Source organism: Mesorhizobium sp. M7A.F.Ca.MR.245.00.0.0 (genome assembly GCF_003997415.1).
GTDB lineage: Bacteria > Pseudomonadota > Alphaproteobacteria > Rhizobiales > Rhizobiaceae > Mesorhizobium.
The window spans coordinates 1-115,343 of the sequence record NZ_RZTE01000016.1 but is presented as its reverse complement, the minus strand read 5'-3'; the positions used below and the strand labels follow the sequence as shown (position 1 = coordinate 115,343).

Here is a 115,343-nt window from a genome sequence, read left to right as displayed (position 1 = left end):
CGGTGGCATTCCGGCCGTCATGAAGGAGATGGCCGATCTGCTCGATCTCGACGCGCTGACCGTCAGCGGCAAGACCGTGCGCGACAACATCAGTGATGCCCAAAACTACAATCCGGAGGTGATCCGCCCGCGCGACAAAGCGCTCACGCCGCATGGCGGCATTGCGGTGCTGCGCGGCAATCTGGCGCCCGACGGTGCGATCATCAAGCCGTCCGCCGCCTCGCCAGCGCTGATGAAGCATCGCGGCCGCGCCGTCGTCTTCGAGGACATCGACGACTACAAGGCGCGCGTCGACGATCCCTTGCTGGACATCGACGATGCGTCGATCATGGTGCTGAAGAATTGCGGGCCGAAAGGCTATCCTGGCATGGCCGAAGTCGGCAACATGGCGCTGCCTCGGAAGCTGCTGAAGCAAGGCGTGCGCGACATGATCCGCATCTCCGACGCCCGCATGTCCGGCACCGCCTTCGGCACTGTCGTTTTGCATGCCGCACCCGAAGCCGCTATCGGCGGCCCGCTGACGCTGGTCAGGAGCGGCGACTTCATCGAGCTCGACGTCGAAGCAAGGAAGCTGCATCTCGACGTGTCGGAACAGGAATTAACGCGGCGTCGTGAAACCTGGCTACCGCCCGTCCCGGCGATGCGCGGCGGCTATCAGGGGCTTTACGTCGACCATGTCCTGCAGGCGGATCGCGGCGCCGACCTCGATTTTCTCGTCGGATGCCGTGGCCACGCCATCCCGCGCGAAAGCCATTGAGGTACGCGTGACAAAATTCAAACCAGATGATTTCCACGGTATTCACGCCATTCTCTACGCGCTGTTCGACGAGAATGAACAGCTGGACCGCGCGGCGATGCGTCGGCAGGTCGAGATCTGCCTCGCGACCGGCGTGCACGGCATGGCGGCGCTCGGCCTGGCAACGGAAGTCGCCAAGCTGACCGAGGCCGAGCGTCGGACGATCATGGACTGGACGGCGGAAGACACCGCAGGAAAAGTGCCGCTCGCCTTCACCATCTTCGGTTCTTCTGTGGCTGAGCAGGTGGCGCAGGTTCGCCATGCCGAAAGCGTCGGAGCGGATTGGGTGATCCTGCAGCCGCCGCCAGCCGGATCCTATGGTGCGCCGGAATACATCAAGTTCTTCGGCCGCGTCGCCGAGGCGACCGACCTGCCGGTGGCGATCCAGAACGCGCCGGCCTTTTTCGGGCGCGGCCTGTCATCGGACGAAATCCGCGAACTCGTCACGCTTCATCCCAACATAAGGCTGATCAAGGGCGAAGGTCCGGTCACCGACATCGCCGGGCTGATCGAGCGCGCCGAAGGCCGGATACCGGTTTTCAACGGACGCGGCGGCCTGGAACTGGTCGACAATTTCCGCATCGGTTGCCGCGGCATGATCCTGGCGCCGGATTGCGCCGACTATGCCGTGCGCGCCTATCATGCGTTCCGCGCCGGAGACGAAGTCACGGCCGAGGCTGAATATGCAAGAATATTGCCAGCTGCCGTCTTCGTCATGCAAGGCATCGAGAGCCTGGTCTGTTACGGCAAGCGGCTGTTCGGCGCCCGCGCCGGCATCCCGGTACATGACCGGGCTCCGGCGATGCGGCCAGGCGAGCCTGGCCTCGCAATGGTGGAGCGCTTTGCGATTGGTCTGGGTCGGTTGCCTGGCTGAACGGCAACTGCCTTTCAGTAGGTCGTCCGTCCACCCGACAGGTCGAACGTGGAGGCGGTTGTAAAGCTGTTCTCCTTGGAGACGAGCCAGGCGACCATCGCCGCGGCTTCGTCGACCTCCAGCAGGCGGCCGCGCGGAATGCGCGAGCGCATATATTCGATGTGCTCCGGCGTCAGCTGTTCGAGGATGCGCGTCTGCGCCGTGGCCGGCGAGATGCAGTTCACCGCGATGTCGTACTGCGCCAGCTCCTTGCCGAGCGACTTGGTCAGGCCGATGACCGCCGCCTTCGAGGCCGAATAGGCTGATGCGTTCGGGTTGCCCTCCTTTCCGGCCACCGAGGCTATGTTGACGATGCGCCCGTAATTGCGCTCCTTCATTCCCGGAACCACGGCGCGGTTGACGTAGAACGTGCCGTTCACATTGACATCGATGACCTTCTTCCACGTCTCGATGTCGTAGACGTCGAGCGGGGCGGCCGGGCCGGCAATTCCGGCGGAATTGACCAGAATGGAAATCTTGCCGGCCAACTCTTCGGTCCTGGCGCGCGCCGCGTCCACCGACACCCAATCGGCGACGTCCACGATCTCCGTCGTGGCGGCGTTGCCGAGTTCCTTCTTGGCGGTTTCGAGGCGGGCCTCATCGAGATCCCACAAGGTTACCGTCGCGCCGGAGGCGACGAAACGTCTGGCCATCGCAAAGCCGAGGCCCTGGGCGCCGCCGGTGACGACAGCGTGCTGGCCGTCAAGATCGATGCTGTTCATGTCGAGCGGTTCTTTCCGTTTGAGCAACTTCCGGGATAAAGGCCGGCCTGCGCAGGCGGGCGATATCGCTACATGGTTGCGCCAAGGCTCCATGGCACGAACTCGTTGTCGCCATAGCCGAGCGCTTCCGACCTGGTGCGCCCGCCGGATGCGACGCGCAGGATCTCGGCGAAGATTTCCTCGCCCTTCTCGGCCAGCGAGACGCCGTCCAGTATGTCTCCGCAATTGATGTCCATGTCCTCGCGCATCTGCTCGAAGATAAAGGTGTTGGAGGCAAGCTTGATCGAGGGCGTCGGCTTGCAGCCGAAGGCCGAACCGCGGCCGGTGGTGAAGCACAATATGTTGGCGCCGCCGGCGACCTGCCCGGTGGCCGAGACCGGATCGTAGCCAGGCGTATCCATGAAGACGAGGCCGCGCTCGTTGATCGGCTCGGCATATTCCAGCACTGCGCGCAGATTGGTGGTGCCGCCCTTGGCGGAGGCGCCGAGCGATTTCTCCAGGATGGTCGTCAGCCCACCCAGCTTGTTGCCGGGCGAAGGGTTGTTGTTCATCTCCATGTCGTGCCTGGCGGTATAATCCTCCCACCAGCGGATGCGCTCGATCAGCTTTTCACCCACCGCGCGGCTCTCGGCGCGCAAGGCGAGAAGATGTTCGGCGCCATAGATTTCGGGCGTCTCCGAGAGCACGGCCGTGCCGCCTTGCCCGACAAGCAGGTCCACCGCAGCACCCAGTGCCGGATTGGCGCTGATGCCGGAGTAACCGTCCGATCCGCCGCATTGCAGTGCTAGCACCAGTTCGGAGGCTGGTTGCGGCGTCCTTTCGGCGGCGTTCACCGTAGGCAGCATGTCGACGATCGCCTTGACGCCGGCCTCGACTGTCTTTCGCGTGCCGCCGGTTTCCTGGATCGTCATCGTGCGGAAAATCGTGCTCTCCTCGATGTTGTACGACTGCATCCAGCGCGGAATCTGGAACGCTTCGCAGCCGAGCCCGACCATCAGCACGCCGCCGACATTGGGGTTCGTGGCAAAGCCCCATTGCGTGCGCTTCAGCAGGTCGTAAGCGGGACCCTTGGCGTCGATGCCGCAGCCAGTGCCGTGGACGAGTGCGATGATGCCGTCGATATTGGGATAGTCGCGCAGGATGCCAGACCGGTTGACCTCGTCGGTGATGAACCGGGCGACGCTGGCAGAGCAATTCACCGACGTCAGGACGGCGATGAAGTTGCGCGTGCCGACCTTGCCGCTCGGCCGGCGGTAACCCATGAAGGTGGCCCGCTCGGCCTCGGCAACGATCTCGGTTTGCCTGGTATTGGTGCCGAAGACGTAGTCGCGTTCGAAATTGCGCAGATACACATTGTGCTCGTGAACCCAGTCGCCGGCGACGATGGGTTCCCGCGCAAAGCCAATGGTCTGGCCGTATTTCACGATCGGGTCGTCCGAGCCGATGTCGCGCAGGGCCATCTTATGCCCGCGGGGTATGCGCGCCTTCGCTGCCACGTCCCCGGCTTTGTCGCCGATCTTCAACGGATCGACCGCCAGAAGAATGTTGTCGGTATCCGACAGCTTGATGAACCGTGCCATAACCCAAACTCTGAAAAAGCTCTCCCCGACAAGGAGCGTCGAGAGGCAAAAGTGATTTGGAATATTAATATAATAGAATGTCAGTGGTCAAGGTGCGGTTTCGAAAGGCCTGGACTGCAGGGCGTTGCGGCGGATCGGTTAGGTGAGTGGCGTGCGATGAGTGCGCCTTGCGGCGCAGTTTGAGGGCGGCAAACGGCTGGATGAAACAACGGATCGCCGCCCGGCCGGGACACGGTCAGTCGAGATGGAAGACCTCTTCCATCGCCGCCCACCATTCGCCGTCGGCGCGCGTCGGCAGTGGCGTCTGCATGGGGTCGCACAGCTCCCACCATTTGCGCATCGCCGGCGACTCGCCCATTCGCGCCGCATCCTTGGCGAAGTCGCTGCCGTGATACTCCCAGCAGGCGAACAGAAGGTTCTCCGGTTCGCGCAGGAAGATCGAATAGTTGCGGATGTTGGCGCGGCTGATGACGTCGAGCACTTCGGGCCAGGCGGCGGCGTGGACGCGCTTGTAGTCCGCGATCGCCTCGGCTTTCACGCCGATACAAAGTCCCATTCTTTGCATGCCGGTGGCTCGCGAGGCTTCAGCCGAGAAGGTCGGCGGCGACTTCGAGCGTGTTGCGGAACGACGTCTCGAGATGGTGTTCCATCGCTTGCGCCGCACCCTCGGCGTCGTGGCGCTTGAGCGCGTCGAAAATGGCCTCATGCTGCTCGATCGTCTGTTCTCCATAGCCCGGTCTGGGGATGGCGAGATAGCGTCCGCGATCCATCTGTGCCTTCGAGATGTCGACGGATCTCCAGATCATCGGCAGGCCGCAGATCTCGGCTATGGTGCGGTGGAAGACATCGTCGAGCTGTATCGCGGTGGCATATCTGCCGCGGGATATGGCAAGCCGGTGCGCCGCCATGTTGTCTTCCAGCAATTCGCTGGCCGCCGCTGTGAACTTGGCGGCCGCGCGTCGGGCGCTCTCCATCTCCAGTGCCCGCCGAATGACATAGGCTTCTTCCAGGTCGGCCCGGCTGATCGGAGCGACATAGGTGCCGGTCTGTGCCAAGATCTTGACCAGGCCCTCGTCGCTGATGCGCTTGACCGCTTCGCGCACCGGGGTGCGCGACACCCCCAGGGCCTCCGCGATGGCGACTTCGTTGATGACCTCTCCCGGCTTCAGCTGCCCGACGACGATCAGATTGCGGATCTTGTGGTAGATCTGATCGCGGAGCGGAAGAGCCCGATTGAGCGTCGAAGGATCCAGGTCCATTGCAAATCCGTGTCTTCGTTCACCAGAAATGGCCAGATAATACTAGAATGTCAATCGGAGCGCATCCAATGGAAGCGGTCGGGTGTCGGTGGACACGATGTCCATAACGACCGCCGGAATCCAGCTTGCCAGAACTGTTATATTAGTGCAATAGTCATCATCCGCGGTGAGAAATTCAATCCGTCGAGCTGCGTTGAAGCGACTATTATACTAACATATCGATGGCCGATACCGAGGACGATCGGCCAGCCGCCAGGAGGAACCTAGCCAGATATGACTGTCGCCGCCGATTGCGCCTTGGACATGCGAGGCATCAGCAAGACGTTCCCGGGCGTGAAGGCTCTGTCCAACGTCAATTTCGCGGTGAAATTCGGCACCGTTCATGCGGTCGTGGGTGAGAACGGCGCCGGCAAATCGACGCTCATGAAAGTGCTCAACGGGTCCTACGCACCCACCAGCGGCACAATCAGGGTCGGCGGCGCCGAAGTGCGCATGCGCCGGCCCGCCGATGCCCAGGCGCTGGGCATCCGCATGGTGCATCAGGAAATCAATCTGGTCCCCGACCTTAGCGTCGCCGAAAACGTCTATCTCGGCCGCATGCCGGGCAAGTGGACCTTTCTGCGCAAGGGCGAGATGATCCGGGCTGCAGCCGCCGTCCTCGATGAGCTCGGAGCGGCCATCAACCCGCGTGAACGGCTCGGCAACCTGTCGATCAGCCAGCAGCAGCTCGTCGAGATCGCCAAGGCCTACGCGGCGCAGCCCAGGATCATCGTCCTGGACGAACCGACATCCAGCCTCAGCGAGCATGAGACGGCGGCGTTGTTCCGGATCTTGCGCAAGATGCGCGATGACGGAATCGCCATCATCTATATCAGCCACCGACTGAAGGAGGTGCTCGAAATCGCCGACGAGGTGACTGTGCTGCGCGACGGCTCAATGATCGAGACGCGGCCGATCGAAGGCATAAATGCCGCTCACATGATCAGGTTGATGGTCGGTCGCGAAGTCAGCAATGTCTTCCCGAAAAGCCCGGCCGAGATCAGCAAGTCGGTGCTGCGCGTCGAACGCATCAGCGACGGCACGCGCTTCCGCGATGTCAGCTTCGATGTACGCGCCGGCGAGATACTGGGCTTGACCGGGCTGGTGGGTGCTGGCCGCACCGAGGTCGCCCGCGCAATCTTCGGCCTGTCGCGGCTTGTCGAGGGCTCGGTCAGCGTCAACGGACGCAAGGTCTCGATCAACTCGCCATCCCAGGCGGTCAGCGCAGGCATTGCCTATGTTCCCGAAGATCGCAAGGGCGACGGCGTCGTGCCTGGAATGTCGATCCGGGAAAACATCAGCCTGCCCATATTGCGCCGCCTGAGCCGTTTCGGACGCATCAGCCGCAGCGCCGATCACGCGCTTGCCGCGGACTCGGTCAAGCAGTTTTCAATTTCACCGCCCGACGGCGAACGGCGCATCAGCCTTTTGTCGGGCGGTAACCAGCAGAAGGTGGTCATCGCCAAATGGCTTGCCGCCAAACCTTCGGCCTTGATCCTCGACGAGCCGACGCGGGGCGTCGACGTCGGCGCCAAGGCCGAGATCCACCACATCATCGGCCAACTCGTCGCCGGCGGCATGGCGGTCGTGATGATCTCGTCGGAGCTGCCCGAAATCCTCGGTGTCTGCGACCGCGTGGTGGTGATGCGCGATGGCTATGCCTCCGAGCCTCTCCTGCGCAGCGAATTGAGCGAGGAGCGCATCATGGCGCTGGCCACGGGGGAGGAGATGGCGTGACCGAAGCGGCCATGGAGATCGGCGGTGTGAACCGCAACGACCGCTTCACGCGTGGCAGCAGGCTTGTCGGTGTCCTGTCGAAGGCGGGGCTGGCCTTCGCCATCCTCGCCGTGATGCTCTACGGCTCCTTCGTCAGCCCCGCCTTCTTCACATCAGGCAATTTGCTCAACGTCCTGACCTCGATGTCCATCGTCGGCATCGTCGTCGTCGGCATGACCTTCGTGCTCGTGGTCGGCGGCCTGGCCGACCTCTCGGTGCCGGCCACCATCGCCTGCGGCGCCATCCTGTCGCTCGGGCTGCAGCCAATGATCGGGCCGCTGCCGGCCTTCGTCCTGGCCGTCGGCCTTGCCGGCCTCATCGGCCTGCTCAACGGCGTCTTGGTCGGCTATGTCGGCATCAACCCCATCATCGCCACGCTCGGCATCGGCACGATCGGACTGGGCATCGTCCAGGCGGCTGTCGGCGGGGTCATCGTCTATGGCAGCAATCCCGCCTCCGCCGAATTCGCCAAGGGCCGGCTGTTCGGCATTCCGGTCGTGGTGCTGATCTTCCTGGTCATTGCTCTTGTCGGCCATTTCGTCCTGTCTCGCTCCTTCTGGGGCAGATGGACGCTTGCCACCGGCGGCAATTACAGCGCCGCCGAGGCAAGTGCGGTTCCGGTGCAGGCCGTGAAGGCTGGCGCCTTCGTGATCACAGCACTCGCTTCCGGCATCAGCGGCGGCCTGCTCGGGCTGACCCTGCAGAGCGCGCGGCCGCTCATCGGCGGCGGCTACGAATTCAGTGCCATCACGGCGGTGGTGGTCGGCGGCGTGTCGATCGTCGGCGGCTTCGGATCGGTGCCACGGGCCATCGCCGGCCTCATCTTCGTGCAACTGTTGACCAACGTCATGGTGCTCGACGGTGTGCGCACGCCGATCCAGGGTTTCGTGCTCGGCATCCTGATCGTCGGCGCCGTCGGCATGGATGCGGCGCTACGCAAACGGGGCGTGGCGTGATGCGTTTTCTTTCGCTTGTCTCGCAGCATCGCGTCGTCATCATTCTCGGCCTGACGCTCATCGTTTCCGCGCTGGTGGTCCCCGGCTACCTCTCGGCATCGACCCTCGGCCTCGGCCTCGACCGGGCGGCGACGATCGGCCTGATCGCCATCGGCCTGACGGTGCTTTTGATATCGGGCCAGATCGACCTCTCCGGTGGCGCGGTGTTTGCCCTGGCCGGCATCGTGTCGGTCATCCTGCAGCGAGAGATCGGCATCCTGCCTGCTGCGATCGTCGGCATCCTGGTCGGTACCCTGGCAGGCGCCGTCAACGGCATGCTGGTCGTCGGCCTGAAGGTGAATTCGCTCGTGCTGACGCTCGCGACGATGCTCATCTTCCGCTCGCTCGCGCACTGGATCACCAACAGCCAGCCGGTGACCGGAACCGACATCATGCTCTCCCTGGCGCTGGCCAAGATCTATCTCGATGTCTTCACCCTCCGCAGCGCGCTGTTCATTGCCCTGATCGTGCTGCTGCATTTCTGGCTGACGCGCACCATACCCGGGCGCAACGTCTTTGCGGTGGGGTCCAACCCGGCGGCTGCCAAGGAAAGCGGTATCGCCTCGGACCGTATCGTCTTTCTCGGCTTTGTCTTTGCCGGCACGCTTGCCGGCCTGGCGGGCGTTCTCCAGAGCCTCGTCACCAACACCGGCTCGCCCGTCTTCGGCTCGGAACTGACGGTCGCCGTCATTGCCGCGGTCGTTGTCGGCGGAACTCGTCTCGAAGGCGGCAGGGGATCCGCGCTCGGCACGCTCGGCGGCGTGCTGACGATCGGCTCGCTGACCATCGCGATGGAGTTCCAGTCCGTTCCCGCATACGTCCAGCAGGTCGTGTCCGGGCTTATCCTGATCCTGCTCGTCGTGCTCGATCGGGCCGTTACCACCAAGGGGAGGGCTCCGGGCACGCGCCCGGCGCTCGTTCGCGACAATCCAATCACTCAAGGAGGAACCACATGATTGGGAGGAAACACATGATTGGCAAGAAAAGCATGCTTCACGTCGCCGCCGTGGCGGCTGTGCTGGCATCGACGGGCTGGGCCAGCGCCAAGACGGTCTGCTACGTGACGGCAGCGGATTCGCATGCCTACGCGACGCCGGCCAACAAGGCGCTTCAGGCGCGCGCCGCGGAACTCGGCATCAAGATCCTGAGCCTCAGCCAGGATTTTGATGTCCAGAAAGGCACCGAGCAGCTCAACACCTGCGTTGCGCGCAAGGTCGACGGCATCATCCTGTGGCCGCTCGACCCGCAGGCATACATACCGGGGCTGGCGCGCGCGCAGCAGGCGAACATTCCGGCGATCCTCATCAATTCACCGATGAGCGACGATGCCAAGCCGTTCATCAAGTCGTTCACCGGGCCTGACGTCTACGAGGAAGGCAAGCTGGCGGCGGACTCGCTGAGCAAGGCGCTCGGCGGCAAGGGCTCCGTCGTCATCATCGCCGGCCAGGCCGGCAACGGCACCACGATCGGACGCGTCAGCGGCTTCACCGACCGTCTGAAGGAAACCAATGCCGACATCAAGGTGCTCGACACGGTCAACGCCGACTTCGACCAGCAAAATCTGATCACACGCTTCGGCGACCAGATCAGCGGCGTCTACGCCAATGACGACACGATGGCCCGCGGCTTCATCGACGCATGGAAGGAGGCCAACCCCTCCAAGGCCGCACCGCCGATCGTCGGCATCAATGGCCAGAAGGATGCGTTCGAATCGATCCGCACCAATGAAATGTACTCGACCATCGTCCAGTCGCCCGTCGAGGATGGCCGCCTGGCGATCAACACGATGGCCGAGATCATCGACGGCAAGCAGGTCAAGGACCGGCTGCCCATCCCGCTGACCGTCGTCACCAAGGACAACGTCAACGCGGTCGAACCAGCGTTCTGATACGAGGAGGCCGGCCCGGTGTACTCGGGCCGGCCTCCTTTTCTTGCCAGAGAGAGAAATTCTAATAGCGGCGGCAGAATTGGAATAAACTAACTCTACAGAGTTTGTGGAATAAGCAATCTGCACTGGCGATCTGGTTTCCACCCGGACAGGACCACGCCATGCCCACTCTTTCGCATCAGCTACTCACCAAAGCAGGCATATCCGGCCGCCTTCGTCAGGCAGCGGGAGAGAGGCCATGAGCCGGGTCGTGCCAGACCGCATCAAGGTGCTCTGGTTTCTGCCGACGCATGGCGACAGCCGTTATCTTGGCACGGCCGAGGGCGGCAGATCGGTCGATCTGCCGTATCTGACGCAAGTGGCGAAGGCGGCCGACACGCTCGGCTACTATGGCGTGCTGTTGCCGACCGGCCGCTCGTGCGAGGATTCCTGGGTGATCGCATCGGCTCTTGTGCCGATGACCGAACGCTTGCGTTTCCTTGTCGCCGTGCGGCCCGGTTTGCAGTCGCCAACGCTGGCCGCGCGCATGACTGCGACGCTGGATCGCATCTCCAATGGCCGCCTGCTGATCAATGTCGTCACCGGCGGCGATCCGCTGGAGAACAAGGGCGACGGCATTTTTCTGTCGCATGCCGAGCGCTACGAGGTGACGCAGGAATTCCTTCGGATCTACAAGCGGGTGCTGAGCGGCGAGACGGTCGAACATGAGGGCAAGCATTTCCGCATCGAGGATGGAAGGCTGCTGTTTCCGCCGGTTCAGACACCCTATCCCCCGCTCTACTTCGGCGGCTCGTCCGATGCCGGGTCGACTGTGGCAGCGCAGGAGATCGACAAATATTTGACCTGGGGCGAGCCGCCAGCCGATGTCGAGCGCAAGCTGGACGGCATGCGTGAACTGGCGCAGAAGGCTGGCCGCAAGCTCTCCTTCGGCATTAGGCTGCATGTCATCGTCCGCGAAACCACCGAGGAGGCTTGGGCCGCGGCCGACAGGCTGATCAGCCGGCTCGACGATGCGACGATCGCCTCGGCGCAGAAGGTCTTTGCCCGCATGGATTCGGTCGGCCAGGCGCGGATGAGCGCATTGCATGGCGGCAATCGCGCCAAGCTTGAGATCGCGCCCAATCTGTGGGCCGGCGTCGGCCTGGTGCGCGGCGGCGCAGGGACCGCACTTGTCGGCGATCCCGACACGATCGCCGAGCGCATCGACGAGTACCGGCGCCTCGGTATCGATACCTTCATCCTTTCCGGCTATCCGCATCTCGAAGAAGCCTATCGCTTCGGCGAGCTGGTGCTGCCGAAACTGCCGACCGACCATCTGGTCAAGGCAGCCGGCTCGTCCGTAAACACCGGTCCGTTCGGCGAAACCATCGCCGGCGACCACCGGCCGAAGTCGCTCGCCAGCGCCTCGTGAACTTGCTTCCTGCGTCCTCGCGGTTGCACGTCGCCATTATCGGCGGCGGCTTTTCCGGCGCCGCGGTGGCGTGGCACCTGGCGCAAATGCCTCGGCCGGAGCGGATTTCCATTTCCGTGGTCGAGCCACGGCCGGTTCTTGGCGGTGGCCTTGCCTATTCCAGTGAGGAACCGTCGCACCGGGTCAATGTCCCCGCAGCCAGGATGAGCATGGCTCCCGACGACCCGCAGCATTTTGCACGCTGGTTGACTGGCAGCGGAGAACTCGAACACGACCCGGATGCCATCTGGAAGAACGGCGGCGCTTTTCCGCGCCGACGCGTGTTCGGTCGCTACGTCGCCGAGCATCTGGCGCCGTATTTCGGTTCCGGCGTTGTCCATCATGTTCAAGGTTCCGCCATACGCGTGACGCGCGATGCCAGTGGCGCGGGCTGGACCGTGCACACCTCTGCCGGACCGGTCGCCTCCGACATCGTCGTGCTGGCAGCAACGCATCCGCAGCCTGCAATTCCAGCCGCGCTGGTCCATCTGACGGAAGCACCGGGTTTCATCGCCGACCCGTATGCACCAGCGGCGCTTGCCGGGATTGGTCCGGAGGCGTCGGTGCTGATCGTCGGCTCCGGGCTGACCTCTGCCGACATGGTCGCCGAACTCGACCGTCGTGGCCATCGCGGCCGCATCCTGGCGCTGTCGCGCCGCGGCTTACGCTCGCGCGGACACCCCGATGTCAGGGGCGAGCCTTTTGGCGATTTTGCATCCGCGCCGGCCACGACGGCGCTCGGCCTGCTCAGGGCCATTCGCGCGACGCTGACAGCTGCGAGAGCGGCCAATGTCAACTGGCAGTCGGTCTTCGACCAACTGCGCCTGCAGGGGCCGGTGCTGTGGGCCGCACTTGCCCCGCCGGAGCGGGCAAGGCTGGTCCGCCAGCTGCGCGTGTTCTGGGACGTGCATCGCTTCAGGATCGCTCCGCAGGTGGCGGCGGTGCTCGACCGGCGTCATGCGGCCGGCACATTCGACACCATTGCCGCCAGGCTTGTCGCGTCGAACGATGAGGACGGCAGCCTGGCTGTCAGCTTTCAACGGCGCGGGCAGACACGGATCGAGACGACGCGCTTCGATGCCGTCATCAACACTACGGGTCCGGCTCATGGGCAGGCATTACAGCTGAACCCGGCGCTAAGCTCGCTGGCGGAAGCCGGCTTGATCAGGACGGACCAATATGGACTTGGCATCGAGACAAGTCTCGACAGCCGCGCAATCGGCTCGGACGGTGAGGCGGTTGCGGCACTCCTGGTCGCCGGCCCGCTGGCGCGAGGCACTTTCGGCGAGCTCATGGGTCTGCCGGAAGTCGCCCGCCATGCCCAGGCGGTCGCGGCGGAAATTGCCAAGCTGCTGGTTACGCTGCCGTCAGCGCAGGCGATCGGCGCCCATGCCGCGCATGGACCTCTTGCGGGCTGACATCCGCAGGCCGGGTTCGGCAGCGAAAATTGGTATTTCCGTCCCAAGAGTGCCGCAAAAACGGAAAATCCTTCTTTGTATATATCTTCTATAAACATAATAGATATCGGCGAAGTCCGGCTGCGGCCGGATCGATCAATGACACGGCCTGAATGGGAGACATTTCATGGCACACGCAGAGACCGACGCGATCAAGTTTGCCTACTGGGTGCCGAATGTTTCGGGCGGCCTGGTGATCTCCAACATCGAGCAGCGCACCAACCATTCGGCCGAGTATAACCGCAAGCTGGCGCAGATCGCCGAGAGGTCCGGCTTCGACTACGCGCTCAGCCAGATCCGTTTCACCGCCGGCTACGGCGCCGACGAACAGCATGAATCGGTGGCGTTCAGCCATGATCTGCTGGCGGCGACCACCACGCTCAAGGTCATCGCCGCGATCCTGCCCGGGCCATGGAACCCGGCGCTGGCGGCCAAGCAGATCGCCACCATCAGCTACCTGACCAACGGCCGCGTCGCGATCAATCTTGTCTCCGGCTGGTTCCGCGGCGAGTTCCACGCCATTGGCGAGCATTGGCTCGACCATGACGAGCGCTACCGCCGCTCGGAAGAATTCATTCGTGCGCTGCGCGGAATATGGACTGAAGACAGCTTCACCTTCCGTGGTGATTTCTACCGCTTCAACGAATATTCGCTGAAGCCGAAGCCGCCGCAGCCGCTGCCCGAAATCTTCCAGGGCGGCTCGTCGCGCGCCGCGCGCGACATGGCATCGCGCGTCTCGGACTGGTACTTCACCAACGGCAACACGCCGGCCGAAATCGCCAAGCAGGTCGACGATATCAGGATCAAGGCGAAGGCCAACAACCATTCCGTCAAGGTTGGCGTCAACGCTTTCGCCGTCGTTCGCGAGACCGAGGACGAGGCGAGGGCAGTGCTCGCCGAAATCATCGCCAAGGCCAATCCCGAGGCGGTCAACGCCTTTGGTCACGAGGTGAAGAATGCCGGCAAGGCTTCGCCGGAAGGCGAAGGCAATTGGGCGAAATCGTCCTTCGACGATCTGGTCCAGTACAATGACGGCTTCCGCTCGAACCTGATCGGCACGCCAAGGCAGGTCGCTCAACGCGTCGTCGACCTGAAGCGCGCGGGTGCGGATCTCATCCTGCTCGGTTTCCTGCACTTCCAGGAAGAAGTCGAGTATTTCGGCAAGCATGTCATCCCGCTCGTCCGCGAGTTGGAAAACGCCGAGGCGGCAGCGTCGCTGGCGGCGGAGTAGTCACCCCCACAGGCTGGCCGGACAGGCTCCGGTCGGCACGAATGAAAGCTACCCGGCGCGCTCGGGCCATCGAGCAGCAATGAGGATTTGCGCGCCTGCCGCAGCCATCGAGGACGATTGGAATGCCTCTGCCCAGTTATACGTTCGGAGTGATGGAGGCTTCCGCCTATGCGCCGGAGCTCTTTGCGCGCGGCTTGCCGTCAAGCTCGCGGCCGCAGCAGCAGTCCGAAGACAGCGAGCCGATCGGCTCCGTTGCCGGTGTCGCCCCTGCGTTGCTTTCGCTTCAGGGCATCAGCCTGTCCTTTGGCGGCGTCGTGGCACTGGCCGATATCGACCTGTCGGTTCTACCAGGCGAGATCCGCGCCATCATCGGCCCTAACGGCGCCGGCAAGAGCTCGCTGATCAACGTCATCAGCGGCGTCTACAGGCCGGATCGCGGTCATGTCCAGCTCGACGGTACCTTCTATGCCCAGGTCCCGACGCAGCGGCTGGCCCATCTCGGCGTCGCCAGAACCTTCCAGAACCTTGCACTGTTCAAGGGCCTCAGCGTCCTCGACAATGTCGCCTCTGGCCTTGCCTACAAGGTTCGCTCCAACTTTGCCGGCCAGGTGCTCGGCATCGGCCGCTCGCGTGGCGAGCAGCGCGATTCACGCAGCCGTGCCGAACAGGTCCTCGAATTCCTCCATCTCACCGCCATTCGCGACCGTCTTGTCGGCACTTTGCCTTATGGGCTGCAGAAGCGTGTCGAACTGGCCCGCGCTCTGGTGGCCGAGCCGCGCCTGCTTTTGCTCGACGAGCCTATGGCCGGCATGACAGCGAGCGAAAAGAGCGAGATGGCGGCTTTCGTCCGTGCCGCGCGCGATCGTTTCGCCACCACCGTGGTGTTGATCGAGCACGATGTCGGCGTCGTCATGGGTCTGTCCGATCGAATCGCCGTCCTCGACTACGGCCGCAAGATCGCCGACGCCACGCCCGATGAAGTCAGGAACGACCAGCGCGTCATCGATGCCTATCTCGGCGTCGCCTCGGACAATGAGGACGGGGCAGGCATATGATCGCCGGTTTCGACTACCAGTTCTTCATCGAAGTGCTCGTCGGAGGCCTGCTCTCAGGCGTCATGTATTCGCTTGTCGCGATCGGCTTCGTGCTCATCTACAAGACCTCGGGCGTGCTCAATTTCGCGCAAGGCGCGATGCTGCTGTTTGCGGCACTCACCTTCGTCAGCCTTTCCGAGCGCGGCATTCCCTTCGCGCTGGCGCTGGTGGTCACCTTCGCCATCATGGTGGCGATCGGCATCGCCATCGAGCGCACGGTGCTCAGGCCACTGACCAACAAGCCGCCGATCACCCTGTTCATGGCGACGCTTGGCCTGTCCTACATCATCGAAGGCGCTGCCCAGCTGATCTGGGGCACGCAGGTCCACGGCCTCGATCTCGGCATCGAGGATGTGCCGCTGGAAATCGGCGGCGTGCTGATCAGCCAGTTCGATATTTTCGCGGCCGTGGTTGCCGCCGGCATGGTCCTCTTGCTGTCGCTGTTCTTCCGCTACACCCGCATCGGCCTCTCCTTCCGCGCGGTCGCCGACGATCAGTTCGCGGCACTCGCGGTCGGCCTCAGGCTACCCCTGATCTGGGCCACTGTATGGGCCGCCGCCGGCCTCGTCGCGCTGGTGGCCGGACTGCTGTGGGGCGCACGCCTGGGCGTGCAGTTCTCGCTGTCGCTGGTGGTGCTCAAGGCGCTGCCGGTGCTGGTGCTCGGCGGTTTCGATTCCATCCTCGGCGCCATCGTCGGCGGCCTCTTGATCGGCGCCAGCGAGAAGCTCGCCGAAGTCTATATCGGCGACTATTTCGGCGGCGGCATAGAGAGCTGGTTTGCCTATGTCGTCGCGCTCGTCTTCCTGCTGATCCGCCCTTCCGGCCTGTTCGGTCAGAAGCTCGTCGAGAGGATCTGAACGATGACCGCGATAACAAGCGATTTCGCCGCCGCGCCGGTGCTGCCGAAATGGGTCGTGCCCGTGCTTTTGCTCGCTTTCGCTTACGGCGTCGTGCCGCTGATCGGCTCAAGCTATCTGTTCGAGGCCATCCTGCTGCCTTTCCTGGCGCTCAGCCTTGCCGGCGTGGGCTTGAACATCCTGACCGGCTATGCCGGCCAGGTGTCGCTTGGCAGTGCTGCTTTCATGGCGGCCGGCGCCTTTGCCGCCTATAATTTCAACCTGCGTGTCGAAGGCCTGCCGCTGGTCGGCAGCATCTTCCTGGCCGGCATAGTGGCGGCCGCGATAGGCGTCGTTTTCGGCCTGCCGAGCCTGCGCCTGAAGGGTTTTTATCTCGCGGTTTCGACCCTTGCCGCGCAGTTCTTCGTGCAATGGGCGTTGACCAAGTTCAGCTGGTTTTCCAACAACTCGGCGTCCGGCGTCATCGACGCGCCGAGACTGTCGATTTCAGGTTTCGCGCTCGACGGCGCCATCGGCCGCTATTTGTTCGCGCTGACCATCGTCACGGTGCTGACCTTCCTTGCCTATAGGCTGGTCTCGTCGCAGACCGGGCGCAACTTCATCGCCATCCGCGACAATGAAACCGCCGCCCGCATCATCGGCATTCCGGTGCTGAAGACCAAGCTTCTGGCCTTCGCCATCTCGTCCTTCATCATTGGCGTTGCCGGCGTCATCTGGGCCTTCGCCTATCTCAGGACCGTCGAGCCGGACGGCTTCGATCTCGACCGGTCGTTCCAGATCCTGTTCATCATCATCATCGGTGGTCTGGCTTCGATCCGCGGCGCGTTTTTCGGCGCCGCCCTCATCGTGGTCTTTCCACTCGCTCTGTCGCGCCTCGGCGGCTTCCTGCTTGGCGATCTCTTCGACTCGGGCGTGCTCGACATGAGCCAGCGCATCGTGCTGGGCGCGCTCATCATCCTGTTTCTGATCCTTGAACCCGACGGGCTGGTGGCGCTGTGGGACAGGGTCCGAAGACGGCTCCTGTTCGCCTGGCAGTCGACTTGAGCTGATGCATTGAAAATGAATCCAATCCGAAAATGAACAAGGGGCCGAACCCAAGACGGCCCATACCGGGAGTACCTCGACCATGACTTTCCTCAGCACAATCAAGGCGGCGGCGCTGTCCGCGGCGATGATCGTGTCGGTGGCCTTACCGGCCGCACACGCCGACGAACAGTATTTCCCGCTGCAGAGCTATCGCGTCGGGCCTTACGCGGCCGGCGGCACCGGCTTCTTCGGCGGCTTCATCGACTATCTCAACCTCATCAACATCCGTGACGGCGGCGTCAACGGCGTCAAGCTGACCTGGGACGAATGCGAGACCCAGTATGAGGTCGAGCGCGGCGTCGAATGCTATGAGCGGCAGAAGAGCCATGCCGGTGCCGCGGCCTGGAACCCGCTCTCGGTCGGCATCGCCTATGCCATGATCGATCGCATCACCGCCGACAAGGTGCCGCTGATCACCGTCAACCACGGCCGCACCGACTCCACCGACGGGCGTGTCTTCCCTTACGTCTTCCCGCTGCTGCTCAATCCCTACAGCGAGACATCAGGCATCGTGAACTACATCGCCTCCAAGGAAGGCGGCATCGACAGACTGAAGGGCAAGAAGATCGTCGTGCTCTATCATGGGTCGCCCTACGGCAAGGAAACCATCCCGATCTATGAATTGCTGGCGCAGAAATACGGCTTCACCGTGCAGCAGATCGAGGTGCCGCATCCCGGCAACGAGCAGCAGTCGCAGTGGCTGACGATCCGCCGCGCCAAGCCGGACTTCGTCGTCCTGCGCGGCTGGGGCGTGATGAACCCGGTGGCGCTGAAGACGGCGGTCAAGGTCGGCTTCCCCGTCGACCACATCGTTGGCAATGTCTGGTCGAATTCGGAAGAGGACGTGATCCCGGCCGGCGACGCCGCCAAGGGCTATACCGCCATCACCACCCAGGCTTCCGGGAATTCCTATCCGGTGGTGCAGGAGATCGTGAAGACGGTCTACGGCGCCTCCAAGGGCAACCTTGAAGACAAGTCGCGCATCGGCTCAGTCTACCACAATCTCGGCATCGTCAACGGCATCCTCAATGTCGAGGCGATCCGGGTCGCGCAGGAGAAGTTCGGCCACCGAACGCTGACCGGCGACGAGGTCCGCTGGGGCTTCGAGCATCTCAAGCTTGATCCCGCCAAGGTCGAGGCGCTTGGCGCCAAGGACCTGTTCCATTCGATCAATGTCAGCTGGGACAATCACGAAGGCGAAGGCTACGTGACCTTCCAGCAGTGGGACGGCAAGAAGTGGAACGTCGTCTCCGACTGGATCGCGCCGGACTGGGCGTTGCTGCGGCCGATCATCGAGAAGTCCGCCGAGGCCTACGCCGCCGAGAAGGGCATCAAGCTGCGCACCGCCGACGATGCCAATGCTGTGACCACCAACTGATCAGTCAGTGCCGGGCGTCGCGGACCAAGTTTCCGTCGCGCCCCGGCCTCTTTCGGTTTCCGAACCGTGAAAGAACAGCCTATGCCGAACGATGACGTCATTCTTGCCATGGACGCGGTCCATGCCACCTACAACCACGCCATCACGGCGCTGCATGGCGTCAGTTTTGAGCTCAGGCGCGGCGAAATACTGGCGCTGCTCGGTGCCAATGGCGCCGGCAAGACCACGACGCTGAAGGCCGTCTCCAACCTGCTGCCGGCGGAACGTGGCCAGGTCAATGCCGGCACCATCCGCTATGAAGGGTTCGATGTCTCGCGCCGCAAACCGGGTGATCTGGTGCGCGCCGGGCTGGTCCAGGTGCTGGAAGGCCGCCACTGCTTCAAAAGCCTCACCGTCGAGGAGAATCTGATCGCCGGCGGCATCGGCCGCAGCGGGAGCCGCGCCGAGATCAACGGGGATCTCGAACGGATCTACGGCTATTTCCCGAGGCTTCGGGAAAAGCGCCGGACATTGTCCGGCCTGACCTCCGGCGGTGAACAGCAGATAACCGCCATCGGCCGGGCGCTGATGTCGCGGCCGCGTCTGCTGGTTCTCGATGAACCATCGATGGGGCTCGCCCCGCTCATCGTCCAGGACATCTTCCAGAGCTTGAGAAAACTCAACCGCGAGACCGGCCTGTCCATCCTGGTCGCCGAGCAGAACTCGGCGGTCGCGCTCAGATACGCCGACCACGCCACGGTGCTCGAGAACGGCGTTTCCGTTCTCGCCGGCGCTGCCGCCGAACTTCGCCAGCGCGAAGACATCAGGGCCTTCTATCTCGGTCAATCAACCCCGGGGGAACAGGTGACACCCGCCACCAAGCCCGCCCATCTCCACGCCGTTGCCTGAGCCAAAATCCCAAGGAGCAGTGAAATGACCGTTTCGACCGTCAAAACCGACAAGGCTTCCGCCGCCGTGCCGCCAGTCGCAAGACCGACCGCGCCAGCGCACATCATCAAGGACGATGCGGAGGCGATTGCGATTGCCCACGCGCTCGCCGCCGAATTCGTCAAGGATTCCTCCCGACGCGATCGCGAGCGGATCTGGCCGGTCGCCGAACTCGATGCGTTTTCGCAAAGCGGCCTGTGGTCGATCAATGTGCCCAGAGCATTCGGTGGTCCGGAGCTGTCCTATGCGACGCTGGCGAAGGTGATCGAGATCGTCTCGGCGGCGGATTCCTCGATCGGCCAGGTTGCGCAGAACCATCTCGGTGTTGTAGCCGCCATCCGCACCGTGTCCGACGCGGACCAGCAGAGGCTGCTGTTCGCCGAAGCGTTGAAAGGCACGCGGTTCGGCAACGCCTTTTCCGAGTTCGGTTCCAAGCGCGCCGCCGATTTTGAGACCCGCTTCACCGACGCCGGCGATCATGTGGTTGTCAACGGCCGCAAATTCTATTCGTCCGGCGCGCTGCTCGCCCATCTCGTGCCGATCGTGGCGCTCGATGACGAGGGCCGCGCCTGGTATGCGATCGCCGACCGTGCCGCACCCGGCCTGACCGTCATCGACGACTGGTCGAGCTTCGGCCAGCGCACGACGCTGTCCGGCACCGTTATCATCGACAACGTCAAGGTGCCGAAGACCCATCTGGTACCCGGCTACAAGGGCTACGACAGGCCGACCGCCGACGGCGCCATCTTCCAGATCATCCAGGTGGCGGTCGACACCGGCATCGCCCAGGCGGCGATCGACGAGACCGTCAATTTCGTCAGGACCAAAAGCCGCGCCTGGATCGACAGCGGCGTCGACAACGCCTGGGACGATCCTTACACCATTCAGGCCATCGGCGACCTGACGCTGCGCCTGCACGCGGCGCAGGCGCTGCTCGAAAAGGCCGGTCATGCGATCGACCGGGCAGTGATCGATCCGACTGCCGACACGGTGGCGCACGCCCAGATCGTCACCGCCGAGGCAAAAATCCTGTCGACCGAGATCGCCATTGCCGCAACCAACAAGCTGTTCGAACTGGCGGGGACCCGCTCGACGCTGGCCGAACACAATCTCGACCGGCATTGGCGCAATGCCCGCACGCACACGCTGCACGATCCGGTGCGCTGGAAATATTCCATCCTCGGCAAATATTTCCTCAACGGCGAAAATCCGCCGCTGCACGCCTGGAGCTGATTCCCACCGGCGGGCGGGCGGCCTGCCACGTCAAACCTTCGACCATCCAAGAGGCCCACTGCCATGTCAAATCCAACAGTCGTCGGCTTTTCCGGCAACATCACCAGGCCGTCAAAGACGCGCGCCTTCGTCGACCTGGTCACCAGGGACATCGCCGCCAGCCACGGCCTATCGGCGAGCACCTATGATGTCGAGGACCTCGGTCCGTCGCTGGGAACGGCGAAATGGGCCCGCGATCTCGACGGCCAGGCGCACGCGATCCTGGAACAGATCCTCGCCGCCGACGTGCTCGTCGTGGGGTCGCCGACCTACAAGGGCAGCTATACCGGTCTGTTCAAGCATTTCTTCGACCTGATCGATCCGGCGGCATTGCGGGGAAAGCCGATCGTGTTGACGGCGACCGGCGGTGGCGAGCGCCATGCGCTGATCGTCGAACATCAGCTGCGGCCGCTGTTCGGCTTCTTCGAGGCCTTTGCGCTGCCGACCGCCGTCTACGCCACCGACAAGGATTTCACCGACGGCGTACTGCGCTCCGAAGCGATCCTGAAGCGTGCGGCGCAGGCGGTCGACGAGGTCGGCTTCGTGCTGGCCAACCGCTCGGCCGGCAGGATCGCCGCTGAATAGCCTGTCGTCAGCGGATTGAACTGAACGAAATCCGTGAGGGCAGCGCCCCCGCTTACGCGCAATTTACGACCGCCCGCTAAAACCGTTCCTGTCTGATTCGTCTGGGACAGGAACGTCATGAGCAAAGCCCTCACATCCTTCGCGCTGGTCGCCGTGCTGACCGCTCTGCTCATGGCGCTGAGCTTGGCTGTCGTCAGGCACGGCTATCCCTATGGCGCGATCGGCGTCAGGCGCCTTGACGGCATTGCCGACGCCGGCGTGTTCATCCCGATTGCCGCTGTCTATTTCTTCAGCGCGATGCTGATGATGATCCTGCCGATCAGGGCGGCCGGCATCGTCCTGACCCATGCCGCCGACGCCCTTTTCTGGACCGTGATCGCACTGTTTGCGACCATTGTCGGCTGTCTGGTCGCCCGATGGGCGTTCGGGCAGGGCAGCGCCGTGTGGGCGCTGCTCAACTGGCGGTTCCTGTTTGTCGCGGCGATCGTCGGTTGTCACTTCGTCATGAATGAGCTGCGCCGCAATGTGCTGCTGCGCAGCCTGTTCTTCGTGGTCTTTGCCGCCGCGACGCTGGCCTGCCTGTTCTGGTCGTTCACGCTCTGACGTGTCGCCGGTTAGTCGGCTGATCCGGCGGCGATGTTGCCGGCGGCCGTTTCCATCCATGTCCAGAGATAAGCGGCAAGACCGCGGTCGACATGGATGTGCAGCTTGCCGTCAAGACGATAGACGACGGCGCTGATGCCGGCGAAGGAAAGTGCTGCACTGGCACTTGGCTTCGCGGGATCGAGCGTCGTTCCACGCGCGATGAAAGCGTCGAGCGCCATGCCCTTGACTTCGAACACCTGCAAGCCGGCGCTGATCGCCGTCACAGCGAACCCTTCCGCGTGCCAGCCCATGGCGATGGCAAGCGGGCTGTTCGAGACGACAAGCAGCCGGTCGCGCGCCAGCCGCGCCGCGTAGCGGTCGCCCTGTGCGATACCAAAGGCACCCACGCCAGTCCCGCCGATGCTGGAAGCCCGTGCCCACGCGTCGAGGTCGCCGCTGACCAGCAACTGGTTGAGGCCGAAGACTGTTCGTACCGCAAGGCCCGGCGTGGCGATGACCGCGCCCTGCCAGTCCGGTGCAACGGACCATTTTTCCGCGAGATCACGCATGCAGCCGGTCTCCTGCCGGGTCGAAGGCGCAAGGGGCGGTAATTGTCGCCTTGCTGATCTTGCCGAGATGCTGGATGTCGATCGTCTCGCCATGCCGCGTCGCGCCGCGCTCGATCAGCCCAAGCGCAACCGGGCGGCCGAGCGTCGGGCTGTGGTAGCTCGAGGTGACAAAGCCTTGGCTGCGCAATCTGCCGTCGCTCCGTTTGATGCCATGCGCGCCGGTCGGCAGCGGCGCTTCGCCTTGCAGCACCGTCAGCCCGACAAGCTGCATGCGGTTGTCACGCGAGGCCTCCTCGGTGAACAATGAGCGGCGGCCGACGAACTCGGTCTGGCGCTTGACGCGCGGGCCGTCGACGCCGAGATCATGCGGCAACGTGGTGCCGTCAGTGTCCTTGCCAATGACGATAAAGCCTTTCTCGGCCCGCAGGATCATCAGCGCCTCGAGTCCGATGACGACGGCCTCGAGCGCCTGGCCGGCCTCGCGCAGATGCGCCCATAACGGCTCGGCGCGATCGGCCCGGATCGAAATCTCGTAGCTCCTGTCGCCGGTGAAGCTGACGCGGGCAATGCGAACTTCGTTGCCGGCGTAGGTGCCATGACCGATGGCCATATGCGGAAGATCGGCGTCGCCGAGCGAGAGACCGAGATCCAGCGCTTCGAGCAGTTTTCGGGCGTTCGGTCCTGAAACTGTCAACGTTGCCATGTCCGATGTGGCGTTGTGAATATAGATCGCGCCGCGTCCGAAGCGGTCCTGTCGCCATTCCTCCAGCCGGGCGTGAACGGCAGCGACATGCGAGGACGAGCACGAGACGACAAAGCGATGCTCGCCCAGCCGCACCAGAACGCCGTCGTCGAAGACCACGCCGTTCTCCGACAGCATGAAGCCGTAGCGGCAGCGGCCGGGCTTCAGCGTCGACATGGTGTTGTAGTACAGAAAATCCACGAATGCGGCCGCCTGCGGCCCGATCACCTCGATCTTGCCGAGTGTCGAACCGTCGAACAGCGCGACCGACTGGCGCGCGCGCCGTGCTTCGTCCGCGATCGAACGCTCCGCGTCAGCGCTGCCGCCATAATGGGCAGGGCGCAGCCAGCCGCCATATTCCTGGAAGACAGCGCCATTGGCGCGATGGACGTTTTCGAGCGGCAGCCGGCGCACCGGCGCCATCAACTCGCCGCCGCGCGCGCCGGCAAAGCTTGCCAGCGGCACCGGGGTGAATGGCGGACGATAGGTGGTGGTGCCGACCTCCGGCACCGTACGCCCGGTGATACCGGCCATCAGCGTCAGGCCGGGCAGGTTGGAGGTCTTGCCCTGGTCGGTCGCCATGCCGAGCGTGGTGTAGCGCTTCAGATGTTCGACCGAAACGAAGTTTTCGCGCGCCGCCAGCTCGACGTCCTTCACCGTCACGTCGTTCTGGTAGTCGATCCAGATGCGTCCCTTCGAGCCCGGCATTGGCCATGCCGCCAGAATGCCGGCCGTCGCCTCCGGCCCGGTGCTGCGTGGTGTTGCCGCGTTCGCCTGGCCAGCGAATGCCTTTCCCACGCCGGCAAACACATCCGACAAGGAGACCGCGCCGGCAGCGGCACCGGCAACAGCAATGCCGTCGACCGGATCGCCCGGCAGGAAGGCCGCGCGCGCCTCGCTCCAGGTGAGCTTGCCCTTGGCCTGGCCAAAGAGATGAATGGTTGGCGTCCAGCCGCCCGAGACCAGAACGCAATCGGCATCGAACCTCGTGCCGTCGTCGAGCGTCACGCCGTCGACGCGCAGCTTGCCGCTGGCGGATGCGAGAGAACGCCCTTTGACCAGCCGGACATTGGCCGGCGCGGCAGGCGTGCCGTCGCGCCGGATGTCGACAAGCCTGACTTCGGCGCCGGCCTCGGCAAGCGCCCCCGCCACCTCATAGGCGCTGTCATTGTTGGGGGCGACGACGATGCGGCGGCCGACAAGTACGGCATGGCGCTTGAGATAGGCGAGCGCCGCATCCGCCGATAGGATGCCCGGCAGATCGTTGTTGGCGAAAGGCAGCGGCCGTTCGATGGCGCCGGTCGCCAGCACGATCTGGCGCGGCCTGACCCGCCACAGCGTATCCGGCCGGCCGTCGAAATGACGCTGGTTCAGCCCGACCAGATTGTGGTCGTAAATGCCTAAGGCGGTGGTCGAAGGCAGGATGAGGTGACCGCCAGCGGCAAGCTCGGCAATCGTCTCCTTGACCCATACGGCCGCCGGCTTGCCATCGATCTCACCGGCACGATAGCCAAGCGATCCGCCGGGGCTCTGCTGGTCGTCGACCAGTGTGACGGTCAGACCAGCGCCGGCCGCCAGTCTTGCCGCCGCCAGCCCTGCCGGTCCCGCGCCCACCACCAGCACGTCGCAATGATGGTTGATCTGGTCGGCCATGCCGGGCGAGGTCCAGTCAGCATCGACCGTGCCCAGCCCCGCCATGGCGCGGATGCGCGGCTCGAACCTGTGCCAGTCCGGCCACATGAAGGTCTTGTAGTAGAACGCGGCCGGGATGAAGCGCGCAAAACGGTCCAGGAAGGCGTTGCGGTCGGCCAGTGCGCTGGGCGTGGCGTTGACGCTTTTCGCCACCAGTCCGTCGCGCGCCGGCTCGGTCGTGGCGCGCGTGTTGGGCGTCGCCCGCGAGCCGCCGATATCGACCAGCGCGTTGGGCTCCTCGACGCCGGCGCCCCATATGCCGCGCGGCCGGTGGTATTTGAAGCTGCGGCCGACGACCGCGACGTCACCCGCCAGCAGCGCCGAGGCGATGGTGTCGCCGGCAAAGCCCTGCACGATGGTTCCGTCGAAGCTGAAGCGGATCGGGCGCGAGCGGTCGATGGCGCTGCCGCCGGTGGCAAGACGTGAGGCGGTCACGCGGCATGCTCCCCGTCGAGAGCGGCCGAAGACAGCACCTTGTGGGTGACGGTGTCCCGCTCCATGACGAAGAACTCGCCGCAAATCATGTGGACCCAGATCTCGCGCGCCGTGCCTTTCGGGTTGCCGCGCAGATAGAGGTAGCCAGCCCAGCGATCGGTCGGCACGTCGATGGCATCCGGCCTGACATTGCCGGCATCGCCGCCATAGTGGAATTCGGTTTCGTCGCGCGGGCCGCAGAATGGGCAAGGAAAGAGCTGCATGGCAAACCTCTAATGCGCGATGCCGGAGCCGGCCGCTTCGTCGATCAGCCGGCCGGTGGCGAAGCGATCGAGATCGAAGGGGCGGCTGATGTCGTTGTGCTTGCCTGATGCCAGCAAGTTTGCCAGCAGCGTGCCGCCTGCGGGAATGGCCTTGAAACCACCCGTGCCCCAGCCGCAATTGAGGAACAGGCCGGGCAATGGCGATTCGCCGATGATCGGCGAGGAATCCGGCACGACGTCGACGATCCCAGCCCATTGCCGCATCAGTTTGAGCTGGCCGAAGATCGGGAACATCTCCAGCAGGCCGGCAATCACCCCCTCCAGCGTCGGCAGATTGCCGCGCTGAGCATAGGAGGGGATGCGGTCGAGCCCGCCGCCGATGACGATCTCGCCCTTGTCCGACTGGCTGACATAGACGCCGCAGCCGGGCGACAGCACGACTGTGTCGAGGATCGGCTTGACCGGCTCGGAAACGCAGGCCTGCAGCGCATAGGAATTGATCGGCAGCCGGAAGCCGGCCTTGGCCGCCAGCACCGAAGAATGCCCGGCTACCGCCATGCCGATGCGCTCGGCCCGGATCGCGCCACGCGAAGTCTGGACGCCGCGACAGCGGCCGCCCTCGATGATGAAATCGGTGATCTCGCAGTTCTGGATGATGTCGACGCCGAGCCGGCTCGCCGCCCGCGCATAGCCCCAGGCGACGGCGTCATGGCGCGCCGTACCGGCCCTGCCTTGCCAGATGCCGCCGAACACCGGGAAGCGCGCATCGGCTGAGAAATTATAGATCGGCGCCACCCGGCGCACATCGTCAGGTGAAAACAGCTCGGCATCGATGCCGTTGATCTGCATGGCGTTGACGGTGCGCGCCCCGATCTCCATCTCGGCAGTCGAGTGGCACAGATTGACCATGCCGCGCTGCGACAGCATGACGTTGTAGTTCAGGTCTTTCGACAATCCCTCATAGAGCTGGTGCGCCAGCCCGTAGAGTTCGACACTTTCGGGATAATAGTAGTTGGAGCGTACCACAGTGGTGTTGCGCCCTGTGTTGCCGCCGCCGATCCAGCCTTTTTCCAGCACGGCCACCCTGGTGATGTTGTGATTCTTTGCCAGGTAATAGGCCGTCGCCAGCCCATGGCCGCCGCCGCCGATGACGATGGCGTCGTAGGACGGCTTCGGCTCGGGCGATCGCCAGGCCGGTTGCCAGCCGGTCTGGCCAGCCAGGCCCTCCTTGAACAGCGACAGGGCGGAATAGCGTGTGGTCATGACGTGCCGGACAGGCCTGATGTTCGGAAAGAAATGTGGATCATCGAATGGTCTTTCGCACCGACGTCATCGGTTCGATCGGTCATGCCCGCATCGCCTTGCCCAGTGGATCATATGGCGACGAAGCGATGACGCGCGCATCTCTTTCGACGCCGACGATGTGGGTTGTCAACGGCGTATCGATATCGGCCGCTTCGCGCTCGACCAGCGCCATGGCGAGGCTCTTGCCGACCGTGTGGCCGTAGCCGCCCGAAGTGACGAAGCCGGCGAGCCTGCCTTCGTTCCAGATGGGTTCGTAGCCGCTGGCATCGGCATCCGCCGCGTCGATTTCGAGCGTCACCAGCGTGCGCCGGGATTCGACTTGCCGTTCCTTCAGAGCCGCCTCGCGGCCGATGAAATCGCCCTTGTCGAAAGCGATCCAGCGGCCCATTCCGGTCTCATCAGGCGTATAGTCCTGCGTGAACTCGCGTGACCAGATACCAAAGCTCTTTTCGAGCCGCAGCGAATTGACCGCGCCGAAGCCATATTCGGTCACATCAAGATCCTTGCCTGCCGATAGCAGCGCACGGCGCAGCCCCGCGTGTTCATTGGCCTGGCAATGGATCTCGTAGCCGAGTTCGCCGATGACCGACAGTCGCCCGACCTTGGCTCGAACCAGTCCGACATCGAGCGTCCTGCAGGCGAGAAAGCCAAAGGCCTCGTGCGAAACGTCCTGATGTGTGAGGCGCTCAAGCAACATTCGCGCATTGGGACCGGCGAGCGAGAAACCAACAATGGCGTCCGAAATGTCTCGGACGGTGACGCCGTCGCTCATATGCTGCTCGAACCAGCGCATATGCCACTGTCGCAGATAGTAGGATCCCATGATCCACCAGGAGCCATCGCCCCAATTGAAGACGGTGAGGTCGCCCTTGAGTTTGCCGTTTTCACCCAGCATCGGCGCGAGTTTTGCGCGACCCGGCCTGGCAAGCGCACAGGCAAGCAGCCGGTCGAGCCAGGCCTCGGCCTGCGGGCCGGTGATCTCGTAGCGCGAGAAGGCTGATATATCGAGCAGGCCGACACCTTCGCGCACTTTGCGGCATTCCTGTGCGACAATGTCGAAGGCGTTGGAGCGCTTCAGCGTCGGTGTCTCGACGAAGCCTCGCGGCGCGAAATAGAGCGGCACTTCCATGCCCCATGAATTGCCCCAGCGCGCGCCGGCGGCATCCATCGCGTCATGCGCGCCGGCTGTTTTCAAGGGCCGTCCCGCCGGCAGCTGCTCGTTGGGATAGCTCATGACAAAGCGGCGCGAATAGAACTGCCCGGTGGTCTGCTTGATGTATTCGCGGTTGGAGGCGAAGTCGCCATAGCGGGCGATGTCCATGCCGTAGACATCGGCTTCCGGCTCGCCATGGATCATCCATTCGGCCAGCGACTTGCCGACGCCGCCGCCTTGCAGGAAACCGGCCATGACGCCGCACGCCACCCAGTAATTGGGCACGCCGCGCACCGGGCCGACCAGCGGATTGCCATCCGGCGAGAAGGTGAAGGCCCCGTTCACCCAGCGTTTGATGCCGGCTGTCTCCAGGCAGGGGTAACGGCTGAAGCCGAGCGCCAGTTCGTCGGCTATGCGGTCGGTGTCTTCCTGGATCAATTCAATGCCGTAGTCCCACGGCGCCCCATCCATGTTCCAGTGCTTGTGGTTGACCTCATAGATACCCAGCAGAAGGCCTTTCTGCTCCTGGCGCATGTAGGTGAAGCCTTCGAGATCGACGATCAGCGGCAATTCCTTGTCCAGTACCTGGATTTCGGGCAATGCCTCGGTGACCAGATAATGGTGCTCCATCGGCGATACCGGCAGGTCGATGCCGGCCATCCTGCCAACCTGCTTGGCCCACAGTCCGCCGGCATTGACGACGTGCTCGGCAATCACCGTGCCCTTCTCGGTGACCACGTCCCAACCGCCATCGGCGCGGCGGTTGAGTTCCAGCACGCGGTTGTGCTCGATGATGTCGGCGCCGCGCAGCCTGGCTGCCTTGGCATAGGCGTGCACGACGCCCGAGGGATCGATATGGCCCTCGCGCGCGGCATAGAGGCCTCCCAGCATGCCGTCGGTGTTGAGGATCGGGCAGCGCTGCTTGATCTCATCGACACCGACCAGGTGGACATCGTCGATGCCCATGGTCTGGAAGATGCGGTAGGAGGCCTTGAGCCATTCCCAGCGCTCCGGGGCCGAGGCGACCGAGATGCCGCCGGTCATGTGCATGCCGATGCTCTGGCCCGATTCCTTCTCGACTTCGGAGAGCAGGTCGATCGTGTAGGCCTGCAGGGCGGCGATGTTGGGATCGGCGTTCAGCGCATGGAACCCGCCGGCCGCATGCCAGCTCGATCCCGCTGTCAGTACCTCGCGTTCGATCAGCGCGACGTCGTTCCAGCCGAACTTCGCCAGGTGATAGAGCACCGAGGCTCCAACCACGCCGCCGCCGATGACGATCGCCCTGTATTGGGATTTCATCCTGTCGCACTCCACCCAGTCAGTGGCGTACCCTACTGGTATTGTACATATGTGTCTAGAGCTTGGAAAGGCGATAGAATGAGCGGCCCATGACTCCGCTCTGCGCCGATGCAGCAGAGGGGGCTCCTCTGCTGCTGTCGGCAGCAAACGTGCTTGCTATTGGGGCGATGCGCTAAGCGAAATCGTCAGCCGCGGCGGCCGGGCGGGCCGTACTATCGGTTGCGCGAAAGCGTCTTCTCGACATAGCGCGAGAAGTCTTCGACATCCTCCGCCGGAGGCTCCTGGCCGGTGAAGCTGCGCAGATAGCCGGCGACGTGAGGCAGGCGGCTGCTCATCGGCTCGTTGAGCTCAAGCGAGTAATAGCCGATCTGCATGAAGTACAGCACGCGGGCTCGCACGAACGCGTCTTCTTCCTCATAGCCGTGGCGCATGAACATGTCGCGGACGGCGTTGACACGCTCCTCGTCGGCCTCGTCGAGCGCGCGCCTGATGGCAGGCGAGCGGCGGGCCCAGGCCCTGATCGCGAAATCCAGCTGCGGATCGAACAGTCTTTCGTCCACCCAGCATTCGAAAATGCTCATCACCCCGCGAATGACGGTCGCGGAAGGCCGCCTGGCCCGTTCGACGATGAACCTGGTGTTGGTCTGCCGCCAGTAGTCGAGCAACTGGTCGAGTAGATCCTGCCGGCTCTTGAAATACCAGTAGAAGCTGGAGCGCGACACATCGAGCTTCTGGCCAAGCGTCAGCACGCGGACACGTTCGACACCGTCCGAGATCAACGTTTCAAGCGCAAGTTTCAGCCAGTCTTCGCGAGTGGCCTTGATATTGCCGGTGGCGCCGGCGCGCTGAATCGTCGTTTCGAGAGCTGCCATCGGCACGACGCATGACATGCTGCCTCAGGCAAATCAAGGCTATGGACAGAAGTGTATAGAGGAAATCGGCCCAAGCCGACGACGCGCCATGGATATTGGCCGCATCGAGGCTCGATGAGGCAATGTCGTCACCCGCCACCGCGCGGCGCAAGCGGGGGGATTTTTGTCGCGGCTGCTGGTTCACTGTTTGCTTTCCCGCGAGGCAATTGTCTGGCAAATACCAGTTCAGACAGATGCCCGCGCGGCCAACAAGCAGGAACACACGATATGACGCTGTTTCGAAAGAACCTCATCGATGGCGAATGGGTCGGCGACGCCGGTTCGCGCAACATCAACCCCTCGGATACCGGTGACATCGTCGGCGATTATGCCTCGGCGGGTGTCGAACAGGCCAAGCAGGCGATCGCCGCGGCCAAGGCAGCGTTCCCGGCTTGGTCCCGTTCCGGTCCGCTGGCGCGTCACGCGGTGCTGAAAAAGGCCTCCGACGAGATTCTGGCGCGCAAGGACGAGATTGGCCGCAATCTCGCGCGTGAGGAAGGCAAGACGCTGGCCGAAGGCATAGGCGAGACCATTCGCGCCGCCCAGATTTTCGATTTCTTTGCCGGCGAAACGTTGCGTTTAACCGGAGAGGTCGTGCCAAGCGTGCGACCGGGCGTCGGCGTCGAGATGACGCGCGAGGCGGTCGGCGTGGTCGGCATCATCACGCCGTGGAATTTTCCGATCGCCATTCCGGCCTGGAAGATCGCCCCGGCATTAACCCACGGCAACACTGTCGTCTTCAAGCCGGCGGAGCTGGTTCCCGAGAGCGCCTGGACCATCGTCGATATCCTGCATCGCGCCGGCCTGCCAAAGGGCGTGCTCAATCTCGTCATGGGCAAGGGCTCGGTCGTCGGCCAGGCGATGCTCGACAGTCCCGACGTCAACGCCATCAGCTTCACCGGCTCGGTCAGTACCGGCAAGCGCGTTGCCGCGGCAAGCATCGAACACATGCGCAAGTTCCAGCTTGAAATGGGCGGCAAGAACCCTCTGGTCGTGCTCGACGATGCCGATCTTGCGATCGCCGTCGATTGCGCGCTCAATGGCGCCTTCTTCTCGACCGGCCAGCGCTGCACCGCGTCATCCAGGCTGATTGTGGCTGACGGCATTCACGACCGTTTCGTCGATGCCCTCAAGGACCGCATGAGCAAACTGGTCATCGGCGATGCGCTCGACGCGCAGACCCAGATCGGTCCTGTCGTCGACGCGACGCAGCTGAAGCAGGACGAGGACTATATCGCCATCGGCGTCAGGGAAGGTGCCACGCTCGCCTTCGGCGGCGAGCGGCTCGACCGCAAGACGCCAGGCTTCTACCTGCAGCCGGCATTGCTCACCGAGGCCACCAATGCCATGCGCAGTTCGCGCGAGGAGATTTTCGGACCTGTCGCCAGCGTCATTCGCGTCAAGGACTATGACGAGGCGCTTTCCGTCGCCAACGACACGCCCTTCGGCTTGACCTCCGGCATCTGCACCTCGAGCCTCAAGCATGCCACGCACTTCAAGCGCAATTCGGAGGCCGGAATGGTGATGGTCAACCTGCCGACGGCGGGTGTCGATTTCCATGTTCCCTTCGGCGGCCGCAAGGGCTCGAGCTATGGGCCGCGCGAGCAGGGCCACTATGCGGCGGAGTTCTACACCACGGTGAAGACGGCCTATACGTTCGCAGGCTGATCGGCCGTCGGCCGATCATGCCGGGCTGATCGGGCCGGCAACACCGCCCATGCCCATCTGGATTGGAGCGGCGCGAAAGGATGACAGTGCAAGATCTGACCTGGCTTAACCCGCCGCCGCACTATTCTATCGACGGCGACAGCGTTCGTGTGCGCACCGGCAAGGAGACCGATTTCTGGCGCGAGACCTTCTACGGTTTCTGGCGCGACAACGGCCACTTCCTGCACCGGCCGGTCGAAGGCGATTTCAGCGCCGAAGTCACGGTCAAAGGCGACTACGAGGTCCTCTATGATCAGGCTGGGCTGATGGTCCGGCTCAGCGAAACGCACTGGATCAAGGCCGGTATCGAGTACACCGACGGCCTTGCCTATTTCTCCGTTGTCGTCACCAACGACACGTCAGACTGGTCGCTGGTCGCCATTCATGCCGATCCGAACGGCGTCAGGATCCGGTTGACCCGTCACGCCGAGGCGATCCGCGTCCAGTACCTCGACGCTTCCGACAGCCACTGGAAGCCTGTGCGGCTTGCCTATTTCCCGACCTCGAAGACGGTCGATATCGGCATGATGTGCTGTTCGCCGCAACGCGAAGGCTTTGAGGTAACGTTCTCGGATTTCTCCCTCGGTCCGCCGATATCGCGGGAATTGCACGATTGAGACGTGCGGTCTTGCGCTGAACCGCAAGCACTTCGACCTTTGCCACAATCAAGTCTGTAGACCGCCGTGTGCCTCCGGCCGAGCCGGGGGGTTGGCCGCGGCACTGCGGCCGGCGAGATCGTCAGCCAGTTGCGATGCCGCCAGACGGTTCGAAATTTTTGGCCCCTGGTTCGGCTCAAGGCGGTGCAAGGCAGGACGTTGCAACGCTATTGGCATCCGCGCTAGGAGTTGCCAATGGGCAGGTTTCGAAGGGCTGTCAAAAGAGCCGTCTACTCCAGGGCGCTAAGGTTTCTTGGCGTTCCGCCCGTGCTGTGGTCGCAGGGCATCGGGCATTTCTGCGATTTCGCCGGGCCGCGCTGGTATCGCAACGCGCCAACTGCATCTACGCAGAGCGAGGCATTTTTCCGCCAACATTACAGCGGCGCGCATGGCATCGTCTGGCTGCGCCTGAGCACCTTGTCCAGGGATGCGCAAACCTGCGACCTCGACACGTTTGTCAGGATCGTGCTGCCGACGATTACGGCACCATTCACGCTGCTGACGACCGATGGGGATGCTTCGGTGCCGTCGGATCTGGCGAAGGACACCGTCGACCAGCTTCTCGCCAACCCTTTCCTGGTCTCCTGGTACAGCCAGAATTGTGATGGCACTCACCCCAGGGTGAAGCCTTTCCCGATCGGGCTCGATCTTCACACGCCTAGGTCCCTTGCCACGCCGGCAGGGCTTGTGAGGCAACTGGAAATCATACGCGCCCGGCAGGATCATGTGGACCGCCGCCCGCCCAGGCTATTCTCTGATTTCAGCATCAGCAATGGCTCGAAGCAGCGCCGGGAACTGCTTGATGCCCTGGGCGGATGTCCGCACGTCGATTTCCTGACGAAACGCGTCTCGCAACGCTCGATCTGGCAACGGTACTCGCAATACCCGCTCGTGCTGTCCACCGAAGGCAACGGCCTGGACTGCCATAGGACATGGGAGCTGTTTTATCTCGGCTGCATCGTCGTCACCAGGACCTCGCCGCTCGACCCGCTCTACCAGGGCCTGCCTGTCATTATCGTCGACGACTGGCATGAGGTGAGGGACCCCGATGCGCCGAGACGCTGGATAGAGCAGGTCGCGCATCTGACCGACCGGGACCATGTTTGGGGACGCTTGCATCCGCAAACCTATCTCGGCCCCATTCGGCAAGAGCTTCAGCACGCATCATGATAGGGCAGACCACGAAATTCCGGCTGGACGTCGTGCGGAGCGGGCTCCTGCAAGCGATGTGGAACGATGTCGCTCCTCCATATCTGGTGGAGTGAGGGATCAGGTGCCAGCCTCGTCCAGCCCCAGTCCGCCGCGGACGGCATTGCGGATGGCTTCTGGGCCGAACCTTGCCCAAACCGCTTGATGCGCGCAGATGCGCTGCCGTGCCCTGCGGTCCGCGTCCAGGCAAAGTCCGACAGCCGTCTCGGCAAGTCCTTCATCGGTATCCGACAGCAGCAGTTCCTCCCCGTCGACCAGGTCCAGGCCCTCGGCCGCCAGAGGCGTGGCGATCACCGGCACGCCCCACGCCATCGCCTCCAGAATCTTGATGCGGGTGCCGCCGCCTGCCGCAAGCGGGATGATGGTGAGATGCGCTCTCGACAGAAGCGGCGCCATGTCTTCGGGGTCTTCGACGAGCTCCACGCCAGGCAATCCTGCCAGCGCTTGCACGGCCGTAGTCGGGTTGCGCCCAGCGAGAATCAGTGTCGCGGTCGGCAAGGTCAGTCGGATGCGCGGAAGTATGGAGCCGGCTAACCTCTGGACGGCATCGACGTTTGGCGGATAGCCGAGATGGCCGACGAACAGGATCACCGGAAAGCCTTCGTCGGATTCGGGATCGGCGGGCAGCGTTTCGGGGCTGTGCCCGGCGTGCGGAATTCCGTTTGGAACGACATCGATCGGCAACTTGTGCCGGGAAAGCGCCATCAGCCGCTCTCGATCCTGGCTCGAGCAGACCCAGACCCTGTCGACAAGGGCAAGCGCCTTTCTCTCGAGACGCCTGATGCCAAGGCCCTCGCTGATCGTCGCCACCGCAGCCCGCTTCGCATCGACGTGCCGCAGCTGTCCCGCCAGGTCGGACTCGACATTGTGCATGTCGAGGATGAGCTGTTTCGTCAGTGCCCGCAAAGGCCGCAGCAGCTTGAACAGGCCGATACCCTCGATCACCACCGTGTCCGGGCGGAAGTCCCGAACTAGTGTCTCCAGCCGCGTCAAGGCGACGCGCGAGATGCGACGCTCCGCCCTTATACGCCACCACCCGATCGAGGCGGAGCGGGCCTCTCCCTTGATCGACAAGGCTTCGGTGCGGATCGACGGATCGGTTGTTTCCGTCGCCTGCGGCAGCACAGACACCAGGCAGACCGGGCCGAATTGCGCAGCAGACTCAGCATTGCGGTAGTTCCGCAGATCCGCGCCGGAGATCGGCGGAAAGGCTGGATCGTGGGACACAACCAGCACACGTTGTCCGGCTTTCGCCGCGGAGACAGCGTCGAGCGGTTGTGCGCCCGCGGGTTTCAAAGCGGACGCTCTGGGCTTTGCGCCTGAGACTTCATTCCAGACGGCATGCGCGACGGCCCCAAAACCATAACAATCGGCTTCGACTTGTTCAGCCGAACGAGGCTTTCGTCAAGCGCCGCATCGTCGCTGATTGTCAGATGCACCAGTTGCGGCGGGCTGCCGGAATATCACCATCGCCTGGACCACGCCAACCAGCGGCCCGCCAGACGCTTCCACGATGAGGTGAGCCTTGTCCGCCGATAGGCGTCGCCGGCCATCTTGATGCCTTGCGCCTGCGTCGGGAATGGATGGATGACGTCGGCCAGCGCACGCAATCCCATGCCCGATTTGATCGCCAGCGACACCGCATTGATCATCTCGCCGGCATGGCTGGCAACGACCGTGGCGCCCAGGATGCGGTCGGACCCCTCCCTGACGTGGATTTTGACAAAACCCTCCTCCTCGCCGTCCATCACCGCACGGGCGACATCGTGCATCAGCACTGTATAGGTCTTGACCGGGATGCCGTTCTGGCGCGCCTCCGCCGGATAGAGGCCGACATGGGCGATCTCCGGATCGGTATAGGTGCACCACGGAATGACCAGTTCGCTCAGCTTCCTGCGTCCGAGAAACAGGGCATTGCGTACGACCATGCGGGCTGTCGCTTCGGCGGTGTGGGTGAATTTGTAGGCGAGGCAGACATCGCCCGCCGCATAGATGCGCGGATTTGTGGTGAGGAGACAGTCGTCCACCTTGATACCGTCGGCATCGTAAGCCACCCCGGCGTTTTCCAGGTCGAGGCCGTCGACATTGGGCGATCGGCCGATGCCAGTGATGATCTCATCGACGGAAATCGTCGTCGTGATGTCGTCGCACACCAGGTCGGCGAGCTTCTTGTCGCCTTCCGTTCGTATCGCCACCACCTCGGTGTTGAGGCGAACCTCGACACCTTCGCGCGCCAGCGCATCCGAAAGGATCTGGGCGGCATCGCGTTCCTCACCGGGCAGGAACATCGGTTCGCGCTGCGCCTGGATGACCTTCGCGCCCAGCAGGCAGAAGGCCTGCGCCGCCTCGCAACCGAGCGGTCCGCCGCCGATGACCAGAAGCCGCTTCGGGCACTCCGTGAGATCGAACATGGTCTCGTTGCTGAGATAGCCGGCGTCGGCAAGCCCCGGGATCGTCGGCAGCCTCGGGCGCGCGCCTGTCGCGATCAGCGCCTTTCTGAAACGCAAGATTTGTCCGGCGACCGTGACAGTGTCCCTTCCGGAAAACCGCGCTTCGCCGAAATAAAGGTCGATGCCTTCGGAAACCAGGCTATCGGCGGCATCGGCGCGGCTGATCCGCTGCCGGATCTGCCGCATCCGCGTCATGGCGCGCTGAAAGTTGACGTGAAGACGGTCCGGCATGTCGCCGCCGAAATTCTCGGCATCGCGCATGTCGGCATAAAGCCTTGCGGTGCGGATGATCGACTTCGACGGGATGCAACCGACATTGACGCAAGTTCCGCCGATCAGGTTGCGCTCGATGAGCGCGACCTTTGCGCCGAGGCCGGCCGCTTCGTAGGCGGCGGTCAGCCCAGCCGGCCCGGCACCGATGACCACGATATTGTAGGGATCGTCCGGCTGCGGGTTCTTCCAGTGCGGCGGATGGGCGCCCTTGATCAGCTCAATGTCGTTGTGATCGACAGGAAAGGCGGTAGCCCTGGTCCGGTCACGCGACATCGCCGCCACCCGACGCCGGGCTTGCTGGCTGAGACAGCCAGCCGCCATTGAACCCGGCCTTGCGCAGGCCGTTGCGGATGTGTTGATTTGACCGCATCAGTCTCCAGATCAACCCTGACCGATGGTTCTCGATCATCATCACCACGATGCCTTGATCCAGCCCATAGTGGCCTTCCGACACCCAGCCGTGCCTCCCGAACTTACGCCGGTTCGCCAATGTCGGGTTGAAACCGCTCGGCAGTCGGAAATTACCGATCACCTCGGGGTAGCGGTCACCGAGATGGCGCAACGCCGCCAGGCAGATCTCCGGGGCGAAAGGCAGTGATGCCGGATAGGACCAAGGCGCGATCGTCCCGTCATCGGGCCCGAACGGCGCGCCGCGCGCGGCATAGCCGGAAAACCGCCGGCGCTGTCGCTCCACGCTGGTGCGAAAGCCGCCTGGCCCGTCGCCCGCCGAAAGACCCCAAAGGTTCTCGTCGTAGCCGCCATAGCCGTAAGGGTTGTGGCGTGCATAGTCGCGGTGCAGATAGGTCGAGCGGCGGCTGTTTTCGAAATAGTCCGAGTTCTTCTCGCGCATGAAGGCGTCGCGGATGCCGGCGAAATCGATCCAGGCATGCGAGAACTGGTGCATGAACAGCGGACCGCCATACAGCACGTCGTAGCCGTAGATGTTTTCCCACTGATAGGTCGCCGTCCAGCCCTCGTAGCTGTTGTCCGAGGTCGGGCTGTCGGGCGAAGCCATCGACAGGATGTAGAGGATCGTGGCTTCGTTGTAGCCCTCCCAGCCATAGTGGAGAAAGCCGCTCTTCGGCTTCCAGCCTTGTCGCAAGGTCGGGCTTGAGCCTTGTGCCCACCGCCAGTCGACGCGCCGGTAGAGCGCCTCGGCCAGTTGGCGGATTTCGGCTTCCTCGTCATCGTCACCGGAGAAATAGGCGCCCGCCACCAGCATGCCCGATATCAGCAATGCCGTATCCACCATCGACAGTTCGCAGCGCCAGACGCGCAGGCCGGTCCGCATATCGAGGAAATGGTAGTAGAAACCCTTGTGGCCGGTGACGTCGTCGCTATGGCTTTGCGGGCTGGCCGAGAAGAAGCGCAGCGCGGCCAGCGTCAGCTTCGCGGCGGCATCGCGCGCCATCCAGCCGCGCTCGACGCCGATCGGATAACTGGACAGCGCGAAGCCGACGACAGCGATGCTGGCCGGCGAATTCGGCCGCGACGTGTCGGCGACCAATCCGTTTTCGGGGTTCACGTTCTCGAGGAAATAGTCGAAGGCGGCGCGCTGATAGCGGTCCAGAAGCTCGTCGTCGGACAGCGCGGCAGGCTCGGCTCTAAGCAAAGGAAACAAGCTCCCGCCGGATGGTTGCAGCGTCCGTCAACCGCCAACCAGTTGCCCCGCACCGGCAGATCATCACGCATGCTGAACTGTCATGCCGCGTCATAGCTTTCCCGTATAGCTTTGTTGCGTCAACGTCGATTCGACGCCTGGGACTATACGCCCCTACGCTCCCGTTCGTTGCGTCGTCACGCGGAATTGAAATGCGTCCTGCCTCAGTAGGTGGCGCGGCCGCCGGAAACGTCGAACACGGCGGCGGTCGTGAACGAACACTCTTCCGAGGCAATCCAGCAGATCAGCGCCGCCACCTCTTCGACCTCGCCGAAGCGCGCCATCGGTATCTTGGACAGCATGAAGTCGATGTGCTCCTGGCTCATCTGCTTGAAGATAGCGGTGCGCACGGCCGCCGGTGTGACGCAATTGACCGTCACCTTGGTCTTGGCCAGTTCCTTGCCGAGCGACTTGGTCAGGCCGATCACCGCAGCCTTCGAGGTGCTGTAGGCGGAGGCATTGGGATTGCCTTCCTTGCCGGCGATCGAGGCTATGTTGACGATGCGGCCATAGTTGCGCTCGAGCATGTGTGGCACGAGCGCCTTGTTGCAGTAGAAGACGCCGTTGATGTTGATGTCGATGACCTTCTGCCAATCCTCGGTCGAATAGTTCCAGGTCGTCATGTTCGGCCCGGTGATCGCCGCACTGGTGACCAGGATGTCGACACCGCCAAGCGCTTCGATCGCCGACTGCTTGGCGCGTTCCACGCCGGCCGCATCGGCGACGTCGATGGCAACACCGTGGAGGCCGGGAAGGGTGGCTTTGGCCTGTTCGATCTGAGCCGGATCGCGATCCCAGACTGAAACCCGTCCGCCCTCTTCGACAATCCTCTGAGCCACTGCCAGACCGATGCCCGAAGCGCCGCCGGTGATCACCGCCGCTCGATCGCTGAACCGCCCTGTAAAATTCATCGGCATCCGATTTTCCCCATCATCTCAACCCGATGGACGATGACGGTACGCGACCGCCATACCATCGACTGCGACTGTGCGGTCACCATCAGGCGAGTTCAAGCCGGCATGCGAGGCCGATCGTCTGGGCCAATCCCGTTACCCGGGATTTCCCTCGAGCTCTCTGCCCAGCGCCTTCACCATCGCCACCAGCGCCGGTCCGATCTCGGCATGCGCGCGCTCTTCCGTGAAGATCTCGCCGATGCCGCCGCAGGTGATGGCAACCAGCGGCGAGCCGTCACTCGGACGGAACGGCACGCCGACCGCATGGATATAGCTGTGCCAGGCGCCGAACGACGTCACATAGCCCTTGTCTGCATACTGGGCGATCGCATCGTCGATCGCCGCCCCGATCATCGCCGCCCTGTCCGGCTCGGCCTCCTGCAAAGCCTCCACAAGGCGAGCGCGCTCCTCAGGTGAAAGGGCCGCCGCATAGGCCAGCCCCATCGATGTCTTCCAGATCGGCAGGTAGGAGCCCGGGTTGAGCCGCAGCGTGACAAGGCTCTCCGACCGGCAATTGGCCAGATAGACCATGTTGAGGCTGTCGCGCGTGCCGAGCGCCACCGCCGCACCGGTCAGGTCGGCCAGCGGCTGCATCAGCGGCCGGGCAACGTGAACGACGGCGCTGGAACTGAGCGCCGAATAGCCCAGCGCCACGGTGGCGGGTCCGAGGCTGTAGCGGCCAAGGTCCTTGTCGTAGAGGAGATAGCCGAGCGCGCTTAGCGTATAGGTGATGCGTGAAACCGTGGCCTTGGGCAGGCCGGTGCGGGCAATGATGTCCTGGTTGCCGAGTGAGGCATCGCCCGGGCGGAAGGCGCGCAGGATGCCGAGCCCGCGCACCAGCGACGACGAAAGCTGCGCGCCTTCGCCTTCAAGCTCCGTCTCGTCCCTGGTCGCTCGCTTGCGCACGCTGAGGTCTTTCTGGCGTCGTCGTCCGCCTGTCGGGCCAGCGTCGCCGGCGTTGTCTAAAAAATGAAATTAAATTCCATTTATATTGACAGGCGCTTTCCCCCACTGTCAATATGCTTCCCTCGATGGCATCTCCAAGCGCCCTGTGCCATCTTACGAAGCCCCTCCTTGTGAAGGTAGCCACGTGTCTCGCTATATTTTGCGCCGGCTTATCGCCATGCCGTTTCTGGTGCTCGGCATCGTCACCATCGCCTTCCTGATCACCACGGTGACCAAGGGCGATCCGCTGACCGCCATTGTCGCCGAACAGCAGATGAGCAACCCCGAAGTGGTGGCCGCCGCCAAGGCGCGCTGGGGTCTCGATCGTCCTTTCCCGGAACGCTATATGATATATCTCGGGAATCTGCTGAGCGGCGATCTTGGCACCTCGTTCATCACCAAGCGCAATGTCGGCACCGACATTCTCTACCGCTTGCCGGCAACGCTCGAACTGGTTTTCGCTGCGATGATCTTCGGCACCACGCTCGGCATTGTGCTTGGTGTGCTGGCCGCCTATTTCCGCAACAGCCTGATTGACCATGGCGCGCGGCTGTTCGCCTTGTTCGGCTCTTCGCTGCCGGTGTTCTGGTCGGGGCTCGGCCTGTTGTTCATCTTCTCCGTCATGCTGAACTGGCTGCCGGGGCCGGGCAGGGTCGATGCCCGCCTGGCATTGCCGCCCGGCATCACCGGCTTCCTGACCATCGATTCGCTTCTGGCTGGCGACTGGACCGTCTTCAAGGACGCGCTCCGGCACCTGCTGCTGCCGGCCTTCGTCCTCGGCTGGACGGTTTCCGGCACCATATCGCGGCTGGTGCGCGCCAACATGCTTGATGTGATGAGCCGCGAGTTCGTCCTCACCGCGCGCGCCAAGGGCGCGAGCGAATTCCGCGTCGTCATCGTCCATGCGTTGCGCAACACCATGGTGCCGACCCTGACCGTCATCGGCTATTCCTTCGCCTATCTGATCACCGGCGCGGTGCTGACAGAAACCATCTTTTCCTGGCCGGGCATGGGCTCCTATGCCGTCGAGGCGGCGCGCGCGCTCGACTTCCCGGCGATCATCGGCGTCACCATCGTCGGCGGCCTCGCCTTCCTGGTCACCAACCTCATCACGGACATCCTCTACGTGGTGGCCAATCCGCGCGTGAGGTTGAGCTGATGTCGGCGGTCACAACCAAATCCCATTCCGCCGCTGTTCCCGAATGGCTGACCGCGCCATTGGTCATCGGCACGGTCGTCATCCTGTTCTGGCTGTTCATGACCGTCTTCGCCGCCTTAATCGTGCAGTTCGATCCGCTCGAAATGGTCGCGCGCCGCTTGCAGCCGCCGAGCTGGGCGCATTGGCTCGGCACCGATGCGCTCGGCCGCGATGTCTTGAGCCGCACCTTGCACGGGGCGGCGCATTCGCTGCCGATCGCGGTTCTGGTTGTCGTCTCGGCCGTCGTCATCGGCTCGCTGCTCGGCGCCATTTCTGGCTTCGTCGGTGGCCTGACCGGCGCGGCGATCATGCGGCTTGTCGACGTGACATTGTCGTTCCCGCCTATGCTGCTGGCCATGGCCGTCGCGGCGTCGCTCGGGCCGGGCCTCGGCAATGCGGCCATCGCCATGGTGCTGGTCTGGTGGCCGGTCTACGCCCGCCTGATGCGGGCGCAGGTGCTGGAGGTGAAGGAGCGTGATCATGTCGAGGCGGCGATCGCCGCCGGCGCCAGGCCGCGCCGCGTGCTGTTCACGCACATATTGCCGCTTTGCTGGACCCCGGTGCTGATCAGCGCGACGATGGATCTCGGCCAGGTCGTGCTGCTTGCCGCGTCGCTCAGCTTCATCGGTCTCGGCGCCACGCCGCCGACGCCCGAATGGGGGTCGATGATCTCCGATGGCGCCGTCCATTTCTACCAATGGTGGATCGCCTTCGGTCCGGGCGTCGCCATCCTCACCATCGTGCTCGGCTTCAACTTCATCGGCGACGGCTTGCGCGACATTCTCGATCCAAGGTCGGATTAAGCGATGAGCGCACAGATATCTACAGCGCCGCCGGGTGCAGTCGACAAGGCGGGCAAAGGTGAGCCGCTGCTGTCCATACGCGGCCTGCGGGTAGGCTTCCGGCGGGCAGGCGATCAGTTCGAAGCGGTGCGCGGCATCGACCTCGAAGTCGCCAAGGGCGAAGTGGTCGGCATTGTCGGGGAGTCCGGCTCGGGCAAGTCCGTCGGCATGCTCGCCGCGCTCGGCCTGACGTCGAAGAACGCGGTCGTCACCGGTTCGGTCCGCTTCAACGGCGACGAACTGGTCGGCAAATCGTCACGCGAAATGCGCAAGATCAGGGGCGCGCGCATCGCCATGATTTTTCAGGACCCGCTGTCCTCGCTAAACCCGGTGATGACCGTCGGCGCCCAGATCGCCGAGGCGGTCAGGCTGCATCAGCGCGTCACCCGCAAGCAGGCCATGGCGCGGGCGGTGGAATTGCTCAATCTGGTGGCGATCCCGCAGCCGGAGCGCCGGGTGAACCAGTATCCGCATGAATTCTCCGGCGGCATGCGCCAGCGCGCGGTCATCGCCATGGCCGTCGCCAACGATCCCGATTTGCTGATCGCCGACGAACCGACCACGGCGCTCGATGTGACGGTGCAGGCGCAGATATTGGCAGTGCTGCGTTCGTTGCAGGAGCGGCTCGGCCTTGGCCTGGTGCTGATTACCCATGATCTCGGCGTCGTCGCCGGTCATGCCGACCGCGTCGCGGTCGTCTATTCCGGCCGTGTCGTCGAACAGGCTGGCGTATCCGAGCTGTTCGCCGACCCGCGCCATCCCTATACGCGCGGCCTCATTGCCTCGATCCCCAATCTCGAGGAAAGCCGCGAGCGGCTGTTTTCGATCGATGGCTCGCCACCCGCACTTGGGCGCTTGCCGGGCGGCTGCGCCTTCCATCCGCGCTGCATCTATGCCGAGGCACGCTGCAGGACCGAGGATCCGCCTTTGCACGACATAGGCGGCCGCTTCTCGGCCTGCCATTTCGCGACGACCTTGCCGCCCTTCCATAGCGCCTCGCTGGCGGCGGCAGAACTGGACAGTGGAAGCATGGCCCCATGAGCGCAGTGGAGCAAACTCAAGTCGAAACCAAGCCGGCGGCAGCGCTTTCCGTGCGCCATCTTGTCAAGGATTTTCCGGTTCGCGGTGGCCTCGTCTTCGATCGCGCGGTTGCCCATGTGCGTGCGGTGGCCGATGTGTCCTTTGACTTGGCGCCGGGCGAAACGCTGGGCCTCGTCGGCGAATCCGGTTGCGGCAAGTCGACTCTCGGACGCTGCCTGATGCGGCTGATCGAGCCCACCAGCGGCGAAAGCTGGTTCCGGGGCCAGAACCTGCTCGCCCTCAACCACGAAGACATGCGCCTGATGCGGCGCTACATCCAGCTGGTCTTCCAGGATCCGTACGGGTCGCTGCATCCGCGCATGCGCATCGCCGACAACATCGCCGAGCCTTTGCGCATGAGCGACATGTCGGCGGCCGACCGCCGCGCCCGCGTCGCCGAATTGCTCGAACTCGTGCGGCTCAATCCCGATCACGGCAAGCGCTATCCGCATGAACTGTCCGGCGGTCAGCGCCAGCGCGTGGTCATCGCCCGCGCGCTAGCGCTCAACCCGCAAGTGGTGATCCTCGACGAACCGGTTTCGGCGCTAGATGTTTCGGTGCAGGCTGGCGTGCTCAATTTGCTCAGGGATATCCAGCAGTCTTTCGGCACATCCTATCTGTTCATCGCACATGATCTTTCGGTCGTGCGCCACATCTCGCACCAGGTCGCGGTGATGTATCTCGGCAAGATCGTAGAGATCGCACCCGCGGCCGAACTCTATTCGAGGGCGCTGCATCCCTACACGCAGGCGCTGCTGTCGGCGGTGCCGCTCGCCAATCCCGAGAAGGAGCGCAAGCGCGAGCGCATCGTACTGACCGGTGACGTGCCGAGCCCGCTCAACCCACCATCCGGCTGCCGCTTCCGCACGCGCTGCTTCAAGGCGCAGGCGATCTGCGCTGCCGTCGAACCACCGCTCGATCCGGCTGGCGGTTCGCATCGCGTCGCCTGTCATTTTCCGGAGCCGGTCAACACGTTCAAGACTGTGTGATTGGCCTGCCGAATTCACCCGAAGGAATCTTGATCGTGACTGAGGACCATTCCGAGAATGCCGGTACGGCAGGATCCGCGCGCCTGCCGCTCGAAGGCATCAAGGTTCTCGATCTTTCCCGCGTGCTCGCCGGTCCTTGGGCAACGATGAGCCTTGCCGATCTCGGCGCCGAGGTCTGGAAGATCGAGAACATAGATGGCGGCGACGACACCAGGGCGAGGTCGGTGCCGAGCTACAAGGGTGTCTCGACCTACTATCTCTGCGCCAATCGCGGCAAGCAGAGCATCGCGCTCGACATGAAAAGCCCGCAAGGGCTGGCCATCGTGCGCGAACTGGCGGCGAAGGCCGACATCGTCGTCGAGAATTTCCGCTCCGGCACCGCCGACCGCCTCGGCGTCGGTTTCAAGGAACTCAGCGCGCCAAACCCGCGGCTGATCTACTGCTCGATCTCCGGCTATGGCCAGACCGGACCCGATGCCGGACGGCCCGGCTATGATTTCGTCATGCAGGCCGAAAGCGGCCTGATGGCCATCACTGGCGAGAGCAATGGCGAGCCGATGCGCGTCGGCGTCGCCATCACCGACATCGTCTGCGGCATGGTCGCGACGCAGTCGATCCTGGCAGCGCTTTACGAGCGCGCGACGACCGGCAAGGGCCAGTTCCTCGACCTGTCGCTGATCGACTGCGCGCTCAGCCTGCTGATCAATGTCGGCAGCGATTACCTCAACACCGGCCGCGAGGTCGCCCGCTACGGCAATGCGCATCCGACGGTTGTCCCCTATCAGATATTCGAGGCCTCCGATGGCGGCTTCGCGCTGGCCGTCGGCAATGACCGCCAGTTCGCGGCGCTGTGCGAGAAGGTCCTTGATCTGCCACATCTGGCTGGGGATGCGCGCTTCATCAAGGCAGGCGCGCGTGCCACCAACCGCGAGGCTTTGATCCCCGAATTGGCGGCTGCCTTCAAGACCAAGCCACGCGACCACTGGATGGCAAACTGTGCCGCCGCCAGCGTGCCGGCCGGCACGGTAAAATCGATACCGGAAGTCTTCGATAGCCCCAATGTGCGCGAACGTGGCCTCGTCCAGACCTTGCCGCATCCGCATCTCGGCTCCGTCGCCATGGTGCGCCCGGCACAGGGACTTGCCGCGCAGCTGACCGCCGACTTTACCGCGCCGCCGATGCTGGGCCAGGACACAGCTGCCGTGCTGGCCGACGTGCTCGGCTACAGCGCCGAGACCATCGACCAACTGATCGGCTCCGGGGCTGTCAGCGTCTATGCGCCTGCAGCCGAACCGATCCCGCCTGATCTTCCACGGAACGTGGCAGCCCTCGTCTCGCATTTGCGGGTCGACTGAGTGGTTCTTCACTTCAAGAGCGCGAAGAGCCGTTCCCGGAAATGCTCGGCCAGCTACTTCTGCTGGCCGTAATTCTTGTACCGCCCGCGAATGGCGGCAAGCTCGGTGCCCTCGATGATCGCCGGTGTGCCGGCGCTGCGCGCCAAAAGGTATTGCCGCGCCAAGGTCTCGAGCTTGATGGTGCGGATGAGCGCCATGTCGAGATCGCCGCCGAAAGCGATCATGCCATGATTGGCGAGCAGGCAGGCTGACCTGTCCTTGAGCGCGACGACGGCAACCTTGGCCAGTTCGCTTGACGCGAACAGCGCATAGTCCGAACAGCGCACATCATCGCCACCGAAACCAGCGACCATGTAATGGAACAGCGGCAGTCCCTCGCGCAGGCACGATAGCGCCACGCAATGGTCGGGATGGGCATGCACGGCGGCACCGGCCTCGGGGAAAGCCTTGTAGATCTCGGCGTGCATTTCCCATTCGCTCGACGGCCGGAACGCCCCCTCCCAGCTGCCATCGAGTTGCATCGGCACCATCTGCTCCGGCCGAAGCGCGCTTGTAGCTATTCCCGTCGGCGTGATCATCATGCCGCTTGTCGTCCGCACGCTGATGTTGCCGGTGGTGCCGACATTCATCCCGCTGGCGTCCAGCGTCTGCGTCGCGGTGATCAGGCTGGCGCGTGCAGTCTCGGTGTCCATCACGATGCTTTTCCTGTGGTTGGCCGCATGACAGGTTTTGCCGGTGGCCATATATCGATCGCCGGCGCGACGGTGGTCGCCCGTGTCATGTCTTGCAGGACGTCGGCGAAAATATCCGGGCCGCCGAGCTTCCCCGATTTCAACATCAGCGCCAGCGGCTCGGATGGCAGGCCGGGGAGGTGGGCAGTGGCACGCGACAGTCCCGGCCCCTCATAGGCACCCATGGCGATGCGGTCGATGCCGAGCGCCTTGACCACCGAACCGGCGGTCTCGCCGCCGGCGACGACCAGCCGCCGCACACCGAGTTCGAGCACAAGAATGTGTGCAATCCCGGCCAGCATCTCTTCCGCCTTTGCCGCCACCGCGTTGCGGCCATGCGCCTGCTGCAGCGCTTCGACCGTCGCTTGCGGCGCCGTCGTGGCAATGGCGATCATCGTGCCGGGCAAATGCCGCTGGGCGAAGGCACGCGCTTCGGCCACTACATCGGCGCCGGCGAAGGCGCTGGCCAGATCGATCGTCAGCAGTGGATTGTTTTGCGCAAAGCGTTCGAGCTGTTCGATGGTGCGGTCGGCAACGCTGCCGGCCAGCACCGCCGCTGGGCCGTTTATGGCCGGCAGGCTGGCGGTAACGAGATCGACTGAATTCAGCAGCCCATGCGTGAGCCAGGCCGGTGGCAGATGCGCGGCGACCGAGGAATTGCCGGTCATCAGCGGCAGGTCGAAGGTCGCTTCCGCGATCGCAACCAGGTCGCGCTCGCGGATCGTGTCGGTGACCAGCAGCGTCTCGCCGCCCGCGCTGTGCTCTCGTATGGCGTTGCGGATGGCCTCCGCCCCGGCATCGACGACGAGATAGGGCACCAGCCCGACCTTGCCTTTGCTCTGCGCCTGCAGCACGCGAACCAGATTGGAATCGGTCATCGGCGTCAGCGGATCGAAGCGCTTGGGCGATTCACCCAGCAATTGGGCGCCGCCGAACAGGTGTCCCTGATAGACGGTGCGGCCGGTCTCACACAGCGCCGGAGTGAACAGCGTGACGCCGCCGCCGAGGCGCTCGAGCAGCGCCTCGGCGCAAGGACCGATGTTGCCGGCAGGTGTCGAATCGAAAGTGGCGCAATATTTGAAGAAGATCTGCCGGGCACCAGCTTCAAGCAGCCGGTCCGCCGCCGCCAGAACCTGGCGCACCGCATCGCTGGCCGCGATGACGCGTGTCTTGAGCAGGATCACATGGGCAAGATTGCCTGGTGGGATCGGCGCACTCAGTCCGACCGTGCATCCCGTTGGAATGCCGCGCGCCACCAGCATCGACGCCAGCTCGGTGCCGCCGGTCAGATCGTCGGCTATGGCGCCGAACAGGAGTGAAGGCGTCGCGGTCATGCGCCCCGTCTCATGTCCGTCTGCACCATGGCTGCCCGTCTCGCAGTTGCCTGTCTCATGTCGGTGGTCAGGCCATTCGTGGTATCATATACACAGCCCACGCGACGCAGGCGACGCCGGCGCCGCTGCAAGAACGGAGAGCGGATGTGACTGCTTCTATCGCGCCGATCGCGCGCGACAATCTGACGACGCGCGTCTACGAGGAGCTTCGCCGCGCCATGATGGAGGGCCGCTTCTGGCCGGGCCATCGCTTCAAGATCCGCGACCTTGCCGCCAGCCTTCAGGTGTCTGAGACGCCAGTGCGCGAGGCGCTGATGCAGCTGGTCCGCGAAAAGGGTCTGGAGATGGAGGCCGGCCGTTCGATCACCGTCGCCCAGCTGTCGCTGGCCCAATATCTGGAGTTGCGCAGCATCCGGCTGCATCTCGAAGGCATGGCGGGGGCGGCGGCAACAACGCGCATCGAGCCACGGGAGATCGACCGTCTGGCCGAGGTGCATGACAGACTGATTGCCAACGAGGACAATGGCCATTGGTTCGAAGCCGTCCGCGACAATTGGGAATTCCATCACTCGATCTACCAGGCGGCGCAAATGCCGGAGTTGCTGGCCATCATCGAGGGCATCTGGCTGCGCAACGGACCGCTGGTGAACTATCAATACCCGCACGCCAGGCCGACCTACGACGGCCGCCACCGGCACCTCGACATTCTCGACGCGCTGCGGGCGCGTGACGAGAACGGCGTGCGCAAGGGCATTCAGCAGGACATGATCGAAGGCGGACGCCTGTTGGTCAAGGTTCTCGAACGGCTGAACGACGGTGCGGTCACGCCGGAGGAACTGCGCCGCGCGGCGCAGAACGGCCGCCTGGTGTCGGCCGTCGGCTGAGCGATTTGTTCCTTCCCACCGCATCGGCGCCGGTCACGCCACCTGCGCCGCTGCGGCCATGCCGGCATCGGCAGCCTGCAGGGCGAGATCTATGTCTTTTGCGGTATGCGCGGCACTCAGGAACATGTTGTGCCGGGGGTGGAAATAGGCGCCCTCGCGCAAGGCGGCCGAGCAGAAGGCGTCGGCCTTTTTGAATTCGGCATCGCCGTCGAAGAGCACCATCGGCATCGACACCGGGCCGGTCTGGTGAAGCGACAGGCCATGCTTCTTCGCTGCGGCATCGAGGCCTGAGCGCAGCCTGTCGCCGGCTTCAGTCATCCTGGAGATGGCGTCGGTGTCGCGCAGCGTGTTGATGGTGGCGATCGCGGCGGCCATGGCGACGGCGCCATACCAGAACGACCCCGTCACATAGACCTTGGTCGCGGCTTCGCGAAACCGGTCGGTGCCGGTGATCGCGGCAAGCGGATAGCCATTGGCGATCGCCTTCGAGAAAGCGGACAGGTCCGGCCGTACGCCGAGCGGTTCCCAGCTGCCGGCGAGATCGATGCGGAAGCCGGCCCTGACATCATCGACGATCAGCGCCGCGTCGGCGGCGGTGGTGAGCTCGCGCGCCCGTCTGGCGAAGGCGGCGGTCGGCAGTTCCTGGTCGCGGGCGATATCGTGGCGGAAAGCGGTGACGACGACGGCGGCAAGATCGCTGCCGGCCTGCTCGACGGCTGCCTCGAGGCTGGCAACGTCATTGTAGTCGAAATGGATGATATGGGCGCGGTCCTCGGCGGTGACGCCGGCGAGCGAAGGCGTGCACCACGGCACGGCGCCGTGATAGGAGCCGCGCGCGACCAGCACCTTGCGCCGGCCAGTGCCGGCGCGTGCGATCGTCACGCAGGCCGTGGTGGCGTCGGTGCCGTTCTTCTGCAGCATCGCCCAGTCGGCATGCGCGACGGTCTTGACCAGCAGTTCGGCCAGCTCGACCAACACCTCGCCAGGGCCGTTCATCGCATCGCCCAGACGACGCTGCCGCTCGGCCGCTGCCTCGACCGCCTGATGATGGTGGCCGAGGATATTGGGGCCCCAACTGCACATCAGGTCGATGTACTCGCGGCCATCGACATCCCAGACCCGGCAGCCGTCGGCGCGCTCGAAGAATTGCGGATAGGCGGAGCCGAGATAGCGCGTCGCCATGTGCCCCCACATGCCGCCCGGAATGACCGAGGCCGCGCGCTCGCGCAGCAACTGGTCTTTGGAGTTGATCAGGGAAGGCATAGCGAGTTCTCCGCATATTGATATATCATATATTGATCTTAATGCTGGAAGGCAGGATTTGCTGACCGTCCAGGATGAGGAAGCGGGAGGCGGCTGGCCGCCTCCCGCGTCTTTTCGCTCAGTGACTGAGTTCCGCCAGCGGCAGGTTGCAGCAGGCGCTGTAACGCACGCCCTTGACGTCCGATTTGTAGGCCAGGATCAGGTTCGGGCTGATCAACGGCAGGATGATCCTGTCCTTGATCATCTCCTCGCCGGCCTGATGCCACAGCTTGGCGGCCTCGTCGCCGCTTGCCGCAAGGGCTGCCTTGTAGATATCCGCTTCCTTCGGATTGAGCACCGACGGGTCGCGCTCCGCGCCGGCGCGGCGCGCCCACGGGCTGCCCTTGGTCATGGCGAAATAATCGACGTATTGCGACGTGCCGTAATAGTCCGGCGCGTAGAACACCGCCGTCATCGGGATGCCGTCGCCATTGACGCGTTCGCGCCAGTTGGCGAAGGGGATCGGCTGCAGGTCGAGCTTGATGTTGATCTTGGCCAAATCCTGCTGAACCTTCTGCATCAACAGCGACAGATCGACGCCATAGACGTTCATGCCGGGAAACGCCGCTTCCATCTCGAAGCCGTCGGCATGGCCGGCCTTGGCCAGAAGTTCCTTTGCCTTGGCGACGTCATAGGGTTGCGCCTCGAAGCCCGAACCGCCGGGGAAGCCGAGCGGGATCGGTGCGCTGATCAACTGGCCCTCGGAGCCGATGGTGAAGTCCAGGATGCTCGGACGGTCGAGACCGAGCGAAATGGCCTCGCGCACTTCGGGCGTCAGCGGAACCTTGTTGGCCTTGGCGCCGGGCGACAGCGCCACATAGATGAAATTGTAGGACGGCACGGTCTCGATTTTCACGTCGCTGCCGGTCATCGTCTTGGCCGTGTCCGGGTCGATCTGCATGGCGATGTCGGCGGTGCCGCTCTGCAGCATCTGTGCCTGGGCCACCGCATCCTTGGTCTGGCGGATGACGACTTCGCTCAGCGCCGGCGCCGTGCGCCAGTATTTGTCGTTGCGTGCCAGCCGCAGTTCCGAATTGGGCTCATAGGATTTCAGCACGAACGGTGCGCTGCCGGCCGAATGCGCCAGAAACCAGGCCTCGGCATTGTCTGTCGTCGAAGCGTCCGCATCGGCCTTGGCGCCGGCTTCGGAAGCAACCTTGCTGTTGACGACCGCCGCGTAGGGCGCCGCCGCGATGTTGAGGAATTCGGAGCTCGGCGCGACCATCTTGACGATCATCGTATGCGCGTCCGGGGTCTCGATCGAGGCGACATTGTCCATCAGGAACGAGGCGCTGCCCTTGAGGTTCTTTAGCCTCTCCCAGGACCATTTCACGTCCTTGGCTTCGACCGGCGAACCGTCCGAGAATTTGGCGGCCGGGTCGAGCGAGAAGGTGAAGCTGCTCTGGTCGGCATTGCCTTCCCACTTCGAGGCGAGCAGCGGGATCAGCTTGTTGTCCTTGTCCAGCGTCAGCAGCGATTCATAGACGCTGGAATTGTAGATCTGGCAGGTGTCGCAGAAGGCGCGGTGCGGATCGAGCGAGTTGAGGTCGATGTTGCGCGCAATGACCAGCGGCTTGCTGTCCTGCGCGAACGTGGCCGGCGCCCAGAAGGCGCTGGTGGCCAGCAGCACGGCTGCCAGCATCTTCGCCCTGGTCTTGTTTCTCTGTAGGATGCTCATGTCAGTTCTCCCATTTTCTTGTCGGATCTTTGTGGCAATGCGTTCGCTCTATCCACCCACGGCAGTGAGGGATTGAAGCGCGGCCTTGAGCTTTTCAGCGCCGCCCAGTGCGGCGCGGTTGAGCGGGGCCGATACGACGGGAGCCGAGAGGCTTCCCGTCACATGCAGGATCTCGTGATCGAGATAATCGAACACGCGATCCTGAATCTCCTGTGTCAGTCGTCCGCCAAGCGATAGCCCACGCTGCACCTGTTCGATGACGGCTACCCGGTTGGTCTTGCGGATCGAGGCCTCCACCAGCGGCCAGTCGAGCCCGGTCGGGTCGAGGCTGCGCAGGTCGATGATCTCGGCATCGACGCCGGTCTCCTCGACCACCTGGCTGGCGACGGCAACCATGCTGGCGCTGGTGAGCAGCGTACAGGCGCTGCCCGGCCTGACGATCTTCGCCTTGCCGAGCCGCACGCAATAGTCGCGGTCGTCCGCAGGCACAGGGCCTTCGCTCGGGAACAGCTCGACATGCTCGATGACGACGACCGGATCGTCGCATTTCAGCGCTGAATTCATCAGGCCGATATAGTCGAAGGGCGTCGTCGGCGCGACGATGCGCCAGCCGGGAAACAGGGCGAACAGGCCGGACGGATCGCCCGAATGCTGCGAGCCGTAGCCGGTGTGCGGCGAGACGCGCACCCTGACCACGATTGGCACCGGAAAGCCGCCGCCGAACATGTGGCGCACCTTGCTGACCGCGTTGAACAGCTGGTCGGCGGCAACCAGGCAGAAGTCGCCGAACATGATCTCGACGATCGGCCGCAAGCCGCAAAGCGCTGCACCCAGCGCCACGCCGACAAAGCCATTCTCGGCGATCGGCATCGCCAGCACACGCTCCGGCCAGCGCTCCAGCGCGCCCTTTGTGGCGCCCGAAACGCCGCCGCGCAGCCGGTGCACATCCTCGCCCATGATGATGATGCGCGCATCCTGCTCCATGGCGCGCGCAATCACCTCGGACGCGGCAACCATGAACTTGACCGGCCTGGTGTCGGCCGGCAGCACGTCCTCGATCTCAAGGAAGCGCTCGCCCTTCAGTTCGGAAAGATCGCCGCGGATCTGGTTGTCGACGTCGCTTGGGTCCGGCCACAGATGATCAGGAATGCGCAGCGCGTTGCCGCTCATCTCGGTCAGGGAATCGGCAGCGGTGTTGACCACCTCCATGACGCGCTGGTCGAGTGTACCGAGGTCCGAAGCGTTCAGGATGCCCATCGTCTTCAGGCGAGCCGCCATCGTCGCAAGCGGGTCGCGCGCTTTCCAGACGTCTTCCTCGGCGCGCGTGCGGTAGCCGAATTCGCTGCCCGGGCGGGCGCCGCTCTGGTGTAGAAACCGATAGCAGAGCGCCTCGACCAGCACCGGGCCGCCGTCTTCCTCAATCGTCCGGCGCGCCTCGCGCATGGCATGGTGGACTGCCACCACATCCATGCCGTCGCATTCGATGCCACGAAAGCCGAGCATAGGTCCGCGCGAGGCCAGCCGCGTCTCGCGCGTCTGCTCGTTGATGTGCGTCGAGACGGCATAGAGATTGTTTTCGGCGAAAAAGATCACCGGCAGCCGGTAGAGCGCGGCGATGTTCATCGCCTCATAGGCCGGCCCTGCCATCATCGTGCCGTCGCCGAAGAAGGCGACCGAGATGTTGCCGGTGCCGAGCAGCTTGTCGGCGAGCGCGTAGCCTGCCGCATGCGGCAGGTTGCCACCGATGATGGCGCTGGTGCCCGGTATGCCTGATGCATCGTCGCGCATGTGCATCGAGCCGCCACGGCCGCCGCAATAGCCTGACTTGAGGCCCATGATCTCGGCCATCAGGCCGCGAACCGATCCCTGCATGCCTGGGTTGAAAGCATCATGCAGCGGGTCGAATCCGCCGGGCGTCTGCGCGTTGACAAGCTTGGCCAGCACCTGGTGATGGGCACGGTGGGTGCCGTTGATGCGGTCGCCGGTGCCGAGCACGGACATGGCGCCGACCGCCGTGGCCTCTTGTCCGATGCTGGCGTGGGCCGGACCATGCACCAGCCCGGCATTGGCCCGATCGAGCACCTTTTCCTCGAAACGGCGGATGAGCAGCATCTGGTGATACCAGCGCACCAGGCTCGACACCTCGGCGTCGGTCCAGTCCGAATCGTGGACCTCTAGCCGCAACCAGGGCGCCGATGGCTGGATCGATGTCTGCTGGACCATGTCAGCTATTTCCGTTCTGGTAGATGATATATCAAATATTTTCTCAGTCGATTGGGCCGTTCATTTTTCCTGGGGCCACGATGCTAGCTAGAAGGTTGCAGGCAAATGGAATTAAATTTCATTTTTGCGAGAAGGCAAAGACTAAGCCGGGACGGCGCGGTTCCGCAAGAGGAATTTTGAGACTGCTAGCAGCGCCGATGTCGGTTTCTTGGGCCGACAGGTTTTCTAACGTATTGGATATTGGTATGATATAATCACACCGACATTATAGGAGAAATCATGGCTGCCACCGAAAAGCGCACCTTCAGCCTGCCAACAGAGCAGGCTGCTTTCATCGACCGTCTCGTTGAATCAGGAACCTACGCGACCAGCAGTGAAGTGATCCGCGCCGGCCTTCGCGCCCTGCAAGAGCGCGACGCGGCCGTAGAGCGCTGGCTCCGCGAGGAGGTTGTGCCGACCTATGACAGGTGGAAGGCGGATCCTTCCCGAGTTATCCCAGCCAGCCAGGCTTTTGACGACATCCGCGCTCACCACGCCGCCCGCTTTAAGAGGGATGTGTGAAGCGCCGGCATATTGTTCTGTTGCCGGAAGCCTTAGCGGACTTAAGATGGATATACGACACCATCGAGATCGCCGCCGGCAACGTCACGGCCATACGCTATATCGAGCGTATCGAAGCCTACTGCCAGGGTCTCGACTACGCCTCGGAGCGCGGAACACGCCGTGACGCTCTGCGGCCAGGGCTTCGGGTTGTCGGTTTCGAGCGCCGTGTAACGGTGACCTTTACAGTGGAATCCGACCAAGTGGTGATCTTCCGTGTGTTCTATGGCGGCGCCAATTGGGAGGATGAGCTCTAACCTGCAACGGGAAAAGCGTAACCCGCTAGCTGTCCGAACCCCGGCTATCGGTCGACCCGATGCTGGAAGAACTGCAAAAATAATTCACGCTCCGTGGTGATGTCGAGCTTCTCGTAGATGCGCCGGCGATGGTTCTTGACCGTGCCGACGGTGATGCCGAGGCGTTCGGCGATGTTGGCCGTCGGGTGACCGGCGAGGATCAGTTGGACCAACTCCCGCTCGCGCAGTGACAGCTCCGGCCACAGGCTGGCTGGAATGGTCGGTTCCTGCCGGGGCGAGGCGCCGGGGCCTGTCGGCGCTGACGTGCGGGAGAACTCCGTTCCGCGCGCCTTGATGTCGAGCACATGCAGCGCCTCGAATACCGGCAGCCGTTCATCCAGCAGGGCGATTTCGCTGTCCTTGAATGGCGTGGTAGAGCGGTCGAGGAAGATGCCGAGGCACCAGTCGCCGCCGTCCGCCAGCATGATGCCGACTTCGTCGCAGATCTCCGACTGCGCCAGGAAGCCGGCTATGTACTGGCCGCGCTTGGCCTCGTCGTCGGCGAGCCGTTTCAGCGGCATGATGCCCAGCCTTCGCTCGCGTCGCCACGACGCATAGAACGGGTCGAAGACATAGTAATTGTCGAGATAGCGCCGGACCATTTCGTCCGAGAAGCGTCGGTGCTTGATGAATTCGGGTGTCTGCGTCGTCGAATAGCGCGTCACCGTAACGAGGTCGTGCTCGATATCCGCGCCGATCAGGTCGATCAGGCAGTCGACATGCCTGTCCGTGCCGGTGGCGGCGATCGCTTTGGCGAGCGGCGCCCAGATAGTCTCCATGCGCATGCCCTTTTCTCGGCGATGTAAGCTCAGCCGTCATTATGTCTTTAGGCATATGGCGCGAAGCCGCCCATCGAATCTAGCCTAGCGTCAACCTAGACCAGATTCCGAGGCGACCGTGACCCAACCCAATCTCACCGGCCCCATCGTCGGCAATCCAATCGTCATCGGTATCGACGCCGGCGGCACCATGACCGACACGATCCTTGTCGATCAGGACGGCCACTTCAAGATCGGCAAGTCGGCGACCACGCCGAAGAACGAAGCCGAAGGTTTTCTCGCGTCTGCCGAGGACGCGGCGGACGCCTGGGGCATCTCGCTGGAATCATTGTTTTCCGGCGTCAACGTCGTGCTCTATTCCGGCACCGGCATGCTCAACACGCTGTTGTCGCGCACCGGCCGCCGGCTCGGCCTGATCACCACCAAGGGCCTCGAGGACATGATCCTGATGGGCCGGGGGCTGCAGGCCTGGGCCGACTATTCCTATGCCGACCGGCTGCATGCCGTCACCCATCACCATCCAGATCCGCTGGTGCCGCGCCGCCGCACGCATGGCGTCACCGAGCGCATCGACCAGTTCGGCGACATCGTGCTGCCGCTCTACGAACACGAGGTCTCCATCGCCGCGAAAAAATTAATCGCCGACAAGGTCGAGGCGATCTGCATCATGACCATCTTCTCGCATGTCAATCCGGTGCACGAGAAGCGCATCGCCGAGATCTGCCGCGCGGAGGTCGACAAGGCCGGCGCCGACATCATCGTCTACACCAGCCATGAGGTCCGCCCGGTCATCCGCGAGCAGTCGCGGCTGAATTCGGTGCTGATCGAGGCCTACGCCACCTCGCGCGGCCGCAAGCAGCTTAGGGGTATAGAGGACGTCTCGAAGAAATACGGCTTCAAGTATGGCGTGCAGACGCTGCTCTCCTTCGGCGGCCTGACCTCGATCAACCACCCGCGCCTGCATGAAACCATGATCTCCGGCCCGATCGGCGGCATTCTGGGCGCTGCCTATGTCGGCAAGCTGATCGGGAACGACTCGCTGATCTGCTCGGACATGGGCGGTACCTCCTTCGACATGGGCGTCATCACACGCGGCCAGACGCGGATCGAGAACGAGCCGCTGATGGACCGTTTCAAGCTCAACGTGCCGACGCTGCATCTCGACACGATCGGCGCCGGCGCCGGCATGATCCTCAAGGTCGATCCCCTGACCAAGAAGGTCTCGCTTGGGCCGGAAAGCGCCGGCTCGGATCCCGGTCCGATCTGCTTCGATCGCGGTGGCACCGAGCCGACCATCGCCGATTGCGACGCCATCCTCGGCCGCCTCAACCCACACTATTTCCTGGGCGGCAAGGTCGTGCTGCAGGTCGAAAAGGCGCGCCGCGCCTTCGAGGAAAAGTGCTCCAGCGTGCTCGGCGTTGGTGTCGAGGAAGCCGCGGAAGGCATGATCGACATGCTGGAGTCCGATGCCAACAACGCGCTGCGCCGGGTCATTTCCGGGCAAGGCATCCATCCCTCCGAATTCACGCTGCTGTCCTATGGCGGCTCGGGACCTTTGCATCTGGCCGGCTGCTCCAGGGGCATCGGCTTCAAGGACATCATCACCTTCCAGTTCGCGGCCGCCTTCTCCGCCTTCGGTTGCACCACGGCCGATTTCATGCGGCGTCATTCCGTCTCCACCCAGCACGATATCCCGTCACGTGCCGACGAGGCTACGCTGGCCGCCTTCGGCGCCAAGGTCACCACGGTCTGGAACGACCTGACCAAGGCAGCGGTCGACGAGATGATCGCCGACGGCCATACCAGGGAGAAGATCAGGACCGTGCCGTTCCTGATGATGCGCTACACCGGCCAGCTCGAGGACGTCGAAGTCATGGCGCCGCTGGCCGAGGTCGGTTCGGCCGACGACATGCGCGGGGTTATCGACGAGTTCGAGGCGGTCTATGCCAAGGTCAACCATCGCGTGTCGCGCTATGGCGAAGCCGGCTTCACCATCACCGAACTCGGGCTGATCGCCACCGCAGACAAGGTCAAGCCGGTGCTGCTCAAGCGGCCGCTCGGCAAGTCTGATCCGGCAGCCGCCCACAAGGGCGTGCGCGAGGCCTATATCGGTGGGCGCTGGCACAAGGCCAATCTCTACGAGATGGACCTTTTGCAGCCAGGCCACGAAGTCATCGGCCCGGCCATCATCGAACATCCCGCCACCACGCTCGTCGTTCATCCGCAGGACCGTGTCCATGTCGATGAATGGACGCTGCTGCACTACACCCACGCTTGAGAGGGCGACCGCCATGTTGGACAAACCTGCCTCGGCCCTGCGCCTTCGCGAAAGACTGCTCGATTCCGAGCGGCTGATGGAGGAGACCGGCTGCTATGACGGCATCACGGAACTCACGCTGCGCAACCAGGATCCGCTGAAATTCGAGACGCTGCACACCAAGCTGCGCGCCTATTGCGTCTCGGCACGCGAAATGGCGCGCCGCATCTCGGCCTCGCCCGGCGTGCGCGAGGTCGGCGAAATGGTGGTCGCCATCTACACGCCCGAGGGCGACGCCATCGCTCTCTCCAACGGCATCATGGTGCATGTCCATACGATGAGCCGCTTCATCAAATGGATGATCAAAAACGGCTACGAGGACAACCCGCGCATCCGCGAAGGCGACATCTTCGCCAACAACGACGCCTTCATAGGCACCGTGCAGGTGCCCGACGTGATGGACGTGGTGCCTATCTTTCATGAAGGCACGCTTGTCGGCTGGGCCGGCGCCGTCTGCCACGAGCTGGAGGCCGGCGGCATTACCCCAGGCGGTGATGTGTGTCTCGCGCAGGAGCGCTTCACCGAGGGTCTGTTCGTCTGCGCCGAGAAGATCGGCGAGAACGACGAGATCCGCCGCGACTACGTCATCCGCTGCGAGCGCAATCTGCGCATGCCGATCTACTGGGTGCTGGACGAGAAGGCCAAGGTCGCCTCCTGCATCGATATGCGCGAAAGCGTCAAGCAGCTCATCTCCGAGATCGGCCTCGACTACTGGATGAAGGTGTCGAAGGAGTTCATCGAGGAGGGCCGTCGCGCCCAGCTCGCCCGCACCCGCCAGCTCACCGTCCCCGGAATCTATCGCGGCCATACTTTTTACGGCCACGTCACCGCGGGCAAACCCGGCTTCCAACTGCTCGGCGATCCGGACTGGCTCTACAACATCCCGATCGAGATGGAGATCACCACCGACGGCAAGATCACCATGGACTTCGAGGGCACGCAGCCCTGGGGCTACCATTCGATGAACTGCACGCCGGCCGGCATGGATGGCGGCATGTTCGTCACCTTGACCCAGCACATGAATTTTGAAGGTCTGGTCAATGATGGGGCCTGGATGGCGACCGAACTGAAACTGCCGCACGGCACCTGGACCAATCCCGACAACGAGATGGTGGCGACCGCCACCTCGTGGGCGTTGCTGCTGCCAGCCTATGGCGTTTTCCAGCGGCTTTTGTCGCGCAGTTTTATCGCGCGTGGCTTCGTCGAGGAGGCCTTCGTCGGTCAGGTCAACAGCCCCATGATCGAAATGGGTGGCGAGAGCCAGTACGGCACGCCGTTCGGCATGGCCCATTTTGAATGCGCCGCCGCCGGCTCCGGCGCGCTCGCAATCAAGGATGGTCTCGACACCGCCTATGTCGGCTGGAACCCGGAATCCGACATGGGCAACATCGAGGTCTGGGAACAGTCGATGCCGATGGTCTATATCGGCCGCTCGATCGTGCCCAACTCCGGCGGTGCCGGCAAATATCGCGGCGGCTGTTCCTTCGTCTCGACCTGGCTGATCAACAAGACGTCGCATCTGCGGCTCCACACCTCCGAACATTCTTCGCGCGTGTTCGACAATGGCGGCATGTGCGGCGGTTATCCGGCGCCGACCTGCCAGAAGCATCGCGCCGTGCGCAACTCAGACATTCACGAACTTGCGGCAAAAGGCGAACCGCTGGCGCATGCGCCCGGCATCGATCCGCATGTCTCCGACTACGAGCGGAACATTGGTGGCGACCATGTCGTGGTCGAGGGCCCCTACATCACCGCGCCGCACAAATCCGGCGACATCTTCAGCCATTCCTACAATGGCGGCGGTGGTTACGGCGACGTACTGGAGCGCGATCCGATCAAGACCGCCTGGGATGTCGAGAACGGCTTTCTCACCCGGCAAGCGGCGGACCAGGTTTTCGGCATTGTGCTGAAGGACGATGAAGACGGCTATCCCATCGCCGATATCGACGCCACGGTCGAGCGCCGCGCCGCCATGCGCAAGGAGCGTCTGGCCAAGGCGGTCCCTGTGGTGGATTGGATCGCCAAGGAGCGTGGTCGTGTCGAAAAGGCCGATTTCGCCCCCGAGGTGAAGAAAATGTACGCCAGCGCGATCAAGCTGTCGCCGCGCTTCACCAGCGAATTCAGCGAGTTCTGGAACGTCGATGCCAGATCGATCTTCATGCCGGGAGCAAAGCCATGACCTCGTATAGCAAGGAAGTCCTGGGCGATCTGGCCGCAGGCAAGCTGCCCTGGCCACAGACAAGGCGGATCATGAGTGCCTACAAGGACGATGACCGTTTCTTCAAGATGGTTGCCGTCTATCAGGATCGTGTCGCCTGGAAAGATCCGATCCTGCTGCCGGTCTCGGACCATCTGTTCATCTGCCAGAGCGGCGATGAGCGCATTACCCGCTGCGAATGCGGCCACTCCTTCGGCGACTATCGCAAGAACTGGAAGTTGAAGGCTGCGATCAACGTCCGCAACACCGAGGGGGCTTTGCGCGAAATCTATCCCAACAGCGATCTCCCCGATCCCGAATGGATGGAGATCCGCGAATTCATCTGTCCGCAATGCGGCACGCTGCACGAAGTGGAAGCGGCGGCACCTGGCTATCCCATCGTCCACGATTTCGAGCCCGACCTCGAAGGCTTCTATCGCGAATGGCTAGGCAAACCGCTCCAGCAAACATGAAACGCTGGCGATGGAGGCTGCGCCGGTGTGATTGCCAAATCCGGTCAGGCCTGATTGCCTGCCCGGAACGAAGCGGAGATCGTGCGCCATGAACAACCTTTCCGGCCGAAGCGCCATCGTTACCGGTGGGTTCTCGGGCATGGGCTTCGCTGTTGCCACGGCTTTGGCTGAAGCCGGCGCCAATGTCGCCGTCGGCTCCTACATCGCGCCGGCCGGCGCCGACAGGTCCGATGCCGCCTATTATCCCGGCGCGGACGAGATCGAGCGCGTGCGTGCGGCTCTTGCCGTCCACGGAACGAGGGTTCACGCCGCACACCTTGACGTTCGCGACAGCGACGTCGCCAATCGGTTCGCAGCTGACGCCGAGGCGGCCATCGGCCCCGCCGATATCCTGGTCAATGCCGCTGGGACGACCGCGGAGCAGCCGGTCTGCGGCCATTCCGATGCGTTGTGGGAAAAGATTGTCGACACCAACCTGACCGGCGCCTTCCGCGTCACGCGTGCGGTACTGCCGGGCATGATCGAACGCGGCTGGGGCCGCATCGTCAACATCGGCTCAACCGCCGCCTCGGTCGGCTGGAAGGACAACCCAGCCTACTGCGCGTCCAAAGCGGGGCTTCTCGGCCTCACACGCTGCGTGGCGCTGGAGGGGGCAGCGCATGGCGTCACCTGCGTCATGATCAGCCCGACCTGGGTCGAGACCGAACTGATGCGCCGCAATGTGGCGCAGGTCGTCGAGCGCGAAGGCAAGGGGCGCACCGCTGAGGAAGCGATGGCCGAGATCGCCAGGGGCAACCCGCAGCAGCGCATGCTGCAGCCGCAGGAGATTGCCGGTCTGGCGGTCTTCCTGTGCTCGGATCTTGCCAAGGGCATAACCATGGAGAACATCCAGATCACCGGCGGAGCGCTTTGGTAGCGTCTCGGACGCGCAACCAGCTGATCTCTCCGCAGATGCCTCGCTGTAAGACAAGGTGACCGGATTTGCCATTGAGCGCCGGGCGCAATAGGTTATATTGCACTGCACAATGGAGACGCCGTTTATTGCACGCCCATATTTGCGAAGATTCCGGCCGGCTCATGGCTTGCCGGCCCTGGGTCGTGTCGGCGGAACCCTGAGATGAAGATTCCAAAGTCCCTGCTTATCGATCCCGAGAAGAATTCGGTCTATGGCGCCTTTGCCGTAGCCGTTTCGATCTGGGCGTTTTCTTATTCGGTCATCTTCGGCCAAATCTTGATCCTGGCCTATTATGCGGTCTGGCTTCCGCTCATCCTGGTCGACTACCGGCGGTTTCTGCGGCATCTGTCCAGCGCCTGGCTGCCGCTGCTGTTTGCGGCCTATATCTGCTTCTCGGTTTTCTGGTCACAGGCTCCCGGCGTCACCGCAAGGACGTCGGTCCAGTATTTTTCCCATATTGCCTGCGCCTACGTAGCTGCGCGCACCGTCAGCGTGCGCACGCTGACCATAGGGGCGCTGATCGGAATATTCGTCGTCCTTCTCTATTCGCTGAAGGTCGGGAACTATTCCGAGGATGTCCTCGACGGCACCGTGAACTTCGTCGGCGCCTTCGCCTCCAAGAATCAGATCGGCTTTGTCGGCTCGCTCGGCATCTATTTCTGCGTTGTCTTCCTTGCCTTCTACAGGCGCGGCCGGCTCAGCTTCATCCTGGCGGTGCCCGTCGTGCTACTGTCGGCCTATGTTCTGGTCGCTTCGCATTCCGCCACCTCGATGGCGTCGATACCCGCGGTGCTGGCGCTGGTGGCGCTTCTTGCGATGAGCAAACTTCTGTCACGCCGCTATCGCCGGGTCATCTTCCTGATCGGCGCCGGCCTGCTGGTCGTGACGGCCTTCGTCGCCTTGAATCTCGGGCTGATGGACTTCGTCCTCGGCCTCTTCGGCAAGGATTCGACGCTGACCGGGCGAACCTATCTGTGGGAGCAAGGCTGGAACACGGTCCAGAAATCGCCGATTCTCGGCGTCGGCTATGCCGCCTATTGGGTGCAGGGCTTCGCTGAAGCCGAGCGGCTGTGGAACGAATTCTACATCACCACCCGCACCGGCTTCCACTTCCACAACACCTATATCGAGGCCCTCGTCGAACTCGGCTTCGTCGGAGCGACGCTGGTGTCGCTGATCATGCTGCGCACGCTCTACGGCCACGTCTCTGCGGTGATCTTCAAGGCATGGCAGGCGGACTCGGTGATCCTTTTCGGCGTGATGGTCCTGCTGCTGATCCGCTCCTTCGTCGAGGTCGAGATACTGAACCCCTACATCATGGGTTCTTTCCTGATGTATTTCAGCTTCTTCAAGCTGGTGCGGCTGCCCGTTACCCGCAGGCGGCGGTCACCGGCTCTGGAGCCGGCTGACGCGGCCGGGGGCGAGACTGACTGGCCTCGGTATACCGGCCATCCGGCGGGCGCAGGTCCCTCATAAACTATCATCTCGCGGGCTGAAGGGAGCGGCCTTCCTTTTTTGAGCAAGCATGTGCTCGGACGGGAAGCCTCGATCCCGAGACGGCTATTATGGTTTCCGCAGGGAGATGTTCAAACAACTGAGCCAGAGCCTCATCCCGATTTGTCGGGTGAGGCTCTGGCTCGAAACACTGGATCGTGTTGGAAGTCGGTCTATTGGCTGGCCAGCGGCGCCAGCTTGATCTTGATCACATCGCCAGGCAGCACCGGAGTTTCTTCCTTGGCGGCTATTTCGGTGGTCTTGCCGTCGACATTGCGCACCAGTGAATAGAGCAGGGTCGGCTGCTGATCATTTGTCATAGCGGCCGCCATCGCGGGATCGCTGGCCTGGGCTATCAGGCCTTTCTGCATGTTCACCTTCAACGCGGCCTCGTTCAGGTCGGCCTCGGTCTGCTGCCGGTCAGTGGCGAGACTTGAACTCAAGGTGTTCTGGGCATCGATAGCATCCTGCTTCGCCTTGCTGATCGCCTGCTTGGCGGTGAGGATGGCGGTTTCGTAGTCCAGGATCTTGCCCTGCAGGTCGGCCACGGACTGGCGCGAATCCAGCAGTCGGGCATTGGCGATCAGGCCTTTTTGCGCCAGCGGACCAATGCTGGCGAGTTGCTGCTGCGCCAAGTCGACCTGCTGCTGCTGATTGACGATCTTCTTCTGCAGCGACTCGATTTCAGATTCCAAAACCCCCTTCAGGTCGTCGAGCGCCTCGAGTTTCAGCTTCAGCGCCTTTTGGTCGGCCGTCAGAATCGTCATCTCGTCCGCCACGATGGCCGGCAGTCTCGGATCGCCCTCGACCTCCTTCGGCACGTCGAAACTCGCTTTGCCGGCCATATCCGCATCGATGCGGGCGCGCCTTACGATCAGTCGGATGCGCTGGTCGTCGGAGATGTCGAACATGCCCTTGGCGGTGACCAGGTCCTTGCCGAGCTGGGGGCCGTAGTCGGCGTTGCGCCTGATGCCGCCGGCGACGCTGATCGCCTTCAACACCGTCAGGTCCGGGACATAAGGAAATTGGCCTGGGTTCTGGACTTCGCCCGAAATGTAGAAGGGCCGGAACTGCGCCATCTCGACCGAGGCTTCCGGTCGGTCCGACAAAGCGAGCTTTTTCTGCAGCGCCTCGCCGATCGCCGCCGCGATTTCGGACGTGGTCTTGCCGGATGCCGGCAACTCGCCGGCGAACGGCACCGACAGCGTACCGGATGGACCGACCGTGTACTCGCCATTCACCGCCGACCAATCACGAAATGTGCCTTCGACTGTCTGCCATTCGGCGACGCGGATGGTGAGCTTGTCTTGCGAGCCGAGGCGATAGTCGCCGGCGGCGGCGATGTGCGGGACGACGAGCGCCATGGCAAGGCATGTGGCCAGCAAACGCGCCCGCCGCAGCCGGCCGGAATCCGGGCCGCTGCGAAAGGCTTCGAACAAATCTGTTTTCAACTCAACGTTCCGATCCGCTATAGCCCCATCGCCCGATGAGCTTGCGTCGAATGGCCGATGCCAATGTCTGGCATTGGCCACCGGCCGGTCAGTAAGAACCACGCGACATCCAGACGGCCGGGACGGTCTTGATGATGATGCGAACGTCCTCGAACAGCGACCAGTTCTCGACATAGTGGCGATCGAAGGCGACGCGGCTGTCATAGGACACATCGTTGCGGCCGCTGACTTGCCACAGGCCGGTCAGGCCCGGGCGGGATTTCAGGTAATAGACGGCGGACGTGCCATAGATCTCCAGCTCGTCGCGCACGACCGGACGAGGGCCGACAAGGCTCATGTCGCCCTGCAGGATGTTGATGATCTGCGGCAGCTCGTCGAGGCTGAGTTTCCTCAGCACAGCTCCGACACGGGTAACGCGCGGATCGTTCTTCAGCTTGCGGGTGGCGATCCATTCCGCGTTGGCGTCCGGGTTGGTGGCGAGATAGGTTGCCAATACCCTGTCGCCGTCCGGAACCATGGTGCGGAACTTCAGGCAAGGAAAAATCCGCCCGCCGCGTCCAATTCGCCTGTGACCGTAGAAAATCGAGCCGCCGTCGGAAAACTTGACCAGCAGCGCTATCATGACAAACAGCGGGCTGAGTGCGATCAGTCCAATCAGTGAACCGGCGATATCGAAGCTGCGTTTGAGCAAGCCGCCGATCGGTGGCGGAAAATCGATGTCAGCCTGCGAAAAGCTCGCCGTGGCCGACTTGGCAACGTCCCTCATGCCGTAAACTCCATGCGTTGAACGAATGGTTCAGCGCACGATACCAAAAAAATGTTGCAGCGCAACACACAATTTACCACCCCATTGAAATAGTCACGTCATGAATTGACTAAATAATAAGCTTGTCATGCACAAATTTCGGCGTATTTAGCACATTTGTGACAATAAATGGGCACGGCCGAAAAAATAGAGGCCTTTGTGGGGCGGTTTTTAGGCGGACCTACCTATTTGCCAAGGCAAGCTGCAAATTAGTGCTTTATCATGCCCTGATGCTTGGTGAAAACCGTATAAAATACTACTTAATATTGTCTATCTTACTGAAAAATGCCGAGGAGAGGAGGTCGGCTTAGCTCCCGTTGCGTGCATTGCAGCATGGCAGAGTCGATCGCAAAAGCTCGATCAAAAATATCCGAAGTTGCCCTTGCCGCCTATTGCTCGCCTTAATAGAATTGCAAATTATACCTGTCACGGTGACGACAGGTGGAAAAGGCCGGAAGCAACCGGTCGAGAGTGGGCGACCTTAACAAGCCCACATGACAAGGGACGGCGCTCGGGTGGGGCAATCGTGATAATACCCGAGCCGGTTTATGGGCTGTTGGGTATGGCACTTCCAAAATTCATCCTCGGGATGATTTTCGCTCTGGCGATCGTCGTCGGCTGGTCCTGGCTGGGCGGAGCGTCGATAGGCACGATATTGGTGCGCGTCATCATCTGCGCCGTGATCATTCAGGCCGGCTATTTCGTGCTCATCTACACCATGATCGCCAGGAGCGCGCCGACGCCTGCCGACATAGCCCGTGACGCCGAGCGCAAACTGAACGCACCAGAGGTCGCCGAAAGCGAGAAGCTGGGCGGTGCCAGGCGCGGCCTGCATTGATGCAGATTGCTCAAACCTGCCCCCGGTTTGTAGGCATGCTTCGAAACAAGAGACTAGGCGCCGCGTGAATCCGTTTCGGCGCGTCTTGTCGCCGGCTCACGCGACATCGGCGGGTTCGCTCTCTGACTGTTCCCCCGACAGCATCCTCGACAACCGGCTGCCGTTTTTTTCCTTCAGCCGCTGATATTGGCCGACCTCGACGATACGGCCGTTTTCCATCGCCACCACCCAGTCGGCGAAGGCGATCATCGACGGCCGGTGCGCGATGGTCAGGATCGTCATCGTGCCGCGCAATCCGTCGATCGACCTGGCGATCAGCGACTGGTTCTGCCAGTCGAGCGCGCTGGTCGCCTCGTCCAGGATGAGCAGTGACGGCTTGCGCAGCAGCGCGCGCGCGAGCGCGATGCGCTGGCGTTCGCCGCCCGAGAGCCGCACGCCGCGATCGCCGACCACCGTCTCGAGCCTGAGGTCGAGCCGTTCGACAAACTCGCCGGCGTGCGCCTGATGCAGCGCGGCCCACAGGTCGCCATCGCTGGCCCGTGGCGCGGCAAGGCGCAGGTTCGCCGCGATCGTGTCGTGCAGGAGGAACACGTCCTGCGGCACATAGGCCACCTGGTCGCGCCAGCGACGGCGATTGCTGGCATCGATCTCGACGCCGTCGACAAGCATCATGCCGGTGGTGGGCTCCAGCAGGCCAAGCAGCATATCGGCGATCGTGCTCTTGCCCGATCCGGACGGGCCGATCAGGGCGGTGACCTTGCCGGCGGGCAGGCCGAAGGTGATGCCGCTCACCACCACCTTGTCGCCAGCATCTCCATAGGCGAAGGAGACACCGCGAATATTCAATCCCGTATTGAGGGAGAGTGTCCCGGCGTCGGCGAACTCGGTATGGCCTGGTTCGCGTTCGGCATCGAAACGTGCCTGCAGGCTGCGCATTGCCGTAAAGGCGGGCAGGTTGATCAGCACTTGCTGGGCTTGCGTCTGCATGTCCATGAAGCGCGGCGCGATGCGCATGAAGACCAGGAGCAGGACGACGATCTCGGCCAGCGACAGGTTGAAGCGAACCAAAGCCACATAGATGAACAGGCTCAGGCCCACCACGCTCGCCACTTGGAATACCGCGGTGCCGATGGTGCTGTTGCGCACATAGTCGATATTGTCGGCCTTCATCTTCTCAAGCGTCGACCGCAACTGCGCGAAATAGCTGTCCTCGACGTTCAGGCTCTTGGCCACCTTGATGCCGCCGAGAAATTCCGAGACCGTCCGGTACTGATCCTGTCGATTGGCGGTCAGCACACGGCCGAAGGCAGTGGCCCGTGTCCGGAAGGGCTGCAGCGCCACGAACATCAGCATGCCGATGACGACGGCAAACAGCGTCATGACCGGCGAGATGAACATGGAAACCAGGAGATAGCCAGCCAGAAGAACGGCGATCTGCACCAGCATCAGCAGTGAGAACGCCGCGCCCTGGACGCGGTCGATGTCGCCGGTCAGGGCATGATCGAGATCGGAACTGCGCATGCGGGTAAAAACGCCCCAGCGTGCCTTGCCGATGCTTTCGAACAGGTTCATGCGAACGCGGTTGACGAAATCGAACAGCAATTTGGCCATGTAGACCGACTTGAAGCGATTGAACGCCGCCTGCGCTGCAACAAGCCCGACCAGCATGCAAAGCACGGTCGTCAGTTGCAGCGTGCCGTCAGGCACCAGCCAGCGCACGAAATCATTGTTGGGCAGCCGAACAGCGAAATCCTGGTCGGCGCGTCCGACCAGATGCAGCAGCGGGATGAGCAGCAGGATGGAGATGCCCTCGGTCAGGCTGCCGAGGATGAGGAAGAAAAGCGCCGTCCATGTTCGCCGGCCGCCGATCCGGGCAATGGCGGCGCCGAATGCGGCAATTTCTCGAAACAGCGACAGGCGAAGGGTTGGGGACTTCGACATGGTTGCGCTCACGACCGCCGGCTGCCAGCCGACAGATCCTTTTCGATCAGCTCCACGGCTTCGCCGATCCTGTCCAGGCCCGTCGGGACTTCCAGCCGGTACACGCCGATATGGTTAGCAATCCATGAACATTGCTGAAGATGCGCCGCCGCGAAGTCGTCGGGGAGGGCCGCGCGGCCGAAGCGCGTCACATAGGAGAATTTGATGATGGCCGGCAGGGCGGCAATGGCGGGCAAGGGCGTGATGCCAGCCCTTTCGCCGCGCTCGAGGATATAGATCCTGGTCGCCGGCACCTTATCGCCCGAAAAGTCACCGTTCAGGCGATGCTGCATCTTGTCGATCGCCGGATGCACTTGCGGCCGCACTTCCGCTTCCCCGAGCGAGATCGCCGCCGCGGCGTCGGCCGCCAGCTTGATCTGCGGAAAGCCCGGAACGGTCATTGGCTCACTCGGATTGGCGAGGTCCAGCGCCACCACATCATCGGTAAGCAGTCGATGCCCGGCCCGGATCATCGCACTTGCGGTCGTCGACTTGCCGGCACCCTTGTCACCCATGAAGATGGCGCTCGTGCCGGCGGCGGCGATGGCGCTGGCATGCAGGACAAGCAGGCCGCGCCGGTGCAAGAGCAGCGCCATGACCGGGCCGAGCAGCGGAAACGCCAGCAGCGCGTCGTCGACGCCGGGCGCCGGTTCAATGTCGATACGGTTGGAATCGGTGATCAGGAACGCGCCCACGGCATGCCAGGCCAGATATTGCCGGTCCGCCTCGAAGCGAAAGTCGGTCGCGGCTTCGGGCGCCGGCTTTGGCAGGTCGATCGCGCCGACGGCGATCACGACATCCGCCGCCCCGGGCGGCGCCGGCTGCAGTTCGGGCAACATCACCTCCGACGCGATGGTCAGACCATAGGCGCGGTAGAAGCGGCGTTCTCGCATGGCCCGGCCATGCGGACGGGGATTATCACTGTATGCGGCCATCGGCTCGTTGCGCGGCATCACGTGGGGCTCCCGCCGTGCTGGAGTTGCCGCAGCCAGAGCGACAGCGAGGCCGAGCGCCAGACATACTGGACATCCAGGGGGGCTGCCTGATCGGGCTGGCGCAGCAGTCGCGCATAGGCAGCACTCACTTGCGGCAGATTGACATAAGGCGCGATGCGGCCTGCATCCGAGACCAGCAGCTGTTCCAGGAGGTCGCGATGATTGCGCAGCATGCCGTTGACGAGATTGGCGGTGAAGTCGATCTTGTCGCGTCGCCACTGCACCGCCTCCGGCAATACGCCTTGCATGGCGCGACGCAGCACATAGCGACCAAAGCCGTGGCTCAGCTTCTCCTCGCCCGGCAATGCCAGGCAGAACTCGACCAGCGGCTTGTCCCAGAATGGGTATCGCGGCTCGACGCCGAAATTGGCGGCGGCCTTGTCGAGAACCTCGAAAGCATGCGGGACATAGCCGTTCGACAGGATCCAGCGATGGCTCAAGGCGTCGCTGGCCTGAACGCCGGGCGGCATATAGCCGGCCCGGTGAAACCGGTCGACAAGTTCGGTGCGCTTGGCAAGGTCCGGATTGATCAGGTCGCGCCAGCTTCGTACGCGCTGCACGTGCGTGGGCTTGCGGATCCTGTTCAGGGCACGGTTGGCCAGATGCCTCAGCTTGGCGATGCGCCAGGCCGGCCCGTAGAGGGTCAGGAACTGGAGATAAAGGCCAAGCGTGCTGTCGCCATAGGTATTGGAGGCGCTGCGGACCTCGCGCCACAGATCCATCCATCGGCCGCCATTCGCAAGCTCGTGCAGGTGACCATGGCCTTGGGAAACGACCTCGTCGCCGCCATGGCCGTCCAGCAGCACCTTGATGCCCTTGGCGCCGGCAGTCCGGTAGACACCGCGGGTGAGCGTCAGGCCCGGCGCCAGGAACGTTCCTTCCTGTTCCTCCAGCACGCGTTCGAATTCGGCGAATGGGGCATAGTTGCCGACCGGGATCAGTGTCGCGTCGACCTTCTGCTGGTCGAGAACGGCATCGATGAAGGGCCGCTCGTCCATCGGCGAGCCCTTCTCGAAAATCAGCGAGAAGGTCGGCAGCTTCGGCTTGCGCGCAGCGGCATTCTGCAGGCCGGCGACACAGGCGATAGATGAGGAATCGAGGCCGCCGCTCAGCATTGCGCCGACTGCCGAGGTCCCTCGCATGCGGTTGCGCACCGATTGCGAGAACAGATGGGCGAATTCCTCCGATGCATCCGACCGCAAGGGCCGCGCCGACGGCTCGATCTGCCAGTATCGACGCAACATCACCTGTTGCGCGGTGACGGTCAGGCTGTGGCGGGCCGGCAGGCTGAATATATCGCTGTAGGGGGTCGACTGCGGGTCGTCGGGAAGCCCGGCCAGGAAGCCGGAGATCTGGCGCTCGCTGACACGTGCGCGGATACCTTCGACGCCCAGGATCGGCCCGATCTCGGACGCGAAGGCAAAACGCCGGTCCGCCGCGTGGTAGTAGAACGGCTTGACGCCAAAATGATCGCGCGCGCAAAACAGCGATTGCCGCTCGTCATCCCAGATGGCGAACGCGAAATCGCCTTGGAGATGCTCCGGACAGGCTTCGCCCCAACGCAGATAGGCCCGCATCAGCACGATCGCGTCGGCCACCGACTGGTCGCGGATACCGAGCCTGGCCAGCAACTCGTCACGGTTGTCCAGCCGGCAATCGGCGGTGATGGCGAGCCGGCCGCCAGCCATCGTAAAAGGGCCTGGGCCGACCTCATCCGATGTGTTGAGCCAGGCGTGGCCAAGGGCGATGCTGGTGTCCAGCCACCAAGAACTGCCGTCGGGACCGCGATGGCGCATGCGCGCCAGCATTTGCTGAATGTCTGCCGCCGCGACCGCCGGTGCGTGTGCTCCGCGCAGCAGGATTCCAGCGACGCCGCTCATCGGCTGCTGTGGTCGACGAGATGGGCGAAGCCGTCGATCGATCCGCCAAGCACGATATGGTTGTCGCTGACCAGCCAGGCATGTGCTTTCAACTGCTCGCCCGTACCACGTTCGATGCCGATGCGTATCGTCGATTCATTGCCTTGGCGGGCGAGAATATACTGGCCGGAGAGCGCCTGGGTCAGGCACGTAGCGTAAGGGACGAAACGGGCCGCGGCGGCAACGCCCCAGGCGACACGCCGCAGTTCGCCCATTGAAGCGCACTGCCGCGCGTCTAGGCGCGTCACCAGGCTGCGTACACGATTGTAGGACAGCAGCGTCAGCCCCAGCCGAACTGTCGCCACCACCAGCAGGCAATGGCCAAGGAAGATCATTTCCGAGCCGCTCAGGGAGAAAATCCTGACCAGCCCGTGCCGGCTTTCGCCGCGCTTCGACTGCTTGAGGCCTGTTTCCCTCGCGGGTTCCTGCCGTAAAGCCGTGGCCCGCGAAACCAGGGCCCGCGAAACTATGGCCTGCGAAACCAGCGCCTTGTGCTGGGCCGACTTAGACAAGTGCCTCATGATGCCGTCTCGCAAGCCCATTATCGGTCAGGCCCTTCAGCAATGCGTCGACATCGGCCTGGCAGCGCACCGGGTCGACATTATAGCACGCAAGCACGGCGCTGCGGATCTCGCCGATCGACCGGGGCTCCTGGATCAAATCCCAGATGAAGGCGCCGACGCCATTCAGGCTGTAGTAGACATTGGATTTGAGATTGAGCAGCGCCAAGCCATCGCCGAACTCGCAAGCCACGGCATCCTTGGTCGCACTCACGCTATCGTGGTCGGCCAGATCATGGTCGGATAGCTTCCCGTTCATCCCCGCACCTCACTGACAAAACGCTTCGACATCTCCGGTTGGCGCAGGAGAAGTCGGGAGGCTGGCCCCCCGACCCCTCTTACGTCTGCTTTTGAATCCAGAGTCCCAAAATGTCACTCTGGAAACGGCTATAAGTCTCAGGAGAACGTCAGGTCGCCGATCGGCGTGTGCGCGGGGAACGATGCGTCGATCGCCGTGTTGCCGCCGCCACCCTGGGTGATGGTCTCAATCGAACCATGAACCGTCAGGCTTGGTGTCTCGTATTCATGCTTTTCAACATTCTGTTCCATTTTACTCTCCGATTTAGGACTGGAAACGGCCTGTCGAGTGCCGTCAGCACTTTTATGCTGCAATGCAATAGCTGCACGGCAGCATTTATGAGTCAAGACTGTTTTACTTTCCGTTAATCAATTACGTTGCTGGCGTCAGGACATGAGCGGCCATGCCTAAAACTTGTCACTTTTTAGCCGATTCCTTGGGCATGATGGCAGCGCCTGTGCTGATTCTTTAAGCATATGATTTTGCTTGCATAAATCGTTTGCTTTGTGCTTATTTTTAGGCTTCGCTAATGGAAAGAATTTTCTGTTTGGAAAATTCGGCCGGGGATCGGCTAAAAGACCTGGCAAGGATATCTCAGCCGCGGTTCTCACTTCTTTACGACGATCTCGATAGGCGCTTTCGGTTGCAAAAATTCGCACTGCAAAAGGAAAGGCTTTACGGCATCGAGGTTTTTGGTGATGTTTGCTTCGCACATGCAGCATAAGTGTTCGCGCAAACCGCTTTCTTGGGAGATTGTGCGCTAAATGGCCTTGCCTGACGGCTCATACGAACGATTGCGCGCCGCCGGCTGTGCCGACGAGGTGGCCTACGTGCAGGCCTGCCTGCGATTGTATTTTGCCGGGCCGCACGCCGGCGCGGGCGACATTTCGATGCGTGATCTGGACGGTGCCAAAATTGCCGACATCGCCAGGCTGAACAAGGTCGCCACCTTTGTCCTCAAGGCCCTTTCGCGCGCACCCGCGCTTGAGAGGCCGCCTGAGCTTTTCCGATGGCTCGACACCTACCGCAGGAGAACGGTTTCGATGAACGCGTCCTGCATCATGGATTCCATGGCGGTCCATGATGTGCTGCGCGCCAGCGAGATCGATTTTGTTTTTCTGAAGGGTCCGTTCCAGCAGCAGCTTCTCTACGACGACCACTTCATGAAGCCGTCCGGCGATGTCGACATTCTGGTTTCGCCGCTCGGATTTTTCAGGGCGCGTGATGCGCTTCGCAAGATCGGTTATGAGGTATCAGGCAAGTCGAACTCCGTCTGGTGGGTCCGCTTCCTCGGCGAACAGCACATGACCCGGGACGACGGGCCGAGGTCGTCCACGGTAGATCTCCATTACCGCCTTCAGCAGCCCGGCTCGCCAAGCCCGCGCGACGCGGACGGGTTTCTGCGGCGCAAGCGACAGGTCGAAATCGCCGGTGCGACGGTGCCGTTCACCTCGGTGGCCGATACTTTGCTTTTGTCCTGCATCAGCGTCGCCAAGGCACTTTTCAACCGGGAACCCTGCGCGGGCTACGTCTGTGATATCGGTGCCAGCGCCGCCCGCCTCGACGAGGGGGATCAGCAGCGTTTGCTCGATGCCGCAACCGTGCAAGGTTTGGACGACACGCTGCTGCTTGGCCTGCGCGCCGCCGATGTGCTACTCGGCGGCGCTGGCACGCTGCTGTCGCAGCGCGCGACCAGGATCCTGTCGCGCATCGGCAATGAGGATCTGCTCAGCATGGTCATCGCGCCATGGCTGCCGTCGCTGCGGTGGCCACAGCGGCGAACGGTGCTGTGGGAACTGTGCGGCCGCGCGCCGGTCCGCTATCTGGCCGAAGCCGGCTGGGCGGCGTCCGCCGATATCAGCCGCCGCATCTTCGAGCGGCCGGGGAGTCGCTGAATGAAGGCAAATTGGGTGCTGATGGCAATTCTGTAGGGCATCGAAGGAGTACGGGGCGAGGGCAAATCGATATTACCTGTACGAGAGGCAAATCCATGTCGATGACGAAATCCGAGGTCTGCGTGATCATCGCGGCAAAAAACGCGGCAGCGACAATCGCCGTCGCCATCGCATCCGCGTTGCGCGAACCGGAAGTGGCGGAGGTCGTCGTTGTCGATGATGCCTCTACCGACGACACCGCCGATGTCGCACGATCCGCCGATGATGGCAGCGGGCGGCTCTCCGTGATGCGCCTCGATGTCAATCGCGGCCCCTCCTTTGCCCGCAACGCAGCCATCGCCGGCTCGAAATCGCCGTTCATCAGCATTCTTGATGCCGACGATTTTTTCCTCGAAGGCCGGTTTCGCAACCTGTTTGCCGGCGCCGATTGGGATTTCGCAGCCGACAACATCATGCTGATCAGGGATGATGCGACGGGCGACGCGACGAAAATCGTGGCGCCGCAATTTGCCGCCGATCCGGAATTCCTCGATTTCGAGCGCTTCGTCGAAGGCAACATCTCCAGGCGCCGCGTGCAGAGGGGCGAACTGGGCTTCTTGAAGCCGGTGATAAGCCGTGCCTTCCTCCACCGCCACGGGTTGAGCTACGACGAGAGCCTGCGGCTGGGCGAGGACTATGAACTCTACGCCCGCGCAGTCGCATGCGGGGCGCGGTTCAAGGTCATTCGCTCCTGCGGCTACGGCGCCGTCGTCCGCGCCGATTCTTTGAGCGGCCGCCACAAGACTCAGGACCTGAAGCGTTTGGCCGATGCGGATCTGGCGCTGCTGGCGATCGACAGTCTGCCGGAAGGCTCGAAGGCGGTGCTGCGGCGGCATGAACGGCACGTGCGCGACAAATATCGGCTGCGCAATTTCCTTGACGTCAAGGCTGAGCGGGGGCTGGCATCGGCCGCGGCTTACGCTTTCGCCAGCCTGTCCAACCTCGTCCCCATCGTCCAGGGCGTGGCTTCCGACAAGCTCGAGGCGCTGTTTCGTCGCGTCGGCCTTATGTCCAGCCAAAAGCCTGTGCCGCCGCGGCGCTTTCTGATGGCTGGAACCAGCATGGGCAAGGAACGCTGAGAGCGAGGCCCGAGGCCTGCGGTTTGTCCGCTCGCGACACGTCATCACGCAAACCATTTCGGCTGGATTTATGAGTTTACGAATTGGGTGGTTGCCTCGCGGCTCCGACGATGGCAGTCTATGTTGCGGTGCAGCATATTGGACGACCAGCCGAACTGGCCCCCGATCGGATTGGTCCGATGTCTCTCCTTCAGAGGAGCAGGACAATGCAAGGCGAGTTTTTGAGCCCCGGCTGCGGGGATCGGCCAGAAGCCCGGCCCACAAGCCGGCGATGACAGGAATCTGAGTTCATGGCCTCGATATTCGGTTTCAGATCAAGGGATCCGGCCCGCGACCGGCAGGCCGATGTTTCACGTCTTGATCGTCTGGCAAAGCTGTTCGAACAGATTGCGGCCGAGATCGAGGCCGAGAGAATCGGGCTTGAGAATCGCTACCGGACAACGTCGACCAACGCCGCCTTCCTGGTCGAAGCCATGGAAAACGGCTCAGCGTCCGACAAGCGGTCTTCGGAAGTCAGCGCACTGACACAGTCGATCCTGAATTGCGAACGCCGCATTGCAGCGCTGTCGCGCCAGGACGGCATGATGAAAGAGCTCCGTCATTCGCTGGATATGGTCTTCGACGAGGACGCCGATTCGGCCGCCTCGGCGGAATTCGCCTGGCCGGCAGGCGCCGACAGAGGTTGAAACGTGAAGGCTCGGAACTGTTGCAACAGATTTGATGCAAGGCGGGAAGCAATCGAGAGGGTCACAGGGAAGGTCAAGGTTGGCCCGTTCAGGAGCGGTTCGCACGTCGACTTTGGGTTGGGGACACACAGCGCAAAGGTGAGTTTGATATGAAGTCGAATCCGAAACCTACGACAGCAATTGACGCGCCGCCTCTCGCATATCGGACCGGACAAGCCGCCTGGCGACGGCTGGGGTCGCTCGGTGCGTTGCTGCTGGCTGCTCTCGGTGGTTTCCTGGCAACCCCTTCCTACGCCCAGGACATTCCGACATCGCCGTCCTTCGTCGATGATTTCAAAAGCTTCGATCGCGCGCGCTGGTATGTTTCCGACGGCTGGAACAACGGCAGCCATCAGAATTGCACCTGGTCGAAAGGCATGGTCGAACTGTCGAATAATGTGCTGTCGCTCGGCTTCGAAAAGCAGACGCTGAAGGATCGCGACTACGTCTGCGGCGAGATCCAGACCAAGCAGCGCTTCGGCTACGGCACCTATGAGGCACGGCTGAAGACCGATACCGGCTCCGGCCTTAACGCGGCGTTCTTCACCTATATCGGTCCCAGCGACAAGCAGCCCTGGGACGAGATCGACTTCGAGGTGCTGACCAAGGACACCTCCAAGGTGCAGGTCAATGCCTATATCGCGGGCAAGGGCAAGAACGAGAAGCTGGTCGACGTGCCTGGCGGCACGGAGAACGCCTTCAACGACTACGCCTTCGTCTGGCAGAAGGACAGCTTGCGATGGTACGTCAACGGCCAGTTGGTGAACACGATTACCGACCCGGCGAAGCTGCCCAGCCATGCACAGAAGATATTCTTCAGCTTTTGGGGCAGCGATACGATGAAGGGTTGGATGGGAGCGTTCGCGGATCCGGGCCGCAAGCTTTCCCTGCAGATCGAGCGGGTTGCCTTCACGGCGCTCGGCGAACCCTGTCAATTTCCGGAATCGCTGGCATGCAGTGTAAAGTAGTTGGGAAAGTCGATTTGAACCGGCGGGACCGAAAACGGTCCGCTGCCTTGCATGGGAATAAAACCGAATGAATTTGACGGTGTTTGGAATTGGCTATGTCGGCCTCGTGCAGGCTGCGGTCCTTGCCGAAGTCGGGCACCAGGTGGTGTGCGTCGACATCGACGCCGCCAAGGTCGAGCGGCTCAACCAGGGCCTGGTTCCCATTTTCGAGCCCGGTTTGGAAAACCTCGTTAAGGAAAACCATGCTGCCGGCCGCATCAAGTTCACCACCGATGCCGCCGCCGCTGTCAGGCATGGCGAGATCCAAATGATCGCGGTCGGCACGCCGCCGGGCGAGGACGGCTCGGCCGATCTCAAATATGTGCTGGCCGTCGCCGAGACCATCGGCCGCGAAATGGACAAACCCAAGATCGTCGTCGGCAAGTCTACGGTGCCGGTCGGCACCTGCGAAAAGGTGAAGGCCAGGATTGCCGACACGTTGAAGAAAAGAGGCCGCGAGGACCTGGCTTTCGATGTCGCTTCGAATCCCGAGTTCCTCAAGGAGGGGTCCGCGGTCGCCGATTGCATGAAGCCGGACCGCATCATCGTCGGCACCGACAGCGAGGACACCGAGGCTGTGATGCGCGAACTCTACGCGCCGTTCAACCGCAACCACGAGAAGATGATCGTGATGGACGTGCGAAGCGCCGAATTCACCAAATATGCCGCCAACTGCATGCTGGCGACCAAGATCAGCTTCATGAACGAGATGGCCAATTTGGCCGAACAACTCGGCGCCGACATCGAGGAGGTCCGCAAGGGCATCGGCAGCGATCCCCGCATCGGCTACCATTTCATCTATCCGGGTCTGGGTTATGGCGGTTCGTGCTTCCCCAAGGACGTGCGGGCGCTGATCAAGACCGCCGAAGGCGTCAAATTTGACGCCAAGCTGCTGCGTGCCGTCGAGGAGCGCAACAACGCACAGAAATCGGTTCTCTTCGACAAGGTGGACCGCTATTTCAAGGGCAATCTCAAAGGCAAGACCTTTGCGCTCTGGGGCCTGGCCTTCAAGCCCAACACCGACGACATGCGTGAGGCCCCGGCGCGCGTCCTGATGGAAGCGCTCTGGAAGGCCGGCGCCAATGTGCAGGCCTATGATCCCGAGGCGATGCAGGAATGCCAGGCCATCTACGGGCTGCGCGACGACCTGCTTCTGTGCGGCACCAAGGAGGCGGCGCTGCGCGGTGCCGATGCGCTGCTGATCGCCACGGAATGGAAGAGCTTTCGCGCGCCGTCCTTCGACGCGGTGAAGGATGCGCTGATTACGCCGGTCATCTTCGACGGCCGCAACCTCTATGACCCCAAGGTCATCGCCCGCCACGGCATCGAATATCACTCGATCGGCAGAATGGCGGCATGAGACCAGGCCCTGGCAGACGGAAATACCGGTCCGCACATGGCCTGCGGGCGCTGGGACTGAGCGCGTATTTCTGTGTGGAGTTGTAGCCGATGGTGCTGGACGTAAATCCGGAGAAAATCACCAAGGATCATTTCGATCTCGTAGCGATCGGTTCCGGCTTCGGTTCGGCCTTCTTCCTGCACGAGTTCGCCAAGCGCCGAAAGGCACGCATTCTGGTGCTGGAGTGGGGGCGCCACAACACCCATGAATGGCAGCTCGAGCAGAACGTCAACACCGACATCGAAGACGAAACGACCTATAAGACCAATTCCAACAAGCCGTGGAACTACACGATCGGACTGGGTGGCGGGACGAACTGCTGGTTCGCGCAGACGCCAAGATTCCATCCCAATGATTTCCGGCTGAAAAGCACCTACGGTATCGGCAATGACTGGCCGATCAGCTATGACGACGTCGAGCCGTTCTATTGCGACGCGGAAGACATCATGTCGATCTCCGGCGATCCCGACATGGCGGCGATGCTGCCCCGCTCGAAGCCGTTTCCGCAACCGCCGCATCGCATGTCGACACCGGACAGGATGATGAAGGCGGCGCAGCCCGGCCAGCACTTTGTCATGCCAACCGCGCGGGCGCGGCTGCCGACATCACAACGCACCTCGTGCTGTGCCAATCTGCGTTGCTGGCTGTGCCCGGTCGACGCCAAATTCACCGTCAACAACGGGTTGATGCACGTCTTCGAGCATCCCGACGTCTCGGTCTGCCTCGGTGCGGAAGTGCGCCGGCTCGATCACGTCGGCGGCGCTGTCCGTTCGGTCACGTTCAGCCATGACGGCAAGGAATACCAGGTCAGCGGCGATCTCTTCATTCTCGGCGCCAATGCCATCCAGAGCGCGGCGATCATGCTGCGATCCGGCCTGGGCGGCGAATTCGTCGGCAGCGGCCTGCATGAATCCTACGGCTGGAATTTCGAGGTCTATCTGGACGGCGTCGACAATTTCGATGGCAGCACCATCACCACCGGCCTGAATTTCGGCCTCTATGATGGTCCTCACCGATCGGAGCATGCGGCGGCACTGGTCTATTTCGAGAACCGCTGGCAACACGGACTGCGTGCCGAAAAAGGGCGGCTACGCCAGGCGCTGCCGCTTGTCGTGGTCACCGAGGACTTGCTAGATCCCGAGAACTTCGTCACGCTTGACGAGGATGAGAATGCCTTCGTCAGCTTCAAGGCGCCATCGGACTATGCGGTGAAGGGCATGGCGCGCGCTCTGGAGAAATTGCCTGGCCTTCTGGCGCCGCTGCCGATCGAAAAGCTCTTCGACCGCGGCATTCGGCCGAGCGAATCGCACGTCCAGGGCACGCTGAGGATGGGTACGGGCCCAGCCGATTCGGTCATCGACAGCGGCATGATCCACCACCAGCTCAGAAATCTGGTCGTCGTCGGCACAAGCACCTATCCGAGCTGCTCCTGCGCCAACCCGAGCCTGACCGCGGCAGCGCTGTCCTTGCGGGCGGCGAGCCGGATCGCGTGAAAGGAGGTATCGCATGATCGAGATTTCCAGACGCTCGGCCCTGGCCGTCATGGCTGGCGGAGTGGTTTCGACAGGGGTCGCCTACGCCGCCGTTTCCTCGTTCTCGGACGAGGATCTGGTGCGCGTCACGCTGGAAAAATACCTTGGCAAGTTGAACATCCGCATCGAGCATCTGCAGCAGTTCGTGCTGGCGTTCCGCAACAGGAATCCGTGGAACTTTCCAAGCGAAAAACTAAGCGACGCCGTCACGCTGGTGGAGGAACTCAAATTGGGCGCAGCACGCCGCCTGCTGCCCGAGCGAAAGCGGGAAGATCTGGTGCATTTCGACCGCTGGGTGGTCGCCGAATTCCATATGCTGACGGACTATGCCTGGCGCAGTTCGCCCAACGACCCGATCCGATTTACCGGCTGGCAATCGTGTACCAATCCCTTCGCCAATCTGGAGCCGCCGAAACTTGCCTGACGTCGAAAGCGAGGCGGCGGACTTTGCCTGTTGTCTCCGAGCAAGGAATACGAGATGCGACAAGGAGCCCGATCATGAAAGTTCTCTTTGCAGGCGGCAACGGCTACCCGCCCGAGTTCAGCGGCGGCGTTCAGTCGAGCACGCATCATCTGGCCGAACAGCTGATCGAGCACGGTCATGAAGCCGCTGTGCTCGCCGCCCTGTTCGGTGATGGTGTCTTCGGCTTCAAGGCGCGCGCCAAGATGAAGCTGCTGCGGCAGCCGGCGGTTGTCGACAGCTATCCCGGCTATCCGGTGGTGCGGGCCTGGTTTCCCTGGGAAGCAGCGGGCTATGCCGTCGAGAGGCTGAAGCCCGATGTCGCCGTGGTCCAGTGTCACAAATCGGTTCCGATCGGCAAGGCGCTGCAGGCGGAGGGCGTGCCTCTGGTCGTCTATCTCCGCAATGTCGAGTTCCATGAACTGGGCGGCGATCTGCGCGAATTGCATTCCGCGCTTTACATCGCCAATTCTGACTTCACCGCACGTACTTACAGACAGGAGTTCGGCATCGAGGCGGTGGTGATCCCGCCAACCATCAACCCGGCGCACTACTCGACGCCGACGACGGGCCAGTTCGTCACGCTGATCAACCCTTATGAGGAAAAGGGTTTCGAGCTCGCGGTGCGGATTGCCGGCGCCTGCCGCGAAATTCCATTCCTGTTCGTCGAAAGCTGGAAGCTCGACGACGATCATCGGGCGCGGATCGAACAGACGATCGCTCCCTTAGGCAATATCGTCCTGGAGAGCCGCACCAGCGACATGAAGACGGTCTACGGCCGCACGAAGATCCTGCTTGCTCCCAGCAAGTGGGAAGAGGCCTGGGGCCGCGTCGCGTCGGAGGCCCATTGCAGCGGAATCCCCGTTGTCGGCTCGCGGCGCGGCGGTCTGCCCGAAGCGATCGGCTCCGGTGGCGTGGTGCTGGATTATGATGCACCGCTGGCCGACTGGGTCGCGGCCGTCAGGCGGCTGTGGAACGACAACCAGGAATATGACCGGCTTTCCAGCCTCGCCCGCAGCTTCGCGGGGCGCCCGGAACTCGACCCCGATCGCCAGTTCATCACCTTCTTCTCGATACTGGACAGGGCCATGCAGCAACGCGCGCGGCAGGCGGCCTGACGGCGCCGCCTGAGCAGGTCAGGCCGGGCGTTTGACCCGGCTTTTCAGCGTCTCGTAGCCGCGGGCGCCAAGCAGCGCGCGGGCAATGGTCTTGGCGGCGCTTTTGCGGCCCTCTTGCGACTTGATCTGCCGCAGCCTTGCCGGCAGGTTCCTGGCCGCCTGGCCAAGTGCCGGCAGCGACAGCGTGTTGGGAAAGCTGACCATATGCGTTTCGACGCACAGCACCGGCTTGCCTGACAGTTCGGTGATCCTCAGCGCCTGTTCGTGCTCGCTCTCGATGAACAGGATGGCATCGGACTTGCGGTAGAAATCGGCCTTGAAACTGCCATGCGCGCCGAGCCGTTGCCGTTCCGCCTTGCTCGGCAGGTCGAGCATGATCAACTGGTCGTATTTGATCTCATGCTTGGCGAGCCATGCCTCGGTGAGCGCGCGGTATTTCTCCAGCCGGCTGGTGACCAGCCAGCCGATCCTGTGGGTCGCGACATGGAGCGGCCGCGCTTCGCTGAGGAATTTTTCATAGGCCGGGCCGTCGTCGTTTTCCGCCTCTGTCGGATCGAGGCACAGCACGCCGTCAATGTCGACGCAGCATTGCGCCAGGAATTTGTGATGCATGAAGTTCCACTGGAACATGCGCGGATGCGGCACGACTTCGAAGACGAGGTCGGTTTCCTGGTGCTGGGGCTCAAGGCCGAACACGGCGGCAAAGGTGAACTCCGCCTTGATGCCCGCAGCCTGGATGCGGGCGCGTGCGTCACGCATGGCGTTGCCGCCGGCGACGCTGTCGTCGATCACCAGCACCTTGCGCATCTCGGAAACCTTGCGGTCGAGAGCGGCACGGCGCTTGGTGACGCCAGACGTATAGATACGCCCTTCCAGGAAGCTGTCGAGATCGGTCATCGGGATGTTCGCGGCAAGGCTGACCAGCGTCGCTGCCAAAACGCCGCTTCTCGGCACACCGACCACCAGGTCGATGTCGCGCGGCAGCCGGTGCAGGCCCCTGACAATGGCGTCGTTCATATCGGAGATCGATCGGTAGTGCATGGTTCAGACCTGGTCCTGGAGGAGATGTCCGTAGCAGTCGAAGACGCCCAAATTATTGCGCTTCGCGCGCCGCCGCCGCAGGCAGCCTTGCCGGCAGCATCTTGAGGGCCTCGCGCAAGGCTTCGCGGCCGGAGGCGAATGCCAGTGCGATGACGATGGTGATGAGGTAGGCGAGCACGGCGCCGCTGGCCAGGGCGACGACATGCTGCTGCGGCAGCGCTGGCTTGATGAACCAGATGCCGGCCAGTGCCAGATGGGCGCCAAGCACGAACGGCGTTGCGGCGCGAAGTACATGGTGCGCCTGAAGCGGCCCGCTCTTGCCGACATAGAGCCACAGGAACGGCGTCCGCAGATATTCGCTGATCGCATAGGCGATCGCCACGCCCAGCGCGCCATAAGGCAGGCCGAGCATGAAGGCCAGCACCGACGTCACGGCCGTTATGATGCCCCAGCGCATGAAATCGCCGGAGCGGCCCTGGCTGACGAAAAGCCACCCCGCCGGATTGTTGAGCGGCTGCAGCAGCCCGGCAAAGCCGAGCGCCAGGAAAATCGAGGCGCTTGCGCGCCATTGCTCGCCGAGCACGAAGGGGATCAGCACATCCGACATCGCGGTGGCGAAGGCGACGCCGGGAAGCGCCACCAGCAGGATCAGCGGCATGACGCGCAGATAGGCGCTGCGGTAGCGATCCGGCTCATCCTTCAGCCTCGAAAGCGCCGGAACCATCACCTTCGACAGCGGGTTGGTGATCTGGCTCAGCGGAAACAGAAGCAGCTTGTAGGCGCGGTCATAGAGGCCGAGTTGCGCCTCGCCCCAATATTTGCCGATCAGCACATTGTCGAGGTTGCGGGCAAAGAAATTGGCGAAGTTGAAGCCGGTGATGCCGGCGCCGAAATTGATCAGCTCGCCGATGCCGGCGACCTTGCGCGGCAGGCCCGGACGCCAGCGCGAGCTCGCCCAATAGCAGAGCGTCGGCAGCACGGCACCGGTCAGCGTGCCGGCAAACAGGGCCCAATAGGAGCGATCGATAAAGGTCCAGGCGATCGACACCGCAAGCCCGGCAATGGCGCTGGCGACGTCGATGACGGCCAGCCGGCCGAACTGCATGCGGCGCGTCAAGAGCGCCAGATGCTGGGCGCCCAGCCCATAGGCCATGATCTGCAGCCCGAACGCAGCCACCAGGCCCGTCACGCGCGGCTCGCCGTAAAAGGCGGCAACCAGCGGCGCCGCACCCGCAAGCACGCAAGCCAGGATCGCGCTGACCGCGACGTTGATCCAGAAGAGGTAGTTCACCTCCTCATGCCGGATGCCCGACTTCTGGATCGTCGCCTGGGTCAGGCCGAAATCCTGGAACAGGGCGATAAAGGCAAGCACCGGCGCGCACATCGCCACGACGCCGAAATCCTGTGGCGACAACAACCGCGACAAGACGATAACGGACAGGATCTGTGTCGCGACCCGCACCGATTGCGCCATGGCCGTGACAACCGCGCCGCGCCCAACCGATTTGCGCAAGGAGCCTTCTGGCGGATCGAATGCATTGGCTTCCAAATTCAGGATTCCTGATTTTTTACGTTGATTTCCGAGCCCGAAAATCCACGACCGCCGCCGACCACAAACTACGGCAATAATTTTGCAGTGCAACAGAAAACGTGGACCGCCGCACCAAAAATGTTGCGATGCAGCAAGACCTGTACTAGCATTCCCTCGGGTGGGCCAACAGCGGTCGAGTTTTTATGCTGCATGTCTTGTACCTTGTGCACGACGTTTCCGACCCGGCGGTGCGCCGGCGGATCACGATGCTCAGGGCAGGTGGGGCCCAGGTCACTTTGGCCGGCTTCCGTCGCACCGCGAATCCGATTGCGGATATCGAGGGACTGCGGCCGATCGACCTCGGCGCGACGCGTGACGGGCGATTCGGCCAACGCCTCGCGGCCGTCGCCAAAGCAGCCGTTTCGATAGGCTCGAAGCTTGGCGGTATGCCAAAACCGGATCTCATCATCGCGCGCAACCTGGAAATGCTGGCGCTTGCCCGCCGCGCCAGGTCAGCCTTCGGTGCATCGGTTCCGATCGTATACGAGTGCCTCGACATTCATCGGCTTGTGCTGCGCAACGATGTCCTGGGCAAGGCGCTGCGCGCCACCGAGCGCTTTCTGGCCAGGGATGTGAAGCTGCTGGTGACCAGTTCTCCTGCCTTTATCGCCAATTATTTCAAGCCGTTCGGCCAGGTTGCGGCACCCATCGAGCTGGTCGAAAACAAATATTTCGAGGCCGCGACGATCTTGCCCGGCGCTCTGGAGACTGAAGAGAGCCCGGTCGGTCCGCCATGGCGGATCGGCTGGTTCGGTGCGCTGCGCTGCCGACGCTCACTCGAGCTGCTGGCCGATTTCTCCCGCCGCATGGAGGGCCGCTTCGAGATCGTGCTGCGCGGACGTCCGGCTTTGTCGGAATTCCCTGACTTTCACGGCTTTGTCGAAGCCGAGCCGTGGCTGTCGTTTCTCGGGCCCTACCGCAATCCGGAAGACATGGCGGCGATCTACAACGATGTCCATTTTTCGTGGGCGATCGATTTCTTCGAGGCGGGGCAGAACTCCGAATGGCTTCTGCCCAACCGGCTCTATGAAGGCTGCCGTTTCGGAGCGGTGCCGATCTCGATGGGCAACACCGAGACCGGGCGGTTCCTCAAACAGCAGGATATCGGCGTGCTGTTGCCGCAGGCATCGCCCGAAGGGCTCGAAGCCGTGCTCGGCAAGATGGAAGAGCATCGCTTCGCCAGGCTGAAGGAGCGCGTTCTGGCCCGCAATCCGAGGACCTGGAGCTACGATCGCAGCGATTGCCGGGCGCTTGTCGAGCGGCTGCGCAGCCTGACGGCCGTGCCCGGCTCCTTTGCCGCCGAGGCATTGGCATAGGATGGCTAAGGATGGACAGAGGCAAGATGGACAGAGGTTGATGACGCAGACGGACAAACCCTCATCCAGCCTGATCGTCATTCCGTGCCTGAATGAAGCCGCCCATATCGGTGCGCTGCTCGATCAATTGCGGCCCGCGGCCGCCCGGCTTGGCGCCCGGATCATCGTCGCCGACGGCGGCAGCACCGACGGCACGCTTTCCATCGTCGAGGATGTGATTGCCAAGGACCCGCGGGTTATCCTGCTCCACAACAGGCGGCGCATCCAGAGCGCGGCGATCAATCTCGCCGTCGGTACCTTCGGCGATGGTGCCGACTATCTCATCCGCATCGATGCGCATGGCGGTTATCCCGACGATTATTGCGACCGGCTGGTCGAGGAAGCCTTGGCCACGGGCGCGGATTCGGTTGTCGTTTCGATGCTGACCAGCGGCAGCGGTGCCGTGCAGAAGGCGGCCGCCGCGGCGCAGAACTCCAAGCTCGGCACCGGCGGCTCGAAGCACCGGCATCTTTCGCAGGGACAGTGGATCGATCACGGCCATCATGCACTGATGCGGATATCGGCGTTCGGCGCCGTCGGCGGCTACGACGAAGCGTTCAGCCATAACGAGGACGCCGAACTCGATTATCGCCTGCGCAAGGCCGGCTACAAGATCTGGATGAGTGGCAAGACGCAGATGGTCTACTATCCGCGCGCCTCGCTCTCAGGCCTCTATTTCCAGTATCTCGGCTACGGTCGCGGGCGTGCCAAGAATGTGCTGAAGCACCGCGTCATCCCAAAGATCCGGCAGATGGTGCCGCTGGCGGTCTTCCCAGTGGTTCTTCTTGCGGCCTTCTCCTTCGTGCATTGGATTGCGGCAGTGCCTTTGTTGCTGTGGGTGTCGGTGTGCCTGGGCTACGGACTGGTGACGGCTATCCGCCAGGGCAAGGCTGACGTTGCGCTGGCCGGTGTCTCGGCCATGGTCATGCATCTTGGCTGGTCGGTTGGCTTCTGGCTGCAGCTTCTCGGCCTCGGCTCGCGACGCGGAGTGGCCTGATGGCGGTGTCGGCAAAGAACCGCAGCATCGACATCGGCGTCTGCACGTTCCGCCGGCCGGAGCTGGCTGACACGCTGCGCTCGCTCGACGCCATGGAGATGCCGGCGGGATTCGATATCCGCATTATCGTCGCCGACAATGACGATACCCCGACGGCCCGTGACCTGGTGGCGGCGCTGTCGCGGGAATTGACGGTGCCGATCCACTATCGGCATGCCCCGGCGCGCAACATCTCGATCGCCCGCAATGCCTGCCTCGATGCGAGCACAGCGGATTTCGTCGCCTTCATTGATGACGACGAAACGGCCACGCCTCAATGGCTCGCCGAATTGGTCGCGATGGCGCAGCAAAGCGGTGTCGCCGTCGTGCTCGGCCCGGTCAGGGCGCGGTATCGCCCGGATGCGCCGGACTGGATGCGGCGCGGCGATTTCCATTCGACCTTGCCCGTCTGGGTACGCGGCGAGATCCGCACCGGCTACACCTGCAATGTTCTGCTGCGGATGGGCTCGGACAGCCTGCGCGGCCGCCGCTTCAGCCTGGCGCGTGGCCAGACCGGCGGCGAGGACACCGAATTCTTCGACCAGATGCACAAGGCCGGCGGCCGCATCGCCTTCGCGCCCGAGGCGTGGGTCGACGAGGTGGTGCCGCGCTCAAGGGCGGCATTCGAATGGCTCGGCCGCCGCCGCTTTCGCGTCGGCCAGACGCATGGCCATCTCCTGGGCAGTAGCGCCAGCAGCATCGGCCTGGTCAAGCAGGTCGGCCTGGCCTCGGCAAAGGCCATCTATTGCTTCGCCTCGGCACTTCCGGTCGTCGTCAGTCCAGTCCGCAGGAACCGCAGCGTGCTGCGCGGCATTATGCATGTTGGTGTCGTCAGCGGCCTCGTCGGCATCCGCGAAATTCGCCTCTATGGCCAGCCGTCGCCACAGGAGGGAGGCAAGCGTGCAGCCTGACGTCAGCTCTGTCCCGGATGTTTCCTTCGTTATTGCCGCCTACAACGCCGAGGCGACCCTTGATCGGGCGATTGCCAGCGCCATCGCCCAGAAGGGTGTCAGCGTCGAAATCATCGTCGTCGACGACAAGTCGCGCGATGCGACGCTCGACGTGGCGCGGGCCTACCCCGGGGATATCGTCCGTGTCGTCGCCCTGGCCAACAACCGCGGCCCCGGCGGCGCCAGGAATGCCGGCCTCGACGCCGCCCGAGGCAGATGGATCGCGGTTCTCGATTCCGACGACGCGGTCTTTCCCGGCCGGCTCGCGGCCATGATCGCTCGTGCCGAAAGCGCGGACGCCCAGATCGCCGTCGACAATCTGCAGGTCGTTCGCGAGGATGGCGTCATCGAGGACGCGATGTTTCCGCGGCAGTATCTGGAAGGCTTGCGCGAGATTTCGCTGGCCACCTACATCGCCGGCAACGTCGTCTTCGAATCCAAGTTCAACCTCGGCTATCTCAAGCCGATCTTCCAGCGCGAGTTCCTGAACGAAAACCGGCTTCGCTACGACGAAAAGCTGAGGATCGGCGAAGACTACATCCTGTTTGCCGGCGCCCTGGCCAAGGGCGGAAAATGCGTCGTCGAGCCCGATATCGGCTATGCCTATCATATCCGCAGCGGCTCCATCTCGCGCGTGCTCGAGCTTCACCACGTCGAAGCGATGCGCAGGGCGGATGCCGTGTTCGCTCAAACCCATCGGATGGATGAGGCCGCGCAGGCCGCGTTTGCACGGCGCGGCCGCAGCCTGCGCAAGGCGGCATCGTTTCTGTCACTGGTACAGCACATCAAGGCGCGGTCCCCGCTCAAGGCGATCCGGACTGCGCTCAGCGACCCGGCGGCGGTCAGGCATATGGGCATGCCGATCGCCGTGCGGTTGCGAAGAATGGCGGCACAATTTGCCGTTGGGGCGGGGAGGTGAAGATGCAGGCACATGGAGGGATTTTTCGTGGCCTGTGAATGGACTGAAGTCGATCTCCTCAGAAGGAATTTGCGATGAAGAAAATCAGGAAGGCCGTGATACCGGTGGCGGGGCTTGGAACAAGATTCCTGCCGGCGACCAAGTCGATGCCAAAGGAAATGCTTCCCGTGGTCGACAGGCCTGTCGTGCAATATGCGGTGGACGAGGCCTTCGAGGCGGGCATCGAGCACATCGTCTTCGTGACTGGCCGCAACAAGGCGGTGATCGAGGACTATTTCGACCTGCATCCGGAATTGATCGGCACCCTGGAGCAGACCGGCAAGAAGACCCAGTTGGAGGCGCTCGAAAGCATGCTGCCTGTGGCCGGTGCCACCAGCTTCATCCGCCAGCAATCGCCGCAAGGCCTCGGCCATGCCGTCTGGTGCGCGCGCGAGGTTATCGGCAACGAGCCCTTCGCCTTGCTGCTGCCGGACATGGTGTCCTTCGGAGGGCGCGGATGCCTCGCCGAAACCGTCGATCTTTATGAGCGCACGGGCGGCAACGTGATCGCCGTCGAGCGTTGCGAACCGAGCGAGACCAACAAATACGGCATCGTTGGCCGTGGCGCCGAGATCGGTGGCGGTTTCGAGGTGACGGCCATGGTCGAGAAGCCGGCGCCGGCCAATGCGCCGTCGAATTTCTACATCAATGGCCGCTACATCCTGCAGCCCGAGATTTTCGCGCTTCTGGGCAATCAGCAGCGCGGCGCCGGCAACGAGATTCAATTGACGGACGCCATGGTTCGTCTGTCGAAGGATCAGTCGTTCTTCGCCCAGCCTTTCAAGGGGCGCATGTTCGACTGCGGTTCCAAGGAAGGGTTCATCCAGGCCAACATCGCCTTCGCGCTGGCGCGCGACGACATGAAGGGTCCGGTTTTCGAGATGCTTCAGGAGTTCGTCCGGTCGCATGAACGCCAGGAAGAAGCCGCATAATGTCCATCTTTCGGGAGCATGGTCAGATGGCCGGCGAAGAGGGGCCGGCAGGTTCTCGCCGTCTGGCACGACGCTTGCTTCGCTTCTGGCGATGCTCCCGATCTTCGAGGCGCCTGCAAGCCAAGGCATGATCCCGGAAAGTGGGTCCCGGTTTCCGGAAAAGATCATGTTGAAACAGTGAGATAGAGCCCATTGCGATGGACCGGCTCTAGAATTGGACCGAAGATGAATTATGCCAACTTTCCTCTCGACAAGAGGATGCCATTGCCGAATTCGGACGCAGGAGACGGCGAAGACTTCATCGATATCGAGCGGCTGCTTGGCATGGCCGCACGGCAGGCCAAGGTGGTTGCCGTGTGTGCCGTCATCGGTCTCTTCCTGGGCTTGCTCTATTTGCAGACGACGCCGCCTAAATATCAGTCGGTCGCCAGCGTGCTGATCGATGAGGGCTTGAACAAAATCGTCGACGACATTTCGGCGACGTCGACAACCATGCAGACCGATTCGGCGATCCTGAGCCAGATCGAGATCCTGACCTCGACGCGGCTTGCCGCCGTGGTCGTCGACAAGCTGAAGCTCGACCAGAACGACACATTCATGAATCCGCCCCAGTCGGCGCTTGCCCAAGGCATAGGCCTCATCCGCGGCCTGATCCAGTATGTCCGCCCCAGCTCTTCCATGCCGGGTGGCACTGACTTCAGCAAGCTCGACCCGGCCGCCCGCGATGCGCTGATCGCCACGTCGCGCCGCGACTACGCGATCCTCAAGCTGCAGAGCGAGGTGCGGGCAACGCGCATCGGGCGAAGCTACGTCATCGCGCTCGGCTATCAGGCGACGGACCCGGCCTTGGCAAACGCCATCACCAAGGCCTACGCCGATGCCTATCTCGCCGATCAGCTCGATGCCAGCTTCGATGCCACCGAGCGGGCTGCGGTCTGGCTGCAGGGCCGGTTGACGGAGCTGCGCCAGAGTTCGCAGGCAGCTTCGCTTGCCGTTGAGAAATTCAGGGCCGAACATGGGCTGGCCGCCAACAGCGACGGCCAGCTGATGAGCGACAAGCAGCTTTCCGACCTCAACGCCCAGCTTATCGTGGCGCAGGCCGACACCGCGCGCGCCAGCGCCCGCTACCAGCAGTACAAAGCCATTGTCGACAGCGGCTCCGAAAACGCCTTCAAGGATGCCGCCATATCGAGCGACCAGCCGAGCAGCTCGGTCATATCGGCGCTCAAGACCCGCTATCTCACGGTGGCCAAGCGTCTGCAGGACGTCGAGGCGAATTTCGGCCCCGAGCACCCGCAGGCGGTGGCTCTCTCCAAGGAGAAGGCCGACATATCGACGCAGATTTTCGGCGAGTTGAAGCAGCTGACCGAAAGCTATCGCAACGAATATGAGGTGGCGCAGGCACGCGAAACCGCGCTCAGGGCCAACGTCGCGGCCGCACAGGGCAAGAGTTCCGTCGACAACCAGACGCAAGTCAAGCTGCGTGAACTCGATCAGCAGGCGACGGCGCTCACCACGCTCTATCAGACATTCCTCGGCCGCTATGAGGAAGCCGCGCAGCAGCAATCCTTCCCTGTCGGCAAGATCCGCATCATCTCCGACGCGTCGATGCCGATGGCGGCCTCGAGCCCGCGCACAATCGTCGTGCTCGGACTTTCGCTGGTGCTTGGCCTGCTGATGGGCGCCGGCTTTGGTGGCCTGAACGAGTTCAACGAACGCTTCTTCAGGACCGGCGAGGACGTGCGCGACCGCGTCAACCTGAAATTCCTCGGCTATCTCCCCACGATCGGCGGCAAGCTCGGCAAGGAAGAAAAGCCGGGCGAGACCCAGGTAGACGCCAAGACCACCCAATCGCTGTCGGCGGCCGAAAGGCGGGCGCGCATGCGGGTCAGCATCGATTCTCCAGCCTCGATGTTCTCCGAAACGCTGCGCAGCGCCAAGATCGCCTTCGACGTCGTGATGGAAGGGCAAGGCAGCCGCGTCATCGGCGTCATCTCGGTGCTTCCCGGCGAAGGCAAGTCGACGGTCGCGGCAAATCTCGCCGGCTTGCTCGCCGCCAATGGCTCCAAGACGCTGCTGATCGACGGCGACTTGCGCAATCCCGGCCTCAGCCGGGGCCTTGGCATGGAAACCGAGCAGGGCTTGATGGAAGCGGTGGTCAGTGGCCAGACCTGGCAGTCCGTCGGCAAGATCGACAGGCAGACGAAGCTGGCGATCATCCCGGCGGTGCTGCGCGGTCATTTCTCGCATACCAGCGAACTTCTCTCCTCGGCCGGCATGCGACGCTTCATCGAGAACGCCAAGGAGACATTCGAATACATCGTCGTCGATCTGCCGCCGCTCGGACCGGTGGTCGACGCCAAGGCCTTCGCGCCGTTGGTCGACGGTTTTGTACTGGTCACCGAGTGGGGGCGCACCCCGCGCGCGATGGTCAGGTCGATGCTGGAATCCGAACCCTATGTCGCCAACAAGATCATCGGCGCGGTGCTGAACAAGGTCGATTTGAAGAAACTGGCCAAATACGGATCGTTCGGCGGGTCGGAAAAATTCTTTGATAAATATTCGAGCTACTATCTGGAAAAGTCAGAAGTGCGCGGCAAGGCGCCGGTGTGACGTCGACCGTTGCGCGAGTGGACCCTCTCTGAGGTGTATCGATCTTCAGGTCAGCACACTTGGATATCGATGCGCGTCAGGAGAAGATCAGCCTGCCTTGCTTGTCGGCGATCCTGACGGCGGTCAGGCGTCCGCTCTGGAAGGCGGCTGTGTCGATGCCGAGCCGGCGCCCTTCGAGCTTCGGGACGTCCACCGGAGTATGCCCGTGCACCACCCAGCGGTCGAGCAGGTGCGTTGCCTCGAAGAAGTCCGAACGGATGTTGGCCAGGTCGTGGTCGGTTTGCGCCGCAAGGTCGACGCCGGGCCTGATGCCGGCGTGGACGAACACGAACTTCCGCGAACGGACCATGATCGGCAGCCCGCGCAGGAAGCTGACGTGATCGTCTGGAATGATCTCCCTTATGCGCCGGTCGATCTGCGCGCTGCTCCCGTAGAGGCTGGCGAGGCGCGCCGGATCGATGCCATAGGAAAACAGGGTTTGCAGGCCGCCCGTCGCCAGCCAGGGTTCGCGGGACAGATTTCCGTCGAGATAGTTCAGCATCGCCACTTCGTGGTTGCCGGCAAGACAAATGCGCTGGAACCCTTTCGGCGGCGGCGCCAGGAGGTGATCCAGCACCCGGGCCGACTGAAGCCCCCGGTCGATGTAGTCGCCAAGCATGACGATGATCTTGCGGCTCTGGAAGCGCAGCGAATCGAGCAGGATCTTCTGCTCCAGGGCACGGAGTTCCTTGTAGCAGCCATGCACGTCACCGATCGCATAGACGACGGCGTCCTGCATGTCGATATCGAGGCGCGGACGCGCGACGATGCGGGGTTTTCGCTGGAACAGGGTCACGTGCAGGGCGTCTCGAGGCAAGCTCTCATACGGAAGGCATAAGTGCCTGTTATCATGCCCGAAACGGAGAATTCCGCAATCGTGGAAAATGCAGCCCCGCCGGGTCGGGACCGCAAATGCATGTTGCTCAGAAATGAGCTCGGTTTTGGGAGAACGATCTGTGGAAACAAAGGCCTGAAGCGGGCCTGAATCCGCTCAGGCGCGACATGCTTTAGGTCGGCAGCCGGCCCGGTCTGCCGGATCGTCGTCAGGCTGCCTTGAGCCGATAGCGGAAAACGGTGTGGTCGAGCAGCAGCCGGATGCGTGGTTCGGCCTCGATCGCCACCAGCCAGCTTGCCGCGATCATCGTCGCGCCGACGACCGCCATCGAGAACAGATGTGGCAGACCGGCGCGAACCAGGATGCCGAGCAGGGCCGCGCCGACGACATCGTGCAGCAGGTAGAGCGGGTAGGTCATCAGCCCGATCCGGCGCCAGCCGCTCCAGGAGAGGTCGAGCCGCAGAGACCATGCCATCAGCGCGATGCCAATGAGGAAGATGAGGATCGGCGGCGCGAACGGCATATCCCGCCCGACCTTCAGGATATGAACGTCGACCGAACTGGCGATCTGCAGCACACCACCGGCCAGGAACAGGGCGCAGAAGGCAAGTCGGGCGCCTGTCACCGCCTTGAAGCGCATCAGCCACAGCATGACGCCGGTGGCGAAGAAAACGCCGTGATGCACCAGCAGCAGGTCGAGTGTGCGTGTTTCGGCAAGATCGGCCCAGCCGAGCGGGTAGTAGAGGCACCAGAACAACGTGCTGACCAAGCCGATGGCGACGGCCACAATCTCCATCAGATGGAAGCGGCCAAAGCTGAGCAGGATCCAGACGATGGCATAGAAGGCGATCTCGATGCCCAGCGTCCAGTAGACGCTGTCCACCCATGGCGCGTACGGAACGAACAGGCCGGTGCGTAGGAGCCTGATGACGGCATCGGTCGGCCAACTGAGCCCGACAAGCAGCAGCACCACCGCGGTGACCGGTGCGCAGATCCAGACCGCCGGCGCCAGCCGTTTCACCCTTGCTTCGAAAAACTGCAGGGGTGTCGACCTTTCGGCGCTGAAGGCGATGACGAAACCGCTGATGACGAAGAAGATCTGGACGCCGACCCAGCCGGATTCGACCCAGGCGCCTATTGCCGGCTGCGGGGGAACGCCGCCCGTCGCGCGCGCCGAAACACCGTCCGGATACGCCCACACCCAGAAGCCATAGTGGTAGACCATGACCATGACGGCGGCGAGAAAGCGCAGGATGTCGACGCCGCCAAATGTAATCTTCTGCTGAGCCATGCGACCTTTGTCGATGTCCCCCCGCGAACGACTTTAGGGTGCATTGCTGCATCGCACAATAAAAGTATTGCTTGCCGATCGAAAAGGTCGTCCGCGGCCCACCCTTCAGTGGCTCAAAGTCCGATTCCGCGTTCCTTCAGGGCCTTGGTGATCTCGTCGAGGATGACCGGATCGTCGATCGTCGCCGGCATGGTCCATTCTTCCTTGTCGGCGATCTTCTGCATGGTGCCGCGCAGGATCTTGCCCGAACGCGTCTTGGGCAGGCGCTTGATTGTCACCACCGTCTTGAAGGCGGCGACCGGGCCGATGCGTTCGCGCACCAGACCGACCACCTCGTTCTCGATAGAGCGGATATCGCGGGTCACACCCGCATTCAACACCACGAAGCCCAGCGGAACCTGGCCTTTCATGGCGTCGGCAATGCCGATCACCGCGCATTCGGCGACATCGGGATGGGCCGAAAGCACCTCTTCCATGGCGCCGGTCGACAGCCGGTGGCCGGCGACGTTGATGATGTCATCGGTGCGAGCCATGACGTAGAGATAGCCGTCCTCGTCGACCATGCCGGCATCCGCCGTCTTGTAGAAGCCGGGGAACTCGTCGAGATAGGCCTGGCGGAACCGTTGATCGGCATTCCAAAGCGTCGGCAGGCAGCCGGCCGGCAGCGGCAGTTTGATCACCACATTGCCCAGCGTGCCCCGCTGCACCTCATGGCCAGCATCGTCGAGCACGCGGATGTCGTAGCCGGGCATCGGCACGCCGGGCGAGCCGTATTTCACCGGCAGCAGGCCAAGGCCGGCGGGATTGATGGTCATCGGCGAGCCGGTCTCGGTCTGCCACCAATGGTCGACCACAGGCACATTCAGCTTCTGCTCCGCCCATTTGATGGTTTCCGGGTCGGCGCGCTCGCCGGCAAGAAACAGCGTGCGGAACCTCGAGAGGTCGTATTTAGCAATGAACTCGCCCTTCGGGTCCTGCCCCTTGATGGCGCGGAACGCGGTCGGTGCGGTGAAAAGGGCTACGACACCATGCTCCGCTATCACCCGCCAGTAGGTGCCGGCATCGGGCGTGCCGACAGGCTTGCCTTCGAACAGGATGCTGGTGCAGCCATGCAGCAGCGGTCCGTAGACGATGTAGGAATGGCCGACCACCCAGCCGACATCGGACGCCGCCCAGAACACCTCGCCCGGCTTGACGCCGAACTCGTTTTCCATCGTCCATTTCAGCGCGACCATATGGCCGCCATTGTCGCGCACGATGCCCTTGGGCTGGCCGGTCGTGCCCGATGTGTAGATGATGTAGAGCGGATCGGTGGCCAGCACCGGCACGCAATCGACATTGGCGCCCGCTGCCCGTTCGCGAGCGACGGCATCGGCGTAGTCGATGTCGAAATGCTCCTTCAACTCGCAGCGCAACTGGTCGCGCTGCAGGATCAGGCAGGCGTCCGGCTTGTGGCGGGAGATCTCGATCGCCTTGTCGAGCAACGGCTTGTAGGCAACGACGCGGCCCGGCTCCAGGCCGCAGGATGCCGAAATGATCAGCTTCGGCCTGGCATCGTCGATGCGGGTGGCAAGCTCATGCGAGGCAAAGCCGCCGAAGACCACCGAATGCACGGCGCCGATGCGGGCACAGGCGAGCATGGCGATGGCCGCCTCGGCCACCATGGGCATGTAGATGATGACGCGGTCACCCTTGCGAATACCACGGTTCTTCAGCACCGAGGTGAGTGCAACCACCTCGCGCTTCAACTCGGCATAGGTGAACTTCCTGATCGTTCCCGTGATCGCGCTGTCATGGATCAGTGCGATCTGGTCGGCGCGCCCGCCGGCGACATGGCGGTCGATGGCGTTGTAGCAGGTGTTGCAGGTGGCGCCGGTGAACCAGCGGCCATAGACGCCAGCCGTGGCGTCGAACACCTTGTCCCAGGGCGAATACCAGTCGATGGCGCCGGCTGCGTCCGCCCAGAAGCGTTCCGGGTCGCGTTTCCAGCCTTCATAGACCTCGTGATAGCGTGAAGCCATCCATACCTCCCCAGGAATGATTTTCTTCCCTCCAGATAGCGCGCTCTACCCTTGGCCGCAAATGCACGCCATTGTACGGCCGATATCGACCTGGCGCTTGGGGGCAAGCAGCTATGAAATTGCGATTCGAGATTGGAGTGGAGATGTTTGCTGCTGTGCGGATCATCGGGCGCCTTGCGCTCCCATTGGTCATGGGTGTCGTGCTCGCGATCTCCGCTGGAACCGCTCAGGCTGGCGATGCCGCGGCACGGCACATCATCGGCTTTTCGCCGGATGGCGCTTATTTCGCCTTCGAGCAATATGGAGCGCTCGACGCCGGCGCCTCGGACTCTGGCTGGTCGCAGATAGACATCATCGATACCCGCACGGATCAGTTCGTTGGCGGTAAGCCGATCCTCGTCGTCGACGAGACGGAGGAGGCGATACTGACGCTGGAGCAGGCGAGGGCGCAGGCCGCCGCTCAGGCGGCGCCCATTCTCGCCCAATATGCCATCACATCCCCAGCCGAGCAGTCGGCTTCCGACAAGTTCACCTTTCCGGGCGAAATGGTTGCCTACAACGACATTTCTCGCCTCGAGCAGGTGTCGCAGAAATGGCTGTCGCCGCTCCATGGCGAAACAGGCATTTCGACCATCCAGCTCGACGAAATCCTGGCGGCCAGCACGAGCGATTGTTCGGCGAGTTTCGATGTGACGCGGCAAGGAGGGGAAAAGCCACTTCAGGGTGAGAAGGCGGGCAAGGCACTCGGCTTCCGGCTGACGCTGCAAGGCCAGGATGGCAAGCCGTTCAAGATCCTGCACGAGGACAAGACCGTGCCGGGCTCAAGAAACTGCCCGACCTCCTACAGCCTGTCGGAATCCTACGAACTCACCCCGGCCGGCAAGCCGGCGGTGATCGTCGTGCTGGTGCAGCGTTTCAGCCAGGGGTTCGAGGGGCGCGATCGCCGCTTCCTCGCGGTGACCGGGCAGCCACGCTGAGAGGTCACGCCCAGGCGCCGGCAGCCGCTCTGTCTGAAAGGTTGTTCTAGATCGGCAGGGCCACAAGCATGAGGCCAATGCCGCCAGCGATCAAAATGGCTGTGGCCAGCGCTTTTCTGTGACGTTCGAAGCTCGTCGGAGCCCGCTCCCAATTGTAACGCATACGCTATCTCCCCAATACCCGGACAGGTTTTACCTTACTTAGGGGAAGAAATGCAACGTCCGCTGCCGGCAGGCCCACTGCTTGTCACATTTCATCGATGACTATTTCTGGGACGAATGCGGCCGGGAAGACGCAACCGAGCAGGTTCTAACGCGACTGGCGCGGAGAATCCGTCAGCAAAGCCGTTGGTCCCGTGCACTGGGCTCCCATGATCGGCTGATAGACAGCGCTCCACCTCCGCGCTATCTGATTTCCGGGATGAGCGTGGCTTGGAGGGGCGTGGTGGAAATAGTCTCTGGAACCGTTCTGCGGCTGGCCGAGGATGCCTCGGTGCAGCATGTGGGCGATGGCGCAGTCGTGCTTTTGGCGCGCAGCGGCCAGCTTTACACATGCAACGGCACGACCGAAGCCTTTCTCGACAAGGTGGACGGCGCGCGCAACCTCGACCAGATCGTCGACCTGCTTTGCGAGGAGTTCGAGGTCGACAAGGGGACGCTCGATCAGGACATGGCGGCACTGGCCACGGATCTGATCTCTGAAGGTATCCTCGCCGCGCCAGGTGCTTGATGACTGACGGCCCGCTCCTGCGCGCTCTGTTTCGCTGCCATCTCTGGGCAAGCGCGCGGCTGATGCCGGTCTTGGTCGTCAACCGGAGCTTCGAGGAGGTGCTCAAATGGGCGCCGCTCGCCTCGTCGACGCCTTATCGCGGTCTGCCGTCCGCCTACATCGTCGCCAGCGTCAACCGCGCCGTCCGCCGTCCTTGGCTGATGCGTGACCGCAGGTGCCTGAGGGAGGGTCTGCTAGGTCATCGTTTCCTGCGCCTGGCCGGCTTCGATCCGGACCTGCGCTTCGGCGTCGATCCGCAGTCGATGCAAGCGCAGCGCCTGGCAGCGCATTGCTGGGTCTGCCTCGATGGCAGGCCGGTGGTCAGCGACAAGCTTCCCGGCATGGTCGAAATCTATCGTCATCATGCCGATGCCGTCAAGGCGCGTCCCGCTTGACCAGACCTTCAGCCTGCTATGGCCTCAACGGCCTGATCCTTGGCATATCGGCCGAGCGCCCGGAGCTGTGGCAGGATTTCGACCGGATGCTGGGCAGCCTGCGTATCGCGGAACCCGTCGAGCCGGACTTTCGTCTCGAAATCGCCGAGACAGACACCTTGGACGAGGCACCCAACGGATCCCTCGTCTTCGATGGCGAGGTGCCGGAGGATGGTCCCTGCCGGATGTTCGAGGATAGTGGTATCATCCATCTGGTCTTTCCCGAGCGTCAGACCGTTGCCATCAACGGCGTGGCGGGCTGGGCCGAACTCCGGATCCGCCCTGGCGCGAAAGCCGCGTGGACACCGGCAATGCTGGTGCTCGACGCCGCGCTCGACGCCGGTGGCCAGCATATGCTGCACACTGCCGGCTTGACGTTGCCGGACAGCGATGCGGTGGTGCTGATCCATGCTCCGAGCGGCACCGGCAAGACCACGACGTCCCTCGCGCTGGCAATACAGGGCTTTGGCCTCTGCTCCGACGACGCCATGATCGTGCATGCCACTTCGGGCAAGGTCGTAGCCTGGGGTCTGCCGCGCGCCGTCAAAATCCATCGGAAGACCGCGGAGATGATCCCGCAGGTGGCGCCCTGCCTTGGCCAGACCTGGGATCGCAATGGCGAACAGCCCATCTCGCTAGGCCGGCTGGAGGATATCATCCGGGTGGAAAACGCGTCCGCCCGGCCGGTGGCGGCCCTTCTGCACCTGGCGCGTTCCGCCGGAAGCCAGAGCCGGCTCGTCGCCATGGCCGGCACCGACGCAATGGTGGCACTGGCGGTGGACAACGTCCGCACCGGCATGACCGGGCTGCTGCCGATGCAGAAACGCCGGCTGGCGACCATCGCCGGGGTGGTCAATGCGGTGCCGACCTTCCGGTTGGAGGTGGGCGCGCGCCCGGCTGACGCTGCGGCACTGATCAGCGCCGCTCTGACGACTCGGGACTGAACAGCCGATCAAGCAGCGTGCGGTCTGGCCCTGGCCAGCCGTTGGATCCAGCGGAAGGCGTCGCGGCGTAGGCGCGAACCAAGCTTATCCCTGGAATTGACGCCGAGCAGCGTATCTGTGGTGATCAACCGTCTGGCCAGCCGTATCGAGAGATCTGGCTTGATGCGGCCGGCGAGTTCGAGCGCGCGGCTTTCGTCGAACAACTGGCCGGTCACATCGAGCACGATTGCCAACTCGAGCTCGATGCCGGTCATGCGGGCAGCGTCGAAGAGGCGTGCTTCCGCTTCGGGTGATTGCAGCGCCCGCACGCCTTGCAGCACGTCGACGCAAAGCTGCAGCCGGTGGAATTTGTGGCCGCCGGCGGCATGCACGATGGCGATCGTCAGAAGAGCCGCCGGCGTGTCCGTCGCGTCGCCGTCGATAGCGCGCAATTCAGGGAAACCCAGCGACAGGCGCCGCCGCATGCCGGTGTCATGCACGAGGTCGCCATGCAGTTCGACCAGCAGGCTGGAATTCTCCTTTTCGAGCCATTTGAATTCCTGCAATTCGTAGGACTCGGCCTCGTTGCTGCCAAGCTCGAAGCCGCATGCCGCGATCACCCGGTTTGCCCTGGCCAGATTGGCGGGTTCGACCAGGATGTCGATGTCGGTGAACGGCCTGTCGGCGACGTTGCGGTAGAGCTTTCGCGCGAAGACCGGTCCCTTGACGATCCGCGCCGGAATATTGTCCGCCGCCAGTCCCTTCATGATGCGGTCGCCATGATACTTCAACAGCATCGACTGGCCGGTGGCGATCGTCGCTTTCTGGCGCAGGTCCTCCAGTTTGTCTCGCAGATCCTGATCCGATGGCAGTTGCGCGTCGCCGCTGAGCTTGCGCAGCATGATCGGCAGGACGCCATGGAATTCGGCGTTGTCGAGCAGCGCCATCAGCGTCTTTGCCGGCAAATTATCGACGTCGACAGTCGGCGCCTCCGGATCTGCGCAGCGCAGCAGCAGCTTTTCTTCGGCAGGGGTAAGCGGTGGCAGCATCAACCTGGACAATGTTGCGATTGAAGGGAAAGATGTCGCAGAAAAGCAGGGTGGAAGCCAGCTTTACATGCCCCAGCGCAGCGCTGCTGTGTGCACCGGCGCGTCCCAGAATGCGGTCGTCTCGTCGTCGAGCATGGTCAGCGTGATCGAGCAGCCGGCCATGTCGAGCGAGGTGACGTAGGAGCCGACCAGCGAACGAGCCACCGTCACGCCATGCTTCTCGAAGATCAGCCGTGCGCTGTTGTACATCAGATAGAGTTCCATCAGCGGCGTGCCGCCGAAGCCGTTGACGAACAGCAGCGCCGAACCCTTCGCCCTGTCCCCGAGATCGCCCAGGATCGCGGCACAAATCTCCTGCGCGATCGCATCGGCGCTTTTCAACATGTCGCGCCGGCGTCCGGGTTCGCCATGGATGCCGACGCCAAATTCCATCTCTCCGTCGCCGATGTCGAAAGTCGGCCTGCCCGCCGCCGGTACGGTGCAACTGGTCAGCGCCACGCCCATCGAGCGGGTAGCAGCGTTGACGCCGTCGCCCAGCGCCTTCAGCGGCGCCAGCGCCAGGCCATGTTCGGCAGCGGCTCCGACGATCTTTTCCACCACCAGCGTGCCGGCGACGCCGCGCCGGCCCGTCGTATAGGAAGAATTCTCGACGGCGACATCGTCATTGGTCACGATCTGCAGGATGCCTTCCGACATTTCGGCCGCCATGTCGAAGTTCATGACGTCGCCTTCATAGTTCTTGACGATGAACAGGCAGCCGGCGCCCGTGTCGACGGCTTGCGCCGCCGCCAGCATCTGGTCCGGCGTCGGCGAGGTGAACACCTGGCCGGGGCAGGCGGCGTCGAGCATGCCGTGCCCGACAAAGCCGCCATGCAGCGGCTCGTGGCCGGAGCCTCCGCCGGAGATCAACGCCACCTTGCCCGGCCGCAAGGTCTTGCGGCGGATGAATTTGTGCTCGTCGCCAAGCACCAGGATGTCGGCATGGGCGGCCACGAAACCGTCGAGGCTCTCGGTCAGCACCGTGTCCACCGAGTTCATGAACTTCTTCACGATCGTCTCCTCCCGAAATAGGCCTTCCAAACAATTCCAGGAAAAATGTGTCGCGGTTTTTCCGGAATTGCGTAAAACAAAGAGTTCGATCAGCTACCCTTGCCGGTGATGCTGGTGATCTTCTGGATAAAGTCGTTCACCGCTTTGTCGAGTGCGGCGTTCTGCTTGTCGTCGCCGAAATCCGGCACCACAAGCGAGACATGCCGCGTCTTGCGCATGCCTGCCGCGACCGAAATTTTCCCCGGATGCGCCTGATGGTAGGCGGCGAGAAACTGATCGCGCTCAACCGGACTGAAATGGCAGACCGAAAATATAGCCGGCAAATGTTTAGACGGGATCGGAATTGAATAGGCAGGACTGGAAATCTGCGTGACGAAGCTTCGGTGTTTGCCGAGCGCATCGGCCAGGCGCTGGCGCATGCCGGATGGGCGCTGGTCGATGACGTGCGACAGGATCGTCTTGTAGGCGCGGATCGCGTCCTCGGAGCCAGGTTCGGGTTTGATGTCGACCATGCCGGCCGCGCCTAGACAGAAACGTCCGCGATGGCCGCCTTGGCCATGGCGAGTTGCGCCGGAGCGACGGAAAGATCGCGCAGGCCGGCCTCGAGCAGTGACGGGATCGAGGCGGGATCGCCGCCTGCATCGCCGCACAGGCTGACCGGGATTCCTTCCCGCTGGCCAAACGCGGTCACGGCAGCGATCAGCCGCAGCACGGCCGGATGACGGACCGAATTGAGATGTGCCACGGCAGCGTTATCGCGGGCAGCCGCCATGACATACTGGGTGAGGTCGTTGGAGCCGATCGAGAAGAAGGCGGCATCAGCAAAGGCTTCCGGCAGGATCGCCACCGACGGCACCTCGACCATGATGCCGAGCGGCGGCATCTTGCTCGCGATGCCGCGCGCGGCAAGTGCGGTCTGCTCCTCGGCGAACATCGCCGCTGCCTGTCGGTATTCCTCCACAATGGCGATCATCGGAAACATCACTTTCAGATTGCCGTGCACCGCGGCGCGCAGCAGTGCCCGGATCTGTACACGAAACACCTCCGGCCTTGCCAGCGACAGCCTGATTCCGCGCAGGCCGAGGAACGGATTGCTCTCCTCGATGGTGAAACCGGGCACCGGCTTGTCGCCGCCGGCATCGACGGTGCGGATCGTCACCGGTTTTTCACCAGCCCATTCCAGCACCTTGCGATAGGCGCGATACTGTGTCCCCTCGTCCGGCAGCGTCTTGCCGAACAGGAATTCGGTGCGCATCAGCCCGACCCCGTCGCAGGTGGCGATATCGATGCCGTCGACCTCGGACGGGTCGGCGATGTTGACCTGCATCCGCACCGCCGTGCCGGCCTTGGTCACCGCCGGTCGCGCCAGGAAGGTCCCGGCCCGATCGCGGCGCGCCCGGAATGATGAGGAGGATAGCCGAAAAGCGGCGATTTCGGTCCTGGAGGGCGACACCACGATGCCGCCATGTTCGGCGTCGAGCAGGGCGATGCCGGCGAGATGAGCCGGCGAAGCACCGAGACCGACGATCATGGGTACGCCGCGCGAGCGCGCCAGCATGGCGACATGGCTGGCCGTGCTGCCCGCCCTCAGCGCGATGCCGCCGCCGCTGCTCCAGTCGGTTTCGAGAAAACGCGTCGGCGCGATATCCTCGCCATAGAGGATGGCGCCGGCGGGCGGCTCGACGTTGCCAACCTCCGACAGAGCCCGCAGCACCTGGTCCCTGATATCGCGGATGTCGGCGGCGCGCGCGCGGAAATAATCCTGGTCCGAAGCATCGTAGCCGGCGATTTCAGCGTTAAGCGCCTGCCGCCACGCCGTGTCGGCCGGCAGGCCGGTGCGGATCGCGGCATAGGCCGGGCTGCTCAGCGCATCGTCTTGCAGCATGGCGATCTGAAACTCGAGAATGTCGGCGGCATCGCCCTCGGCCATCCCGATCATTGCAGTGAGACGGCCCGTGGCGATGCCGATTGCGGCATCGAGCGCGGCCTTCTCATCGTCGGCTGTTTCTTTGCCGACATAGGAGCCGACAGTCTGGTCGAGGTCGAACAGCGGCCCTTCGGCATAACCGGCCGAGGCCGAAATGCCTTTAATCCTAAGCGGTTCGGGCATGGTCCGCGCCTTCGTCGAAATCGCGCCGCACCAGTTCGACCAGCGCGTCGACGGCATCATTGGCGCCGTCTCCGCTGGCCCTGATGTGCAACAGCGTACCCTTCGGCGCCTTGGTCGCCATCACCTTGACGATGCTCTTGGCGTCGAACCAGGGGCCGTTGGCGGCAAGCGCGATTTCCACCTCGGCGGCAAAGCTCTTGGCCAGCTTGGTGAACTTCACCGAAGGACGCGCGTGCAGGCCCACCTCGTGGGTGATCACAACGGTCGCTTCGGCGGATGCGGACATGTCTTCAAACTTCCCGTTCACTCACGACGGCGACAATTCATGTGCCGTCGCCACCACTTCCCGGAGCGAGGCGCCGCCGGAGGCCTCGGTCGCCGCCATCACCGCGCCTTCGACGATCGGCGCGTTGCAGACGATGATCTTGTGCGAGCGTGGCTCGCCGATCATCTCCACCGCCATTTCCGAGTTGGTCTCGGCACCGCCGAGATCGACCAGAATGGCGACACCGGCTTCCGACCAGGCCTTGTCGATGGCGCCCATGATCGCCTCGACATTGGTGCCGAGCCCGCCATGGCCGTTTCCGCCGCACCATGCAAGCGGCACTTCGTCGCCCACCATCTGCCGCACCATGTCGGCCGTGCCCTCGGCAACCAGCGGCGAATGCGAAACGATGACGATGCCGACATTGCTCATGGCTGACCTTCCAGCGTTTCGACGATCGTGCGCACCAGAAGCGCGGTCGAGCGTGCACCGGCATCCATGTGGCCGATCGACCGGTCGCCAAGGAACGACGCACGGCCGCGCCGGGCCTTCATCGGCACGGTCGCCTCGGCGGCCGCATCGGCGATACCTGCGATTTCCGGCGCCGTCTTTCCCTGCAGCAACGCGTCATGCACCGGCTGCAGCACGTCGAGCATGGTTTTTTGTCCAACCTGCGACTTGCCCCGTGCTGCCACCGCTTCGATCGCCTTGCCGAACGCCGCCGTCAGATTGGCGCGATCAGGCGCCGCTGAAATCTCCTTGCCGAGTGCCAGGAAAAGGGTGCCGAATAGCGGGCCGGAGGCGCCGCCGACCGTCATCACCAGCTTGGTGCCGATTGCCTTCAAGGCATCGGGCAGCGGTTTGGCCGAAAATGCTTCGGCTTCCGCGCGCACGGCCTCGAAGCCGCGCTTCATGTTCAGCCCGTGGTCGCCGTCGCCGATCGCCTGGTCGAGCGCCGTCAACTCCTCGGCGTGAGCGGCAATGGTATCCGCAGCGGCCGCGATCAGCCTGGCAAGGTTCAACGCCGCCATGTCACCCGCATTTCCGGTTTCTATCTTGCCGGCAGTATCGAAAGAACGATCATTCGACAACTGGAGCATGAATCAGGCCGCTTCGTGCAGTGCGGCGGCGGCCGCGAAGACTTCGGCCACCGCGTGAGCGCCGGGGTCGACCACACCCTGCAATTTGCTGCCGACATAGGCGGACCGTCCGGCCTTAGCTTTGTCCATGGCGGAGGTGGCTTCGGCACCGCGTCGGGCCGCCACAGCCGCTTCGTCCACGCTCTTGGCATCGAGCGCTCTGAGGGCTGGCTCGAGGGCATCGACCATGGTGCGATCCCCCATCCTGGCCCCGCCATAGAAAGTCATTCGGTCGAGGCCGGCAAGCAGCGCCTTGGCTAAGCTCGCGCCGCTCTCCAGAGCTTGCGCTGCGGCGGTGAAGAAGATCGACAGCAGCACGCCGCTGGAGCCGCCCATCGACGCGCTCAGAATGTCACCTATCGCGCCAAGGGTCGCCGCCGGCTCGGCAAGCGGCAGCGCATCAAGCCGCTCGAGAACACTGCGCGCGCCGGTCGCCACCGTCGAGCCGGTGTCGCCGTCGCCTGTCTTGGCGTCGAGCCCGTTCAACGTGGTTTCCAGCGCGATCAGCCGTTCGCAGATGGTGACGAGAAGAGAGCGGGTCCGCGCATCCTGGCTGGGCTTGCGTGCCGCGCTCTGTCCGGCCGCTTTCGCCATCGGCACGACGGCAGGTGAAACAACCGGCTTTGCCGGCATCCAGGCGTGCGGACCGACCGGCGCCTGCAAGGCGGTTTCGCGCGCCGCATCCAGCCGGATCAGCGACAGCGAGAAGCCGTTCATGTTGAGCGCCGTCATCAGCGGGCCCGGGCCGATCGTCAGCTTGATGGTTTTGGCCAGCGGCGATGCAAGCACCGCATTGGCGACGACAGACATTTCGAGCGGCGGCACGGAGCCGAGATTGTTGATCAGCAAGGCGTAGGTGGCCTCGGGATCAAGCCGTGCCGCGAGGCGCTCCACCATGATCGCCACCAGTCTGTCGGCACTCTGCACCGCAATCCTTTCGACGCCCGGCTCGCCATGAATGCCGAGGCCGAGTTCACCGTCATTCTCGCCAAACCTGTCTTCGTGCGGCTGGCCGGGGATCGAGCAGGACGACAGCGACATGCCGAGCGAAACGATATCCTTCGCCGCCGCGCGAGCGGCCGTTGCGACGAATGCCAGATCATGGCCGGCCTCCGACAGATGGCCTGCGATCTTGTGCACGAACAAGGTGCCGGCAACTCCGCGCGGCTGGTTGATGTCCGGCAGCGCGATGTCGTCGGCGACGATCACCATCTCTACATGAAATCCTTCGGCGCGCGCCTTCTCGGCGGCCAGGCCGAAATTGAGGCGGTCGCCGGTGTAGTTCTTGACGATCAGCAGGCAGCCGGCCGGACCGCTGACCGCCCGGATGGCCGCCAGCACGGCTTCGACGCTTGGCGAGGCAAAGATCTCGCCTGAGACCGCCGCCGTCAGCATGCCCTTGCCGACGAAGCCGGCATGTGACGGTTCGTGCCCGGCCCCGCCGCCCGAGACGACGCTGACTTTCGTCTTGTCCCAGTCGGCGCGCAGGATGACCTTGATCTCGGGATAGCCGTCGAGGCGCGCGAGATCGCCTGATCCGATGGTCCGCAACAGGCCGTCCAGCGCCTCGGTGACGATCGTTTCCCTGCGATTGAAAAAGTGCTTCATCGAATTCGTCCCGTACTGGCAAAGTCAAAACCGGTGCTGAATCACCGAAAACCGCTCACATCAATCGCTGTCCATCGGCGCCGAAATACAGCGGCGCCCGGTAGCGGATCACCACTTTGTCGCCCTGCGCCAGATCCGTGTCGGGATCGGTCAGCGTCACCAGTTTCTTGGTCCCCACCGTCACATGCAAATGGTTCTGATCACCGAGATGCTCGACCCAGTCGACGATGCCGTCGGCATGACCATTCGCGGCCTTCGCGATCGTCAGATGTTCGGTGCGCGCGCCGATCGTCTTGGTCCCGGCCGGTGCGCCGCCGTCAGGCAGCAGTCCGGTCGGCAGAAGATTGATCGCCGGTTGGCCGAGCCTTGCCGCGACATGAAGGTTTGCCGGCTCGGAATAGATGGTGCGCGGCGAACCGATCTGCACCAGCACGCCCTCAGTGAGGATGCCGATACGGTCGGCCATGGTCATCGCCTCGATCTGATCATGCGTGACATAAAGCATGGTGGCGCCGAGTTCGGTCTGGATGCGCTTCAGCTCGAGCCTGAGATCGCCGCGCAGCTTGGCATCGAGCGACGACAGCGGCTCGTCCATCAGATAGATCGAAGGCTTGCGCACCAGCGCGCGGCCGATGGCGACGCGCTGCATTTCGCCGCCCGAAAGCTTGGTCGAGCGGTTGGCGAGCTTGTGATGGATGCGCACCATCTTCGCCACCTCCTCGACTCGGCGGCGGATCTGGTCCTCCGGCATTTTCCGCGCCGGCGAGCGCAGCGGGAAGGCGAGATTGTCGAACACCGAGAGGTGGGGATAGAGCGAATATTGCTGGAAAACGAAGGCCGTGTCGCGCTCGGCCGGCGACAGTGTCGTGGCATTGTGGCCCCCAATCTCGATCATGCCGGAATCCGGCCGTTCCAAACCGGCGATGAGCCGCAGCGTCGTCGTCTTGCCTGCCCCCGTCGGCCCGAGCAGCACGACGAACTCGCCATCTGCTATGTGCAGGTTGAGGCCGTCGACGGCGACATGGTCGCCGAAACTCTTGGTCACGTTCTTGATGTGCACCTCAGCCATGCTGGGCCCTCCGCTCCGAGGCGACATCGTGGATCGCGGTTCTCACCGCGCGGCCCGATCCCTTCTCGAACAGCGACAGCCGCGCGCTGCTCAGCGTCAGGCCGACATGGTCGCCGGTGGAGAGCCGGATTTCGGCCGGCACGCGTGCCTTGATGATACCGTCCGCCGTTTCGACCGCGACAATCTGCGTGGTGCCGAGATATTCGGTGCCGTAGATGGCGCCGCGCAGCTTGGAGGCGTCGTCGAAGCGTATGTGCTCCGGGCGGATGCCAAGGGCCATGTCGCTGGGTGCGATGTCCTCTCGTACCTCCGGCACCGCGACCTTCGCACCTTGCACGATGATCTCCCTGGCGCCTTTGGCCAGCCCGCCGCCAAATCCCAAAAAGTTCATCGGCGGCGAGCCGATGAAGTCGGCGACGAACATGGTCGCCGGGCGGTCGTAGATTTCGCGTGGACTTCCGAACTGTTCGATGACGCCATGGTTCATCACCGCGATCTTGTCGGCCATCGACATCGCTTCCATCTGGTCGTGCGTGACATAGACCGTCGTGGCACGGATGCGGTTGTGCAGTTCGCGCAGTTCATGGACCATCAAATCGCGGAATTCGGTGTCGAGCGTGCCGAGCGGCTCATCCATCAGGAAGCATTTTGGCCGCCGCACGATGGCGCGGCCGAGCGCGACCCGCTGGCGGTCACCACCGGCAAGTCCGGAGACGGATTTGTTGAGCAGATGATCGATGCGCAGCAGTTTTGCTGTTTCCTCGACACGGGTGCGGATCTCGGCCGAAGGCATGCCTTGCGCCAACAGCGGGAAGCCGATGTTCTTGCGCACGTTCATGTGCGGATAGAGCGCGAACAGCTGGAAGACGAAGGCGATGTCGCGCTCGCGGGCCCGCAGCATGGTGACGTCGTCGCCGCCGAGCAGGATTTGGCCACCAGTCGGCAGCTCGAGCCCGGCGATCATGCGCAAGGTCGTCGTCTTGCCGCAGCCCGACGGCCCGAGCATGACGAAGAACTCGCCATCCTCGACGACGAAGTTGGAATCCTGCACGGCGACGAAATCGCCGAAGGCCTTTCTCAGGTGCTGGACGCGGATTTCGGCCATGATTATTCCGGGAATTTCGAGACGATGATGAACATCACGGTGCCGGCGAGCATGGTGATGAAGGAGTAGGTGTAGAGCGACAGCGCGAAGGGCTGGAACAGCATCAGGAAGCCGATGGCGATCAGCGCCGTGGCGATGTTTTCCATCAGCCCGCGCCTGGCCCAGACCGGCCAGCGCGACTTGCGTTTCTGAGGCTTGGTCATGCTCATTTGCGCACCGCGCCGAAGGTGATGCCGCGCAGCAATTGCTTGCGGAGCAGAATGGTGAAGACCAGGATCGGCACCAGGAAGATCGTCGTGCCGGCCGCGACCGCCGGCCAGTCCTGGCCGCCTTCGCCGATGATGGTTGGGATGAAGGGCGGCGCGGTCTGCGCGGTGCCCGAGGTCAGGAGTGCCGCGAACGCATACTCGTTCCAGGCGAAGATCAGGCAGAAGATCGCGGTCGCTGCAATGCCGGTCGTCGCTTGCGGCAGCACGGTGCGCCAGAAGGCCTGCAGCCGCGTATAGCCGTCGATCATCGCCGCCTCTTCGTACTCGCGCGGGATTTCGTCGATGAAGCCTTTCAGCAGCCACACCGCCAGCGAAACATTGACCGCCGTGTAGAGCAGGATCATGCCGAGCGCCGTGTCCGACAGGCCAAGCTCGCGGTACATCAGATAGATCGGAATGGCGACGGCGATCGGCGGCATGAAGCGCGTCGACAGGATGAAGAACAAAAGGTCGTCGGCGAGCGGCACCTTGAAGCGCGAGAAGCCATAGGCCGAGAGCGTGCCGAGGAACACGGCGCAAAAGGTCGAGCCGAAGGCGATGATCAGCGAATTGACGAAGCGCGGCAGGAAGTTGGATGGACCGGCGATCACCATGTTGCGCTTGCGCGTGGTCTCGTCGCAGAAGCCTGTCGCCGGCCCCAGCGAGTTGATGTATTCCGGCGTCTGACGGGTCCGCGTCGTGAACAGATTGCAGTAGCCTTCGAGGCTGGGCTGGAACAGGATCTTGGGCGGATAGGCGATCGAATCCGGCGGCGTCTTGAAGCTGGTGGCGAAGATCCACAGCAGCGGCACGATCGAGATCAGCGCGTAAAGCACGATGATCGTGCCGGCGATCCGTTTCGAGTTGCTGCTCGGTGCGACGACCGAATGGGCTGTGGTCAGGCTCATCTCTGCTTCACCTTGTTCAGCGCCTTGACGTAGATGTTGGCGAGGCCGAACACCGCCACGAAAAGAATGATTGCGAAGGCCGAGGAATAGCCGGTGCGCCAGCTCTCGAAAGCCTGCCTTTTCAGCGTGATCGAGGCGACCTCGGTGGTCGAGCCCGGCCCGCCGCCGGTCAACAGATTGACCATGTCGAACATCTTGAAGTTCTCGATACCGCGAAACAGCACAGCCAGCATAATGAAGGGCAGCGCCATCGGCAGCGTGATCGACCAGAATTGCCGCCAGTTGGAGGCGCGGTCGACCTCGGCCGCCTCGTAGATGTATTCGGGGATGGAGCGCAGGCCCGCCAGGCAGATCAGCATCACGTAGGGTGTCCACATCCAGGTGTCGACGATGATGATCGACCAGGGCGCCAGCGACACGTTGGAGAGCATCTGGATATCGGTCGGCGGAATCCTCGTGACGAAGGAAATCGCGTAGGCGAATAGGCCGATCTGCGGCTCATAGAGGAAGCGCCAGAAATTACCGACCACCGCCGGCGACAGCATCATGGGCACCAGGATCAGCGTCGTCCAGAAGGCGTGGCCGCGGAACTTCCTGTCGATCAGCCAGGCCAGGGTGAAGCCGATCAGCGTCTGCAACAGGATGGTCCAGAAGACGAAATGCGCCGTCGTCTGCATGGCGATCCAGATATCCTTGTCGCCGAGGATGCGCTGGTAGTTGGCTAAGCCGAGGTTCTTCACCACCTCGTTCGGCCGGTTGGCGCGGTAGTTGGTGAACGACAGATAGATCGCCCAGAACAGCGGGAAGATGTTGATGGCGAGCAGCAACAGGATCGTCGGCGAGATGAACAGCCAGGCGAGGCCCTTGTCGCTGATGCCCCGGACTTTGCGGGCCAACGGTTCCGGGGTCGCCCGGGCAACGTTCTCCGCGGTCCGATTAAGCATGGTGAGTCCTGCTTCGGTCACTTGGTCGTCTCTATCATGGAATTTATCTGAACTGCGTCCCGTGCCAAGGGCGGCACGTGACCTAGAGCATGATGCCGAAAAGTGTGAAGCGGTTTTCGGACGACATCATGCTCTCTCTCTTTATTCCTGGAGCTGGATGGTTTCTGGTCGATTCGACCTGAAATCATCCAGCTCAGGGGTCGGGCTCGGGAGGAGCCGGGTTACATCTTACCGTCGTCCTGGAAGACCTGCGTCCAGTCCTTGACCAGGCCGTCGAGCGCATCCTTGGCCGAACCCTGGCCGGCGACGACATAGTCATGGAAGCGTTTCTGCGAAGCCTGCAGCAGCGGAGCGTAGCTCGGCTCGGCCCAGAAGTCCTTCACGATGGCCATCGAGTCGAGGAAGGTCTGCGCATAGGGCTGGCTGGCCGGGAACTTTGGATCCTTGACGACCGCGTTGAGGCAGGAATAGCCACCGAGCGACCACCATTTGGCCTGCACGTCCTTGTTGGCGAACCATTTGATGTATTTCAGCGCCGCCTCCTGCTTGTCGGAATAGGACACCACCGAGATGCCCTGACCGCCGAGCTGGGCGAACTGCTCGCCGTCAGGCCCCTTCGGGTTGACGAAGTAGCCGATCTTGTCGCCGCCGACATTCTCGTCCTTCTGCAGGCCGGGCCATGTGAAGGCAAAGTTCATGTGCATCGCCACCTGGCCGGATTTGAAGGCGTCGACGCCTTCGCCCATGTAGCTGTTCGACGCGCCGGGCGGGGTGCAGCAATCATAGAGCGCCTTGTAGAACTCCAGGCCCTTCACCGACTTGTCGGAGTTGACGAAGCCTTCCATTTCGTAGGGCTTCTTGGGGTTTTCGTACTGGAAGCCATAGCTGTAAAGCACGTCCATGGCGCCCATGGTGATGCCTTCCGAGCCGCGCTCGGTGTAGATCGAGGCGCCGTAGACGGTCTTGCCGTCGATCTCACGCTTCTGGAAGAACTCGGCGACCTGCTTCAACTGGTCGAAAGTGGTCGGCGGGCCGAGATCCCAACCGTACTTCTCCTTGAATTCCTTCTGCAGTTCCGGCTTGGAGAACCAGTCCTTGCGATAGGTCCAGCCGACGACGTCGCCCATGGCCGGCAGCGCCCAGTAGTTCGGCGTGTTCTTCGGCCATTCCGAATAGCCGACGACGGTTGCCGGCACGAAATCGTCCATGCTGATCTTCTCCTTGTCGAAGAAGTCGTTCAGCTTGACGTAATGGCCGTTCTCGGCCGCGCCGCCGATCCACTGGCTGTCGCCGATGATCAGGTCGCACAATTTGCCGTGCGAATTCAGCTCGTTGAGGAAACGGTCGGCATAGTTGGTCCATGGCACGAACTCGAATTTCATGCCGATGCCCGTTTCCTTGGTAAAATCCTTGGACAGTTCGACAAGCGCGTTGGCCGGGTCCCAGGCGGCCCAGCACAGCGTCAGGTCTTCAGCGTGCGCGACGTTCGAGACGGCTGTCGACGCTGTGATCGCCGAGGTCAGTCCCAACGCCAGTTTCAAGCTCGATTTCATGACTTCCTCCCATTTGCGAAACGCGCCCGGATGACGGTTTCAAAAAGCCCTCAACCCCTCTCCTCAGGGGCCCAAACATGGCTGCGCGGTACGCTGCGGATGTTTAGTAATTTGTTTAGTGATGCAATTTTTACTAAACAAAGCAAGCGAATTCGTTGCTGCGCCGCAGCATGCTTATCGCGATGTCTGAAAACGTTGGAGAAGCGCGGCTCGCTGGTCGGCTTACCGAAGCTGTTCAGGCCGATTGTGACCAGGACGTGGGGTCGCCTCGGCTTCTCAATCGACCCTTCTGGTGCTCACCATCACCTTCCGGATCGGCGGCGCCGGCGGCAGCAGCGCGCGGATATCGGCGAACGGGAACGACGGTTCGAAGCGGAAGGCTTCGGCCGATGAGCCTTGCGCGCCGTTGCACTGGCCGGCGCGAAAGGCGTTCTGTGTCCGCGCGATGTCGACGAAGCGGTCGGGATCCTGCGACTGATGCATTCGGATCGCCTCGGCCTTGACGTCGGCATGGGCGGAAATGTCGACATAGTGCGTCGGCGAAAAACCGGTGCCGGCCATCGTGTCGGCATGCAGCACCGGGACGGCGAAAGACGCCGCGATGCGCACGCCGTCCGACAGTGCGCGATGGTCGGCGTGATAGTCGTTGGGCGCATGCGTGATCACCAGATCCGGGCCGGTTTGACCGATCAGTGCTTTCAAAACTCCGATCAGCGCTGCATCGGCCACCAACTCGCCGTCCGGAAAGTCGAGGAAGCGTGGCATTGCGCCTACCAGCGCAGCCGCGGCCGTTGCTTCATCGCGACGGACATGAGCGAGAACAGCGGGATCACTCGTGCCGCCCCTGGCACCATCCGTGGCCATGGCAAAAGTGAGCTCTGCGCCTTGCGCGGCATAGGCGGCCATCGTACCGAACATGAAGATCTCGATGTCGTCCGGATGGGCACCGAGCGCCAGGATTTTCAAATCACTCTCTCCCCGGAACTGGAACAACGTGACGAACGGAATCCTGCTCGCCCTGATCGCCTACGCAAGCTATTCGGGCAGCGATGCCGTTGTCAAAAGCCTGGGCGGTCAGCTCACGATCTTCGAGATCGGCTTTTTCATAACCTTGTTCGCGGGCTTCTTCCTGTTCTTCACGCGACCTGCGGGCGAACGCTGGCGCGATTTCTGGCGCACCAAAAGGCCATGGGCGGTGCAGGCGCGTGCCTGGGCGGGTATCGCTTCCGGCGTGCTCAGCGTCTACGCCTTCACCACCATTCCTCTGGCCGAGTCCTATGCGCTGATCTTCCTGGCGCCGCTCTGCGTCACCATTCTCTCCACGGTGATCCTCAAGGAGAAGGTCGGCCCCTGGCGCTGGCTGGCGGTGGTCGCCGGTTTCGCCGGCGTCATGCTGGTGGTGCGGCCTGGCTTTCGCGAGCTCAATCTCGGCCATTTTGCCGCCTTCGGCGTTGCCTTCCTCGCGGCCACCAGCGTCATCCTGATGCGCTCGCTGGCGCAGCAGGAAAAGCGCACCACCATGCTCGGCGTGCTGGTCGGTTGCGGCCTGCTGTTCAACGGCATCGGTGCCGCCGCCACCGCCTTTACTGTTCCCAGCGGAAAGCAGTTGCTGTGGCTGGCAATGGCCGGTGCCTTCACCGCGGGTGGACAATTCCTGCAGCTGCTGGCCATGAAATACGCGCCCGCCAACCGCGTCGCGCCGACGCATTATTCGCAGATCGCCTGGGCGGTGATCCTCGGCGCGTTGTTCTTCCAGGAATATCCGGACGGGCTGTCGCTGGTTGGCCTGGCGGTCGTTGGCGGTGCCGGCCTGTTGACCATGGTTCGTGAGGAAGCGCGGCTGGGCACCGTGCGCTGGAACCCGTTTTCGCGCACCCGGCTTTGAACCGACTCTGGTTGCGCCTTGGCCGTAACCGCTGATATGCGGGCGCCATGACCACAAAACCCCTGCCGGAGCTTCCTGTATCCGCCGTGCTGCCGGCGCTGACGGAAGCGCTCGGCCATGGCAACAGCGCCGTGCTGGTGGCGCCGCCGGGCGCCGGCAAGACGACGCTGGTGCCGCTGGCGCTGCTTGACACGCCTTGGCTCGGCGCCGGCAAGATCATCCTGCTTGAACCGCGCCGCCTCGCCGCCCGCGCCGCCGCCCGCCGGATGGCTGAATTGCTTGGTGAGGAACCCGGCGCCACCGTCGGCTATGCCATGCGCATGGAAAACCGCATTTCGGCAAAGACCAGGATCGTGGTCGTCACCGAAGGCGTGCTGGCGCGCATGATCCTCGACGATCCCGAACTGCCCGGTGTTTCGGCTGTCATTTTCGACGAATTCCACGAGCGCTCGCTCGACGGCGATTTTGGTCTCGCTCTGGCGCTCGACGTCCAAGGGGCGCTCAGGCCGGATCTGCGCTTGGCAGTGATGTCGGCGACGCTCGACGGCGCGCGTGTCGCCAAACTCATGTCGGGCGCGCCGGTCGTCGAAAGCGAGGGTCGCGCCTTCCCCGTAGACATCCGGTATGACGAACGCCCCGCCGGCATCGCCATCGAGGACGCGATGGCCAAGGCGATCCGCGCTGCCCTTGCCGACGAGAGCGGCAGCGTGCTTGCCTTCCTGCCCGGCCAGCGCGAGATCGAGCGAACGGCCGAGCGGCTGGCCGGCAAGGTCGGCACTGAAACCGACATCGTGCCGCTCTACGGCATGCTCGACGGCAAGGCGCAGGATGCCGCGATCAAACCGGCACCATCAGGCCGCCGCAAGGTGGTGCTGGCCACCTCGATCGCCGAAACCTCGATCACCATCGACGGCGTGCGCGTCGTCATCGATTCGGGCCTGTCGCGGCTGCCGCGCTATGAGCCGGCCAGCGGCCTCACCCGGTTGGAGACCGTGCGCGTCAGCAAGGCTTCCGCCGACCAGCGCGCCGGCCGTGCCGGGCGCACGCAGCCAGGCGTCGCCATCCGGTTGTGGCGGGCCGAGCAGACGGCTGCACTCCCCGCCTTCACGCCGCCGGAAATCCTCGAGGCCGATCTGTCCGGACTGCTGCTCGATTGCGCTGCCTTCGGCGTTGCCAATCCGGCAGGGCTCGCTTTTCTCGATCCGCCGCCTGTTCCGGCCCTTAATGAGGCAAGGGGGCTACTACGCGCGCTGGATGCCATCGACGACATGGGGCGCCTGACGGACGCGGGTGCAGCGATGCGCAAGCTCGCCCTGCCGGTGCGGTTGGCGCACATGGTTGCCGAGGCAGCCGGCAGCGGCCATGCCTTCGAGGCGGCGATGCTTGCCGTGCTGCTCACCGAACGCGGCCTTGGTGGCGACGGCGCCGATCTGGAGCGGCGGCTGGTGCGTTTTCGCGGGGAAAAATCGCCACGCGCTACAGCCGCCAAGCAGCTCGCCGAACGGCTGGCGAGGCAGGCTGGCGAGGCGAAGGGCAGCGAAGCTGCGGCAGCCGGTCCCCTGCTCGTCCACGCCTGGCCGGATCGGGTGGCGAAGGCGCGCGGCGAGCGTGGCCGTTTCGTGCTGGCCAACGGCTCCGGCGCCATGCTCGACGCCGCCGTGATGCGCGCATTCTGTGCCTTGCCCTGCAGGTCGGCGACGACCAGA

General features: G+C 63.2%; 103 protein-coding genes (1 of these 103 running past the window's edge). 54 read left to right on the top strand and 49 right to left on the bottom strand.

The genetic code is table 11. The features are described from left to right. A protein-coding gene (locus tag EOB80_RS18080; protein WP_127328859.1) for an IlvD/Edd family dehydratase crosses the window boundary here: on the top strand, positions 1-757 show its 3' end. The gene continues 956 nt to the left of window position 1, outside the view; 757 of the gene's 1,713 nt are visible here — the last part of the coding sequence; its start codon lies off the left edge, out of view; its stop codon occupies positions 755-757. Positions 758-764: 7 nt separating this feature from the next. Further along, positions 765-1,670, top strand: a complete 906-nt coding sequence (locus EOB80_RS18075) for a dihydrodipicolinate synthase family protein (RefSeq protein WP_127328858.1) — start codon at positions 765-767, stop codon at positions 1,668-1,670. A 14-nt stretch (positions 1,671-1,684) separates the two neighbouring features. Here EOB80_RS18075 and EOB80_RS18070 read toward each other — a convergent pair whose 3' ends face one another. The 4 genes from EOB80_RS18070 to EOB80_RS18055 all read right to left on the bottom strand — a co-directional run bounded on the left by EOB80_RS18070 (position 1,685) and on the right by EOB80_RS18055 (position 5,270). Beyond that, a complete protein-coding gene (locus EOB80_RS18070) occupies positions 1,685-2,431 on the bottom strand; it encodes an SDR family NAD(P)-dependent oxidoreductase (RefSeq protein ID WP_127328857.1) in 747 nt (248 codons plus the stop codon). A 68-nt stretch (positions 2,432-2,499) separates the two neighbouring features. Continuing rightward, positions 2,500-4,011 (bottom strand): altronate dehydratase family protein, encoded by a 1,512-nt coding sequence (locus tag EOB80_RS18065; protein WP_127328856.1) that lies wholly within the window; start codon positions 4,009-4,011, stop codon positions 2,500-2,502. 235 nt (positions 4,012-4,246) lie between these two features. Further along, entirely contained in the window at positions 4,247-4,576 is a 330-nt protein-coding gene (locus tag EOB80_RS18060) for an L-rhamnose mutarotase (protein ID WP_127328855.1), read from the bottom strand. Positions 4,577-4,595: 19 nt separating this feature from the next. Continuing rightward, positions 4,596-5,270, bottom strand: a complete 675-nt coding sequence (locus tag EOB80_RS18055; protein ID WP_127328854.1) for a GntR family transcriptional regulator — start codon at positions 5,268-5,270, stop codon at positions 4,596-4,598. 273 nt (positions 5,271-5,543) lie between these two features. Between EOB80_RS18055 and EOB80_RS18050 the strand changes: the two genes are divergently transcribed. The 15 genes from EOB80_RS18050 (at position 5,544) to EOB80_RS17980 (ending at position 21,908) form a co-directional block, all read left to right on the top strand. Then, complete coding sequence (locus tag EOB80_RS18050) at positions 5,544-7,046, top strand: sugar ABC transporter ATP-binding protein (protein ID WP_127328853.1); 1,503 nt, start codon at positions 5,544-5,546, stop codon at positions 7,044-7,046. Continuing rightward, the gene (locus EOB80_RS18045; protein WP_245466373.1) at positions 7,043-8,041 is read left to right on the top strand and encodes an ABC transporter permease; all 999 of its coding nucleotides are present in this window, start codon (positions 7,043-7,045) and stop codon (positions 8,039-8,041) included. Before EOB80_RS18050 ends, EOB80_RS18045 begins: the two co-directional genes overlap by 4 nt. Next, entirely contained in the window at positions 8,041-9,036 is a 996-nt protein-coding gene (locus tag EOB80_RS18040) for an ABC transporter permease (RefSeq protein ID WP_127328852.1), read from the top strand. The genes EOB80_RS18045 and EOB80_RS18040 overlap by 1 nt, the downstream gene beginning before the upstream one ends. 14 nt (positions 9,037-9,050) lie before the next feature. Beyond that, complete coding sequence (locus tag EOB80_RS18035; protein ID WP_127328851.1) at positions 9,051-9,968, top strand: sugar ABC transporter substrate-binding protein; 918 nt, start codon at positions 9,051-9,053, stop codon at positions 9,966-9,968. A 238-nt stretch (positions 9,969-10,206) separates the two neighbouring features. After that, positions 10,207-11,379 (top strand): FMNH2-dependent alkanesulfonate monooxygenase, encoded by a 1,173-nt coding sequence (ssuD, locus tag EOB80_RS18030; RefSeq protein WP_127269513.1) that lies wholly within the window; start codon positions 10,207-10,209, stop codon positions 11,377-11,379. After that, a complete protein-coding gene (locus tag EOB80_RS18025; protein WP_127328850.1) occupies positions 11,376-12,836 on the top strand; it encodes an FAD/NAD(P)-binding protein in 1,461 nt (486 codons plus the stop codon). The genes ssuD and EOB80_RS18025 overlap by 4 nt, the downstream gene beginning before the upstream one ends. A 166-nt stretch (positions 12,837-13,002) precedes the next feature. After that, positions 13,003-14,106 (top strand): dimethylsulfone monooxygenase SfnG, encoded by a 1,104-nt coding sequence (sfnG, locus tag EOB80_RS18020; protein WP_127328849.1) that lies wholly within the window; start codon positions 13,003-13,005, stop codon positions 14,104-14,106. A 122-nt stretch (positions 14,107-14,228) separates the two neighbouring features. Continuing rightward, entirely contained in the window at positions 14,229-15,161 is a 933-nt protein-coding gene (locus tag EOB80_RS18015; RefSeq protein WP_127328848.1) for an ABC transporter ATP-binding protein, read from the top strand. After that, positions 15,158-16,057 (top strand): branched-chain amino acid ABC transporter permease, encoded by a 900-nt coding sequence (locus EOB80_RS18010; protein WP_127328847.1) that lies wholly within the window; start codon positions 15,158-15,160, stop codon positions 16,055-16,057. The genes EOB80_RS18015 and EOB80_RS18010 overlap by 4 nt, the downstream gene beginning before the upstream one ends. A 3-nt stretch (positions 16,058-16,060) precedes the next feature. Further along, entirely contained in the window at positions 16,061-17,101 is a 1,041-nt protein-coding gene (locus EOB80_RS18005; protein ID WP_127328846.1) for a branched-chain amino acid ABC transporter permease, read from the top strand. Positions 17,102-17,183: 82 nt separating this feature from the next. Next, positions 17,184-18,521 (top strand): ABC transporter substrate-binding protein, encoded by a 1,338-nt coding sequence (locus tag EOB80_RS18000; protein WP_127328845.1) that lies wholly within the window; start codon positions 17,184-17,186, stop codon positions 18,519-18,521. 81 nt (positions 18,522-18,602) lie between these two features. Next, on the top strand, positions 18,603-19,409 hold the full coding sequence (locus tag EOB80_RS17995) for an ABC transporter ATP-binding protein (protein ID WP_127328844.1): 807 nt from the start codon (positions 18,603-18,605) through the stop codon (positions 19,407-19,409). Positions 19,410-19,433: 24 nt separating this feature from the next. Beyond that, on the top strand, positions 19,434-20,681 hold the full coding sequence (locus EOB80_RS17990; RefSeq protein WP_127328843.1) for an SfnB family sulfur acquisition oxidoreductase: 1,248 nt from the start codon (positions 19,434-19,436) through the stop codon (positions 20,679-20,681). A 63-nt stretch (positions 20,682-20,744) separates the two neighbouring features. Then, entirely contained in the window at positions 20,745-21,305 is a 561-nt protein-coding gene (gene msuE / locus EOB80_RS17985) for an FMN reductase (RefSeq protein ID WP_127328842.1), read from the top strand. A 117-nt stretch (positions 21,306-21,422) separates the two neighbouring features. Beyond that, on the top strand, positions 21,423-21,908 hold the full coding sequence (locus EOB80_RS17980; protein WP_127328841.1) for a hypothetical protein: 486 nt from the start codon (positions 21,423-21,425) through the stop codon (positions 21,906-21,908). An 11-nt stretch (positions 21,909-21,919) separates the two neighbouring features. Here the strand turns inward: EOB80_RS17980 and EOB80_RS17975 are convergent, their stop codons facing one another. The 6 genes from EOB80_RS17975 to EOB80_RS17950 form a co-directional block, all read right to left on the bottom strand. Further along, on the bottom strand, positions 21,920-22,459 hold the full coding sequence (locus tag EOB80_RS17975) for a hypothetical protein (RefSeq protein WP_127328840.1): 540 nt from the start codon (positions 22,457-22,459) through the stop codon (positions 21,920-21,922). Further along, entirely contained in the window at positions 22,452-25,328 is a 2,877-nt protein-coding gene (locus EOB80_RS17970) for a sarcosine oxidase subunit alpha family protein (RefSeq protein ID WP_127328839.1), read from the bottom strand. Before EOB80_RS17970 ends, EOB80_RS17975 begins: the two co-directional genes overlap by 8 nt. Next, positions 25,325-25,591, bottom strand: coding sequence for a sarcosine oxidase subunit delta (locus tag EOB80_RS17965; protein WP_127328838.1), 267 nt, complete (start codon positions 25,589-25,591; stop codon positions 25,325-25,327). The genes EOB80_RS17970 and EOB80_RS17965 overlap by 4 nt, the downstream gene beginning before the upstream one ends. Positions 25,592-25,600: 9 nt before the next feature. Then, positions 25,601-26,854 (bottom strand): sarcosine oxidase subunit beta, encoded by a 1,254-nt coding sequence (locus EOB80_RS17960; protein WP_127328837.1) that lies wholly within the window; start codon positions 26,852-26,854, stop codon positions 25,601-25,603. Between the two features lie 82 nt (positions 26,855-26,936). Then, positions 26,937-29,348, bottom strand: a complete 2,412-nt coding sequence (locus tag EOB80_RS17955; protein WP_127328836.1) for an FAD-dependent oxidoreductase — start codon at positions 29,346-29,348, stop codon at positions 26,937-26,939. A gap of 212 nt (positions 29,349-29,560) precedes the next feature. Further along, positions 29,561-30,220 (bottom strand): TetR/AcrR family transcriptional regulator, encoded by a 660-nt coding sequence (locus EOB80_RS17950; protein ID WP_164762650.1) that lies wholly within the window; start codon positions 30,218-30,220, stop codon positions 29,561-29,563. 267 nt (positions 30,221-30,487) lie between these two features. Between EOB80_RS17950 and EOB80_RS17945 the strand changes: the two genes are divergently transcribed. From EOB80_RS17945 to EOB80_RS17935, 3 genes are all read left to right on the top strand, one after another. Next, positions 30,488-31,927: an aldehyde dehydrogenase family protein gene (locus tag EOB80_RS17945; RefSeq protein ID WP_127328834.1), complete on the top strand. Its 1,440-nt coding sequence runs from the start codon at positions 30,488-30,490 to the stop codon at positions 31,925-31,927. 80 nt (positions 31,928-32,007) lie between these two features. Continuing rightward, positions 32,008-32,583, top strand: coding sequence for a DUF1349 domain-containing protein (locus EOB80_RS17940; RefSeq protein ID WP_127328833.1), 576 nt, complete (start codon positions 32,008-32,010; stop codon positions 32,581-32,583). Positions 32,584-32,817: 234 nt separating this feature from the next. Further along, complete coding sequence (locus EOB80_RS17935; protein WP_127328832.1) at positions 32,818-33,792, top strand: hypothetical protein; 975 nt, start codon at positions 32,818-32,820, stop codon at positions 33,790-33,792. Positions 33,793-33,891: 99 nt separating this feature from the next. Here EOB80_RS17935 and EOB80_RS17930 read toward each other — a convergent pair whose 3' ends face one another. From EOB80_RS17930 to EOB80_RS17910, 5 genes are all read right to left on the bottom strand, one after another. Next, entirely contained in the window at positions 33,892-35,067 is a 1,176-nt protein-coding gene (locus EOB80_RS17930) for a glycosyltransferase family 4 protein (protein WP_245466372.1), read from the bottom strand. Positions 35,068-35,294: 227 nt separating this feature from the next. After that, positions 35,295-36,827 (bottom strand): mercuric reductase, encoded by a 1,533-nt coding sequence (locus EOB80_RS17925; protein ID WP_127328830.1) that lies wholly within the window; start codon positions 36,825-36,827, stop codon positions 35,295-35,297. Further along, the gene (locus EOB80_RS17920; protein WP_127328829.1) at positions 36,817-38,166 is read right to left on the bottom strand and encodes a glucoamylase family protein; all 1,350 of its coding nucleotides are present in this window, start codon (positions 38,164-38,166) and stop codon (positions 36,817-36,819) included. Before EOB80_RS17920 ends, EOB80_RS17925 begins: the two co-directional genes overlap by 11 nt. A gap of 212 nt (positions 38,167-38,378) precedes the next feature. Then, positions 38,379-39,131: an SDR family NAD(P)-dependent oxidoreductase gene (locus EOB80_RS17915; RefSeq protein ID WP_127328828.1), complete on the bottom strand. Its 753-nt coding sequence runs from the start codon at positions 39,129-39,131 to the stop codon at positions 38,379-38,381. A gap of 132 nt (positions 39,132-39,263) precedes the next feature. Next, the gene (locus EOB80_RS17910) at positions 39,264-40,073 is read right to left on the bottom strand and encodes an IclR family transcriptional regulator (protein ID WP_127328827.1); all 810 of its coding nucleotides are present in this window, start codon (positions 40,071-40,073) and stop codon (positions 39,264-39,266) included. Between the two features lie 184 nt (positions 40,074-40,257). Here EOB80_RS17910 and EOB80_RS17905 point away from each other — a divergent pair, with 184 nt between their 5' ends. From EOB80_RS17905 to EOB80_RS17885, 5 genes are read left to right on the top strand one after another with little or no spacing between them, the layout of a single operon-like run. Continuing rightward, a complete protein-coding gene (locus EOB80_RS17905; RefSeq protein ID WP_127328826.1) occupies positions 40,258-41,271 on the top strand; it encodes an ABC transporter permease in 1,014 nt (337 codons plus the stop codon). Continuing rightward, a complete protein-coding gene (locus tag EOB80_RS17900) occupies positions 41,271-42,113 on the top strand; it encodes an ABC transporter permease (protein WP_127328825.1) in 843 nt (280 codons plus the stop codon). The genes EOB80_RS17905 and EOB80_RS17900 overlap by 1 nt, the downstream gene beginning before the upstream one ends. A 3-nt stretch (positions 42,114-42,116) precedes the next feature. Beyond that, positions 42,117-43,193 carry an ABC transporter ATP-binding protein gene (locus EOB80_RS17895; RefSeq protein ID WP_127328824.1) on the top strand — a complete coding sequence of 359 codons (1,077 nt, stop codon included), beginning with the start codon at positions 42,117-42,119 and terminating at the stop codon, positions 43,191-43,193. Beyond that, positions 43,190-44,221, top strand: coding sequence for a dipeptide ABC transporter ATP-binding protein (locus tag EOB80_RS17890; protein ID WP_127328823.1), 1,032 nt, complete (start codon positions 43,190-43,192; stop codon positions 44,219-44,221). The genes EOB80_RS17895 and EOB80_RS17890 overlap by 4 nt, the downstream gene beginning before the upstream one ends. A 35-nt stretch (positions 44,222-44,256) precedes the next feature. After that, entirely contained in the window at positions 44,257-45,576 is a 1,320-nt protein-coding gene (locus EOB80_RS17885) for a CaiB/BaiF CoA-transferase family protein (RefSeq protein WP_127328822.1), read from the top strand. A gap of 53 nt (positions 45,577-45,629) precedes the next feature. On the opposite strand, the gene EOB80_RS17880 is transcribed toward EOB80_RS17885, so the two are convergent. Both EOB80_RS17880 and otnK read right to left on the bottom strand, forming a co-directional pair. Beyond that, a complete protein-coding gene (locus EOB80_RS17880) occupies positions 45,630-46,268 on the bottom strand; it encodes a class II aldolase/adducin family protein (protein ID WP_127328821.1) in 639 nt (212 codons plus the stop codon). Further along, entirely contained in the window at positions 46,268-47,641 is a 1,374-nt protein-coding gene (otnK, locus tag EOB80_RS17875; RefSeq protein ID WP_127328820.1) for a 3-oxo-tetronate kinase, read from the bottom strand. Before otnK ends, EOB80_RS17880 begins: the two co-directional genes overlap by 1 nt. Positions 47,642-47,787: 146 nt before the next feature. Between otnK and EOB80_RS17870 the strand changes: the two genes are divergently transcribed. Continuing rightward, complete coding sequence (locus EOB80_RS17870) at positions 47,788-48,525, top strand: GntR family transcriptional regulator (protein WP_127267755.1); 738 nt, start codon at positions 47,788-47,790, stop codon at positions 48,523-48,525. Positions 48,526-48,558: 33 nt separating this feature from the next. Here the strand turns inward: EOB80_RS17870 and EOB80_RS17865 are convergent, their stop codons facing one another. The 3 genes from EOB80_RS17865 to EOB80_RS17855 form a co-directional block, all read right to left on the bottom strand. Further along, positions 48,559-49,788, bottom strand: a complete 1,230-nt coding sequence (locus EOB80_RS17865) for an aminotransferase class III-fold pyridoxal phosphate-dependent enzyme (RefSeq protein WP_127328819.1) — start codon at positions 49,786-49,788, stop codon at positions 48,559-48,561. 118 nt (positions 49,789-49,906) lie between these two features. Then, positions 49,907-51,469, bottom strand: a complete 1,563-nt coding sequence (locus EOB80_RS17860) for an ABC transporter substrate-binding protein (protein WP_164762652.1) — start codon at positions 51,467-51,469, stop codon at positions 49,907-49,909. A gap of 84 nt (positions 51,470-51,553) precedes the next feature. Further along, the gene (locus EOB80_RS17855; protein ID WP_127328817.1) at positions 51,554-53,728 is read right to left on the bottom strand and encodes an alpha-ketoacid dehydrogenase subunit alpha/beta; all 2,175 of its coding nucleotides are present in this window, start codon (positions 53,726-53,728) and stop codon (positions 51,554-51,556) included. Positions 53,729-54,007: 279 nt separating this feature from the next. Between EOB80_RS17855 and EOB80_RS17850 the strand changes: the two genes are divergently transcribed. Further along, on the top strand, positions 54,008-54,289 hold the full coding sequence (locus EOB80_RS17850; protein WP_127319713.1) for a type II toxin-antitoxin system ParD family antitoxin: 282 nt from the start codon (positions 54,008-54,010) through the stop codon (positions 54,287-54,289). Beyond that, complete coding sequence (locus EOB80_RS17845) at positions 54,286-54,585, top strand: type II toxin-antitoxin system RelE/ParE family toxin (protein WP_127328816.1); 300 nt, start codon at positions 54,286-54,288, stop codon at positions 54,583-54,585. Before EOB80_RS17850 ends, EOB80_RS17845 begins: the two co-directional genes overlap by 4 nt. A 44-nt stretch (positions 54,586-54,629) precedes the next feature. Here EOB80_RS17845 and EOB80_RS17840 read toward each other — a convergent pair whose 3' ends face one another. Continuing rightward, positions 54,630-55,409: a LuxR C-terminal-related transcriptional regulator gene (locus tag EOB80_RS17840; protein ID WP_127328815.1), complete on the bottom strand. Its 780-nt coding sequence runs from the start codon at positions 55,407-55,409 to the stop codon at positions 54,630-54,632. A 112-nt stretch (positions 55,410-55,521) separates the two neighbouring features. Here EOB80_RS17840 and EOB80_RS17835 point away from each other — a divergent pair, with 112 nt between their 5' ends. From EOB80_RS17835 to EOB80_RS17815, 5 genes are all read left to right on the top strand, one after another. Then, complete coding sequence (locus EOB80_RS17835; RefSeq protein ID WP_127328814.1) at positions 55,522-57,681, top strand: hydantoinase/oxoprolinase family protein; 2,160 nt, start codon at positions 55,522-55,524, stop codon at positions 57,679-57,681. Between the two features lie 13 nt (positions 57,682-57,694). Beyond that, positions 57,695-59,899: a hydantoinase B/oxoprolinase family protein gene (locus EOB80_RS17830; RefSeq protein WP_127328813.1), complete on the top strand. Its 2,205-nt coding sequence runs from the start codon at positions 57,695-57,697 to the stop codon at positions 59,897-59,899. Beyond that, positions 59,896-60,390, top strand: coding sequence for an acetone carboxylase subunit gamma (locus EOB80_RS17825; RefSeq protein WP_127328812.1), 495 nt, complete (start codon positions 59,896-59,898; stop codon positions 60,388-60,390). The genes EOB80_RS17830 and EOB80_RS17825 overlap by 4 nt, the downstream gene beginning before the upstream one ends. An 88-nt stretch (positions 60,391-60,478) precedes the next feature. Then, positions 60,479-61,306 (top strand): SDR family NAD(P)-dependent oxidoreductase, encoded by an 828-nt coding sequence (locus EOB80_RS17820; RefSeq protein ID WP_127328811.1) that lies wholly within the window; start codon positions 60,479-60,481, stop codon positions 61,304-61,306. A gap of 201 nt (positions 61,307-61,507) precedes the next feature. Continuing rightward, positions 61,508-62,821: an O-antigen ligase gene (locus EOB80_RS17815; protein WP_127328810.1), complete on the top strand. Its 1,314-nt coding sequence runs from the start codon at positions 61,508-61,510 to the stop codon at positions 62,819-62,821. Positions 62,822-63,012: 191 nt separating this feature from the next. Here EOB80_RS17815 and EOB80_RS17810 read toward each other — a convergent pair whose 3' ends face one another. Beyond that, positions 63,013-64,278, bottom strand: coding sequence for a polysaccharide biosynthesis/export family protein (locus EOB80_RS17810; protein ID WP_164761652.1), 1,266 nt, complete (start codon positions 64,276-64,278; stop codon positions 63,013-63,015). A gap of 100 nt (positions 64,279-64,378) precedes the next feature. Further along, positions 64,379-65,056, bottom strand: coding sequence for a sugar transferase (locus tag EOB80_RS17805; RefSeq protein ID WP_023811581.1), 678 nt, complete (start codon positions 65,054-65,056; stop codon positions 64,379-64,381). Between the two features lie 601 nt (positions 65,057-65,657). Between EOB80_RS17805 and EOB80_RS17800 the strand changes: the two genes are divergently transcribed. After that, the gene (locus EOB80_RS17800) at positions 65,658-65,933 is read left to right on the top strand and encodes a hypothetical protein (RefSeq protein ID WP_023811582.1); all 276 of its coding nucleotides are present in this window, start codon (positions 65,658-65,660) and stop codon (positions 65,931-65,933) included. 96 nt (positions 65,934-66,029) lie between these two features. Here the strand turns inward: EOB80_RS17800 and EOB80_RS17795 are convergent, their stop codons facing one another. The 6 genes from EOB80_RS17795 to EOB80_RS17770 all read right to left on the bottom strand — a co-directional run bounded on the left by EOB80_RS17795 (position 66,030) and on the right by EOB80_RS17770 (position 71,936). After that, positions 66,030-67,874: an ABC transporter ATP-binding protein gene (locus tag EOB80_RS17795; RefSeq protein WP_127328809.1), complete on the bottom strand. Its 1,845-nt coding sequence runs from the start codon at positions 67,872-67,874 to the stop codon at positions 66,030-66,032. Between the two features lie 8 nt (positions 67,875-67,882). After that, positions 67,883-68,869, bottom strand: a complete 987-nt coding sequence (locus EOB80_RS17790; RefSeq protein ID WP_127328808.1) for a serine kinase — start codon at positions 68,867-68,869, stop codon at positions 67,883-67,885. Beyond that, a complete protein-coding gene (locus EOB80_RS17785) occupies positions 68,866-70,788 on the bottom strand; it encodes a lasso peptide isopeptide bond-forming cyclase (RefSeq protein WP_127328807.1) in 1,923 nt (640 codons plus the stop codon). The genes EOB80_RS17790 and EOB80_RS17785 overlap by 4 nt, the downstream gene beginning before the upstream one ends. Beyond that, positions 70,785-71,348, bottom strand: a complete 564-nt coding sequence (locus EOB80_RS17780; RefSeq protein ID WP_127328806.1) for a lasso peptide biosynthesis B2 protein — start codon at positions 71,346-71,348, stop codon at positions 70,785-70,787. Before EOB80_RS17780 ends, EOB80_RS17785 begins: the two co-directional genes overlap by 4 nt. Next, on the bottom strand, positions 71,332-71,646 hold the full coding sequence (locus EOB80_RS17775) for a PqqD family protein (RefSeq protein WP_127328805.1): 315 nt from the start codon (positions 71,644-71,646) through the stop codon (positions 71,332-71,334). Before EOB80_RS17775 ends, EOB80_RS17780 begins: the two co-directional genes overlap by 17 nt. A 137-nt stretch (positions 71,647-71,783) precedes the next feature. Continuing rightward, positions 71,784-71,936, bottom strand: coding sequence for a lasso peptide (locus EOB80_RS17770; protein ID WP_013891488.1), 153 nt, complete (start codon positions 71,934-71,936; stop codon positions 71,784-71,786). Positions 71,937-72,449: 513 nt separating this feature from the next. Between EOB80_RS17770 and EOB80_RS17765 the strand changes: the two genes are divergently transcribed. From EOB80_RS17765 to EOB80_RS17730, 8 genes are all read left to right on the top strand, one after another. Beyond that, on the top strand, positions 72,450-73,580 hold the full coding sequence (locus EOB80_RS17765) for a nucleotidyltransferase family protein (protein WP_127328804.1): 1,131 nt from the start codon (positions 72,450-72,452) through the stop codon (positions 73,578-73,580). A 95-nt stretch (positions 73,581-73,675) separates the two neighbouring features. Then, positions 73,676-74,698: a glycosyltransferase gene (locus EOB80_RS17760; RefSeq protein WP_127328803.1), complete on the top strand. Its 1,023-nt coding sequence runs from the start codon at positions 73,676-73,678 to the stop codon at positions 74,696-74,698. 290 nt (positions 74,699-74,988) lie between these two features. Then, the gene (locus EOB80_RS17755; RefSeq protein WP_127328802.1) at positions 74,989-75,384 is read left to right on the top strand and encodes a hypothetical protein; all 396 of its coding nucleotides are present in this window, start codon (positions 74,989-74,991) and stop codon (positions 75,382-75,384) included. A 149-nt stretch (positions 75,385-75,533) separates the two neighbouring features. Beyond that, positions 75,534-76,391, top strand: a complete 858-nt coding sequence (locus EOB80_RS17750; protein WP_127328801.1) for a family 16 glycosylhydrolase — start codon at positions 75,534-75,536, stop codon at positions 76,389-76,391. 67 nt (positions 76,392-76,458) lie between these two features. Next, positions 76,459-77,790 (top strand): UDP-glucose/GDP-mannose dehydrogenase family protein, encoded by a 1,332-nt coding sequence (locus tag EOB80_RS17745; protein ID WP_127267657.1) that lies wholly within the window; start codon positions 76,459-76,461, stop codon positions 77,788-77,790. An 89-nt stretch (positions 77,791-77,879) separates the two neighbouring features. Next, positions 77,880-79,322: a GMC family oxidoreductase gene (locus EOB80_RS17740; protein ID WP_127328800.1), complete on the top strand. Its 1,443-nt coding sequence runs from the start codon at positions 77,880-77,882 to the stop codon at positions 79,320-79,322. A 13-nt stretch (positions 79,323-79,335) separates the two neighbouring features. After that, positions 79,336-79,785, top strand: a complete 450-nt coding sequence (locus tag EOB80_RS17735; protein ID WP_127267655.1) for a hypothetical protein — start codon at positions 79,336-79,338, stop codon at positions 79,783-79,785. Positions 79,786-79,859: 74 nt separating this feature from the next. Beyond that, positions 79,860-80,939 (top strand): glycosyltransferase, encoded by a 1,080-nt coding sequence (locus EOB80_RS17730; protein WP_127328799.1) that lies wholly within the window; start codon positions 79,860-79,862, stop codon positions 80,937-80,939. Positions 80,940-80,957: 18 nt separating this feature from the next. On the opposite strand, the gene EOB80_RS17725 is transcribed toward EOB80_RS17730, so the two are convergent. Together EOB80_RS17725 and EOB80_RS17720 are read right to left on the bottom strand one after the other, a co-directional pair. Next, entirely contained in the window at positions 80,958-81,980 is a 1,023-nt protein-coding gene (locus EOB80_RS17725; protein WP_127267653.1) for a phosphoribosyltransferase family protein, read from the bottom strand. 52 nt (positions 81,981-82,032) lie between these two features. After that, the gene (locus EOB80_RS17720) at positions 82,033-83,529 is read right to left on the bottom strand and encodes a lipopolysaccharide biosynthesis protein (protein WP_127267652.1); all 1,497 of its coding nucleotides are present in this window, start codon (positions 83,527-83,529) and stop codon (positions 82,033-82,035) included. A 185-nt stretch (positions 83,530-83,714) separates the two neighbouring features. On the opposite strand from EOB80_RS17720, the gene EOB80_RS17715 reads away from it, so the two are divergent. The 6 genes from EOB80_RS17715 to EOB80_RS17690 all read left to right on the top strand — a co-directional run bounded on the left by EOB80_RS17715 (position 83,715) and on the right by EOB80_RS17690 (position 91,415). Then, the gene (locus tag EOB80_RS17715) at positions 83,715-84,887 is read left to right on the top strand and encodes a glycosyltransferase (RefSeq protein WP_127328798.1); all 1,173 of its coding nucleotides are present in this window, start codon (positions 83,715-83,717) and stop codon (positions 84,885-84,887) included. Between the two features lie 40 nt (positions 84,888-84,927). Further along, a complete protein-coding gene (locus EOB80_RS17710; protein ID WP_127328797.1) occupies positions 84,928-85,923 on the top strand; it encodes a glycosyltransferase family 2 protein in 996 nt (331 codons plus the stop codon). After that, positions 85,923-86,873: a glycosyltransferase family 2 protein gene (locus EOB80_RS17705; protein ID WP_127328796.1), complete on the top strand. Its 951-nt coding sequence runs from the start codon at positions 85,923-85,925 to the stop codon at positions 86,871-86,873. The genes EOB80_RS17710 and EOB80_RS17705 overlap by 1 nt, the downstream gene beginning before the upstream one ends. Continuing rightward, positions 86,863-87,831 carry a glycosyltransferase family 2 protein gene (locus EOB80_RS17700; protein ID WP_127328795.1) on the top strand — a complete coding sequence of 323 codons (969 nt, stop codon included), beginning with the start codon at positions 86,863-86,865 and terminating at the stop codon, positions 87,829-87,831. Before EOB80_RS17705 ends, EOB80_RS17700 begins: the two co-directional genes overlap by 11 nt. Positions 87,832-87,905: 74 nt before the next feature. Further along, positions 87,906-88,802, top strand: coding sequence for a UTP--glucose-1-phosphate uridylyltransferase (locus EOB80_RS17695; RefSeq protein WP_127328794.1), 897 nt, complete (start codon positions 87,906-87,908; stop codon positions 88,800-88,802). Positions 88,803-89,027: 225 nt separating this feature from the next. Beyond that, on the top strand, positions 89,028-91,415 hold the full coding sequence (locus tag EOB80_RS17690; RefSeq protein WP_127328793.1) for a polysaccharide biosynthesis tyrosine autokinase: 2,388 nt from the start codon (positions 89,028-89,030) through the stop codon (positions 91,413-91,415). Between the two features lie 76 nt (positions 91,416-91,491). Here EOB80_RS17690 and EOB80_RS17685 read toward each other — a convergent pair whose 3' ends face one another. From EOB80_RS17685 to EOB80_RS17675, 3 genes are all read right to left on the bottom strand, one after another. Continuing rightward, entirely contained in the window at positions 91,492-92,250 is a 759-nt protein-coding gene (locus tag EOB80_RS17685) for a metallophosphoesterase family protein (protein WP_127328792.1), read from the bottom strand. 247 nt (positions 92,251-92,497) lie between these two features. Further along, complete coding sequence (locus tag EOB80_RS17680) at positions 92,498-93,580, bottom strand: acyltransferase (protein ID WP_127328791.1); 1,083 nt, start codon at positions 93,578-93,580, stop codon at positions 92,498-92,500. 113 nt (positions 93,581-93,693) lie between these two features. Beyond that, complete coding sequence (locus EOB80_RS17675; protein ID WP_127328790.1) at positions 93,694-95,601, bottom strand: propionyl-CoA synthetase; 1,908 nt, start codon at positions 95,599-95,601, stop codon at positions 93,694-93,696. A gap of 143 nt (positions 95,602-95,744) precedes the next feature. On the opposite strand from EOB80_RS17675, the gene EOB80_RS17670 reads away from it, so the two are divergent. The 4 genes from EOB80_RS17670 to EOB80_RS17655 all read left to right on the top strand — a co-directional run bounded on the left by EOB80_RS17670 (position 95,745) and on the right by EOB80_RS17655 (position 98,725). After that, a complete protein-coding gene (locus EOB80_RS17670; RefSeq protein WP_245466371.1) occupies positions 95,745-96,578 on the top strand; it encodes a DUF2259 domain-containing protein in 834 nt (277 codons plus the stop codon). A gap of 445 nt (positions 96,579-97,023) precedes the next feature. Further along, positions 97,024-97,308: a PqqD family protein gene (locus tag EOB80_RS17665; protein ID WP_013528093.1), complete on the top strand. Its 285-nt coding sequence runs from the start codon at positions 97,024-97,026 to the stop codon at positions 97,306-97,308. Further along, positions 97,308-97,742: a lasso peptide biosynthesis B2 protein gene (locus EOB80_RS17660; RefSeq protein WP_127328789.1), complete on the top strand. Its 435-nt coding sequence runs from the start codon at positions 97,308-97,310 to the stop codon at positions 97,740-97,742. The genes EOB80_RS17665 and EOB80_RS17660 overlap by 1 nt, the downstream gene beginning before the upstream one ends. Continuing rightward, on the top strand, positions 97,739-98,725 hold the full coding sequence (locus EOB80_RS17655; protein WP_127328788.1) for a serine kinase: 987 nt from the start codon (positions 97,739-97,741) through the stop codon (positions 98,723-98,725). Before EOB80_RS17660 ends, EOB80_RS17655 begins: the two co-directional genes overlap by 4 nt. Positions 98,726-98,733: 8 nt before the next feature. On the opposite strand, the gene EOB80_RS17650 is transcribed toward EOB80_RS17655, so the two are convergent. The 15 genes from EOB80_RS17650 to EOB80_RS17580 all read right to left on the bottom strand — a co-directional run bounded on the left by EOB80_RS17650 (position 98,734) and on the right by EOB80_RS17580 (position 112,718). Continuing rightward, positions 98,734-99,753, bottom strand: coding sequence for a nucleotidyltransferase family protein (locus tag EOB80_RS17650; protein WP_127328787.1), 1,020 nt, complete (start codon positions 99,751-99,753; stop codon positions 98,734-98,736). Between the two features lie 63 nt (positions 99,754-99,816). Next, positions 99,817-100,803 carry a dihydroxyacetone kinase subunit DhaK gene (gene dhaK / locus EOB80_RS17645; protein ID WP_127328786.1) on the bottom strand — a complete coding sequence of 329 codons (987 nt, stop codon included), beginning with the start codon at positions 100,801-100,803 and terminating at the stop codon, positions 99,817-99,819. A gap of 89 nt (positions 100,804-100,892) precedes the next feature. Continuing rightward, positions 100,893-101,315, bottom strand: a complete 423-nt coding sequence (locus EOB80_RS17640; protein ID WP_127328785.1) for a hypothetical protein — start codon at positions 101,313-101,315, stop codon at positions 100,893-100,895. Between the two features lie 11 nt (positions 101,316-101,326). Next, positions 101,327-102,913: a phosphoenolpyruvate--protein phosphotransferase gene (ptsP, locus tag EOB80_RS17635; protein ID WP_127328784.1), complete on the bottom strand. Its 1,587-nt coding sequence runs from the start codon at positions 102,911-102,913 to the stop codon at positions 101,327-101,329. Next, positions 102,897-103,199, bottom strand: coding sequence for an HPr family phosphocarrier protein (locus tag EOB80_RS17630; RefSeq protein WP_127271907.1), 303 nt, complete (start codon positions 103,197-103,199; stop codon positions 102,897-102,899). The genes ptsP and EOB80_RS17630 overlap by 17 nt, the downstream gene beginning before the upstream one ends. Positions 103,200-103,220: 21 nt before the next feature. Beyond that, entirely contained in the window at positions 103,221-103,610 is a 390-nt protein-coding gene (gene dhaM, locus EOB80_RS17625; RefSeq protein WP_013528085.1) for a dihydroxyacetone kinase phosphoryl donor subunit DhaM, read from the bottom strand. Then, positions 103,607-104,209: a dihydroxyacetone kinase subunit DhaL gene (dhaL, locus tag EOB80_RS17620; RefSeq protein ID WP_127328783.1), complete on the bottom strand. Its 603-nt coding sequence runs from the start codon at positions 104,207-104,209 to the stop codon at positions 103,607-103,609. Before dhaL ends, dhaM begins: the two co-directional genes overlap by 4 nt. Before the next feature lie 72 nt (positions 104,210-104,281). Further along, positions 104,282-105,925, bottom strand: a complete 1,644-nt coding sequence (locus tag EOB80_RS17615; protein ID WP_127328782.1) for a dihydroxyacetone kinase subunit DhaK — start codon at positions 105,923-105,925, stop codon at positions 104,282-104,284. A 55-nt stretch (positions 105,926-105,980) separates the two neighbouring features. Beyond that, positions 105,981-106,994, bottom strand: coding sequence for an ABC transporter ATP-binding protein (locus tag EOB80_RS17610; protein ID WP_127328781.1), 1,014 nt, complete (start codon positions 106,992-106,994; stop codon positions 105,981-105,983). Continuing rightward, positions 106,987-108,099: an ABC transporter ATP-binding protein gene (locus EOB80_RS17605; RefSeq protein WP_127320731.1), complete on the bottom strand. Its 1,113-nt coding sequence runs from the start codon at positions 108,097-108,099 to the stop codon at positions 106,987-106,989. The genes EOB80_RS17610 and EOB80_RS17605 overlap by 8 nt, the downstream gene beginning before the upstream one ends. A 2-nt stretch (positions 108,100-108,101) precedes the next feature. After that, positions 108,102-108,308, bottom strand: a complete 207-nt coding sequence (locus tag EOB80_RS17600) for a hypothetical protein (protein WP_127320730.1) — start codon at positions 108,306-108,308, stop codon at positions 108,102-108,104. Beyond that, positions 108,305-109,255: a carbohydrate ABC transporter permease gene (locus tag EOB80_RS17595; RefSeq protein WP_013528079.1), complete on the bottom strand. Its 951-nt coding sequence runs from the start codon at positions 109,253-109,255 to the stop codon at positions 108,305-108,307. The genes EOB80_RS17600 and EOB80_RS17595 overlap by 4 nt, the downstream gene beginning before the upstream one ends. Next, a complete protein-coding gene (locus tag EOB80_RS17590; RefSeq protein ID WP_013528078.1) occupies positions 109,252-110,199 on the bottom strand; it encodes a sugar ABC transporter permease in 948 nt (315 codons plus the stop codon). Before EOB80_RS17590 ends, EOB80_RS17595 begins: the two co-directional genes overlap by 4 nt. A gap of 221 nt (positions 110,200-110,420) precedes the next feature. After that, positions 110,421-111,752 (bottom strand): ABC transporter substrate-binding protein, encoded by a 1,332-nt coding sequence (locus EOB80_RS17585; RefSeq protein WP_127328780.1) that lies wholly within the window; start codon positions 111,750-111,752, stop codon positions 110,421-110,423. A gap of 276 nt (positions 111,753-112,028) precedes the next feature. Next, a complete protein-coding gene (locus tag EOB80_RS17580) occupies positions 112,029-112,718 on the bottom strand; it encodes a PIG-L deacetylase family protein (protein WP_127328779.1) in 690 nt (229 codons plus the stop codon). 28 nt (positions 112,719-112,746) lie between these two features. On the opposite strand from EOB80_RS17580, the gene EOB80_RS17575 reads away from it, so the two are divergent. Next, positions 112,747-113,637, top strand: a complete 891-nt coding sequence (locus EOB80_RS17575) for a DMT family transporter (RefSeq protein ID WP_127320727.1) — start codon at positions 112,747-112,749, stop codon at positions 113,635-113,637. Between the two features lie 47 nt (positions 113,638-113,684). Then, positions 113,685-115,343, top strand: a 1,659-nt coding sequence (gene hrpB, locus EOB80_RS17570; protein WP_127328778.1) for an ATP-dependent helicase HrpB, incomplete at its 3' end; no start/stop codon positions are given.

Coding starts and splice junctions, on each gene's coding strand:
- EOB80_RS18070 (WP_127328857.1), bottom strand. CDS start 2,431: ATGAACAGCATCGATCTTGACGGCCAGCACGCTGTCGTCACCGGCGGC.
- EOB80_RS18065 (WP_127328856.1), bottom strand. CDS start 4,011: ATGGCACGGTTCATCAAGCTGTCGGATACCGACAACATTCTTCTGGCG.
- EOB80_RS18060 (WP_127328855.1), bottom strand. CDS start 4,576: ATGCAAAGAATGGGACTTTGTATCGGCGTGAAAGCCGAGGCGATCGCG.
- EOB80_RS18055 (WP_127328854.1), bottom strand. CDS start 5,270: ATGGACCTGGATCCTTCGACGCTCAATCGGGCTCTTCCGCTCCGCGAT.
- EOB80_RS18050 (WP_127328853.1), top strand. CDS start 5,544: ATGACTGTCGCCGCCGATTGCGCCTTGGACATGCGAGGCATCAGCAAG.
- EOB80_RS18040 (WP_127328852.1), top strand. CDS start 8,041: ATGCGTTTTCTTTCGCTTGTCTCGCAGCATCGCGTCGTCATCATTCTC.
- EOB80_RS18035 (WP_127328851.1), top strand. CDS start 9,051: ATGATTGGCAAGAAAAGCATGCTTCACGTCGCCGCCGTGGCGGCTGTG.
- ssuD (WP_127269513.1), top strand. CDS start 10,207: ATGAGCCGGGTCGTGCCAGACCGCATCAAGGTGCTCTGGTTTCTGCCG.
- sfnG (WP_127328849.1), top strand. CDS start 13,003: ATGGCACACGCAGAGACCGACGCGATCAAGTTTGCCTACTGGGTGCCG.
- EOB80_RS18015 (WP_127328848.1), top strand. CDS start 14,229: ATGCCTCTGCCCAGTTATACGTTCGGAGTGATGGAGGCTTCCGCCTAT.
- EOB80_RS18010 (WP_127328847.1), top strand. CDS start 15,158: ATGATCGCCGGTTTCGACTACCAGTTCTTCATCGAAGTGCTCGTCGGA.
- EOB80_RS18005 (WP_127328846.1), top strand. CDS start 16,061: ATGACCGCGATAACAAGCGATTTCGCCGCCGCGCCGGTGCTGCCGAAA.
- EOB80_RS18000 (WP_127328845.1), top strand. CDS start 17,184: ATGACTTTCCTCAGCACAATCAAGGCGGCGGCGCTGTCCGCGGCGATG.
- EOB80_RS17995 (WP_127328844.1), top strand. CDS start 18,603: ATGCCGAACGATGACGTCATTCTTGCCATGGACGCGGTCCATGCCACC.
- EOB80_RS17990 (WP_127328843.1), top strand. CDS start 19,434: ATGACCGTTTCGACCGTCAAAACCGACAAGGCTTCCGCCGCCGTGCCG.
- msuE (WP_127328842.1), top strand. CDS start 20,745: ATGTCAAATCCAACAGTCGTCGGCTTTTCCGGCAACATCACCAGGCCG.
- EOB80_RS17980 (WP_127328841.1), top strand. CDS start 21,423: ATGAGCAAAGCCCTCACATCCTTCGCGCTGGTCGCCGTGCTGACCGCT.
- EOB80_RS17975 (WP_127328840.1), bottom strand. CDS start 22,459: ATGCGTGATCTCGCGGAAAAATGGTCCGTTGCACCGGACTGGCAGGGC.
- EOB80_RS17965 (WP_127328838.1), bottom strand. CDS start 25,591: ATGCAGCTCTTTCCTTGCCCATTCTGCGGCCCGCGCGACGAAACCGAA.
- EOB80_RS17960 (WP_127328837.1), bottom strand. CDS start 26,854: ATGACCACACGCTATTCCGCCCTGTCGCTGTTCAAGGAGGGCCTGGCT.
- EOB80_RS17955 (WP_127328836.1), bottom strand. CDS start 29,348: ATGAAATCCCAATACAGGGCGATCGTCATCGGCGGCGGCGTGGTTGGA.
- EOB80_RS17950 (WP_164762650.1), bottom strand. CDS start 30,220: ATGGCAGCTCTCGAAACGACGATTCAGCGCGCCGGCGCCACCGGCAAT.
- EOB80_RS17945 (WP_127328834.1), top strand. CDS start 30,488: ATGACGCTGTTTCGAAAGAACCTCATCGATGGCGAATGGGTCGGCGAC.
- EOB80_RS17940 (WP_127328833.1), top strand. CDS start 32,008: ATGACAGTGCAAGATCTGACCTGGCTTAACCCGCCGCCGCACTATTCT.
- EOB80_RS17935 (WP_127328832.1), top strand. CDS start 32,818: ATGGGCAGGTTTCGAAGGGCTGTCAAAAGAGCCGTCTACTCCAGGGCG.
- EOB80_RS17925 (WP_127328830.1), bottom strand. CDS start 36,827: ATGTCGCGTGACCGGACCAGGGCTACCGCCTTTCCTGTCGATCACAAC.
- EOB80_RS17915 (WP_127328828.1), bottom strand. CDS start 39,131: ATGCCGATGAATTTTACAGGGCGGTTCAGCGATCGAGCGGCGGTGATC.
- EOB80_RS17900 (WP_127328825.1), top strand. CDS start 41,271: ATGTCGGCGGTCACAACCAAATCCCATTCCGCCGCTGTTCCCGAATGG.
- EOB80_RS17895 (WP_127328824.1), top strand. CDS start 42,117: ATGAGCGCACAGATATCTACAGCGCCGCCGGGTGCAGTCGACAAGGCG.
- EOB80_RS17890 (WP_127328823.1), top strand. CDS start 43,190: ATGAGCGCAGTGGAGCAAACTCAAGTCGAAACCAAGCCGGCGGCAGCG.
- EOB80_RS17880 (WP_127328821.1), bottom strand. CDS start 46,268: ATGGACACCGAGACTGCACGCGCCAGCCTGATCACCGCGACGCAGACG.
- otnK (WP_127328820.1), bottom strand. CDS start 47,641: ATGACCGCGACGCCTTCACTCCTGTTCGGCGCCATAGCCGACGATCTG.
- EOB80_RS17865 (WP_127328819.1), bottom strand. CDS start 49,788: ATGCCTTCCCTGATCAACTCCAAAGACCAGTTGCTGCGCGAGCGCGCG.
- EOB80_RS17860 (WP_164762652.1), bottom strand. CDS start 51,469: ATGCTGGCAGCCGTGCTGCTGGCCACCAGCGCCTTCTGGGCGCCGGCC.
- EOB80_RS17855 (WP_127328817.1), bottom strand. CDS start 53,728: ATGGTCCAGCAGACATCGATCCAGCCATCGGCGCCCTGGTTGCGGCTA.
- EOB80_RS17850 (WP_127319713.1), top strand. CDS start 54,008: ATGGCTGCCACCGAAAAGCGCACCTTCAGCCTGCCAACAGAGCAGGCT.
- EOB80_RS17840 (WP_127328815.1), bottom strand. CDS start 55,409: ATGCGCATGGAGACTATCTGGGCGCCGCTCGCCAAAGCGATCGCCGCC.
- EOB80_RS17830 (WP_127328813.1), top strand. CDS start 57,695: ATGTTGGACAAACCTGCCTCGGCCCTGCGCCTTCGCGAAAGACTGCTC.
- EOB80_RS17825 (WP_127328812.1), top strand. CDS start 59,896: ATGACCTCGTATAGCAAGGAAGTCCTGGGCGATCTGGCCGCAGGCAAG.
- EOB80_RS17820 (WP_127328811.1), top strand. CDS start 60,479: ATGAACAACCTTTCCGGCCGAAGCGCCATCGTTACCGGTGGGTTCTCG.
- EOB80_RS17815 (WP_127328810.1), top strand. CDS start 61,508: ATGAAGATTCCAAAGTCCCTGCTTATCGATCCCGAGAAGAATTCGGTC.
- EOB80_RS17805 (WP_023811581.1), bottom strand. CDS start 65,056: ATGAGGGACGTTGCCAAGTCGGCCACGGCGAGCTTTTCGCAGGCTGAC.
- EOB80_RS17800 (WP_023811582.1), top strand. CDS start 65,658: ATGGCACTTCCAAAATTCATCCTCGGGATGATTTTCGCTCTGGCGATC.
- EOB80_RS17795 (WP_127328809.1), bottom strand. CDS start 67,874: ATGTCGAAGTCCCCAACCCTTCGCCTGTCGCTGTTTCGAGAAATTGCC.
- EOB80_RS17785 (WP_127328807.1), bottom strand. CDS start 70,788: ATGAGCGGCGTCGCTGGAATCCTGCTGCGCGGAGCACACGCACCGGCG.
- EOB80_RS17780 (WP_127328806.1), bottom strand. CDS start 71,348: ATGAGGCACTTGTCTAAGTCGGCCCAGCACAAGGCGCTGGTTTCGCAG.
- EOB80_RS17775 (WP_127328805.1), bottom strand. CDS start 71,646: ATGAACGGGAAGCTATCCGACCATGATCTGGCCGACCACGATAGCGTG.
- EOB80_RS17770 (WP_013891488.1), bottom strand. CDS start 71,936: ATGGAACAGAATGTTGAAAAGCATGAATACGAGACACCAAGCCTGACG.
- EOB80_RS17765 (WP_127328804.1), top strand. CDS start 72,450: ATGGCCTTGCCTGACGGCTCATACGAACGATTGCGCGCCGCCGGCTGT.
- EOB80_RS17760 (WP_127328803.1), top strand. CDS start 73,676: ATGTCGATGACGAAATCCGAGGTCTGCGTGATCATCGCGGCAAAAAAC.
- EOB80_RS17755 (WP_127328802.1), top strand. CDS start 74,989: ATGGCCTCGATATTCGGTTTCAGATCAAGGGATCCGGCCCGCGACCGG.
- EOB80_RS17750 (WP_127328801.1), top strand. CDS start 75,534: ATGAAGTCGAATCCGAAACCTACGACAGCAATTGACGCGCCGCCTCTC.
- EOB80_RS17745 (WP_127267657.1), top strand. CDS start 76,459: ATGAATTTGACGGTGTTTGGAATTGGCTATGTCGGCCTCGTGCAGGCT.
- EOB80_RS17740 (WP_127328800.1), top strand. CDS start 77,880: ATGGTGCTGGACGTAAATCCGGAGAAAATCACCAAGGATCATTTCGAT.
- EOB80_RS17735 (WP_127267655.1), top strand. CDS start 79,336: ATGATCGAGATTTCCAGACGCTCGGCCCTGGCCGTCATGGCTGGCGGA.
- EOB80_RS17730 (WP_127328799.1), top strand. CDS start 79,860: ATGAAAGTTCTCTTTGCAGGCGGCAACGGCTACCCGCCCGAGTTCAGC.
- EOB80_RS17725 (WP_127267653.1), bottom strand. CDS start 81,980: ATGCACTACCGATCGATCTCCGATATGAACGACGCCATTGTCAGGGGC.
- EOB80_RS17715 (WP_127328798.1), top strand. CDS start 83,715: ATGCTGCATGTCTTGTACCTTGTGCACGACGTTTCCGACCCGGCGGTG.
- EOB80_RS17710 (WP_127328797.1), top strand. CDS start 84,928: ATGACGCAGACGGACAAACCCTCATCCAGCCTGATCGTCATTCCGTGC.
- EOB80_RS17705 (WP_127328796.1), top strand. CDS start 85,923: ATGGCGGTGTCGGCAAAGAACCGCAGCATCGACATCGGCGTCTGCACG.
- EOB80_RS17695 (WP_127328794.1), top strand. CDS start 87,906: ATGAAGAAAATCAGGAAGGCCGTGATACCGGTGGCGGGGCTTGGAACA.
- EOB80_RS17690 (WP_127328793.1), top strand. CDS start 89,028: ATGAATTATGCCAACTTTCCTCTCGACAAGAGGATGCCATTGCCGAAT.
- EOB80_RS17680 (WP_127328791.1), bottom strand. CDS start 93,580: ATGGCTCAGCAGAAGATTACATTTGGCGGCGTCGACATCCTGCGCTTT.
- EOB80_RS17675 (WP_127328790.1), bottom strand. CDS start 95,601: ATGGCTTCACGCTATCACGAGGTCTATGAAGGCTGGAAACGCGACCCG.
- EOB80_RS17670 (WP_245466371.1), top strand. CDS start 95,745: ATGTTTGCTGCTGTGCGGATCATCGGGCGCCTTGCGCTCCCATTGGTC.
- EOB80_RS17660 (WP_127328789.1), top strand. CDS start 97,308: ATGACTGACGGCCCGCTCCTGCGCGCTCTGTTTCGCTGCCATCTCTGG.
- EOB80_RS17650 (WP_127328787.1), bottom strand. CDS start 99,753: ATGCTGCCACCGCTTACCCCTGCCGAAGAAAAGCTGCTGCTGCGCTGC.
- EOB80_RS17640 (WP_127328785.1), bottom strand. CDS start 101,315: ATGGTCGACATCAAACCCGAACCTGGCTCCGAGGACGCGATCCGCGCC.
- ptsP (WP_127328784.1), bottom strand. CDS start 102,913: ATGCCCGAACCGCTTAGGATTAAAGGCATTTCGGCCTCGGCCGGTTAT.
- EOB80_RS17630 (WP_127271907.1), bottom strand. CDS start 103,199: ATGTCCGCATCCGCCGAAGCGACCGTTGTGATCACCCACGAGGTGGGC.
- dhaM (WP_013528085.1), bottom strand. CDS start 103,610: ATGAGCAATGTCGGCATCGTCATCGTTTCGCATTCGCCGCTGGTTGCC.
- dhaL (WP_127328783.1), bottom strand. CDS start 104,209: ATGGCGGCGTTGAACCTTGCCAGGCTGATCGCGGCCGCTGCGGATACC.
- EOB80_RS17615 (WP_127328782.1), bottom strand. CDS start 105,925: ATGAAGCACTTTTTCAATCGCAGGGAAACGATCGTCACCGAGGCGCTG.
- EOB80_RS17610 (WP_127328781.1), bottom strand. CDS start 106,994: ATGGCTGAGGTGCACATCAAGAACGTGACCAAGAGTTTCGGCGACCAT.
- EOB80_RS17605 (WP_127320731.1), bottom strand. CDS start 108,099: ATGGCCGAAATCCGCGTCCAGCACCTGAGAAAGGCCTTCGGCGATTTC.
- EOB80_RS17600 (WP_127320730.1), bottom strand. CDS start 108,308: ATGAGCATGACCAAGCCTCAGAAACGCAAGTCGCGCTGGCCGGTCTGG.
- EOB80_RS17595 (WP_013528079.1), bottom strand. CDS start 109,255: ATGAGCCTGACCACAGCCCATTCGGTCGTCGCACCGAGCAGCAACTCG.
- EOB80_RS17590 (WP_013528078.1), bottom strand. CDS start 110,199: ATGCTTAATCGGACCGCGGAGAACGTTGCCCGGGCGACCCCGGAACCG.
- EOB80_RS17585 (WP_127328780.1), bottom strand. CDS start 111,752: ATGAAATCGAGCTTGAAACTGGCGTTGGGACTGACCTCGGCGATCACA.